We start from the raw sequence: 115,343 nt of genomic DNA on the forward strand, positions 1-115,343 counted from the left end.
AGTGCGGATTACCCGTGTGAAAGTAGGTAATCGTCAGGCTCCCCCGCAGCAAACAGAAACCCCACCCCAAAAAGGTGGGGTTTCTGCGTTTACACGGCCGGAAAAAACAGGCGAAGAACGAACGCGAAAACCGCCCTCAATCCCCATCCGCAGCGCGTTCGCGTAGTAGCTCGTTAGCCTTCGGCATCCATACTTGACTCCTCCCATCCCTTCACAACAACTCAACCTGAAGCATAAAAATATCTGTTTTCAACAGATATAAAGGCTGTCCTAAAAACAGCATTCATCACTTCCTCAAGCCCCTCCTGCGCCCACCGGGCTGCATCCCTCCGTCTTAACATCCATCCCAAAATACTGTATAAATATACAGTGAAAAGTCGTCACCTCATGCTTGCTCGATGCCGGGCAGGGCGGAGCATTCCCTATTCAAGAGCGTGTCTATGGCAGCAGCGATTCAGCTTGCGACGACCGCGCTGTCGTCTAAATTACGGCGTCAGGTGTGGCAGGGCAATGAGCTTGCCGAGGCGGACTCGCATGTAATTTCCAGCGGCTATGCCACGCTGGATCAGTTGTTGCCGGGACAAGGCTGGTCGGCTGGCGGCCTGACAGAGTTGTTGGTTGAGCATGGTGGAGTGGGTGAAGTACGGCTGCTAGCTCATGCGCTGCGTCATCTGACGAAGCAAGCCGGGCGGCATGTCATGCTCGTGGCGCCTCCGTATCAGCCATGCGCTGCCGCATTGAGAGCTTGGGGTGTCGATGTCGAGCGAGTCTTATGGGTGCGCTCGAGTGAAGACCAGGCCCTGTGGGCCGCTGCTCAGGCCTTGAAGCAGGATGGCATCGGCGCGGTCCTGGTTTGGCTGCCGAATGCGCGTGCCGACAAGGTCCGACGCCTGCAAGTGGCGGCTCAGGAGTCGGCATCGCTGGCATTTTTGATCCGGCCTGTCGAGGCCGCCACGCAATCTTCCCCAGCGCCATTGCGAATGATCTGCGAGCCGCTTTTGCCGGCCAATGCGCAGACGATCAACCGTCGTCAATGGCTGCAGGAGATTGGTTTGTCGATCGACATCTTCAAGCGTCGCGGGCCGCCGCTAGCCGAGCCTCTTCGTCTCGTTTTGCCTTTACAAAGCGTCTTGTTGCCGGAAGACGGAGTCGACCGTCATCAAGGGCCAGAGATCAAACATGCTGTGGATCGCAGTCACATTGCCACTCTTGTCGCTGGAAGCGGTGAAGCCTCTCGCGCCGCTCCAGGATGGTTCGCTCGCGAAGCCGAATCGGCGTGAGTCGCGCGACGAGACAAGCCAACTTCACGATGCCGAAGACATCGGTGGAGGGCATTGTTACGCACTAGCCGATCACGCGCACATCCTGATGCCGGATCTCGACGCGCTGCGTGCCGGCGTGCATGCGGGTCATTCGCGTTCGTACGCCTTGGCGTTGGCGCCGGGGCTTGAACTGCTTGCCGCCGATGCCGCCCGCGAAACTCAGGCATTCGAAGCCATAGCGCTTGCCTTGCTGACATACACGCCGAAAGTGTCGCTTGCCGACGCGCACACCCTGTTGCTGGAAGTCGGCTCGGGTTTGAGATTGTTCGGCGGCTTGCGCGCGTTGTTGTCGCGGGTGTCTGCCACGGTGGCGGAATTCGGCTATACGGCGCGCATCGCCTGTGCGCCGACCGCCTGGGGAGCGTGGCTGTTGGCGCAGGCGCGCGCCGTTCGGCAGGGCCATCGCTGGCACGTGGTCAAGGAGACGTCGCTTGCGCGCGTCCTCGATGGCTTATCCGTCTCGCTGCTGCCGGTCACGCAGGCGCATCGCGATGCGTTTTCGCACGTCGGCTGTACGACGCTGGCCGATTTGCGTCAATTGCCACGTTCAGGTGTCGTGCGACGTTTCGGCAGCGGCATTCTGGATCTGCTGGCGCAGGCGTATGGCACGCGCCCGGATCCACGCGAATCGTTTCGCGCGCCGGCGTCGTTTCATGCGCAACTGGAGTTGCCCTCGCGGGTCGATAACGCGGATGCATTGCTGTTCGCCGCGCGTCGGCTGATCGTGCAGTTGGCCGGCTGGCTGAGCGCGCATCATGCAGCGCTCAGCGGTTATACGTTGCTGCTCGAGCATGAATTGGCGTCCCGTCATGCACAGAAGACATCGAGCCTGAAGGTCGCATGGGCCATACCGTCGCGTGATGCCGAGCATCTGATCTGGTTGTTGCGGGAAAAGTTGGATCAGACCGTGCTGGCGGCACCGGTCATCGAGTTGAAGCTGGTCGCTGAGCAGATCGGTGAATATGCCGGGCAGTCGGACACCTTGTTTCCCATGCCCGAATCGGATGGCGATTCGATTGCGCGTCTGCTGGAGCGCCTGAGCGCGCGATTAGGGCCGGAGAATGTGCTGCAGATGTCGGTGCAGGACGATCATCGTCCCGAGCGGGCAATGCGCGTCGAAGCCTACCAGGCGCAAGCGTTTTCGCGCAAGAAGCGTTCGCCTGCGAAGTCCCGGTCGAAGATCAAAGCGGACAAAACCTGGCTGACCGATGAGTTGCGGCACGCTGCCGCGGAGGAAGGGCGCGAAGACGGCGAGTCGCTCGCCTACGCGATCGAGGCGGCTGAGGCGACCCAGGCAACCCAACGCCCATCCAAAACAAACGACGCCAAAAACACCAGCACATCCGCACCGCAACCCGGCAACGCACAGGCATCCCTTGACCTACCTGACAGCGCATTGCCTTCCCAGCCTCGCCCGGTCTGGATGCTCGACAAACCGCTGCGCCTGATGATGCGCGACCAGCGGCCGATCTATCGCCGGCCGCTGAAAATGCTCACGCGTACCGAACGGATCGAAGCAGGGTGGTGGGACGGCAACCGCGTCGAGCGGGACTACTACGTTGCAGCCGACGACCGCGGGCACATGTTCTGGGTATACCGCGAACGCCTCAGCGGCGAGTGGTATTTGCAGGGTTTGTTCGGTTGACCATCATGCCTCCAACCCAGCCATCATTCCTCGCGCAGCCGCCGCTCGCCACCCAGTTGCCGGCGTATGCGGAATTGCATTGCCTGACTAATTTCTCTTTTCTGCGTGGCGCGTCGCATCCTCATGAACTCGTCGAGCAGGCGATGTCGCGCGGCTACAGCGCGCTCGCCATCACCGATGAATGCTCATTGGCAGGCGTCGTGCGCGCCCACACGGCGTTGAGGGAAATCAAAGCGGAGCGGGACCGTCAGCAGAAAGAGCGCGAGGAAAAGGCCAAGGCTGCGCAACCGGAAGCGCCTTTGGAAGACGCGACAAAAACCGGAACGTCGCAACAGGAAACCGTGGGAGCCTCGGAAACCGAGGCACTAAAACCCCTCCCTCAACTGATCATCGGCAGCGAACTCAATCTGACCGACGAAACCGGCGAGCCTTTCTGCACCCTGGTTGCGCTAGCAACCAACCGCAACGGTTACGGCAATCTTTCCGAGCTGATTACGCTAGCCCGCTCGCGTGCGGACAAAGGCAGTTATCGCCTCGGTCCGTCCGACTTCACCGACTCCTTGCCTCATCTGGCACATCTGAAGACGTTGCCCGATTGCGTCCTGATGCTCGTGCCGCAGCGCGCGGCGACGCTCTCGCATACGCTGCGTTGCGCGCATTGGCTCGCATCGTTCGCTGCACAACGGGCATGGATCGCGCTCGAACTCTGGCAAACGGGCAGCGACGATCTTCAGATCGACGCCCTGCGCATGATTTCAAAAGCGAGCGGTTTGCCGCTGGTCGCGGCGGGCGGCGTTCTCATGCATGCCCGATCGCGCAAGCCTTTGCAGGACACGATGACAGCCATCGGCCTCGTCACGCCGCTATCGCAATGCGGCCACGCGCTCGAGGCGAATGCGGAGCGGCACATGCGTACGCGCGTGCGGCTCGGCAAACTGTATCCGCGCGATACGCTGGAAGAAACGCTGCGTATCGCCGCGCTATGCCGCTTCTCGCTCGACGAACTCAAGTACGAGTATCCCGAAGAACTGGTGCCCGTCGGCGAGTCGCCGTCGAGTTATCTGCGCAAGCTGGTCATGGCCGGTGCGATGGAGCGCTGGCCCAAAGGCATGGACCTGAAGCGAATCGGTCAGATCGAAAAGGAGTTGGGGCTGATCGCCGATCTGAAATACGAAAAGTATTTTCTGACGGTGCACGATATCGTGAGTTTCGCGCGCTCCAGAAACATTCTCTGCCAGGGGCGAGGTTCAGCGGCGAATTCGATCGTCTGTTATTGCCTGCACGTGACGGAAATCGATCCGGTGCATATGAACATGCTGATCGAGCGGTTCATCTCTCGCGCGCGCAACGAGCCGCCTGATATCGACGTCGACTTCGAGCATCAGCGGCGCGAAGAGGTCATTCAATATATCTACACGAAGTACGGCCGTCATCGGGCGGCCCTGACTGCATCGCTGATTACGTATCACGCGCGCAGTGCGCTGAAAGACGTCGGCAAGGCGCTGGGTCTCGAGGCGTCGTTGATCGAGCGGATCAGCAAGTCGCAACAATGGTGGGACGGCACGGATGCAGTCGCCAAATATCTGGCCGAAGCGGGCTTCGATGCCAACTCGCACATCACGCGGAACCTGATTCGTTTGACCCAGGAGTTGCGCAGCTTTCCGCGTCATCTGTCGCAACACGTCGGCGGTTTTGTGATCGCGAAAGACAAGCTGTCGCGACTCGTGCCGATCGAGAACGCGACGATGAAAGACCGCAGCGTGATCGAATGGGACAAGGACGATATCGACGCGCTCAAGCTGCTGAAAGTCGACGTGCTGGCTCTCGGCATGTTGTCGGCGATCAGACGCGCGCTGGAATTCGTCGCATTGAGGCGCGGTTTTCCGACGTTCAGGGTGCAGGATATTCCGCGCGAGGATCGCGCCGTCTACGAAATGTGCGGCCATGCCGATACGATCGGCGTATTCCAGATCGAATCGCGTGCGCAGCAAAGCATGCTGCCGCGCCTGAAGCCCAACAAGTACTACGATCTCGTGATCGAAGTGGCGATCGTGCGGCCCGGGCCGATTCAGGGCGGCATGGTGCATCCCTATCTGCGCCGCAAGCAGGGGCTCGAGCCGGTTGACTACGCGAAGGATGAGTTGCGTCCCGTACTCGAACGTACGCTCGGCGTGCCGATTTTCCAGGAACAGGTCATGCATCTGGCGATGGTTGCGGCGAAATATACCGGTGAGCAGGCCGATCAGTTGCGGCGCGCGATGGCCGCATGGCGGCGCAGCGGCAACCTGGCGAAGTATCAGAAGGATTTGAGCGACCGTATGTCGGCGCGCGGTTATGAACAGGAGTTCATCGACCGTATCTGCAAACAGATCGAAGGCTTCGGCGAGTATGGTTTTCCGGAGAGCCATGCGGCGAGTTTCGCGTTGCTCGTTTATCTCAGCGCGTGGTTGAAGCGCTATGAACCGGCTGCTTTTCTGGCAGGTTTGCTGAACAGTCAGCCGTTGGGGTTTTATTCGCCGTCGCAACTCGTTCAGGATGCGAAGCGTCACGGCGTCAAGGTATTGCCGCCCGACGTGACCCTGAGCGATTGGGAGTCGACATTCGAAAGACGCGGTCATGAAGGACAGCGGATCTCAGCGGACGAAACCTGTTTGCATCGTCAACAGGCCGTACTATCCGCGCAGCAATTGCGCGATCTTTCGCTGCGGCGCCTGACGGTGAGCAGGACGGTCCGGCGCGCGGCACAGCGGTTGACTGCCCGCGTGTTTCAATCGTCGGATACCTATGGCGCTCGCGGTCCCGCCGTGCGCATCGGCATGCATCTGATCAAGGGGCTGGCACAAGGGGCCGCCGAACGCATCATGGCGGCACGCGACGAGGCGCAGTTTACCGATGTCGACGATCTGGCACGCCGTGCGGCCTTGACGCGGCGCGATCTCGAAGCGCTTGCCGCGGCGAACGCGCTGGCCAGTATCGCGGGACATCGGCGCGAAGCATGGTGGGCCGTGACGGCGCAGCACACGGTGCCCAAACTGCTGCGCGACGCACCGATCGCCGAAGTGCCGCTGCTGTTGCCGCAGGCAGCCGAAAGCCGCGAAATCGTCGACGACTACGCGAGCCTCGGCCTCACGCTCAATCGCCATCCGCTCGCGTTGTTGCGCGCACGCCTTGCTCACCATCGTTTTCGCACGGCCGCCGAACTCGCCGCGTGTCAGCACGGCACGCTGGCGCGAGCGTGCGGCATCGTCACCGTGCGGCAGCGGCCGGGTACGGCAAACGGCACGGTGTTCGTTTCCATCGAAGACGAGACCGGGTCGATCAATGTGATCGTCTGGCCGTCGCTAGTGGAAAAGCAGCGCAAGGTTTTGCTGGGCTCGTCGTTGCTCGCGGTCTACGGCGTTTTGCAGCGCGACGACGGCGTGGCGACCGGCGGCGACCATGCCGGAAATGGCGTGAGCGCAAACCAGGCAGGCAAAGCGAAACGGAAAAACAAAGGCGAGGTGATCCATCTCGTCGCCCATCGCCTCGAGGATCACAGCGAATGGCTCGGTGAACTGGCCACGGCGAGCCGCGATTTTCATTGAGGGCGGCTTGCGGCTGTTAAACCCGCACGTCCGCCATCAGGCCGTCCTGCCGGCGCATCGCATTCATGGCGACACGGGGTGCCGCCGTGGCCAGCCCTATCTATCCGACGAGACGTTCTACGCCGACGCGGCACCTCGCCACGGAAACACGGCTAACACTTGCCGGATCGCCGCATCGAACGGTGTGCGGCGGCCGATCCCGAGCGCCTCGAGCCGGCTCGAAGCCAGGTGGCAGTTATGCGGGCGCGGCGTCGCATCGGTCGGCGTGTGTTGCGGCGTCAGATGCGCGCCGACTTGCAACGCTTCGGCAAGGCGCAGGGCGATTTCGTACTTGTTCATCGGTTCGTCGCCGGACCATTGCACGATGCCGCGGATCGCGTCGCCCCGCGCATGCCGTTCGAGCATTTGCCGGATCACGAACGCGACGTCCGGCGTGAAGGTGGGATAACGGATCGCCCATGCATCCATGACGGCGGGTTTGTTATCGGGCGCGGCCGACGCGGCGATCGCCGGCACGAGACTCGTCACGGCAGACTCCGCCCAACTGACGATCGGCCCGTACAGCAACGGCAAACGCAGCACGCAGCCGAGGTCGGTCGATTCAGTCAACGCGCGCTCGCCTTCGAGCTTGCTGCGCCCATAGGCGTTGAGTGGCGCAGGCGCGGAATCGTGCTGGTAGGGCGGGTGCGTGCCGTCGAACACGTAATCGGTGGAGATCGACAGCGTCCATGCGCCGCGCCGGTTCGCCGCCGCGGCAAGGGTGCGCACAGCGTCGACGTTCAGCGCGCGGGCCAGCGCGGGATCATGCTCGCACACGTCCGGCCGACGCTCCGCCGCGGCAATTACGAGCGCGTCCGGCGCTTCGCACTCGACGAACTGCTCGACTGCCTGCGCGTCGCGAATATCCAGCGCGACCGTGCCCGGCGCCAGCCGGCTGAAAGCTGTAGCGACGACTTGCCAGCCGGTCTGCTGCGCCAGTTCGTCGACGAGCGCGCGGCCAAGCAGCCCTGAGGCACCAATGACGGCAACTTTGAACATGACGTGAACTCGCTCACCGGGCGGCGCCGGACGCGCCGTTTGTCGTGTCGTTTGACGCGCCATTCGCGATGCCCGTCACCGTGTATCCGGCCTCGTCGATGGCGGCCTTCAGCGTCTCAGCCGGTTGCGCCGATTCGACCGCCACGCGCCCGGATGCCAGATCGACGTGGACTTTCGCGGCTTCATCGTGTTCGCGGATTGCGTTCGTAACCGCCGCCACACAGTGCTGGCAGCTCATGCCTTGTACCTGGAATTCGATTGTCATCGGGATTGCCTCGGGAAAATGGATAGTGCGATGGTTGAATTATGCCTGCCGATCCGCAATTGAGTCGTACACCTTCCCATCATGGGAAGGTGTACGATCGACGTACACAGACTGGGGAAAGAGCCATGAATATCGGTGAAGCGGCCCGCGCGTCGGGCGTCACGGCGAAAATGATTCGCTACTACGAAAGCGTCGACTTGCTGGCGGCGAAATCGCGCACGAGCGCCGGTTACCGCGTATACGGCCCGCAAGAGGTGCATTCGTTGCGCTTCATTCGCCAGGCGCGCCGGCTCGGCTTTCTGGTCGAAGACATTCGACGGCTGCTAGCGCTGTGGCACGACCGCTCGCGCGCCAGTGCCGAAGTGAAGACGATTGCGTTGGAACACGTTGCGGAGCTGGATCGCCGCATCGCCGAACTGACCGACATGCGCGACACACTGGCGCACCTGGCCGACCATTGTCACGGCGACGACCGCCCCGATTGTCCGATCATCGAGCGACTCGCGGATACCGATCTGGTTTCAGGACAGGGTTGTCATCCAATTTGAGATGGTCTTTTTGGCGTTCGGCGCAACCTCTAGCTGAGTTAATTGCGACCCAATCGACATTTGCACCAATATTGTGCGTTAAAATATGGGGCGGTATTGATTGTCGCCAAAAATCCGTCTCAATTTAAGCCAAATCAACTAGTTACGTGCACCGCTCTCGTGCACCATTCCAAAACGGAATGCACGTCATGCGGGCATTTCACTAGTCAGGTTGCGCTATAGGGCTATAATCCGGGTTAACCCTTTTACGGGAAATCCCTGATGCCCAATCCACCGGGGATTCAATCTGATCCTTGGAGAACATCATGTTTGCATACGTACTTGAAAAGCTGAGCACCTGGTTTGAAACCGCTGAACGCACCCGCCGCGAAGCCTATCTGGCGTCGTCGTCGGATATCGTCCAGCTCGAACAGCGCATCCGCTCGCTCGAAACCAACGGCTACTCGCTGTAAGTTTCAACTGCATCAAGTTTGACCCGGCAGCGCTTGTCGCGCAGCCACGGCAGTAAAAGCGTCAAGCCCCGTCCATGCGGGGCTTTATCGCATCTGGAGTCGAAAATTTCAGTCCGACGGCGTCTGCGGGCTATTTGTGGCGAATATCGACTAGCCTCGCGGCGACCGTCGCGGTAAGGTAAAGCGTTTTCTGCGAAATCCGGCTTTCCCACACTCAACCGGTCCGCCCATGTCACCTGTTCGCCCGCTCAAATCCCTCCTGGCCGTGACCATTGCAGCCTCGCTGACCACGGTTTTTGCCATGTCGAGCGCTTGTGCTGCGTCGTCCAGTGCGCGCAAGCCGGTGATTCTCGACTCGCAGAACGGCATCAACGACGGCCAGAGCGGCACCGTGCTGCAGACCGCGCCGCTTTCGCATCAGCCGATCGTCGAAGCGCAGCCGATCGCGACGCCGGCCGAACTGGCGCCGAATTCGACAATCCCGATCGTCGTTGCGCCTTATATCCAGTTGCCTGCGGGCGGAGGCATGCCGCTGCCGCAACCGCAGCCTCGTCCAGTGCCCCGGCCGCAATAAATGCTCGCGACGCGGCCGTTCCCGCCAGCTCTGTTCCATATCCGTTGATCCTTCGGGTGCGCGGCCAATCCCACCGCCTCGTGGACGCCTGCGCGAGTACGCCCGCGATCAACGCAGCCCCGCCTTGCACGCCGACGACGGCAGCGCGTGATTGCTGGCCGTGAGCGCAGGCACGGGATCGGACATATCCGCCGACTCGCTGCGTGCGCCATTGGGGTTTGGGCGCATGGCGCGCGCGAAACCGTCCGACGACAATCATCGCGCGGTCTCTCGCTAGCGACGCGGGCCCCACATCAAGCCCGGCGCCACCGTATCGAACGAAAAACAGAATAAGGAGACATCGAATGCCGACTCACTGGATGCGGCAGGCCGCCGGCGCCTGCGTCACGCTGCTTGCGCTGGCCGCGCTGCCTGGCGCCGCGCTTGCCAAAGACACACCGGAAAAGCCCACGCTGACGATGGCAGTCGGTGGTCTGCCGGGCCTCTACTATCTGCCGGTGCTCGCTGCGCAACAGTTGGGCTACTTCAAGGACGAAGGCCTCGACGTCACGCTCGAGGATTTCGCGGGCGGGTCGAAGGCGCTGGAAGCGGTGGTGGGCGGCAGCGCCGACGTGGGTGCCGGCGCATTCGAGCACACGCTGTTCATGCAGGAGAAAGGGCAGCACTACCGGGCGTTCGTGTTGATGGGACGCGCGCCGCAGATCGTCGTTGCCGTGTTGAAGTCGAAGGCTGACCAGCTCAAGACTTTGGCGGACTTCAAAGGCGCGAAAGTCGGCGTGAGCGCGCCGGGATCGTCGACGGATCTCGTGCTCACCGTTGCTTTGCGCAAAGCCGGCGTGCAGCGCAACGAGATTTCGGCGATCGGCGTGGGCAGCGGCGCCTCCGTGCTCGCCGCGGTAAGCGGCGGCCAGATCGACGCGCTCTCCAACGTCGATCCGATGATGACCAAACTGACGCGCAGTGGCGCGATCAAGGTGCTGGTCGATACGCGCACGGTGAAGGGCACGCAAGAGGTATTCGGCGGGACGATGCCGGCGGCGACGCTCTATGCCTCGGACAATTTCATCCAGAAGTATCCGAAGACGACGCAGGCGCTGGCCAATGCCATCGTGCGCGCGGATCACTGGCTGCAGACCGCGAGCGATGCCGATCTGCTGAAGATGGTGCCGCCGGCTTATCTGCTCAACGACTCGGCGCTCTATGTGGAGGCCTTCCACAACGTGCGCGACGCCTATTCTCCGGACGGCTTGATGCCCGCGGACGGTCCGGCGACGTCATTGCGCGCGTTGTCTTCGTTCGATAGCCGGCTCGATCCGAAAAAGATCGACCTGAACGCGACCTATACCAACGACTTCGCCCGGAAGGCTGACGCGCAACTCAAGTAGGCGGCGCGGCCCGGACTGACTGAGCAGCCGCACCGGCTGCGCGCGTCGTGCGCGCGTGGCCGGTGACAACGTTAGGATGGCTCGACGAACCGCGTAAGCTCGGAGGCCACAAAAACTCGTAGCCGACAAAAGCTCACAGCCGAAAAAGCTCGCTTCCCACAATAAGAAGCTCAGTCGCCGCGATACTCCACCTTGAACTGCGCGGCCTTGTCCTCGCCGAGCGCGTTGACGAGCCAGGGCATCTGGTCCTTCAACGTTTTTGCCAGCGTATACGGCGGGTTCAGAATGAACATGCCGCTGCCGAAAAGCCCAAAACCATCTTCTGGCGGATTGCTGACAGTCAGACTCACGTGCAGCCAGTTCCGGTCCTGCAGCTTCTTCAGTTGATCGGGAAAGCGCTGCGACTCAGGGCGCCTCACTTGCGGATACCAGACCGCATAAGTGCCGGTCGGAAACCGCTTCAGGCTTTCTTCGACGCAGCGCAGCGTGCGCGTATAGTCGCGCTTGTCCTCATACGACGGATCGAGCAGCACCAGCGCGCGGCGTGGGGCCGGCGGCAACAAGGCAAGAATGCCGTCGAAGCCGTCCCCCGCATAGAGCATGGCGCGGCGGCCCGCGTCGCGGAAATTGTGGCGCAGCACGTCGATTTCGGTGGTGTGCAGCTCGAACAGACGCATGCGGTCCTGTTCGCGCATCTGCCGCCACGCGATATACGGCGAGCCGGGATAGAAGCGCAGCTGGCCGTCCGGATTGAGCGCGCTCACTTCGTCGACGTAGTCGGCGAACATCGGCGGCAGATCGTTGCGTCCCCACAGTTTGCCGATGCCGGTCTGGAACTCGCCGGTTTTGGTCGCGTAACCTTCCTTCAGCGAGTAGACGCCGGCGCCCGCATGCGTGTCGATATACCAGTAGGACTTGTCCTTCTGACCGAGGTAGCGCAGGAGCTGCAACACGACGGCGTGTTTCAGAACGTCGGCGTGATTGCCTGCATGAAAGGCGTGGCGGTAGCTGAGCATGATGAGGAGACGCTGAAAGAGGGCGTGCCGCCCCAGGGCGGATTCGGCGATGCGGCTGCAATGTGGCTGCACAACGCGGACATATAGCGCCGGTGTGCAGCGCGGTCGCGTATTGTACGCGACGCCGCGTCGCGCCCCGCGCATTGCAGCGAGTTCCATGCGTAACACAGCCGCGATACCGCCACGGCCATGTTACGCGGTCACGCGAGTCCGGTCAGTCGTGGGCGTCGCCGATAATTTCCTCGATTCGGGTTTTGATCTCCGGCGTGATCCGCTCGGCTACATCGGCGGACTTCATGTTCTCGCCGATCTGTTCGACCCGTGACGCACCCGTGATCACCGTACTCACATTGGGATTCTTCAGAATCCAGCCAATGGCGAGCTGACCGACGGTGCAGCCCAACTCATCGGCCACTTCGCCGAGCTTGCCGACCACGTTGTTCTTGCCGGCGTCGGTGACCTGCTTGCGCAGCCAGTCGTAGCCCTGCAATTGCGCGCGGCTGTCGGCCGGCACGCCGTCGCGGTATTTGCCGGTCAGCAGGCCGGACGCAAGCGGGCTCCAGGTGGTCAGCCCGAGGCCGATATCCTCGTAAAGCCGCTTGTATTCCTGCTCGACGCGGTTGCGATGGAACAGGTTGTACTGCGGCTGCTCCATGACCGGCTTGTGCAGATGATGCCGTTCCGCGATGTCGTAAGCAGCGCGGATTTCATCGGCGCTCCATTCGGACGTGCCCCAGTACAGCGCCTTGCCGCGAGTGATCATGTCGCTCATAGCCCAGACGGTTTCCTCCACCGGCGTGTTCGGGTCGGGACGATGACAGAACACCAGATCGACATAGTCGAGCTGCAGCCGTTTGAGCGACGCGTCGATCGCGTTCAGCAGATATTTGCGGTTCAGCGTGTGGTACTGGTTCGGCGCTTCCGCGAGTCCCCAGAAGAATTTCGTCGACACTACGTAGCTCACGCGCGGCCACGCCAGTTCCTTGAGCGCCTGGCCCATGATCTCTTCGGACTTGCCGCCGGCATAGACCTCGGCGTTGTCAAAGAAGTTGACTCCCGCGTCGCGCGCGGCCGCGAGCGATTCGCGCGCCGCGTGGGTGTCCACCTGATTGCCGTAGGTGACCCACGAGCCGATGGACAGTTCGCTGACTTGCAGGCCGGAACGGCCCAGACGTCGATAATTCATGCATTGCTCCTTGTTGGTGATGCCACCGGAATCCCGCCGAAAACGTCCAGTTTAAAGAGATACGCTTCGATGTGCTTTTAACCGATGGAGTTCACACGGTTCATGCACAATAGCAGCGTTGGCCGCAGTGCAGCATTCGGCCGAACGGCCTATGCCGTTTGGCTGACTTCACGCCGCCCGCGGCCCGTGGTCTCATTGCTCATCAACTGCATGGAGGTTCTAGATGTCGTCAACGAACACGAATCTGAATGGCAAGGTTGCGGTGGTTACTGGCGCCGCAAGCGGCATCGGCAAGCAGATTGCGCTGACTCTTTCCGCGGCGGGCGCGGCTGTCGCGATCGCCGACCTGAATCAGGACGGAGCGAACGCCGTCGCTGAAGAAATCAAGAAGGGCGGCGGCAAGGCAATCGGCGTGGCGATGGACGTCACGAACGAAGACGCCGTCAATCAAGGCATCGACAAAGTGGCCGCGGAACTCGGCTCGGTCGATATTCTCATTTCCAACGCCGGCATCCAGATCGTTAACCCGATCGAAAACTATTCGTTTTCAGACTGGAAAAAAATGCAGGCGATCCACGTGGACGGCGCCTTCCTGACCACCAAGGCCGCGCTCAAGCACATGTACAAGGACGATCGAGGCGGCATCGTGATCTACATGGGCTCGGTCCACTCGCACGAAGCGTCGCCGCTCAAATCCGCCTATGTGACGGCCAAGCACGCGCTGCTGGGTCTCGCGCGCGTGCTGGCTAAAGAAGGCGCAAAGCACAACGTGCGCTCGCATGTCGTGTGTCCTGGTTTCGTGCGCACGCCGCTCGTCGACAAGCAGATTCCCGAACAGGCCAAGGAACTGGGCATCAGCGAGGAAGACGTGGTCAAGCGCGTCATGCTGGGCGGCACAGTCGACGGTGTCTTCACCACGGTGGAAGACGTCGCGCAAACGGTGCTGTTCCTGTCCACCTTCCCGACGGCGGCGCTGACCGGCCAGTCCTTTATTGTGAGCCACGGCTGGTATATGCAATAAGGAGGTGCCTATGGCGCAACGCAATCTCAAGCGGGCGCGCGTCGGCGCGCCCGGCGACGGGGAAGGCGAGGGCGCCGGTCCGGCGCCCGCCGCGCATCCCGGCCGGCACCTCCATTTGCCCAACTACGAAACCGTTGCCTTGATGCTGCAAGGCGGCGGCGCATTGGGCGCCTATCAGGCTGGCGTCTTTCAGGGACTTTACGAAGCCGGCATCGAGCCGAACTGGCTGGCCGGTATTTCGATCGGCGCGTTGAATACGGCGATCATTGCCGGCAATCCGCCCGAAAAGCGGGTCGAACGGCTGTCGCAATTCTGGGAGACGATTTGCCAGCCGGCCTTCGGGCCGCCGTTGCCCGCGTTTATCGAACACGCGCTCTTCAATTCCAGCGACGCCGTGCGTAAGGCCTTTACGGCAACGCAGGCAATCGGCGCCATCGTCGAAGGGCAAAAGGGCTTCTTCGTACCGCGCTTTCCGCCGCCGTTGCCCACCGTGTCCGGGCCGCCGCAACTGGCCAGCTACTACGACACCACGCCGTTGAAGGCCACGCTCGAAGCGTTCTGCGATTTCGATCGGATCAATTCGAAGGAAATGCGCGTCTCAGTGGGGGCGGTCAATTGCGGCACGGGGAATTTCGCGTACTTCGATAACACGCATACGACGCTCAGGCCCGAGCATTTCATGGCGTCAGGCGCGTTGCCGCCCGGCTTCGCGGCGGTCGAGATCGACGGCCAGTACTACTGGGACGGCGGCTTGATGTCGAACACGCCGCTCTACGAAGTGATCCAGTCCACGCCGCGTCGTGACACGCTCGCCTTCCAGGTCGATCTCTGGAGCGCGATCGGGCCGGTGCCGGATAACATCACCGACGTGCAAGGGCGCGTGAAGGACATCCAGTATTCGAGCCGCACGCGTCTCGTGACCGATATGCTGCAACGGTCGCAGCGGTTCCGGCACGTGTTGCGCGAGGTGCTGGATCGCGTGCCGTCCGATCAGCGTGACGATCCGTGGTGCAAGCTTGCCGAAGATCTGTCGTGTTCGAAGCGCTACAACGTGATCCATCTTATCTACCGGCACAAGGAGTACGAAGGGCACTACAAGGACTTCCAGTTCGGTCTGTCGACAATGCGAGAACATTGGCAAAGCGGTTTGGAAGATATCCGCCATTCGCTCGCGCAACCGGATTGGCTCGACATGCCGGATAACGATGCGGGTTTTGTCACGCACGATATCCATCGGGATTCGCGCTGAAGGAGCCACAGGTCTGAGTGGCGCGTGACTGAATGAAGTGGGTCGCGGCAATCGTGGCAGTCCTTGCTGTGTCGAAAGCGGCCTTGCTCGAGCAACAGGCAACAAGCAAGTTGCGAACGCAAACAGGCCGCAAACAAAAACAGGCCGCAAACAAAAACGGCGCCCTAAAAAGGGCGCCGTTTTCACAAGCATTTCCAGCGGAGCGGGTGCAATGAATGCCCGCGCCCGCCAATACCTTACTTCAACACGTGAGCGACCGCGTTAGCCACTACGTCGAGGTTGCGCGTATTCAGCGCAGCCACGCAGATGCGACCGGTGCTCACGGCGTAGATGCCGAACTCTTCGCGCAGACGGTCCACTTGCGGGGCCGTCAGACCCGAGTACGAGAACATGCCGCGCTGCGCGTTCACGAAGCTGAAGTCGCGATCCACGCCGCTCGCCTTCAGACGCTCGACCAGACCGTTGCGCATGGCGCGGATACGGTCACGCATTTCGGCCAGTTCGGTTTCCCACGTGGCGCGCAGTTCCGGCGCCGCGAGCACTGCCGCGACCACCGAGCCGCCATGCGTCGGCGGGTTCGAGTAGTTCGTGCGGATCACGCGCTTGAGTTGCGACAGCACGCGAGCGGCTTCTTCCTTGCTTGCCGTGATGATCGACAGCGCGCCGACGCGCTCGCCGTACAGCGAGAACGACTTCGAGAACGACGACGACACGAACACGTTCAGTTCCGACGCAGCGAAGAGACGCACTGCCGCGGCGTCCGCTTCGATGTTGTCGCCGAACCCTTGATACGCGATGTCGAGGAACGGCACCAGATTGCGCGCCTTGACCACTTCGACAACCTGCTTCCATTGCTCGACGCTCAGGTCCACGCCGGTCGGGTTGTGGCAGCACGCGTGCAGCACGACGACGGTGCCGGCGGCGTAGCTGTTCAGCGTGCTCAACATGGCGTCGAAATTCACGCCGTGCGTGTGCGCATCGTAGTACGGGTACGACACGACTTCGAAGCCTGCGCTTTCGAACAGCGCGCGGTGGTTTTCCCAGCTCGGATCGCTGATCGCGACCTTGGTGTTCGGGTTCAGGCGCTTCAGGAAGTCGGCGCCGATCTTCAGCGCGCCCGTGCCGCCCAATGCTTGCGCCGTCACGACGCGGCCCGCTGCGATCAGCGGCGAGTCGTTGCCGAGCAGCAGTTTCTGCACGGCGGCGTCGTAAGCGGCAATGCCTTCGATCGGCAGATACCCGCGCGGCAACGCGGCTTCGACGCGAGCCTTTTCCGCGTCGCGCACGGCGCGCAGCAGCGGAATCTTGCCTTCTTCGTTGAAGTACACGCCGACGCCAAGGTTGACCTTGGTGGTGCGCGCATCGGCGTTGAAGGCTTCGTTCAGGCCCAGAATCGGGTCGCGGGGAGCAAGTTCGACGGCGGAGAACAGAGACATGATGGGTGGGCAGCAGTAGTGAGAAGAGGGCGGCTTCGATCGCGGACGGCCGGGCCAGCGGCGTCCGACGCAAAACGCGGACAGGCGGCGGACAACGGCGAGCGAGCGCAACTCCGCATTGTAACGAATTCGCGACCGTTTTTCGGACGCCAACGCCGCTCGTGGAGATTTTTTTGCTTGAAAAACAGGCACTCCGACGCCACCTGGCAATAGCGGCGCTGCCTGGCAGGCCGCGCGGAGAAGCCCAGCGAGCGGCACGCAACCAGGCGTGGCCATGGCTTGTAGCGAGCGTCGGCTGCCATGACCAGAAGCCGCGAGAAGCCGCGCGGCTGCTCCAAAGGGCCGTACCATCGCGTCGGACCCTACCCACGCGAGCGGCCCCAAACCCTACGCAGACCCGCTCGGTCTTCGATTCCCGCAACCCGTTAGAATAGTTCTTTGCCCAAGGCCCGGTGCCGCCCCCCATGTCCGAACAACATCTGACTGAAGCCGAAGAAACGCTCGACGAATCCAAATTCGTCAGGTTCGAAGGCTCGCCGTTTCAGCTCTACCAGCCGTATCCGCCCGCCGGCGATCAGCCCACGGCGATCGACACGCTCGTCGAAGGCGTCGAGGACGGCCTCGCGTTCCAGACGCTGCTCGGCGTGACCGGTTCCGGCAAGACCTTCACGATGGCCAACACGATCGCGCGGCTCGGCCGCCCGGCCATCGTGTTCGCGCCGAACAAGACGCTCGCCGCGCAGCTCTATTCGGAGTTCCGCGAGTTTTTCCCGCGCAACGCGGTCGAGTACTTCGTCTCGTACTACGACTACTACCAGCCGGAAGCGTACGTGCCGCAGCGCGATCTGTTCATCGAGAAGGACTCGTCGATCAATGAACATATCGAGCAGATGCGGCTGTCGGCCACCAAGAGCCTGATGGAGCGGCGCGACGTGGTGATCGTGGCGACCGTGTCGGCCATTTACGGTATCGGCAATCCATCCGAATACCACCAGATGATTCTGACGCTGCGCACCGGCGACAAGCTCGGTCAGCGCGACATCATCGCGCGGCTGATCGCCATGCAATACAACCGCAACGAAGCCGACTTCCAGCGCGGCTCGTTCCGCGTGCGTGGTGACACGATCGATATTTTCCCGGCGGAGCACGCCGAGATGGCGGTGCGCGTCGAACTGTTCGACGACGAAGTCGAAACGCTGCAACTGTTCGATCCGCTCACCGGCCGCGTGCGTCAGAAGATTCCGCGTTTCACGGTGTATCCGTCGTCGCACTATGTGACGCCGCGCGATACCGTGGTGCGCGCGGTCGAAACGATCAAGAACGAACTGCGCGAGCGGCTCGAATTCTTCTATAGCGGCGGAAAGCTGGTTGAAGCGCAGCGGCTCGAACAGCGCACGCGCTTCGATCTGGAAATGTTGCAGGAGTTGGGCTTCTGCAAAGGCATCGAAAACTATTCGCGGCACTTCTCGGGCGCCGCGCCCGGCGAGCCGCCGCCGACGCTGGTCGACTACCTGCCGTCGGACGCGATCATGATGCTCGACGAATCACACGTGCTGATCGGCCAGTTGAACGGCATGTACAACGGCGACCGTGCGCGTAAGGAGAATCTGGTCGATTACGGTTTCCGTCTGCCGTCGGCGCTCGACAACCGGCCGCTCAAGTTCAACGAGTTCGAACGCAAAATGCGCCAGGTGGTGTTCGTGTCGGCCACGCCGGCCGACTACGAGCAGAAGACGGCAGGGCAGGTGGCGGAGCAACTGGTGCGTCCGACTGGCCTCGTCGATCCGGAAATCGAGGTGCGGCCGGCGCGCAGCCAGGTCGACGACGTGCTCGGCGAGATCAACGAGCGCGTCAAGGTGGGCGACCGCGTGCTGGTCACGGTGCTGACCAAGCGCATGGCCGAGCAGTTGACGGAGTTTCTGGCTGATCACGGCGTCAAGGTGCGCTATCTGCACAGCGACATCGACACGGTGGAGCGCGTCGAAATCATCCGCGATCTGCGTCTCGGCACCTTCGACGTGCTGGTGGGGATCAACCTGTTGCGCGAAGGGCTGGATATTCCGGAAGTGTCACTGGTCGCGATTCTCGATGCGGACAAGGAAGGTTTTCTGCGCGCTGAGCGCTCGCTGATCCAGACCATCGGACGGGCGGCGCGGAATGTGAACGGCAAAGCGATTCTCTACGCCGACAAGGTCACCGACTCGATGCGTCGCGCGATCGACGAAACCGAGCGGCGGCGTAACAAGCAGATCGCCTTCAACCTCGAGAACGGCATTACGCCGCGCGGGGTGGTCAAGCGCATTCGCGACATTATCGACGGCGTGTACAACGTCGACGATGCTCGCGCCGAACTGAAGGAACAGCAGGCGCGCGCGAAATTCGAGGACATGTCCGAGAAGCAGCTTGCCAAGGAACTCAAGCGCCTCGAAAAGCAGATGATGGAGCACGCCAAGAACCTCGAGTTCGAGAAGGCCGCGCAGACCCGCGACCAACTCGCGTTGCTGCGCCAGCGCGTGTTCGGCGCGAACGTCGGCGACCACGTGTCGGGCGTCGACTAGTCGCCTTTCCGCCTCGGGGCGCGGCAACGTGCCGCGCCCTGTCGATCAATGCCGGGCACTCGCCCGGCCTCGCATCATTGCATTCCAGCACTTTCTTAAGACCGCCTTAAGACCCTGCTGCCACAGGGCTTTGCGTGCGTTCTGATTTGTTCTCCCTTGCGATCGATGATAAACTCGACCAATATTGAGAATGGTTCGCATTAACGTTCGTACTGCCGCCTGGCTGGCGATCGATCGCGGTGCTCAAGGCCCGCGACCGCTGCATCGAGGTATGCGCGACGCACTGTTCCAATGGGTTCGATTCCAGTCTGATAAAAACAAGGAGTTTCAATGCGGATTTCTTCATTTGTGCGCGGTGGCGCAGCAACGCTGGCCGCAGTGGCGGCTTTCTCGGCAGCGGCGGCGGAATATCCGATCGGCAAGCAGCAGATTCATGGCGGCATGGAAATCAACGCGGTCTATCTGCAGCCGATCACGATGGAACCCGAAGGCATGATGCGCAAAGCCTCGGATTCGGACATCCACCTCGAAGCGGACATTCACGCGGTCAAGAACAACCCGACCGGTTTCGCCGAAGGCGACTGGATGCCGTATCTGCAAGTGCACTATGAACTGACGAAAGCCGGTTCGACCCAGACGCAGAAGGGCGACCTGATGGCCATGGTCGCCAACGACGGTCCGCACTATGGCGACAACGTCAAGCTGCAAGGCCCGGGAAAGTATCACCTGAAGATGATCGTCGAGGCGCCGATGCAAACGGGCCATATGGCTTTCGGCCGCCACGTCGACAAGGAAACCGGCGTGGGTCCGTGGTTCAAGCCGATCACGCTCGAATACGACTTCACCTTCGCCGGAATCGGCAAGAAGGGCGGCTACTGATCGCCGCGCGTGAGTGAATGACCGAATGAGCTGAGCGAGCCAATGCAGCAGGCGGCGCTTTGGCGGTTGAATGCCAACGCGCCGCGTTTTCCGGAAGGGCTAATGAGAATCAACCGAAAGATCGCGATCTTCGCCGCCACGGCTTTGCTGGCGGGCGCGGCCCACGCAGCCGACCTGCCGACCTTCAAGCTGGAAATGAACGACGGCAAGCTGAACCCGGCCCGCATCGAAGTGCCGGCGGGGCAGCGTATCAAGATCGAAGTGCGCAACACCGGCAAAGGCGCGGCCGAATTCGAAAGCGTGCAATTGCGCAAAGAAAAGGTGTTGGCGCCGGGCGCGGATTCGTTCGTCGTGATCGCGCCGCTCGAGCCGGGCGAATACAAGTTTTTCGACGATTTCCACCAGCAGGCGCAGGGCGTCATCGTCGCGAAGTAGTGGCTTGGGACGCGAGCGCCGGCCGTCATCAGGTCCGCGTTCGCTGGAAGCAGAAGCAGGTAGAGGGAGAGCTTGATGGGTCAGATTCTATTCATCGTGTGGCGGGAAAGTGTCGAGGCGTTGCTGGTCGTCGGCATCCTGTATGCGTGGCTGAAAAATGGCGACGACGACGCGCGCCGCGGTTTGCCGTACCTGTGGGGCGGCGTGGCGGCTGGCGTGATAGCGGCGGTGGCGCTCGGGGCCGCGCTGGTCGGTTTCACCGAAGTGCTCTCCGGTGACGCGCAGGATTATTTCCAGACCGCGATGGTGCTGGTCGCCTGCGTGCTGATCGTGCAAATGGTGCTGTGGATGAAGCGGCACGGCCGCACGCTCAAGCGCGACATGGAACAGTCGCTGCAAAAGAGCCAGCGCGATTCGAACTGGTGGGGCGTCGCATTGCTGGTGGCGTTGGCCATTGCGCGTGAAGGCAGCGAGACGGTGATCTTTCTGTACGGGCTCGGCTTCGGCCAGTCGGGTCACGTGGACGCCAGCCAGACGCTCGCGGTCGTGATCGGCCTGGCGCTCGCGTTCCTGACCTTCTACGTGCTGCAACTGGGCGGCAAGATCTTCTCGTGGCGGCTCTTTTTCCGCATCACGGAAATCATGCTGCTGTTTCTCGGCGCGGGTCTGTTCCAGACCGGTGTCGACAAGCTGATCGACAAGGAAATCCTGCCGACGATCGTCGACCAGATGTGGAATTCGTCGGCGATTCTCGATGATTCGAGCACCTTCGGTTCGCTGGTCGCCACGCTAACCGGCTATCGCGCCCACCCGGCGCTGATGAATCTGTTCGCCTATGCCGCGTACTGGGCGGTCGTCTATCTGCTGGTGCGCCGCGCGAATCGCAAGCCGGCACCGCAAGCCGCCGGGCGCACGGCATGAGCACGGTCATGACCCGTCCGGGGCGCCTCGCGGCGGCCGGGCAGTGGATGCAACGTCACGGTGCCGCGATTCGCGGTATTCAGTGGGTCGTGGTGGCGGTGTACGCATTTCTGATTCTGGTGCCGGCCGTGATGCCGCTGCCGGACGACACGGCGCACCTGTGGAACAACCTGACGCTCGCCGCGCAGTTCGTGTTCTGGGGTATCTGGTGGCCGTTCGTCCTGCTCTCGATGGTCATGCTCGGCCGCGTCTGGTGTGGCGTGCTGTGCCCCGAAGGCGCGCTCGCCGAATTCGCCAGCAAATACGGACGAGGCTGGGCGATTCCACGCTGGATGCGCTGGGGCGGCTGGCCGTTCGTCGCGTTCGGCATCACGACCATCTACGGTCAGATGGTGAGCGTCTACCAGTATCCGAAGGCCGTGCTGCTGGTATTGGGCGGCTCGACTTTCGCGGCGATGATCATCGGCGTGCTATACGGACGTGAAAAGCGTGTCTGGTGCAAGTATCTATGCCCCGTCAACGGGGTTTTTTCGCTTCTGGCGCGCCTCGCGCCGTTCCACTACAAAGTCGATGAAGACGCATGGCGCCGCTCCTACAAGAACGGCGAGCATGGGCATCGCGTGATTCCAATCAATTGCGCGCCGCTCGTGCCGTTGCGCAATATGAAGGGCGCGTCGGACTGCCATATGTGCGGCCGTTGCAGCGGCCACCGTGACGCGATTGCGTTGACGTGGCGCGCGCCGTCGTCGGAAGTGGTCCAGCTGGGCGACAAGCAGGCCAATGCGTGGGATACCGCGTTGATCCTGTATGGCCTGCTCGGCATCGCGATCGGCGCGTTCCACTGGACCGCGTCGCGCTGGTTCATCGATCTGAAGATGTTCTTCGCGAACTGGCTGGTCGATCACGACATCACCTGGCCGCTCGACACCAACGCGCCGTGGTTCCTGTTCACGCATTACCCTGAACAGAACGACGTGTTCTCGTGGCTCGACGGCACGATGGTGATCGGCTACATCCTCGCCACGGCGCTGGTGTACGGCACCGCGCTGCTGGTGCTGCTGATGGGCGCGACGCGCATGCTGGGGCGCTTCAATACCGTGCGTCTGCATCATTTGACGCAAGGGCTGATTCCGATTGCCGGCGCGGGCGTGTTCCTCGGCCTGTCCGCTACCACGCTGTCGCTGTTGCGCGCGGAGCATGTGTCGTTGTGGTGGGCGTCGGATATGCGCATCGCGATTCTGGCGATTGCCAACCTGTGGAGCGCATGGCTCGCCTGGCTCGTCACGCGCCGCTATAGCGAGCGTTTCGTTCAACGCGGCCTCGCGATGGTGTGGTTTGCCGCGGCACTGGCCGTGGTCGATAGCGCGTGGTGGTTGATGTTCTGGGGCTGGGCTTCGAAGTAACGAATTCAACGCTCGCGCTTGCAGTAGTTAGCGCCGGCACAAAACAAAAAGCCGTGGAGATGACAACATCCCACGGCTTTTCCATTTTCCGCATGATCGGCACACGGCGTGGCGTGCTGCCGTATCGAGTGAGAACCAAAAAAAGCGGCCTGGCTTGCTGCGACGGCTGGCTTGGTGTCTGCACGAAGGGGTCTAGTTCTCACGTGCAAGCCGTCGTGGCTGGCTACTGCCGAACACCTCTCTGGGAGGTGGTCCCCACAATACCCGGTACTGACTGCTATTCGTTCCTACTTCGTCAGGATCAGCTTGCCTAAGCGCGTTGCCCGCAACTGATAGGTCTCGCCGTTATGCACGATGCTGACGTGGCTATGTCCTTGCAGCAGAGCGTCGCTCCGTACGACTCGCTCCGACGTCTCGCCCGAACCGTTAGTCCGATCCGCGCCAGGTTTCTGGCCGGTTACCGGTGCCGTTGCCGTCGATGTTTTCGGGCGGCTGGTCAGCGCGGCCGCCGGGCGGCGCAGGCTGAGTGTGGAAGGGCGCGTGGGATCGGTCATTCGTTTTAGCTGTTGGTCGATTCGATGGATTAATTCTAAATGATAACTATTCCCATTTACAAGAAAGAGAAATTGATCGGATTTGATTTTCGATAGTCCGTGGGGAGGAGAGGCGGAAGGGCGGAGGAGTTTGCAGCAAGACCGCCAGCTCGTTCGGCGGTCTTGCGCTCAATGGCGAGCAGGGTGCCCGCGCGACATTCAATGCAGCGTGCCGGGCTCCTGCTTCGTTTGCACATACTGGCGAATCAGCCGAACGGTATCGATATCGTTCTCCCGATATGCCGACTTCACGATCTCCTGCGTCTGATGCGCGTCGGGATCGGTCGATTCGGGCAGCGTGGTCGCGTACTCGAAGCGCAGGAACAGTTGCAGTTCGTCCGGTTGCTCGATCGTCATGGTGAGCGAGCCGCCGACGTGATCGGCCGTCGGCAGAATGTCGTAGCGCACGCTCTGGCTCTCCTCCAGCGTGACGCGGTCGCGCACCGTGGCCTGGCCATAGTGCAGCTCCCGTTCGAAAACGTTGCCGTCGCGCGAAAGAATCGTGCAGCTGTCGAGCCCCATCACGAACAGTTGCGGCTGTTCGGCACGCAGCACGAGACCCTCCCACAACTGCTCGCGGGTCATCGATTCGACAAACGGATTCAACGGGTCGTTGATCTGGATAAGGTGTTCGAAATTCAAAACGACGGCTTCCTATGAAAGCGTTTAAGCGACGGCGAGCCCCGAACGGATCGTAATCGAATGCGTGAGGATCTTGTGAACCGGGCACTGATTGGCGATTTGCAAGAGCCGTTCCCGCTGTTCGTCGGACAGATTGCCTTCGAGCACGATCCTGCGATCGATGGTCGTGCCCGCGTCGCCGGTTTCGAGCGAGAGCGTCACGCGCACGTCGGCGAGCGGCCACTCCTTGCGCTGGGCGTACATCTTCAGCGTGATCGACGTGCAAGCACCGAGGCTCGACAGCAGCAGCGAGACGGGTGTCGGCCCGCGATCACCGCCGCCGAGCGACTCGGGTTCGTCGGCAAGCCATGTGTGCGTGCCGTCGTCGAAAAGAACCTGGAAATTCGTCGAACCGATGTGTGCGGTGACGGTGGACTCTGCCATGCGCGCTCCTGAACAGGGACGGAAATCGCCGCGCGCCACGGCCCGTTATCAGTGAACGGCGTGGCGCGCGGCCTGAATTGCTATTGTGAACGAATTTACCGGCCTTCGCGCCTCGGGTGCGCCGCGGACGGGCCGTGCCGCGCCCGTCGACGACTCAATGCGTGATCGCGCCCATGCGCCCCGCCTGGTAATCAACGACAGCCTGGCGAATCTCGTCTTCCGTATTCATCACGAACGGGCCGTAGCGCACCACAGGCTCCTTCAGCGGCACGCCGCCGAGCAGCAGCACCTCGAGTGGCTCCGCGCCGGCCGTGAGCGTCACGGAGTCGCCATCGTTCTGAAACACGACCATTTTCTGCGCGTCGATTTCCTGACGCGCTTCGCCTTCACCGTAGAAGCCCTTGCCGGACAGGCTATAGGCAAACACGCGATAGTCGGCCGGCACCGGCTGTCGGATCGTCGCGCCCGGTTGCAGCGAGAAATGCTGGTATAGGATCGGCGTACGCGTTTCGATTGCCGCTTTGACGCCGAGCGCCTCGCCGGCGATCACCTTGACGCGCACTTTGCCGTCCGCGGAGGTCGCCACGGGAATGCTCGACGACGGAATTTCCTGGTAGCGCGGCTCGATCATCTTGTCGCGCCGCGGCAGATTCACCCAGAGTTGCAGGCCGTGCACGCGTCCGCCGGTGCGGATGAACGACGGATCCGGCATCTCGCTGTGCACGACGCCCGCGCCCGCAGTCATCCATTGGACATCGCCGGCGTGCAGGGTGCCGGAATGGCCGGCCGAATCTTTGTGGCCGAACTGTCCCTCGAGCACATACGTGACCGTTTCGAAGCCGCGATGCGGATGGTCGGGCGCGCCTTTGGCCTCGCCCGGCGCGTAGTCGATCGGGCCCATTTCGTCGAGCAGCAGGAACGGATCGAAGTCCATCAGCAGGCGGGTGGGAAACGGGCGGTGGACGATAAAGCCGCCACCCTCGGTCGTGCGAACGGCCGGGAACGTGCGTTCGATCGTGCGGGTCGTGCTCATCAAAGTCACCTCAAAAAATGGGGAATAGCGTTATTTTTGAAACATGGAGCTATTATAGGGACCGTTTTCCGGGGTGCCAGCCGCCCTCACGCAATGGATTGTTCTATTACTGGAACGATGAGATGAAGATCGATTCACATAATCTGAATGACCTGATGTATTTTTCGCAGGTTGTCGAACACGGCGGGTTTTCGGCCGCCGAACGCGTGCTGGGGATTTCCAAGTCGCGCCTGTCGCGCCGTCTGACCGAACTGGAAGCGTCGCTCGGCGTGCGGCTGTTGCAGCGATCCACGCGCAAGCTGGCGCTGACCGAAGCCGGGCAATTGTTCTACCAGCATTGCCAGGCGATGCTGAGCGAGGCGCAGGCGGCCGTGAACGTTGTCCAGCAGCTGCGCTCGTCGCCGCGCGGCACGGTGCGCGTCAGCGTGCCGGTCACGATCTCGCAGACCATCCTGTCGCAGATCCTGCCCGAATTCATGCATCGCTATCCGGAAGTGCGGGTGGTGATGCGCGTGACGAACCGCGTGGTCGATCTGTTCGAGGATTCGATCGACGTCGCGCTGCGGGTGCGCTCGGATCCGCCGGAAAACGCCAATATCGTGGTGCGGCCGCTGTGGCGCACGCAGCAGATGCTGGTCGGCGCGCCGAGCCTGTTGCAACAGAATGCGCCGCCATTGCTGCCAGCCGATCTGAACGGTTTCGAAACGCTCGACGTGCCGACCGGCGACGGACGCCACGTCTACAACCTGATCGCGCCCGACGGCACGCGTCATGCGCACGAACACGAGCCGCGCCTCGTGACCGCCGATCTGATGACGATTCGTGAAGCGGTGCTCGCCGGCGTCGGCATCGCCGCGCTGCCGGAGATGATGTACGGCGCCGCGCTGCGAGCCGGCCAATTGTCGCCGGTTATGCCGGGCTGGACGTTTCCGACGCCGCAGTTGTACGCCGTATTCGTGTCGCGGCAGGGGATGGTGCCGGCCGTGCGCGCCTTTGTCGATTATCTGGTCGAGATGCTCGATCCTGACGACGGTAAACACATCGCGGGCGAGTGTCCCGCGCGCGAAGTAAATGTCGTTGCCGCGCAGCCGATGTTCGCAATTGCGCCATAGCACTTGTTACGGACCGCAACATCGCTTTTAGCATTTAAGCGTGGCCTGTCATGAGTACTTTCAATGGCCGTTTGCTTGAATGCGCGCGCGGACGGGCCTATAGTGAAATCCCTTCGCTAAGGAGTCTCTTATGCGGAAACTCATGGCCGCTATCATAGCGGGCCTGATAGGGCTGACCGCGCTGTCCGTGTCGATCACGGCTGTCGCATGCGGTGATTCGACGAGCTATCAATCTTCGAACGATGGCAAATGATCCCGCCGCCCGAAGGCGCCGAGTGCGCACAAAAAAAGGCCTTCATCTGACGATGAAGGCCTTTTACTTTTTGGCCCTTGTTTCAAGGGCTTTTTACTGTGTCACCTGGCTTTCGGTTGCGTAACGAAGCCGATCTTCGTAAGGCCGCCGGCTTGTGCCGCCGACATCACTTCCGCCACTTTCTCGTACGGAACCTTGCGGTCCGCATCCAGATGCAGCTCGGGTTGCGGGTTCGCTTGCGCGGCCTCTGCAATCTTCGCGCGCAGTGCGGCGTCGTCGAGCTTCTTGTCGTCCCACATGACGTTGCCGTCCGCGTCGACCGTGACCGTCACTTGCGCGGGCTTGGTGTCTTCCTTCTGACTGCTTGCGTGCGGCAGATCGATTTTGACCGCATGACGAATCACCGGAATCGTCACCATGAAGACGATCAGGAGAACCAACATCACGTCGACGAGCGGCGTCATGTTGATTTCGTTCATCAGGCCGTCGTCATCGTCGCCGGCGAAGGGGCTCATTGCCATCGGAGTGCCTCGTCGATCAGTTCGTGCGCGCGGCAAGACGCAGGCCGTCGCCGCGCCTGGACGACGACAGGCGCGCGCCCGTCACGAAGAATGCATGCAGGCCGTGCGCAAAACGGCTCAGTTTGGCGACCACCGCCTTGTTGGCGCGCGTCAGTGCGTTGTAGCCGAGCACCGCCGGAATCGCGACGAAGAGGCCGAACGCGGTCATGATCAACGCTTCGCCGACCGGACCGGCCACCTGATCGATCGACGACTGGCCGCTCGCGCCGATGGCCAGCAGCGCGTGATAGATGCCCCACACCGTGCCGAACAGACCGACGAACGGCGCCGTGCTGCCGATCGACGCGAGAACCGCGAGACCGCTCTGCATGCGCGCGACGCTTTCGTCCATCGTGTCCTTCAGGCAGCGCGTGACCCAGTCCGACACGTCCATGCGGTCGTGCAGATGCGGCTGCGTCTGATGATGATGATCGGCCGCTTCCTGGCCCGACAGCGCCAGCGCGAGGAACGGATTGTCCTGCGGCGTCGACGACCCGGCGCCGAGCTTCTTCACGCCGTCGGCGAGGTCGTCCGAATGCCAGAACGCCTGCTCGGCATTCTTCGTGAGGCGGTTCAGGCGCATCACGTTCCAGCCCTTGATGACGATAACGCTCCACGACATCACCGACATGATCAACAGCGCGAGCGCGATTCCGCGCGTCACGAAATCCCCTTGCGCCCAGACGTGCGCCAGTCCGTAGTTTTGCATTGCAATTCCTTTTTTTAAAATCTGCCTCAATCGTTCAGATTGAAGTCGTAAGGCTGGGTATAGGCGGCCCGAATCGGCTGGCCGTTCTCGAGATAAGGCTTGCAGGCGCTCCCGTGCACGGCGGCGAGCGCGGCGTCGTCGAGGCGGCTGAAGCCGCTGCTCTTCTTCAATTCGATGTTTTCGAGCTTGCCGGTCAGGCCGACCACGAACTTCACGTACGCGGTGCCGGTTTCGCCGCGGCGCTTCGAGAGCGACGGGTACTCGGGCTTGGCGATGTTGCAGTCGAGGTGCGAGACGTTTTTAGGCGCGCTGATCTCCATCGTCTGATGGCCGATCGCCGGCGCGGCGGGCGCGGGCGGCGCAACGGGTGCAGCGGGCGCGGGCGGCGTCGGATCGGGCGCCGCGACGGGCGTCGGCGACGGCGCGGCGGCCACCGGTAGAGGCGTAGGCGTTGGCTTGGGCATCGGAGTCGGCTTGACCTTCGGCTTGGTATGAACCGGCGGCGTTGGCGTGGGTGGCGGCGGCGCGATCGACTGCATCGCGACCGGCGCGGCAACCGGCGCCGGCGGCAGCAACTGCGCGGTCATGACGTGCGATTCGAGGGCCGGTTGCACGGGGTCGTGACGCAAGGTCATCACGACGGCAAGCAACGCGACGTGAATCGCTGCAACCACGGCGGTTGCGGTCAGGACGCGGGAGTTCGTGCGAGTGGACGAAGCCGGCATGGCGCCGGCTGAAGCGGTATGCGAAGCCTGCATGTTAGCGTGGTGGCGCACTGTCGATGCAGCGCGTCAGACAAGACATCGTCATGTTCGAAAGATCAGCAGCGAAATGAACAAAGTAGTCACGAAACCAATCAGCAATTCCATCTCGAACTCCTTTGACGGGTGAGCGGGTAGCTGGCTGGTACGAATACTGGCTTGCTGACGGCAGTGGGATAACGCTTGAACAGCGAAAACGGCAGGAGCGGTAAGAGCGCTCGAGGCGCGGCGTGAACCGCGCCCTGGAACCTGGCTCAGGCGGCCTTGCGTTCGTAAAATGTCAGCGGTACGGCTTGCGGGTGATGCTCGAAACCACAGCGGCTCGCGCAGACGCCGCTTTTCATCATGACGTCGCGCACGGAGTCGGCGCACTTGCCACAGCAGGATGCAACGCCGAGCTCGAACTGAAGCTCGTCAAACGAATCCATGCCTTCCTCGATCGAAGCACGGATCTTTCGGTCAGAAACAGACTTGCAGACACAGACAATCATGGCGGGCGTCATAGCTAACGTTAATGCGAATTATTATCATTTTGTTTGGTCCGTTTGGCAAGCGTCCTGCTTGATTTTTTGTAACAAAACCAGACTCTTAGAAGGGTTTCGTCTAAGAGACGGAATCTGGTGCCAGCGGCGGGCGGCGCGGAAAAGCGCCTAAAAAGCGCGCAGAAGGCCGCGTAACGGACCAAAAACGGCGCTTGGTGGCAGTTTATGCGGCTTGGGAGTCCGGCGCTGCCGTGCGGCGCGAGGGGATCGACACCTGTTCGACGGTGGCGTCGATGTGGAGCAGGGTAGCGGCCAGCTGCTGCTGATGCGAGCCGTCGCCGGTCGAATAAAAGCGGGGCAGAACAGTGGCCGTGTTTTCCGGCGCCGCGCGCAAACCGTGCTGGTCGAGCACCCGTTCCAATTGGCGCGCAATGGCGACGCTCGTGTCGATCAGCATCAGCCGGTCGCCGACGATGTCGCGAATCGCCGCATCCAGAAACGGGTAGTGCGTGCAGCCGAGCACCAGCGTATCCGCGCCCGCGTCGAGCATGGGCTGCAGGTAGCCGCGCAGCAGCGCGCGCAATTCGGCGGAGCCGACGTCGCAGCGTTCCACGGCCTGCACGAGCCCGTGGCCCGGCTGGCAAAGAAAGCGGCAATCCGCGGCGTAGCGTTCGAGCAGCGCCTGAAAGCGGGCGCTGCGCAGTGTCACTTGGGTGGCGAGCACGCCGGCGACACGCGTTTTCGACTGGAGCGCGGCGGGTTTGACGCCAGGTTCGACGCCCACCAGCGGAATAGGCAGCTTTTCGCGAACCAGCGCGATCGACTGCGCGGTTGCTGTATTGCAGGCGACCACCAGCGCCTTTGCGCCTTGTTTGACCAGCCATTCGCCGATCGCGAGCGTGCGGTCGGCGATGAAGTCGTCGTCGCGCTCGCCGTACGGCGCGTAGAGCGAGTCGGCGACGTACAGAATCGCTTCGTCAGGCAGTTGTGCCCGGACCGCCCGCAACACCGACAAACCGCCGAGCCCCGAATCGAAAATGCCGACCGGTGCGCGCGATCCGGCGCCAGACGTGAACATTCTTGCATTCGTGGACGGTGATTCTGCGGGCATAGGCGAAGAGGACGCGTGCGGCACAGCACTCAAGGGAAACTCGGAAAAACAGGAAAGTGCGCAAGTATATCGTCCGCGCGGCCAGGGCCATCGCAAATAAGCTGACCCATGAACGGGCGCGCGGACGGTTGCAACCTGGTTCGATCAGGACTCGACCGAGCCCATTGCGGATTGCTGGTAGTTCTGGATGCCGACCTTGCCGATCAGGTCGATTTGCGTTTCGAGCCAGTCGATATGCTCTTCGGTGTCGTCGAGAATCTTCGTGAAGATTTCACGCGAGATGAAATCGCGAACCGTTTCGCAATATGCGATGGCTTCTTTACAGGTGCTCTGCGAAATCTGTTCGAGCTTCAAATCGCATTCGAGGATTTCTTTCGTTTCCTCACCGATCAGCAGCTTGTGCAAGTCTTGCAGATTCGGCAGACCGTCGAGCATGAAAATGCGTTCGATGAGCCAGTCGGCGTGCTTCATTTCGCCGATCGATTCATCGTATTCATGCTTGCCGAGTTTCTCGAGGCCCCAGTGCTTATACATCCGCGCATGCAGGAAGTACTGATTGATGGCGGTCAGTTCGTTTTTCAACTGCGAGTTGAGATATTCGATGACCTTTTTGTCGCCTTGCATGGTGTGTCCTTGTAGGGGCTTTGAATTTCCCAGAACAATAAACGGCGAAACGCAAAAAGCCAAGCCAAAAAATCAGTTTTTCGCCTGATTTTAGAGGGTTTTTCGCGTGATGCGTACCGTTCTCATTTCATCATAAAAAAGCCGGGGTTTCAGGCCCCGGCTTTGAATTACTCAGCGGATGTCAATACCAATCAAACCGTTGCGACCGGAATCTTGCCGATCTTTGCTTGCCATTCTTTCGGGCCGGTCTGATGAACGGAAGTGCCGTTCGAATCGACAGCCACCGTCACCGGCATGTCCTGCACGTCGAACTCGTAGATCGCTTCCATGCCGAGGTCTTCGAACGCGAGAACCTTCGCGCTGCGAATCGCCTTCGAGACGAGATACGCCGCGCCACCCACGGCCATCAGATACGCGGCCTTGTGCTTCTTGATCGCCTCGATGGCGACGGGGCCGCGCTCCGCTTTGCCGATCATCGAGATCAGGCCGGTCTGCGACAGCATCGTCTCGGTGAACTTGTCCATGCGCGTTGCCGTGGTCGGGCCTGCGGGGCCGACGGCCTCATCGCGGACCGGATCGACCGGGCCGACGTAGTAGATCACGCGGTTCGTGAAGTCGACCGGCAGCTTCTCGCCCTTGGCGAGCATGTCGGCGATGCGCTTGTGGGCCGCGTCGCGGCCCGTCAACATCTTGCCTGACAGCAGCAGCGTCTGGCCCGGCGTCCACGCGGCGACTTCTTCCGGCGTGAGCGTATTCAGATCGACGCGCTTGCTCTTCTCGGTGTCCGGCTCCCACTGCACCTTCGGCCATGCGTCGAGCGACGGCGCTTCGAGCTTGGCGACACCGGAACCGTCCAGCGTGAAGTGCGCGTGACGCGTAGCCGCGCAGTTCGGGATGATCGCGATCGGTTTGGACGCGGCGTGCGTCGGCGCGGCCATGATCTTCACGTCGAGCACGGTGGCGAGACCGCCGAGACCTTGCGCGCCGATCCCGAGCGCGTTGACCTTCTCGTGCAATTCAACGCGCAGTTCTTCGATCCAGTCCTTCGGGCCGCGTGCGATCACGTCCTGAATGTCGATCGGATCCATCAGCGATTCCTTCGCCATCACCATCGCTTTCTCAGCGGTGCCGCCGATGCCGATGCCGAGCATGCCCGGCGGGCACCAGCCCGCGCCCATGGTCGGCACGGTCTTCAGAATCCAGTCGACGATCGAATCCGACGGATTCAGCATTGCGAACTTCGACTTGTTTTCCGAGCCGCCACCCTTGGCCGCCACCTGCACGTCGACCGTATTGCCCGGCACGATCTCGTAGTGGATCACGGCCGGCGTGTTGTCCTTGGTGTTCTTGCGGCCGCCTTCCGGAGGGCTCACGATCGACGCGCGCAGCACGTTGTCCGGGTTCAGGTAACCACGGCGCACGCCTTCGTTGATCATGTCGGTGACGCCCATCGTCGCACCGTCCCAACGCACGTCCATACCGACCTTCACGAACACCGTGACGATGCCGGTGTCCTGGCAGATCGGACGCTTGCCTTCGGCGCACATGCGGCTGTTGGTGAGAATCTGCGCGATGGCATCCTTCGCGGCCGGGCTCTGTTCGAGCTCGTAGGCGCGGCCCAAGGCCTGGATGTAATCGAGCGGGTGGTAGTAGCTGATGTACTGAAGCGAATCAGCAATGCTCTGAATCAGATCTTCCTGTTTGATGACGGTCATGGCTAGCTCAGTGGGGACAGTGGCGCTTGTTTTCAGACACGCGGGGCAGTGCGGGTCAGTCGTGCGCCTTCAGGGGAGTGGAACCTTTAACGGCACCCACGGCGTGCAGCACCGTGGGCTCTTCGAAATGCTTGGGATGCGTATGTGTGGTGAGGCGGTCGACCAGTGCCATCACGAGCGCCGAGACGAGGAACGCGACGTGGATGATCACTTGCCACATGATGGTATGCGTCGTGTTCTGATCGGGGCTGATGAAGGTCTTCAGCAGATGGATCGACGAGATGCTGATCAGCGCCATCGACAATTTGACTTTGAGCACGCCCGCGTTCACGTGGTCGAGCCATTCCGGTTCGTCCGGATGACCCTCGACGCCCAGGCGCGACACGAACGTTTCATACCCGCCGATGATCACCATGATCAGCAGGTTCGAGATCATGACCACGTCGATCAGGCCGAGCACGACCAGCATGATGTTGGTTTCGTCGAGCGTCATGGAGGCCGTGACGAGATGCCAGACTTCCTTGAGGAACAGCACGACGTAGACGCCCTGGGCGACGATCAGGCCCAGATAGAGCGGCAACTGCAGCCAGCGGCTCATGAAAATGATGGCAGGGACCGGGCGCATCGGGCGGCGCTGATGGGCGGAGTCGGATCGCGGAGCGGACATGGGCAAGAGTCAGATGAAACGCAGGTGACGGAACATGGACCAAATGCGCCGACCCGGCACGCGCAATACTCCTCAGCACGCACGCGGATCAGGCACGCAAACCAGGCGTAGAAGGCGCGGTGCACGACCAGGGGAGGCCGGAAAAGCTCGCGTCAGGCGCGCTATTGTACAGCGTCGGGTGAATTTGCTGCGTCGCGGCGGGCAGGTCGGCGGCGCCCGACAGGCGGCGCGCATGGCGAATTGCGGCTCGCGCGTTCAGGCTTCAGGGTTCACGACGCCACCGGCGGCAGTGCCCGTGAACGATGTCTCGCCGCCCGCGCTCTGATCCACGTGAGCGAGATTGATGACAACCACCCCGACGATTGCCAGCGCGATCGACGCGAGTGCCCGACCGTTCGGACGCTCTTTGAGGATGGGCCATGAAAGCAGCGCGACGACCACGGGGATCGTGCTCGTGATGCCCCCGGCCGCGACCGCGCTCGTGCGTTGCACGCCGCCCAGCATCGGCAGCGTAAACCCGAAGGTGCCGAACAGTGCCTGTAGGAACAGATTGAACCATTCATCGCGCTTCACGTGGCGCAGTCTTGACACGCGCACAAGCGGCCACAGTAGTGCCATCGCGATCACGAAGTGCAGCAGCGCGAGCAGAGGGACGGGGACAAAGTCGACGATCGATTTACCAGTTCCGACATTGCTGCCGACCAGCAGCATCGAGGTGATGAGAAGCAGGGAGTAACGATTCAGGCTGGAATCCAGGCGGCTAGTTCAGTTAGCATTGTAAGAGGCCGTGCGAGCCAGCGTAACGGCGCGCCTGGTGTCGCGGCATTCAGGATGCTCGACGATATAGGTGGCGGGTCAAGCACATGTTCGTCACGGAGCGCGTAGCATGCATTGCTTCGCGCTGCATCTTCATACGACGCTGGCGTCACATGAGCCGCGTTAGGGTTTTCGCTGGCAGTCCGGCGCCATGCGCGTAAGTGGCCGGTAAGTTGCAGCGCTTATGTTTGAGCGTGAGAGCGGAACGTCGTCCGACACACACTCATGTTGCAGTGCCGCATGAGTGGTCGATGCAGAGTGACGGGCCGTGGCGCGATGATCGGTGAAACGACGCGCGAGGTTTGGAGACAGCGCGCCGCACGTTGCGGCGTCAACAAGACATGGCGCGCCAGACGCGCGCCGGCCAGGTTTTACGTTTCATCTTCACCAAGGGGTTGTCGATGTCTGCGATTGAATCGGTTCTTCACGAACGCCGTGTTTTCCCGCCCTCCGCTGAAGCAGCGGCAGGCGCCGCGATCTCCGGCATGGACGCGTACCGGGCGCTGGCCGCCGAGGCGGAACGCGATTACGAAGGTTTCTGGGGGCGCCTCGCGCGCGAGACGCTAAGCTGGAACACACCCTTCACCAAGGTGCTCGACGAGTCGAACGCGCCGTTCTACACGTGGTTCGAAGACGGCCAGATCAACGCCTCGTATAACAGCATCGACCGTCATGTCGAAGCCGGCAACGGCGAGCGCGTCGCGATCATCTTCGAAGCCGACGACGGCACCGTCACCAACGTCACGTATCAGGATCTGCTGCAACGTGTCTCGCGCTTTGCGAACGCGTTGAAGAAGCGCGGCGTGAAGAAGGGCGACCGCGTGGTGATCTATATGCCCATGTCGATCGAAGGCATCGTCGCGATGCAGGCTTGTGCGCGGATCGGCGCGACGCATTCGGTGGTGTTCGGCGGCTTCTCGTCGAAGTCGCTCAATGAGCGGCTGGTGGACGTGGGCGCGGTCGCGCTCGTCACGTCCGACGAACAGATGCGCGGCGGCAAAGCATTGCCGCTGAAAAACATCGCCGACGAAGCGCTTGCGATGGGCGGCTGCGAAGCAGTCACGAGCGTGATCGTGTACCAGCGCACCGGCGGCAAGGTCGCCTGGAACGAAGGCCGCGATCTGTGGATGCACGAGGTCACGCAAGGCGAATCGGATCAATGCGCGCCCGAGTGGGTCGGCGCCGAGCATCCTTTGTTCATCCTGTACACGTCGGGTTCGACGGGTAAGCCGAAGGGCGTGCAGCACAGTACCGGCGGCTATCTGCTGTGGGCCGCGCAGACCCTGAAGTGGACCTTCGACTGGAAGCCCTCCGACGTGTTCTGGTGTACCGCCGACATCGGCTGGATCACCGGCCATAGTTACATCACCTATGGTCCGTTGACGCTCGGCGGCACGCAGGTCGTGTTCGAAGGCGTGCCGACCTATCCGAACGCCGGCCGCTTCTGGGACATGATCGCCAAGCACCAAGTCTCGCTGTTCTATACGGCGCCGACCGCGATCCGCTCGCTGATCAAGGCCGCCGACGCCGACGAGAAAGTGCACCCGAAGAGTTACGATCTGTCGACGCTGCGCATCATCGGCACGGTTGGCGAGCCTATCAATCCGGAAGCGTGGATCTGGTATTACGAGAACGTCGGCGGCAGCCGTTGCCCGATCGTCGATACGTGGTGGCAAACCGAAACCGGCGGCCACATGATCACGCCGCTGCCGGGCGCGACACCTTTGGTGCCGGGTTCGTGCACGTTGCCGCTGCCGGGCATCATGGCCGCGGTCGTCGACGAAACCGGCCAGGACGTGCCGAACGGGCAGGGCGGTATTCTGGTGATGAAGCGTCCGTGGCCGTCGATGCTGCGCAACGTGTGGGGCGATCCGGACCGCTACAAGAAGAGCTACTTCCCCGAAGAACTCGGCGGCAGGTTGTACCTCGCCGGCGACGGCGCCGTGCGCGACAAGGACACCGGCTACTTCACGATCATGGGCCGTATCGACGACGTGCTGAACGTGTCGGGTCACCGGCTCGGCACGATGGAGATCGAGTCGGCGCTGGTGTCGAACCCGCTCGTCGCGGAAGCCGCTGTGGTGGGACGCCCCGATGCGACCACCGGCGAAGCCGTGTGCGCGTTCGTCGTGCTGAAACGGGCGCGTCCGGAAGGCGAGGAAGCGGTGAAGCTCGCCAACGAACTGCGCAACTGGGTCGGCAAGGAGATCGGTCCGATCGCCAAGCCTAAGGACATCCGCTTCGGCGAGAACCTGCCGAAGACGCGTTCGGGCAAGATCATGCGCCGCCTGTTGCGCTCGCTCGCGAAGGGCGAGGAAATCACGCAGGACGTGTCGACGCTGGAGAACCCGGCGATTCTCGATCAGCTCGGCGAGTCGCTCTGAGCCTGGGTTTGCCCGTGTGAACGGCAAGAGCGTGTCGAACGACACACTCTTGCTTCGACGCAGAACTTTGGTTGTGATGCCACACTGTTGAAGCCACCGCGCGGTCAATCCCGATTGCCTGCCCGGTGGCTTTTTGATACATAGGCGCATGGCCGCGCCGCACCACTCCTCTCACGCTACGCTCAATCCGCCGCCCGAACCGCCCGCGGTCTCGGCAGCGATGGCGCGCGCGCATCAAAAGTACTGGCGTTTCAACCTCGCCTTGATTGCGACGTTGATGACCTTGGGCTTCATCGTGTCGTTCGTCCTGCCGTTGATGGCGCCGGCTTTGGCGCAGGTGCGGGTCGGCGGCTTCAGGTTGCCGTTCTATTTCGGCGCGCAGGGCGCGATCCTGATCTATCTGGCGCTCATCGTCGTCTATATCGTGCTGATGCAGCGCGCCGACCGCCGGCTGCAACGCGCTTTGGAAGCGGACGCCAGCGCCGGTGCCGACGCACTCACCGCGCTCGGAAACTGAGCCGATGAAGCTCACGAACCGGCTGATCCGCTACTACGCCCTTTACACACTCGGCTTTCTGCTTTTCATCTACGTGATGTGGCGCATCGAGCGCACCACCGGTCCCGGTGTGTGGATCGGCTATGTGTTTCTGTTCGTGCCAATCGCGGTGTATGCGGTGATCGGTCTACTATCGCGGACTTCCGACCTGGTCGAATACTACGTGGCGGGGCGGCGCGTGCCGTCCGCCTTCAACGGCATGGCGACGGCGGCCGACTGGCTTTCGGCGGCCTCGTTCATCGGCCTTGCCGGGTCGATCTATGCGACCGGATATGACGGTCTCGCGTATCTGATGGGCTGGACCGGCGGCTATTGCCTCGTCGCGTTCCTGCTCGCGCCGTATGTGCGCAAGCTCGCGCGCTACACGATTCCCGATTTTCTCGGCACGCGTTTTTCGAGCAACGCCGTGCGCGGCCTTGCGGCGCTGGCGGCGATCCTGTGCTCGTTCGTTTATCTGGTCGCGCAGATCCAGGGTGTCGGGCTGATCGCGACGCGCTTTATCGGCGTGGATTTCGCCGTCGGCATCTTCTGCGGACTCGCTGGCATTCTCGTGTGTTCGTTTCTCGGCGGCATGCGTGCCGTGACGTGGACGCAGGTCGCGCAGTACATCATCCTGATCGCGGCGATTCTGATTCCCGTGTCGATGATCGCGCACAAGGACGGCTTGGGCTGGGTGCCGCAATTCAACTACGGCCGTTTGATGGAGCGTGTCGAAGGCCTCGAGAAGCAGGTGCGCGACGCGCCGCTCGAGCAGACCGTGCGCGACGACTACCGACGCCGTGCCGCGTTGATGCAGATGCGGCTCGACACGTTGCCGCAATCGTTCGTCGACGAGAAGCTGCGTCTCACGCAAGAGGTCGCCGATCTACGCCGCCATAACGGCCCGCTACGCGAGATCAATGAGCGCGAGCGGGCGCTCGAACAGTTTCCACGCGATGCCGCCGCCGCGCAGATTGTCTGGACCCAGCGACGCGATGAAATGCTGATGCGCGCCGCCGCACCGGTGCCGATGCATGAGCCGTTCCCCGCCGTGAACGATGAAGACCGGCGCACCCATGAACGCAATTTTCTTTCGCTGCTGCTGTGCCTGTCGCTCGGCACGGCGAGCCTGCCACATATTCTGACGCGCTATAACACGACCACCTCGGTGGCCTCGGCGAGACGCTCTGTCGGATGGACGCTCTTTTTCGTCGCGCTGTTCTATCTGACAGTGCCGGTGCTGGCGGTGCTGATCAAGTACGAGATATTGACCAATCTCGTTGGCCATCATTTCTCGGATTTGCCACAGTGGCTCATGCAATGGCGCAAGGTGGAGCCGAGCCTGATCAGCCTCGCCGATACGAACGGCGACGGCATCGTGCGCTGGAGCGAGATTCAGATGCAGCCCGACATGGTCGTGCTTGCCGCGCCGGAGATCGCGGGGCTGCCGTATGTGATGTCGGGGCTGATCGCGGCGGGCGCGCTGGCCGCGGCGCTTTCCACCGCGGATGGTTTGCTGCTCACCATCGCCAATGCGTTGTCGCACGATGTGTACTACCACATGGTCGATCCGAACGCGTCGAGCCAGCGGCGCGTGACGATCTCGAAGATTCTGTTGCTGGGGGTCGCGCTGTTTGCCTCGTATGTGGCGTCGCTGAATACGGGGAACATTCTGTTTCTGGTGGGCGCGGCGTTTTCGCTGGCGGCTTCGAGCCTGTTTCCGGTGCTGGTGCTGGGCGTGTTCTGGAAGCGCACCACGCGGCTCGGCGCGGTGGCGGGTATGGTGGCGGGGCTGGTGGTGTGCATCTACTACATCGTCTCCACGTATCCATTCTTCACGCAGATGACGGGCTTCGCCGGCGCGCGGTGGTTCGGGATCGAGCCGATCAGCTCCGGCGTATTCGGCGTGCCGGCGGGCTTTCTGGTGGCGATCGGCGTGAGTCTGGTTGACCGCAAACCGGACGCTTACACGCGGGCGTTGGTGGACTATATCCGGCATCCTTAGGCCGGTTTGCGCGTGGGTCTGGCGCAGGGCGCGAAGTTTGCTATAATTCGGCTCCCCGCCGGAGAGATGGATGAGCGGTTTAAGTCGCACGCCTGGAAAGCGTGTATAGGTTAATAGCCTATCGGGGGTTCGAATCCCCCTCTCTCCGCCAGGAACGAATGATAAGCCGTTGAATCCGTAAGGATTCAGCGGCTTTTTGTTTTGGCTTGCCGCCCGAGCGTCAAACTGGGCTCTGCACGCCGTATCCGCACGTCGAACCCAATAGCGCAACGCACAATCCAACGGACCTTCGATGCGGTAGACTTCCGCGGAACCACCCCGGAGATCGCGCAATGGATCGCAAGGTCAATCTGCTATCTGGACTGAATCTGTCTACTGCAATTGGTGCGGAAATCGGCGCACTCTGCCGGCCGGTGGTGACACGATCGGACGGTACGGTTTATTACATCGACCACGCCAGCACCGACGCTCTGCGCGAAAAATATAAACATGATCCGAACGTCGACATCGGCGCGCTCGTCGATGTCGACGCCGTCTGGGGCAAGCAATCGCTCTCCGAAGCGCTAGGTGGCAAATCCGTCGACTACGTGATCGCATCCCATGTGGTCGAACATGTGCCCGATCTGGTCGGCTGGTTTGCCGAGATCGGCGCGATCCTCAAACCGGATGGCCAACTGCGTCTCGCGGTGCCCGACAAGCGCTTTACTTTCGATCTGATGCGGGAGGAGTCGCGCATCAGCGACGTGTTGAGCGCTCATATCGTGCGGGCACGCATTCCTCAGCCGCAGGCCATCCTCGACCATGTCGTGAATGTGCGTTACGACGTGAATGCAGGGGCGATCTGGGCCGGCCTCCCGTCCGGTGGACGGCCGGCGCATACGTTCGCGGAGGGCATGGCCGCTGCCCAGGATGCTTTTGCCAACGGCAATTATCATGACGTGCACGTCTGGGTGTTCACGCCAGCCACGTTTGCGCGGATTTGCCGCCTGCTCGTCGAAAACGGCCTGCTGAGCATGTCGTGCGCGAACTTCTTCGACACCACAAGAAACGAACTCGAGTTTCTGGTTCACATGCAGCGGTGCGCCGATGTCGAATTCGCATGCGCCAGTTGGGCGCGCATGGAAGCGGCCGCCGCACCGTTACCGCCGGACCAGCCTGCGGCATCGCTTCAGGTTCGCGCCGTGCCTTCGCGGCTGCATCGTGTGGTGCGGCGCGTGGGACGTCTGCTGTCGTAGTGCGAAGCAGAGGACCAGCGCTTCAGTTTTCGTCTGCTTGCGGCGCTCGCCTGTCTGGCTCGATTTCGACTCGACCACGCTCGTTTCTGAATCTTGCAGCCGCGGGTATTCTGTAATCTGTAAAATGCGCGGATGGAAACACACAGCATCCGCGACGCAAGTTCTTTGCGCTACGTAACCGGCCTCGATGGACTCCGTGCCATTTCGATGATGCTGGTCGTCCTGTTTCATTACACGAGCTATTTTTCCAGTCGCCTTTCCGGACTGGGCGGCGTTTGGTCCGTCATCGTGCGCATTGCGTCGACCGGCTGGATAGGCGTGGACGTGTTTTTCGTGATCTCGGGCTTTCTCATCACCACAACGCTATTGAAGCGGCCCGTCAGTTCAATCGCGTCATATTCGAAGTTCATTCGGCGCCGGGCAATTCGGTTGCTGCCGGCCTACGTCGCGAGCCTGCTGATATTCACGCTTGTTGCGCTGCTCATCGATCCGCATACCAAAGTGCTGAGAAACGAGTATTTGCTATGGACATTCACGGCCAGTCTGCAATCGCTGTTCGGCGACCGGGTTGCGCTGGCCGATCAACACTTCACCATGGCGCATTTCTGGACGCTCGCTGTGGAATGGCATTTTTATCTCGTCTTCCCGATTCTCGTTGCCCGTTTCCATTCGTACTTTCGCCCGGCTGTGGCGCTGTTGCTGGTGGCGATAGCGTTCAGGGTGGTGTGCCATTTTGCCGGGGTTTCCGACAACGGTATCTATACTTTCACGCTTTGCCGGATCGACTCGATTGCAGTAGGTTGTTTGTTGGCACTGGTGCCTGCCCATCTTCGTTCCAGGCAGTCCGCAGCGGTGGGCGTGCTCGGCGCGGTGATTTTCATGGCGGTCTGGATTGCGTTGGCCTGTTCGGATGTCCCATTCAAGACCTTGGCGTGGCTTCAGACGTTCGGATACACGCTGTTAGCGGTGTCCGTCGCGTTGATGATTTACCGGGTCATTCATTCCCCGCCGCGCTCGGTGATCGTGCGTGCGCTGGAATTCAAGCCGCTTACTGCAATAGGGCGCGCAAGCTATAGCCTATACATCTGGCACGTGCCTTTTTATCCCACCATCGTGCTGGTGGCGCAACACAACTTCACGGACATCAGGCTTGCCTATCTTGTCGCGGTATTGGCTGGCGTCGTGATGACAGCGGTACTCGGCAGCCTTTCTTATCTGCTCGTCGAATCCCGATTCACCCGGGCGCGTCCGGCGGTGCTGGCGTGAAGGCGGGGTGCCGCTTGATGTATGGCGGCGAGACCGGCCGCACGAGGCGGTAAACCAAAACAAATCATCTTGCTCTAAACTAGCGGCCGCCCAAGCCCCCCAGTCAAGAGCAAGAACGCCATGCCTCCAGCGCCCGCCGAGCCACCCGGTTCCTCATCCGTTAGTTTGCCGAAACACCCCGCATTTCAGCGTTTCTGGTGCACCCGCATCCTCTCGTCGCTGTCGTTCCAGATGCTCGCCGTGGCAATGGGCTGGCACATCTACGCGCTCACGCATAGCGCCTTCGCACTCGGCCTCGTCGGCCTCGCGCAATTTCTACCGATGTTCGTGCTGACGCTCGTCGTTGGACATGTCGCCGACCGCTACGACCGCCGCCGCATCGCGGCCATCTGCCAAAGCCTCGAAAGCGTCGCTGCATTGTTATTCGCTTTCGGCACCTTCGGCGGATGGATCAGCGCGCCCGTCATCTACGTGCTGGCCGCATGCGTCGGCGCGGCGCGCGCCTTCGAATCGCCCGCGGTGGCTTCGCTGTTGCCGGGCGTCGTGCCGCGCGGGCAGTTGCCCAAAGCGACCGCATGGGCCACTTCCGCGAATCAGACCGCGCAGATCGCAGGCCCGGCGTTGGGCGGTCTGCTCTATGGCATCGGCCCCGGCGCGGCCTATCTCGCCTGCACGCTGTCGTTCGCGGCCGCGGCCACGGCCGTGTGGGGCATCTCGCTACAGACGAAGCCGGCGAATCGCGCGCCCGTCACGCTTGAATCGGTGTTCTCGGGCATTGCCTTCATTCGCAAGGAACCTGTGATTCTCGGCGCGTTGTCGCTCGATCTGTTCGCCGTGCTGTTCGGCGGCACGACCGCGCTATTGCCGATCTTCGCACGCGATATGCTGCACACGGGGCCGCTCGGTCTCGGACTGTTGCGCTCGGGCACCGCCATCGGCGCGCTCGCGGGCACCATCTGGCTCGCGCATTTCCCGCTGCGTAACCGGCCCGGCGCGGCGATGTTCGGCGGCGTGATCGCGTTCGGCGCGGCCACGGTCGTGTTCGGTCTGTCGCATCAATTTCTCGTGTCGCTTCTCGCGCTGATGGTGCTCGGTGCTTCCGACACCATCAGCGTGGTCGTGCGTCTGTCGCTCGTGCAACTGCGCACGCCGGATGAAATGCTGGGGCGCGTCAGTGCGGTCAATTCGCTTTTCATCGGGACGTCGAATCAATTGGGCGAATTCGAATCCGGCGTGTCGGCGGGGTGGTGGGGCGCGCGTCCGGCCGTGCTGGTGGGCGGCGTAGCGACCATCGCAGTCGCCTTGCTATGGATGCGCTTCTTCCCCGAACTCCGGCGCACGCGCTCGCTGGAGCGCGAAGAGGAACTGGCGCCGAGCCATTGATCGACGCGAGACGTTGCGTCAGGCCTGCGCGGCACTCACACGCAGCGCGGTCCATCGCACCGTCGCCAGAATCGATGCCGCGACGATCAATGCGCCGCCGACCCACGCGGTCACCGAAATCCGTTCACCCAGCCAGATGCAGGCAAACAACGCCCCGAACGCCGGTTCGCTGCCCATCAGCAGCGAGACACGTGTCGGGCTGCTGCGTTTGATCGCGAAGTTCTGCGCGAAGAACGCGAACAGCGTGCAAGCGATCACCAGATAGCCGACATAGCCCCAGAACGCCGCATGTCCCGCAATCGAGGGCAAGGGCTGCCACTGCTGTGGCGCAAACAGCCAGGCGGCGGCCGCGCTGCCGAATGCCACCACGCCTGACTGAACCGCTGTCACCGAGAGCGGCGGCAGGGCCGAATCACGCATCACGCGTTTGGTCACGCATACCGTCAACGCGCGCAGCAGGGCGGCGAGCAGAATCAGCGCGTCGCCGGGATTGAGGCTCAGCGCGCCGTCGCCGGCGAGCAGCCATGCGCCCAGCAGTGAAAGCGCCACCGCCAGCCATTCGACACGGCTCGGCTTGCGCTTGAGCAACAACCATTCGACGATGGGCGTCAGCACCACGCACAAGCTGATCAGAAACGCGGCGTTGGCGGCGCGCGTCATCAGGATGCCGAACGTTTCGCACAGGAAGATGCCGAGAAGCAGCGCGCCAGCGATCAGCACGCCGCGCAGCGTGCGGCCATCGGCGGCGCGCAGGTGGCGCAGGGTGGGCGACAGGATCAAGAAAGTGATACCGAAGCGCAGCGCGAGCAAACCGAGCACCGGATAAAACACCAGGGCGCTTTTGACCACGCCGTAACTGGTGCCCCACACGACGGCGACGGCGAGCAGCATCAGATCGGACAACATGAGCAGGCGTTCTTGTTTCGACATGGACGGACCTCGAGCTAACGAGACCGTATTGTCGAACTTTGCGCCAAGCGTGATAATCGGGTCTCGGCGCATAGCGTTTATGTCGCAAATGCATTAATAGCCCGCCCGCACTCACGGACCTGGAACGATGACCCCAACCGAGCTTTTCGCGTTGCTACCGGACATGGCGGTTTTCGCGCGCGTCGTCGACGCCGGCAATTTCTCGGTGGCGGCGCGGCAACTCGGCAGCACGCCGTCCACGGTCAGCCGTCAGATCAAGCGTCTCGAAGACGCCCTGGCGACCCGTCTGCTGGAGCGTTCCACGCGCACGGTACGGGTGACGGAATCGGGTGCCCAGGTGGCGCGATTCTGTCGCGACATGGTGAGCGCAGCGTCGGGCGCGGTGGACGCCGCCGGGCAATTGGCCGGCAGACCGCAAGGCAAGGTGAGCGTGAGCGCACCGACCCAGTTCGCGAAGTCCGTGATACACCCGCTCATTCCCGGCTTCCTGCACGCTTACGACGAAGTCGACCTGCAACTCCTCTTCACCGACCACGACGTCGACCCGCTCGCGGACGATGTCGATCTGGTGATCCGCCTGACCGAGCATCCGCCGCAGGGACTCGCGGGGCGCCGGTTGGGCGCGGTGCGCTGGCTGCTGGTGGCGTCGCCGGCGTATTTGCGCGAACGCGGCGCACCGGCGCAGCCACGCGAATTGCAGAAGCACGCCTGCATCTACCTCGGCGAGACGGCCGACGACAACCGCTGGCGCTTTCGCCGCGGCACGGAGACACAGAGCGTCGACGTGAAGGGCCGCTACATCGCCAATCATGCCGGCGCGCGGCTCGAAGCCGCGCTGCAGGACTTCGGCATTGCGTGTGTACCGGAATTCGCAGCCTCGGAATCACTGCAGAGCGGCGAACTCGTGCAGGTCCTGCCGGACTGGAATCTCGAAGCACGCGCCTACGTTGGCTCGGTGTGGCTGCTGTATCCGCCGAATCGTTTCTTGCCGCCGAAGGTGAGGGCATTGATCGACTACCTCGTCGAGCATCTTCGCGACACGCTCGATACCGCCTGAGAACCACGGCACGCGAGACGAAAGTAGAATCGGCCGCGTAATCCATGATTCAATGCAGTCCCAGCGATTCGATCGATCACGAGGAGAACAGCATGAGCTTGCGCGAAACCGGACCGATTGCGGCGACTGTCTATCGCGGCGCTTCGATTGAGAACACGCATCTGGCGCACGTCGCGGTGGTCGACGCGAGCGGCCGCCTGTTGGCATCATTCGGCGATCCATCGCGTATGACGCTCGCACGTTCCGCAGCGAAGCCCGCACAAGCGTTGGCGGTGTTGGAAACCGGCGCGCTGGAGCGTTTCGGCTTCGACGAAGCTGACCTTGCGCTGATGTGCGGCTCGCACAGCAGTGAGGCGCGCCACATCGAGCGCACGCGACAGATGTTGGCCAAGGCGCAGGCGAGCGAAGCCGACTTACGCTGCGGCGGCCATCCGCCGCTATCCGACGCCGTCTACATCGACTGGCTCAAACGCGACTTCAAGCCGGGCGCCGTATGCAGCAACTGCTCCGGCAAACACGCGGGCATGCTGGCCGGCGCGCAATCGATTGGGGCAGCGATAGCGGGCTACGAGCGACCCGACCATCCGTTGCAGGTACGAGTAAAACACACGGTCGCGGACGTCTGCGATTTGCCTGACGACGCGGTGCAATGGGCGACAGACGGCTGCAATCTACCGACCCCTGCGTTTCCGCTAGACCGCCTCGCACGCCTGTTCGCGAAGCTAGCCGCCGCGGAGGACGAGGTATCGTCGCAAGCGCAGTCCATCACATCGCGCACGACGGCGCTCGCCCGAATCTACCGCGCGATGACAACGTATCCGGAATGGGTAGCGGGCGAGGGGCGCTTCTGCACGCAGCTGATGCAAGCTTTCGACGGCGCGCTGGTCGGCAAGGTGGGCGCGGACGGCAGCTACGCGATAGGCGTACGAGCATCGGAGCAGACGAAGAGGGCGGGCGCGCAAGGCGCGCTGGGCATCGCCGTAAAAATCGAGGACGGCAACGTCGGCATACTGTACGCGGTGGTCGCGGAACTGCTTGCGTTGCTAGACATCGGAACACTGGAACAGCGAGCGAAACTCGCGTCGTTTCACGCACCGAAGATGTTGAACACAATGGGCATCCCAACGAGCCGAATAACCTATTCGGTCGCGCTCCAACGCGCACCGGAAGCCTCCGCTCGATGAACGACCGCGACGGCGCGCGCAGCGCCGCCGGAAGAATGACTGCTGTGTCACGAACGCGGACTGTGCGAGAGCACAGATTCCAGATGCGCCACTACCGTAGCTGCGAGGGGGACCCGCTTAAAAGCTAGCGGTGTAAAGCCGCTTTCTTTGCCTACTTTCTTTGCGGCAAGCAAAGAAAGTAGGTGCCGCCCCGCACAGGGGCAACGCTAATAAACCACCGCGAATTCAAGGAAAGGCCAACAAACCAACAAGAAGCAACAGAAAAAAACCCCCAACTCAAGCAGCAACAACAGAAGGCACAACCCCAATAGCATTCCGAATAGCATCCGCCAACTCCGAGGCAGCGAACTTCGCCACATACCCATTAGCCCCGGCATTCTTCACATGCGCCTCATTAGCCGCCCCGGTAAGAGAAGAATGAATAATGACCGGAATATCGCGAGTCCGCTCATCAGCCTTAATTTGCCGAGTGAGCATAAATCCATCCATCTCAGGCATCTCAAGATCAGTCAAAACAAGGGCGATACTATCCTTGACACGAGTCCCATTAGCCTGCGCCTCGCGCGCAACCTGCTGCAACGTATTCCAGGCCTCTTCCCCAGTCTTGGTCATCACATAATCCGCGCCAATAGCACTCAAAGCCTGCTCAATGAGCTTCCGAGCAAACCCCGAATCATCAGCAGCAAGAATCTTCGCCCCACGCCGAATCCCCAACGCCTCCCCAACGGAAGTCGGATCCACACTAGGATGCTGTGACGGAAACACATCCCGCAAAACCTGCTCGACATCGATCACCTGGGCCAGGCGCGAATCACCTGTATTCCCATCGATCCGCGCAATGCTAGTAACCAGATTGCCCCCAGCCGCACCTTCGGCGGACAAAACCTGATTCCACTCCAGCCGCACGATATCGTCGACCTCTTCAACCGCGAACGCCTGCGTCGACCGAGCAAACTCCGTCACCAGCAAAATATTCAGCCCGCGCGTCGGCTGACACCCCATCAGCCGCGGCAAATCGATCACGGGAATGATCTGCCCGCGAATATCCACGGCGCCCATCACAAACGGCGACGAACCGGCGATCGGCGTAACCGTCGGCATGGTCGAGATTTCCCGCACCTTGAAGACGTTGATGCCATAAAGCTCATGCGCGTCGCTGCCGGGCACGGCGCCCAAGCGGTACAGCAACAACTCGAACTTGTTGGAACTCGTCAGGTTGCTGCGTTCATCGTTCGCGCGGTTTTCTACTGCCATCGAATCTCTCCAGGATTGCGTGTGATGCGCCATGCCACCGTTGCGTTCGATCCTGGCGCGCGCCCTACCTTTCTGTTATCGGCGCGGCGGACGGAAAGTTCAGCGATTCGACGGCGATTTCCTCGCATGCTCTGGTTAACGCGCAGCCGATATTGAGTTGAGGGCGGGAATCGGCGCAAGCGCAACGGCCGCAATCCAGCCCTGTCAAGGCATTCATATGAAGGTTACCTAAGGTTACAGAAGCGACAGCGTCGTATCACATGGCGCACAGCGCGCCTTCTAGAATTCACAGCGATAAAAGCGTGGCGCCGTCAGTGGCTCGCAAGCTGACCGCAAGGTAACCGCACAGTCGGCAGGAGCCTGAGGCGCACACGCATCGCAGTTGTTTCGCTTCCACCTCAAGGAGAACGTATGATCCGCTTGCCTCTCGCCACTATCACCAGCGCCTGCATGGCTGGCCTGCTCGTCGTCGCCGGCGCGGCCAACGCTCAAACAACGCCGGCAGCACCGGCAGCGGCTACGGCCGACGCCGGCCGTCTGCATGCCGCCGACCAGACGTTCATCGCGGACGGAACCAAGGCCGTCGCCACGCAACGCGACGCCGCCCGCATCGCGACGTCGCGCTCGACCGATCGCGACGTCAAGGCATTCGCCGAGCGCGTCTCGGCCGACAACGCGAAAATCTCCGATTCGCTGCGCGCGGCGAGCCCACGCGGCGTCGATGTGCCGAAGAACGACCCCGACGCAGCGGTGCTCGCGAGCATCAACAACCTGCGTGGCGCCGACTTCGACAAGGTCTATATCGAGCAGGTCGCGCTCGCCGGCGAACAGAAAGCGCTGTCGGCGTTCCAGGCGGAAATCGCTTCGGGCCGCGACGAACAGTTGAAGGACGCGGCGAAGAAGGCATTGCCGACCATCCAGGAACACTACGCGATGGCGCAGGAGCTCGCCAAGCGTAAGCATCTGCCGACCGCGCAGTAAGGCTTAACGCGCGTCACGTTGCGGCGTGGCGCGCGGCCGTTCGAATGCGTGGTTTTCGGCGATAATCGGCTTCGCTCTTTCGAGTCCGCTGCGCGCAGGGTCTTGCGCGATGCATCGTTTGCGATTCATCTTGCGTGATGCGCGAACCTCGAAAGCTCCCACCACTTTCACGCGCATTCGACCAAAGCTCTCCGCATGAGCAAGTCCGCCAATCTGCCGCAACAGTTGGACCATATGCTTCGGCAAGCCGTCGCGCTTCAGCGCAACGGCGCTTTCACCGAGGCCGAGGAACTCTATCGCGAGATTCTCGAACTCAAGCCCCGTCATTTCGACGCGCTGCAATTGCTGGGCGCGCTGACGCTGCAAGCGGGCCGCCTGCAAGAGGGCGTCGAGTTACTCAGAAAAGCGCTTGCCATCAACGCGAAGCAGGCGCCGCTTCATTCGAATCTGGCCTATGCGTTGAACGCTTTGCAGCGATTCGACGAAGCCCTCGCGAGTGCCGAGCGCGCGCTGGCCTTGCAGCCCAAATTTCCCGACGCACTGAACAATCGCGGCAACGCGCAAGCCGGCCTGAATCGGCCGCTCGATGCGCTCGGCAGTTTCGATCGCGCGATTGCCCTGATGCCGGATTTCGCGCCGGCCTGGAACAACCGCGCGTGTGTGCTGCGCGATCTGGGCCGTCCCGCTGATGCGCTCGCAAGCTGCGACCACGCGCTCGCGCTGCAACCGAATTATCCGGATGCGTGGAGCAATCGCGGCAACGCGTTCAGTGACCTGAACCAGCCGGAAGAAGCGGAACGCTGCTACCGTCGCGCGCTCGAATTGGCCCCGGCATTCGCCGATGCCTGGAACAATCTCGGCCTGACGCAGATCGACCTCAATCAGCACGCGCAAGCGCTGTCGTGTTACGAACGCGCGTTGGCCGTGAATCCAGATGCTGTGGAAACACATTGGAATGAATCGCTGTGCCTGCTGCAAATGGGACAGCTCGAGGCCGGCTGGCAAAAATATGAATGGCGCTGGGAGCGCAGCCGCATCAAGGCAAGCCGGCGCAGTTTTGCGCAACCCCTTTGGCTGGGCGATTTTTCGATCGACGGCAAGACGATTCTGTTGCACGCGGAGCAGGGCCTCGGCGACACGCTGCAGTTTTGCCGCTACGCCGCGCTGGTGTCGAAACTCGGCGCCGAGGTCGCGCTCGAAGTGCCGCCCGAGTTGATGCGTCTCATGGCCACGCTCGATGGCGTGGACCAATTGATCGAAGCCGGCCAAACGCTGCCGCCGTTCGATTGCCACTGTCCGTTGCTGAGTCTGCCGCTTGCATTCAAGACCGAGCTCGACAGCATTCCATCGACAACGCCTTATCTCATCGCAAACGCCGAAGCGGCTCGCCAATGGCACGATCGGATTCACGCGCAAGCAGACGGCCGCCTGAAAGTCGGACTCGTGTGGGCGGGCGGAAACCGGCCGCATGTCGCGGAGCTTCGCAAGAACGATGCACGCCGTTCGATCGCTTTCGCACAACTCGCGCCGCTTTTCGAGGTGTCGAACGTGCAGTTCTTTAGCCTGCAAAAAGGCCCGGCGGCACAGCAACTCGAAAGCAGCGAGTGGGGCGAACGCGTGATCGATTACAAGGAAGAACTCAACGACTTTGCCGACACCGCAGCGTTGGTGGCGAACCTCGATCTGGTGATTTCCGTGGACACGTCCACCGCGCATCTGGCCGGCGCGCTCGACAAGCCGGTCTGGATTTTGAACCGCTTCGACACCTGTTGGCGCTGGATGCTAGAGCGTACCGATACGCCGTGGTATCCGCGCGCCCGCTTGTTCCGGCAACCGGCGCTCGGCGATTGGGACAGTGTGATGCAAGCCGCGCGTGACGCGCTGAGCGCATTGGCTACGGACGTGGCGCATTCACGATAACGATCCCGTTCGCACCCGCCACGTTCCCTGCGCGCTGGCCGACGCGTTTGCGCGGACGCGCGTAGACTGAATGTCCGTTTATGGACGGCTAAGCCACGGAGATTGATCAATGGAATACAGACATCTGGGTGCATCCGGTTTCAAGGTGCCGGTGCTGAGTTTCGGCACGGGCACATTCGGCGGCAAGGGCGAGTTTTTCCAGGCGTGGGGCGCGACCGACGTCGCCGAGGCGCGGCGTCTGCTCGACATCTGCTTCGATTCGGGCGTCACCATGTTCGACAGCGCGGACATCTATTCGAGCGGCGCGTCCGAATCGGTGCTCGGCGAAGCGCTCAAGGGCAAGCGCGACAAAGCGATCATCTCGACCAAGGCGACCTTCCGTTTCGACGATGGACCGAACAGCGTCGGCTCGTCGCGCTTCCATCTGATTCAGGCCGTGGACGCGGCGCTCAAGCGCTTGCAAACCGATTACATCGATCTGTTCCAGTTGCACGGCTTCGACGCCAGAACGCCGATCGCCGAAGTCATGTCCACGCTCGACGATCTCGTGCGCGCCGGCAAGATCCGCTACACCGGCGTGTCGAATTTCTCCGGCTGGCATCTGATGAAGTCGCAGGACGTGGCAGATCGCTACGGCTATCCGCGCTACGTCGCGAATCAGACCTACTACTCGCTGGTCGGACGCGATTACGAGTGGGAGCTGATGCCGCTCGGCGTCGATCAGGGCGTGGGCGCGGTGGTGTGGAGTCCGCTCGGGTGGGGGCGTCTCACGGGCAAGATCAAGCGCGGCCAGCCGCTGCCCGATTCGAGCCGCCTGCATAAAACCGCCGACATGGGGCCGCCGGTGCCGGACGAGTATCTGTTCCGCGTGCTCGATGCGATCGACGAGATCGCGGCCGAAACCGGCAAGACCGTGCCGCAGATCGCGCTGAACTGGCTGCTGCAGCGGCCGACCGTATCGACGGTGCTGATCGGTGCGCGTAACGAGGAACAACTGCGGCAGAACCTCGGCGCGGTGGGCTGGAATCTGACGCCCGAGCAGGTGGCGAAGCTCGACGCGGCGAGTGCCGTGCGTCCCGCTTATCCGTACTGGCATCAGGAAGGATTCGAGGAACGCAATCCGAAGGCGGTGTAAGCGCGCTTTCGCCTCTAGGCGCGCTGCGTGTCACGTGCTCCGGTTCGGACTCATTTCGCGAGTTCGGCTGGAGCGGCGAACAGTTGGCCGTAGTAGCGGCGGCCGGCGTCGAGATGCGTGCCGAAGGCAAAGCCTTGCGCGAGCATGGCATCGAAGTCGGCTCGTTCGATTTTCATCACGTAGCTGTGTTCGGTGGTGACGAGGCGGCACGCGGTGCCGGACGCCGCCGCCGCGCTGAACCACTTGCCCGCGCCAGCATGGTCCGCCGGGAAAGCGTGCGGACCCACTTCGACTTGCCAGCCGCCGTCCAGCAGAATCCACATGGCCTGATCCTCAGCAGTTGCCGCGCTGTCGTTGCATTGCGCGACGACCGTGCCGGCCTGCGCTTCCCATTCATGCGAGTGGGCGATCACCCATCGCAGTTGGTCGGTCGTCAGGCTCGTAAAGAACGGCGTGTGCTTCAGCAAATGAAGGTATGTGACCGAGGGTTTCATGGTCGTGCTCCTCGTCGTGATGGAAGTGGCGGCCGGTTGAGGTTGGGCATCGCATGCGCCGATGAGAACCGGCAGCACAACGGCGCATGCGATCAGCGAAATTGCTTTCACGGCGGTATGCCTTGACGTCACGTTCAACGTTGAACCCGCGCTTCCAGCAAATCGCCCATACCGATTTGCTTGGCGAACTCGATGCGCACACGCTCCGACACTTCAAGCACCTCGCGCGCGCCGTCGCCGACGAAGTCGATCACCGAACGCATCGGCCGCCCGCCTGAAGGCAGGCCGACGATCCGCACGATTTCATCGGCCACGGCTTGCGGATCGGCGTCCTCGGGCGTCAGTTCGGACAGGCGCTGGCCGATCTGATCCATCACGCCGTCGTAGCGTGCGTAGGCCGCGGCGCGTTCGGTATCGGCCGGCTTGCCCGCGCTCGGGAAGTGAGCGGTGCCGCGTGTGAACGCGCCCGGCACCACGATCGAGGTCTCGATGCCGAAGCGCGCGATCTCATATGCGAGCGAAACCGCCAGCGAATCCATTGCGGCCTTCGCGGCGCCGTATGGACCGAGGAAGGGAGGAAAGCCGCCCTTGGTCGTCGAACTGCTGATCCACAGCATCAAGCCGGCTTCCTGCTTGCGCAGATAAGGCAGCACGGCGCGGTTCACGCGCTGCGCGCCGAACAGGTTGGTGTCGAACACCTTCACCATTTCTTCGGGCGTGAAGGCTTCGCTCGGGCCGACCACCAGATGGCCGGCGTTTTGCATCACCACGTCGAGCCGTCCCTGTTCGCGCACGACCGTCGCGGCGGCGGCATCAGCCGATGCTTGCGACAACACGTCGAGTTCAAGCGGATGCAACTGGATGTCCTTCGCTTTCGCAAGCGCGCGCATTTCATCGGCGCGTGGCTTATTGCGTCCTTCGACGTCGCGCATCGTCGCGTAGACAATGTGGCCGGCTTCGGCGAGCGACTGTGCGCTGAGTTTGCCGATACCCGTACCGGCGCCCGTCACGAGGATGATCTTCTTCTGCATTTTTCTTCTCCGATTCGATGAAAGTGAGGCGGCTCGTCAGAGCCTGCCCGCAGCGATGTGCACCGAGCGCGTCAAGCAATACCGCCGTTCGCACGCAGAATCTGCCCGTTGACCCAACCCGCGTCCGGACCGGCGAGGAACGCCACCACCGACGCAATATCGTCCGGTTGGCCGAGGCGTTGCAGCGGCGGCATCTTCGCGAAGGTCTGGATCTGTTCTTCGGTCTTGCCGTCGAGGAACAGCGACGTCGCGATCGGACCTGGCGCCACGGCGTTGACGGTGATGTTGCGGCCGCGCAGTTCCTTGGCGAATACATGTGTGAAGGATTCGACGGCCGCCTTGGTCGCGTTGTAGATCGCATAGCCCGGCATGTTCAGCGCCAGTGTGGTGCTCGAAAAGTTGACGATGCGCCCGCCGTCGTTCATGCGCGCAGCGGCTTCCCGCAAGGTGTTGAAGGTGCCGCGCACGTTGATGTCGAAAGTCTGGTCGTAGAGCGCGTCACTGGTGTCGGCGAGCGGCACGGTCTTGAGCACGCCCGCGTTGTTGACCAGCACGTCCACTTTGCCGAGCTGCTGTTCGGTGGTCTCGAACATGCGGCGCACGTCGTCGGCGTTCGACACGTCGGCCTTCACCGCGACGGCTTTGGCGCCGGCTGCCGTGAGTTCCGCGACGAGCGCATCGGCTTCGGCCGAACTGGATGCGTAATTGACCGCGACCGCGAAGCCGTCCTTGGCCAGACGTTGCGCGACCGCTGCGCCGATGCCGCGGGACGCGCCGGTGACGATAGCGACCTGGGCGTTTTTAGGCGTGTTCATGATTCGTTTCCTTGTGTCTGTTGGGTGGGTGAGGTGAATCATGGACTCTTTCCGCGCATAGATAATCGGGTTAGACTTGGCATCATCATTCCATTTGCTTTAACAATTGACGAACGGACCACTCGACAGGCGTCACAAACAGCCACCCACAGCCACACACAGGCACCAACCATGGATCGTTTCGAGGAAATGCGGGTTTTCATACGGATCGCGGAGCGGCAAAGCTTCACGCGCGCCTCGGACGACCTGCAGATTCCGCGCGCCACTGTGACCAATCTGATGAAGCGCATGGAGCAGCGGCTCGGCGCGCGGCTGCTCGAGCGCACCACGCGCACGGTGCGTCTCACGCACGACGGCGAGGCGTACTACCGCCGCTGCGTGCGTCTGATTGCCGACATGGAGGAGGCCGAGGGCTCGTTTTCGAACCTTGCGCCGAAGGGTTTGTTGCGGGTGAACTTGCAGGGCACGCTGGCGCGGCACTTCGTGGTGCCGGCGCTGCCGGCCTTTCTCGCGCGCTTTCCCGATATCGAACTGACCATCGGCGAAGACGACCGGCTCGTCGATCTGGTGCGGGAGGGAGTCGACTGCGTGCTGCGGGCGGGCAATCTGCAGGATTCGTCGATGGTGGGGCGGCGCGTCGCGCAATTGCCGCAAGTGACGGTCGCGAGTCCGGCGTATCTCGACGCGTATGGCGAGCCGGCCGAGCCGTCGGCGCTGTCCACGCATCGGGCCGTCAATTACGTGTCGAGCGCGACCGGCAAGGCCGTGCCGCTCGAATTCAGCGTGGCGGGCCGCGAGGTGGCGATGGTCCTGCCGTCTGCGGTGTCGGTGACCGGCACCGAACTCTATACGGGCTCCGCGCTGGCGGGGCTCGGCATCGTGCAGGTGCCGCAATACCGGGTGGCGGCCGAACTGGCGACCGGGCGGCTGAAAATCATTCTTGCGGACTTTCCGCCGCCGCCCATGCCGGTGTCCGTGCTCTATCCGCAGAACCGTCAGTTGTCGTCGCGGGTGCGAGTGTTTGCGCAGTGGCTGCGCGATATTTTCGAAGCGGCAACGGCGACCACCGGCGGCGCGCTGTGAATACGCGCGTCTAGGCCGCCGCGCCGTGGGCGTCGAGGATGTTGATCAGCATGATGTCTATTCCCTGACTGCGCACGGTCGCGAGCGAATAGCGGCAGTGGTGTCCTGCACCCCGAGCCGTGCCCGATCATGCGGCGCCAAGAAATCCTGAACCGGACCAAGCGGCACGACGCCGGTCGGATTGATGCCCCGGTGACTCTCGTAGTAATGCCGCTTGATGTGCGTGAAATCGACCGTCTGCGCAATGCCGGGCAACTGATAGATATCGCGCGTGTAGGCGGACAGATTCGCGTAATCGGCGATGCGGCGCAGATTGCACTTGAAGTGGCCGACGTAGACGGCGTCGAAGCGGATCAGCGTCGTGAACAACCGGATATCGGCTTCGGTGAGTTGCGCGCCGGTCAGATAGCGTTGCGTCGCGAGTTGCGCGTCGAGCCAGTCGAGCGTTTCGAAGAGCGGCGTGACGGCTTCTGCGTAGGCCTGCTGCGTGGTGGCGAAGCCCGCCTTGTAAACACCATTGTTCAGCGTGTCGTAGACGCGCGCGTTGATCGCGTCGATTTGCGGACGCAACGGCGGCGGATAAAAATCGCCGGGCTTGGCGCCGATGCCGTCGAACGCCGAATTCAGCATGCGAATGATTTCCGACGATTCGTTGCTGACGATCGTGGCGCGCTGCTTGTCCCACAGGATCGGCACCGTGACGCGGCCGCTGTAGTGAGGATCGGCGGCCGTATAGACCTGGTGCAGCAGCTTCGCGTGATTGACGCTGTCGGCCACGACGCCGGGGCCGTCCGCGAAGGTCCAGCCGTTTTCCAGCATCAGCCAGTGCACGACGGAGACGTCGATCATCGCTCCAAGGCCTTTGAGCGCCCGCACGATCAAGGTGCGATGCGCCCACGGGCAGGCGAGGCTCACATACAGATGGTAGCGTCCCGCTTGCGCTTCGAAGCCGCCGCTGCCGCTCGGACCGGACGAGCCGTCGGCCGTCACCCGGTTGCGAAACGCCGCGTCCTTGCGCACGAAACGGCCGCCGGTCGACTTGGTGTCGTACCAGCGGTCCTGCCATTGTCCGTCCACTAAAAGTCCCATGTCGCCGCTCCTTGTGCGTACGCCGTCGTGACGCAACCGCGCGCAATGAATGTTCCAGGCGCGGCGTCGGCCGCGTTTGCAGTGGCTCGTCGCTGGCTCGTGCGGCTTTTCCGAAAGCCCGCGCCTACCGTGCTTGCGGCCAATGTTGCCGCCATATCGCCATAGTGGACTAGCAGCGGCGCTTTGCCGTACCATCTTTTCGTCGAACTCGTTCGAAGGAGTAGAACATGTTGTCGGAAGACGAACTGGCTTTGCTCGACGCGATACGCGAGACCGGCAGCCTGTCGCGCGCGGCGGCGCGCCTCGGCAAGGCGCCGTCCACGATCTCGCATGCCGCCCGGCAACTGGAGACGCGCTTCGACGCGCTGCTGTTCGACCGGCGCCGCTACCGGCTGCAGCTCACGCCCGCCGGCCAGCTTCTCGCCGACGAAGCCGCGCGTCTCATGCTCGACATGTCGCGCATGACGCAGCGCGTGAAGCAGATCGCGAGCGGCTGGGAAGACCGCCTTTGGGTGGTCACGGACGAGATTCTCGAATTCGAACTGCTGATGCCGGTGGTACGCACCTTCGATGCACTCGACTCCGGCGTCAAGCTGCGCTTCACGCACGAAGTATTGAGCGGCACCTGGGAGGCGCTGCGCGACGGCCGTGCCGATCTGATCGTGGGCGCGACCAACGAGCCGCCGGCGATTCCCGGTCTGCGCTGGTTCGAACTCGGCGTGATGGAGTGGGTGTTCGCGGTGTCGCCGCGCCATCCGTTGGCGGGTGTCGAGGGGACGCTCGGCCGCGAACGGATCCTCGAACATCGCGCAGTGGTGGTGGCGGATTCATCGCGTACGACGGCGGGGCGTGCTTATGGTTTGATCGGCGGACAGGCGTCACTCGCCGTGCCGTCCATGCGCGCGAAGATCCTGGCGCAGCGCGACGGCCTTGGCGTGGGCTGGTTGCCGCGTCAGCGCGTCGCGACGCTATTGAAGCAGGGCGAGCTGATCGAGAAAGCGACCTCCGATCCGCGCGAGCCGAACGTGCTGTACGTCGCGTGGCGTGGCGATCATGAAGGGCGCGCATTGCAGTGGTGGCTCGAACAGTTGCGGCAACCGCGGCTCGCGAAACGCCTCGTGCGCGGCGTGGATTTGACGATCGGCGCGTGACGCTCACGCCGTTGGTCGGGGAATCAGCGGCGCTTTTTATAGAGGCCGCGCCGCTTCTCGTGGGATCATACGCGCCGTGCTGGGCGATTCTGCTTTCTGCACGGTACGAAACAAGAGGAGCAAGGCGATGATCGATGGACTGGTGGGCGGGCGGTTATACGGCGAGGCGCAGATTCGCACGGGGCAGAACGGCAGGCGTTTCGTGACCTGCAAGGTGCGCGCGGCCACCAACGACGGCGACACGATTTTCGTCAACGTGATCGCTTTCGACGACGACGTGCAAACCGCGCTGCTCGCGTTGAGCGACGCGGACAGTGTCGCACTGAGCGGCACCTTGACGCCCAAGGTCTGGACCGACAAGAACGGGCTCGTCAAACCGGCCGTGGATATGGTCGCCCACAAGATGCTGACGGCTTACGAAGGCCGCCGCGAAGCGGATGAATGAGCCGTGTTCGGCGGCTCGCCGCCGGCATCCCTGAGATACTCGACGAAACGGTCCGCGACGGGTTCCGCGTCGCCGCTTCGGCGCAGCAGCAGCACTTGCGACATCAGCGTCTCGCCCGTCAGCGGCAAGAACGCGACCTTCGGGTCCTGGACCTGACGCAACGTGTACGGCACTAGCGCAACGCCCATGCCGAAGCCGACCATCGTCACGACGGTCTGCCACAAGCGCGCCTCATGGCGAATCAACGGACTGAATCCCGCTCCCACGCACTGCGCGATGATCAGATCGTGATAGTGCGGCGACACGGTGCGCGGAAACAGAATGAACGGCTCCTGCGCCAATGCCCGCAGATCGACCTTGCGTTTGCGCGCCAGCGGATGAGCGGCGGGCAGGCAGCACAGGAACGGCTCGGAAAAAATCGGCGTGGAAATGACGTCGGTCGGAAAATTGCCCCAATGCGCGCAGCCCATATCGATCTGCATGCGCTGGATTGCGTGCACCTGCTCGCTGGTGTTCATCTCCTTCAGGACGATTTCGACGCCGGGGTAATCGGTCTCGAAGCGTTTCACCGCCTGTGGCATGCCACGGTACAGCATCGAATTCACGAAGCCGATACGCAAGCGGCCGGCGAGGCCATGCGCCGAGCGCACCGTCATGCGTTCCGCCTCGTTCGCCTGCAATAACAGGCGGCGCGCTTCGCCGAGCAGCACCTGGCCGGCGTTGGTCAGCGACACCGTTTTGTTGGTGCGCGCGAGCAACTGCACGCCGAGCCGCTCCTCGAACTTGCGAATGTCGAAACTGAGGGCCGGCTGCGAAATGAACAGCCGCTTGGCCGCGCGGCCGAAATGCAGCTCCTCGGCGACCGCCACGAAATAGCGCAACTGCTTCAGGTCCACGGCTGCCTCCTTGGTCTTGATCGATAAGCTGCGTCTATCGTACCGGATATAAGTTGTATTAGACGATTATCGACGCCGCTCCTATGCTCCTCCCACAAGCACTGACGTGCACAGCAGAGTAAGGAGACACGTATGAGCGAAATCACCGCGCAGCCGGCACACGGCTCGTCCAACATTCCCGATAGCCGGGGCATCAACTTCTTCACCAGCGATCCCGACTTCGAGCGTCTGTTGAAGCTGCATCTCGGCGAGACGCTGTTTCACGAACTCGAAAGCCAGCTCGTCTCGCTGGGCCAGCGCGCGTCCGACGAACTCGACGTGTGGGCGCTGTCCGCCGACAAGAACCCGCCGCAATTGCACCATCGCACGCGGCGCGGCGAAGCGCTGCAAAGTATCGACAAGCATCCGGATTACGTCGCGCTGGAACGCGTGGCTTACGCGGAGTTGGGACTGGCCGCGATGAGCCACGAAACCCGCGATGGCAAAAAGTCGCCGCCGCCGCTCGTGAAATACGCCCTGACCTTCCTGTTCGTGCAGGCGGAATTCGGCCTGTGTTGCCCCGTGAGCATGACCGATTCGCTCACGCGCACGCTGCGCAAATTCGGCGCGCCGGAACTGGTCGCGCGTTTTCTGCCGATGCTCGCCTCGCGCGATTTCGACACGCTATTCCAGGGCGCGATGTTCATGACCGAACAGGCAGCGGGTTCGGACGTCGCGCGTATTGCCACGCGTGCGTCGCTCGAAACCGATGCGAACGGTGACGACACGTGGCGTCTGTATGGCGACAAATGGTTTTGCTCGAACGCCGACGCCGATCTCGCGATGGTGCTCGCGCGGCCGGACACGGCGCCGCCCGGCATCAACGGACTCGGACTGTTCCTGTTGCCGAAGACGCTGCCGGACGGCTCGCGCAACAGCTACCGGATCGTGCGTCTGAAGGACAAGCTCGGCAGCCGTTCGATGGCGAGCGGCGAGATCGTGCTGGAAGGCGCGGTCGCGTATCTGATCGGCGAAGTGGGCCGCGGTTTTCATCAAATGGCGGACATGATCAATATGTCGCGTCTGTCGAACGGCGTGCGCGCCGCCGGTTTGATGCGCCGTGCGCTGACCGAGGCGCTGCACATCGCGCGCAATCGCGAAGCGTTCGGCCGCAAGCTGATCGACATGCCGTTGATGCAGCGTCAGTTGCTCAAGATGATGCTGCCCGCCGAACAGGCGCGCTCGATGTTCATGCGCATCGCGCTGCTGCTGGAGCAGGCCGACGCGGGCGACCGGCAGGCGGCGAAATGCGTGCGCATCCTCACGCCGCTCATCAAGTTCCGTGCGTGCCGCGACGCGCGCCGCGTGACCGGCGACGCGATGGAAGTGCGCGGCGGCACCGGCTATATCGAAGAATGGAGCGACGCGCGGCTCGTGCGCGACGCGCATCTCGGCTCGATCTGGGAGGGCACCAGCAATATCGTCGCGCTCGACATCGCGCGAGCCGCGAAACGCGACGGCGCGCTCGAACCGTTGCGCACGTATCTGCAGGATCTGCTCGGCGCGGCGGGATTGCCGGCGGCCAGTCTCGCGTTGCTGCGCGCGACACTCGCGCGTGCGTGCGACGCGTTGGCGAGCGTGGCGGATTCCGGCCGCGACGAATGGGTTCGGCAAGCGGGCACCGCGCTGTATCACGCAAGCACCGCAGTGTTGATGGCATGCGAAGGCGTGCGTCTCGCGCCGGATTACCGGCGTCTTGCGCTCGCACATCTGGTGGTGCGGCACAAGCTGTTGCCGTTCGATCCTCTGGCCTTGCATTCGGCATCGGACGAGAGCGATGTAATCGACGCTTTGGCTAACGGCCGCAGCGTCACGCTCGAACAGGCGCTGCAACTGTTGCCGCAAAGGAGCGCGTAATGGCCGCACCGCTTCCGAACGATGGCAAGCAAGGCGCGTTGCAAGGCATCAAGGTGATCGACTTGAGCCGCGTGCTCGGCGGCCCGTACTGCACCCAGGCGCTCGCCGATCACGGCGCGCAGGTGATCAAGCTCGAGCCGCCCGACGGCGACGAAACGCGTGGCTGGGGGCCGCCGTTCTACGGCGACACCGCCTGGTACTTCGCGGGCGTGAACCGCAACAAGCAGGGCATCGCGGTCGATCTCTCGCGCGATGAAGGCCGCGCGATCCTGTGGAAGCTGCTCGAAGATGCCGACGTGCTGGTCGAAAACTTCAAACCCGGCACGCTCGGGCGCTGGGGCATGGACTACGAGCGCGATCTGCGCGAGCGTTTCCCGAAGCTGATCCATTGCGCCGTATCGGGTTTCGGTCCCGATGGTCCACTCGGCGGCTTGCCCGGCTACGACGCCGCGATTCAGGCGATGACCGGCCTGATGAGCGTGAACGGCGAGCGGGACGGTCCCGCCACGCGCGTCGGCTTGCCGGTCGTCGACATGGTCACCGGCCTGAACGCGCTCGCCGGCATTCTGCTCGCGCTCGCCGAACGCGCGAAGAGCGGCCGCGGCCAGTCGATCGATATCGCGTTGTACGACTGCGGCGTCTCGCTGCTGCATCCGCATCTGCCGAACTATTTCGGCTCGGGCCGCACGCCGCAGCGCAGCGGCAACGCGCATCCCAACATCACGCCGTACGACAGCTATCGCACAGCGAGCGCGCCGATCTTTCTCGCGGTGGGCAACGACCGGCAGTTCGCGAAACTGTGCGCGCATCTCGGCGCGCCCGAACTCGCCGACGATCCGCGTTACGTCGACAACCGCAGCCGCTGCGCGCATCGCGAGCCGCTGAAGGCCGCGCTCGAAAGTCTGCTCGCCACGCACGAGTGCGAGCCGCTCGCGCATGCGCTGATCAACGCGGGCGTGCCGTGCGGTCCGGTGCAAACCGTCGACGTCGTGGCGCGTCATCCGCATACCTTGCATCGCGGCATGGTGGTCGAGATGGGCGAGTATCGCGGCACCGCGTCGCCGATCAAGCTCTCGCGCACGCCGGCCACGTATCGCAGCGCGCCACCGTCGCTCGGCGCCGACACGCGCGACGTGCTCGACGCATTGGGTATCGACGCCGCCACCCAGCAGCGTCTGCTCGAAGCGGGCGTGCTCAAAGCTTAAACACGCAGTTCCCGGCGACGGCACGCAGAAGCCGCGCCATCCAGAAGAAAGACCTTGGAGACAGAGACATGAATCACGAGTCCGACGACCACGCCGCAAGCCGGCAACCGGCGCGCGCCGCAGCCGCGGCTTTTGTCGGCACCACGATCGAGTGGTACGACTTTTATATCTATGCCACGGCGTCCGCGCTGATATTCGGCAAGCTGTTCTTTCCTGGCAGCGATCCGTTTTTCGCCACTCTCGCTTCGTTCGGCACCTTTGCGGTCGGCTTCTTCGCGCGGCCGTTCGGTGGGCTGGTGTTCGGCCACCTGGGCGACCGCATCGGCCGCAAGAAAGCACTCGTGGCGACGTTGGCGATCATGGGCATCGGCACCGTCGGCATCGGCTTCCTGCCGACCTATGCAAGCGCCGGCGTGTGGGCGCCCGTGCTGCTCGTCTTGCTGCGGGTCGCGCAGGGCATTGCGATCGGCGGCGAGTGGGGCGGCGCGGTGCTGATGGCAAGCGAACACGCACCGCAGGGACGGCGCACCTTCTTCGCGTCGTTCGCGCAGCTCGGCAGTCCGGCGGGCTTGATCCTGTCGCTGCTCGCGTTCCGCGCGGTGGCCTCGATGGATAAGGACGCGTTCCTTGGCTGGGGATGGCGCCTGCCGTTTCTCGCGAGTGCCGTGCTGCTGGTGGTCGGCCTGCTGATCCGCGCGGGTGTCGACGAATCGCCGGAATTCAAGGCGCTCAAGGCGCAACGACGCGTGGCCGCGCTGCCGGTCGCCGAGGTCGTGCGCGATGCGTGGCGCACGCTGTTGCTATGCCTCGGCGCGAACGTGATCGGCGTGGCCGGCGCATGGTTCGTCAACACCTTCATGCTCAACTACACGACGCAAACGCTCGGCCTCGACCGTTCGTTGATTCTCGATTGCCTGTTCGTGGTCGCGTTCATCCAGTTGTTCACGCAACTGGGTTCCGGATGGTTCGCGCAACGCATCGGCACGGGGCGCTTCCTGAAGGGCGCGGCCGCGTTGGCGATGCTGTCGCCTTATCCGATGTTCGCGCTCGTTTCGACCGGGCGGCCGGTGGCGATCGTGATCGGCATTGCGCTCGCTGTGATGTGCATGTCGAGTTCCTACGCCGTGATGGCGGGCTTCATGTCGACCGCGTTCCCGGTGCGCGTCAGGTATTCGGCGATTTCGCTGTCGTATCAGGTGTGCGCCGCGCTGGCCGGTGGTCTGACGCCGCTGATCGGGACGTTGCTCGCGCATCGTTATCCGGGCGCCTGGTGGCCGTTGGCCGTGTTCTATAGTGTTCTGGCCGGCGTATCGCTGGCATGCATCGGCACGCTGGAGCGCCGCAAGCGCGGTGCGGCGCACGGCGTCGCCGAAGCGGCCTAGGCGTTTGCCGGTGCGCTCGACGCCGGGAAACACAGGGTAATTGTGGTTCGTGGTTGACCCCACGTCATAGTCCGCCTGCATAATGTCATCCTCAACCGCGCAAAAGCCGCCTACCATCGAGGCGGGCGGCAAAAAAAACGACGGGGGGAAGCCATCATGAATCGCTATCGTTCGCTGGGTGTCGTGACCGGCGCGGCGCAGCTCGCCAGCGCCGACGTCCTGTGCCGGATGAGCGCCGCCTGGAACCGGCTGGGCGCGGCGTGGCCATTCGATCTCGTTCTCGAGCAGCGGTCCTGGCAAGGGCCGGCCTCGCAGAGCGAGGCGAGCGCCCAGTTCAAGATTCACGTATTCGACACCATGCGCGCGTTCGAAAAGCGCGGCGTCGAGGCGATCGTGTTGCCGTGCTTCCTTAGCCATACCTTCATCGACGAACTTTCGGCGAACGTGGCCGTGCCGGTCGCCAACATCATGACGGCGCTCTCGGCGCACGTGCGGCAAGCGTTTCCGTCGGTGCGCCGGATCGGCGTGCTGACTTCGGAGGCCATCCGTCATCACGGCCTCTTCGAACGTTATTTCGATGTCGCGCGGTTCGACGTGCTGTATCCGCGCAACGAAGCGGGCGTCGATTGCGTGACGAGCGCGGTCTATAGCGATGAAGGCATCCTAAACGGCCGCTTCCATGGCCGCCCGGTCGAGTTGCTGCGCGCCGCGTGCGCGGACCTCATTGCGCAGGGCGCGGAGATCATCCTGCCGGGGCTCGTCGAAATCGCGCTGGTCGCGCGCGCGCTCGGCCGGCTCGAGGTGCCGCTCGTCGACGCCAATCTCGTTTACGCGCGCTACGTCGCGGCGGCCCAATATGCGCAGCCGGAGCGGCGCTTCAAGGTGGGCGTGCTGGGCGGCGTCGGGCCGGCGGCGACGGTCGACTTCATGGCCAAGCTGGTGCGCAATACGCCCGCCGCGTGTGATCAGGATCACATCAAGATCATGGTCGAGCAGAATCCGCAGATTCCGGACCGCACCGCCGCGTTGCTCGGCAACGGCGACGATCCGACGCTCGCGCTGTATGCCGGCTGCAAGACGCTCGAGGACGGCGGCGCGGACCTCATCGCGATTCCGTGCAATACGGCGCATGCGTTCGTCGAGCGGATCCAGCCGTCGCTCGGCATTCCGATCGTCAATATGCTGACCTGTACCGCCGATTATCTGCGCGAGACCTTTCCGGACGTGCGCGAAGTCGGCGTGCTCGCCACTTCGGGCACGCTCGCGAGCCGCGTCTATGAGCAGGCGCTCGAAGCGCGCGGTTTCGTGCAGATTGCGCCGGGCGAACCGGCGCAGGCGCGGCTGATGAACGCCATCTACGGACCGAAGGGTGCGAAGGCGGGCGTCACGTCGGGCGAGTGCTGCGATGATCTCGCCGCGGCGCTCGACGATCTGGTCGCGCAAGGCGCCCAGGTGATCGTGCTGGGTTGCACCGAGTTACCGCTGCTGTTGCGTGACGCGACGCTGGCGTGCGCGGGCGGACGGGTGATGCGGCTCGTCGATCCGACCGAGGTGCTGGCGAAGTGCTGCGTGGCGTATGCGCTGGGTAACAGCGGGGCGCTGGATGCAGCGCCGGGTGCTGCGGTGCCGACAGGGAGCCGATCAGTGCGGAAAGCGTCTATGGCTAAGAAATGTGCACCCGTTTCCACACCGTTGCGCCTTGCAAGCCTGGCGCGATAGCGCCGCTTCACGTCTCCGACGCCACTTCGAGCGGCTTTAAACCTTTCTCTGCCCAACGGCACAACGCTTGCTGCCGCGCCAAGCGGCGCGCATTTTTGCCGCCGGTCACCGCCTGACGGGCCTGCAAAGCCCACCCGGGCCGCGTCGTGGAAAACTGTATAAATATACAGTATAGTATCCCGTTGCAAGCCGGGCTTCGGCGCGAGTTTCCGCCAGCCCGGCGCACCGAACTTGCGCGGTCGCGAGGCGTCCGTGAGAGGTGGCCCACTCATTCAGACGGTCGGAAAAATTGGCATCTAACGGCACTATCAAGATTCGCGGCGCACGCCAGCACAACCTCAAGAACGTCGACCTCGACGTACGAACCGGCGAAATGACGGTCGTCACCGGCCCGTCCGGCTCCGGCAAGTCGAGCCTCGTGTTCGACACGCTTTACGCGGAAGGTCAGCGGCGCTACGTCGAAACATTCAGCGCTTACGCCCGGCAGTTTCTCGACCGCATGGACCGGCCGCAAGTCGACCGCGTCGACGGCGTGCCGCCGGCCATTGCGATCGACCAGACCAACCCGGTGCGCAGTTCGCGTTCCACCGTCGGCACCATGACGGAGCTCAACGATCACCTGAAGCTCCTCTACGCGCGCGCGGCCGAACTGTTCGACCGCAAGACGGCCCATCAGGTGCGCCACGACACGCCGGAAACGATCTACGCCGAGTTGCTCGAACGCACGGCGGAAAACGAGCCGCGGCTCGTCGTCACGTTCCCGGTCGAGTTGCCGGAATCCGCGTCGGAGCAGGAAGTGGAGCAGTGGCTGTCGGCCAGTGGCTACACGCGCGTGCAGGCGCAGCGCGAAGTCGATTCGCCTACCGGCAAGCGCAAGCTGCTCGACGTGGTGGCCGACCGCTTCCGGCTGCGCTCGGTGGACAAGCAGCGGGTGGTCGAGGCGATCGAGGCCTCGCTCAAGCGCGGCGGCGGGCGTGTCAATATCTATGTGCTGCCGGCGTCATCGGAAGGGGCGGACAGTCAGGAAGCCGAACCGCAAATCTGGCGTTTCTCCACCGGCTTGCACAGCCCGGAAAGCGATCTGCGCTACGCCGAACCGCAGCCCGCGCTGTTCTCGTTCAACTCGGCCTACGGCGCGTGCGAAGTGTGCCGCGGTTTCGGCCGCGTGATCGGCGTCGACCTCGGGCTGGTGATCCCGGACGCGCGCAAGACGCTGCGCGACGGCGCGATCAAGCCCATGCAAACGCCCGCGTGGAAGGAATGCCAGGACGATCTGATGCGCTACGCGGCGAAAGCCGATATCCGCCGCGGCACGCCGTGGGGCGAGCTGACGGACGCCGAGCGCGACTGGGTCATCAACGGCTCGCCGGATTGGAACGGCAAGTGGCAAAGCCATTGGTACGGCGTCAAACGCTTCTTCGAGTATCTCGAATCGAAAGCGTACAAGATGCATATTCGTGTGCTGCTGTCCAAGTACCGCAGCTATACGCCGTGCGAAACCTGCGGCGGCGCGCGCCTGAAAACGGAATCGCTGTTGTGGCGCCTCGGCAGCAAGGTCAATGCGGACGACGTGCTGCCGGCCGAGAAGCGCTTCCTGCCGCGCGGCGTCGACTGGACGCGCGGGCAGCTCGAAGCGTTGCCGGGTCTGACCGTGCATGACCTGATGCTGATGCCGATCGAGCGCATCCGGCGCTTCTTCGACGAAATCAGTTTGCCGAGCGCCTTGCTCGACGACGCGCTCAAGCTGCTGCTAGCCGAAGTGCGCACGCGCCTCAAGTACCTGTGCGACGTGGGCCTCGGTTATCTGACGCTCGACCGGCAAAGCCGCACGCTGTCGGGCGGCGAAGTGCAGCGGATCAACCTGACCACGGCACTCGGCACGTCGCTCACCAAGACCCTGTTCGTGCTCGACGAGCCGAGCATCGGCTTGCATCCGCGCGATCTGAACCGCATCGTCGAAGCCATGCACCGTTTGCGCGACGCGGGCAATACGCTGGTGGTGGTCGAACACGATCCCTCCGTGATGCTCGCGGCGGATCGTCTGATCGACATGGGTCCGGGACCGGGCGAGCGCGGCGGCTCGATCATTTACGACGGCGTGCCCGAGGCGATCCGTTCGTCAGGCACGCTCACCGGCGAGTACCTGGGTGGCCGCCGGCATGTGGCCGACGCGGCGCATTGGTCGCAGCGTCCGGTGGATGCCGCCACGCCGCGCATCGTGCTCGAAGGCGCGACTGAGCACAATCTGCGCGATGTCACGGTGGAGATTCCATTGCAGCGGCTCGTCTGCGTGACGGGGGTGTCGGGGTCCGGCAAATCCACGTTGCTGCAAGACGTGTTGTATCCGGCCATGGCACGGCACTTCGGTCTCGCCACTGAGTCGCCGGGCGCATTCACAAGTTTGAGCGGCGCCGATCAGGTTACCGACGTCGTGTTCGTCGACCAGTCGCCGATCGGCAAGACGGCGCGTTCGAATCCGGCGAGTTACGTCGGCGCGTTCGACGAGATCCGCAAGCTGTTTGCCAAGGCGCCGCTCGCGCAGCAACGCGGCTACGGTCCGGGCATGTTCAGCTTCAACTCGGGCGAAGGCCGTTGCCCGACCTGCGGCGGCTCGGGTTTCGAGCATATCGAAATGCAATTCCTGAGCGACGTGTACCTGCGCTGCCCCGATTGCGACGGGCGCCGTTATCGCGCGGAACTGCTCGAAGTGAAGATCGAGCGTGGCGAACCGGCGCGCGCGCTGAGCATTGCCGACGTGCTGGAATTGACGGTGAGCGAAGCCACCGCGTATTTTGCAAAAGATGCCGAAGTGTTGCGCGTGCTGCAGCCAATCGTCGACGTGGGCCTCGAATACGTGAAGCTCGGCCAGCCGGTGCCCACGCTGTCGGGCGGCGAAGCGCAGCGGCTCAAGCTCGCCGGTTTCCTCGCGGAATCGGCCCAGGCGCGGACTGCGCGCAGCGCGAAGCAGCCGGTTGCCAAACGTCTGTTCATGTTCGACGAACCCACCACGGGCCTGCATTTCGACGACATCGCCAAGCTGATGCAGGCGTTCGGCAAGCTGCTCGCGAGCGGTCATTCGCTGATCGTGATCGAGCACAATCTCGACGTGATCCGCGCGGCCGACTGGCTGATCGACCTGGGTCCCGAAGGTGGCGATGGCGGCGGCCGGGTCTTGTGCGCCGGCACGCCGGAAGACGTCAAAGCTTGCCCGGAATCGCATACCGGCGTGGCGCTGCTGCAATATGACCGTGCCATGGGCGCAGCGGCCGAACCGGCGTCGCAAGGCATTCCGCTGCAAAAGGCGCTGAGCGCCGCGCGTGCGCGCCGGGCGATCGAAGGCGAGGACGTGGTGCGCATCGTCAATGCGCGCGAGCACAACCTGAAAGCGCTGGACGTGGACATTCCGCACGGCAAATTCAACGTGATTACCGGCGTGTCCGGTTCGGGCAAGTCCACGCTCGCCTTCGACATTCTGTTTCACGAAGGGCAGCGCCGTTACCTCGAATCGCTGAATGCCTACGCACGTTCCATCGTGCAGCCGGCGGGGCGGCCCGAGGTCGACGCGGTGTACGGCATTCCGCCGACCGTCGCGATCGAGCAGCGGCTCTCGCGCGGCGGCCGCAAGAGTACCGTGGCGACCACGTCGGAGGTCTGGCACTTCCTGCGTCTGCTGTATGTGAAGCTCGGTTTGCAGCATTGCATTCACGACGGTACGCCGGTCACGTCGCAAAGCGTCGAATCGATCGCGGCGCAGTTGCTGCGCGATCACAAGGGGCAGCACGTTGGCTTTCTCGCGCCGCTGGTCGTGAACCGCAAGGGCGTTTATACGGATCTGGCGAAATGGGCGAAAGCGCGCGGCAATACTCATCTGCGCGTGGACGGCGAGTTCGTGCCGGTGGATCCGTGGCCGAAGCTCGACCGCTTCCGCGAGCATACGATCGAGCTGCCGGTGGCCGACATTGTCGTGTCGCCGGACAACGAAGCCGAACTGCGTCAGGCGCTCGACCAGACGCTCGAAGTCGGCAAGGGCGTGATGCATCTGCTGGCGCCGCTCGACGGTTTGCACGACGCGATCAGCGGCGGCCATCCCACCGCGAAACTCGGCGCGGTGAAGGTGCTGTCCACCAAGCGCGCATGTCCGGTGTGCGGCACGAGTTATCCCGAACTCGATCCGCGCATGTTCTCGTACAACAGCAAGCATGGCTGGTGTACCACGTGTGTCGGCACGGGCCTCGCGCTCACGCGTGAACAACGCGCGGTGTACGACGATACGATCGTCGTCGACGACAATCGCGGTCGCGAACAGAGCCTGCCGTCGGAAGAGCAGGAACCCGAAGGTCTCGTGGACGAACCATGTCCGGATTGTGCGGGTACGCGTCTGAACCCCACCGCGCGCGCGGTCACGTTCGACGCGCAGGCGATCGTCGATGTCGCGCAGTGGACCGTGTCCGACACGCGCGCATGGATCGACTCGCTGGAGATGACCGGTCGCGACGCGGAGATCGCGCGTGACGTGGTGAGCGAAATCGGCAGCCGCCTGCAGTTCCTCGAGGAAGTGGGGCTCGGCTATCTGAGTCTCGATCGCGCGGCGCCGAGTCTGTCCGGCGGCGAAGCGCAGCGCATCCGGCTCGCCGCGCAACTCGGCAGTAACTTGCAAGGCGTGTGCTATGTGCTCGACGAACCGACCATCGGTCTGCATCCGCGCGATAACCAGATTCTGTTGAACGCTTTGCGCAAGCTCGGTGAAAAGGGCAATACGCTGGTGGTCGTCGAGCATGATGAGGACACGATTCGGCGTGCGGATCACATCATCGACATCGGACCGGGCGCGGGCAAACGCGGCGGCACGCTGGTCGCGCAGGGCAGTGTGGCCGACCTGTCGGCGCAACCCGATTCGCTGACCGGACAGTTTCTCGCGCAGCCCATCGTGCATCCGTTGCAGCCGCGCCGCGAAGTGGTCGCGCCCGGCAAACGTACGGCTGCAGTGCCGGAGAATTGGCTGACTGTGCACGGCGGCAAGCTGCACAATTTGCGCAACGTCACGGTCGGCATTCCGCTCTCGCGGCTGGTGGCGGTCACCGGCGTCAGCGGCTCCGGCAAGTCGACACTTGCACGCGACGTGCTGATGACCAACCTGCTGGATGCCGTCGGACGTTCGGTGCTGTCGTCGCCGGCCACGCGGCGCGCGCGTGCGGCGGCCGAGGAGAAGCCCGCGGCGAACCGGCGTTCCAGCGTGCTGGCGCGCACAGCGCCGCGTGCGCCGCTCAACGTGACGCATGCATGGCAAGGGTGCGATGCGATCACTGGCTGGGAAACCATCGACCGTGTACTCGAAGTCGATCAAACGCCGATCGGCAAGACGCCGCGTTCGTGTCCGGCCACTTATATCGGCGTGTGGGACGCGATCCGCAAGCTGTTTGCCGGCACGCTCGAAGCGCGCGCGCGTGGCTATACGGCCTCGCGTTTCTCGTTCAACACCGGCGAAGGCCGTTGCCCGGCCTGCGAGGGGCAGGGCGTGCGCACCATCGGCATGAGCTTTCTGCCCGACGTGAAGGTGCCTTGCGATGTGTGTCACGGGCAGCGCTTCAATCCCGAGACGCTGGCGGTCACGTGGCGCGGCAAGAATATCGGCGACGTGCTGACCATGGAAATCGACGAGGCCGTCGAGTTCTTCGCGCCCATCTCCAACATCGCTCATCCATTGCAGTTGATGAAAGACGTCGGGCTCGGCTATCTCACGCTGGGTCAGCCGTCGCCCACGTTGTCGGGCGGCGAGGCGCAGCGTATCAAGCTCGTCACCGAATTGAGCAAAGTGCGTGACGACATCACACGGCGCGGCCAGAAACCGCCGCATACCTTGTATGTGCTGGACGAACCGACCGTGGGCCTGCATATGGCGGACGTCGCCAAGCTGATTCGCGTGCTGCATCGTCTCGCGGACGGCGGGCATAGTGTCGTCGTCATCGAACACGATCTGGATGTGATCGCCGAGGCGGACTGGATCATCGACCTCGGTCCGGAAGGCGGAGTGGGCGGCGGGGCGATCGTCGCTGCTACGGATCCCGAAGGATTGTCGCGCGTTGCGGCGAGTCATACGGGCGCCGCGTTGCGGCCGGTCCTCGCGCGATCGCGTAACAACAGCGCTGTCGTGGCAGGCGAGGGCACAAACGGTTGATGCGGCAGAGCGGCGCGATCATCGTTGCGCCGCTCCCGCTTGCTCCTTTGTTGAGTTGAACCCGCAAGAGTTTGCCGGCGCATGATTCATGTCATTCTGGCCGGGCGAATTCGGCCCTCACGAAATTGCCCTATATGCCCACCAACGTCGCGCCGACATCGCCCGCGCCCGACATGATTCGTGTTGTTGGCTTAATGTAATTTATTGGAATTGTTTTGTAATTCAATTCAACGCGTAATTGAGATGCGTATTTAGAGTGTCGTAAATACCGCTAAAGTTTTTTTAAACGCTTCTACTCTTCTGCTATCGTCTCGCCTTCGGCGGCGGTCACACCCCCGGCGCCCGAACACCACAACAAACGTCCTATCCGCGATCCACGCGAGTCATGTTGAGATGGCGCGCAAACGCCTGCCCAGCGGGGGCTTTCGCGATCCGGATCAGACGTGCTGCCGGCCGTTTCGCGTGCATCGATGCACGACGAATGTGCAGCGAATTCCCAATTGTCGGGCAGAAAAAGCCGAATGCTTATCTGCTCGACATACGCTTATTCTTTTAAAGCGGAGCGAATTTCGCTTGAGTTAGAGTTACCTCTCTAAACTAAGTATGTTGTCATCAAAAAAAGTTTGACCGTACATTTTTTGTCCTGCTATCGTTGCGACCGATGAAACGCGTGTGACGTTTGCGCAAAAAGTTCCAGGCGCTACGACTTATAGCGATCGGGTGGTCTCCAGCGTTCATGCAAGGCAGAAGTTAGCGGCTCAAATTTAATCTATTAGTAGTTCTACTTAGATCGGCTATTCGGCTCGCATGACGCACGGCCGCGGTCTCCTGGAGCCGCGTCCGTGTCGTCGGATCGGAGCCGGGTAGTGTCACGTCCGTTTTGGACTCCGAATCAATGACCGCCGGTCATCGGATGGTTGAAGTGAATGTTGTTTGCGGTAGATAAGCGCACTGCAGTTACAGAAATGGACGATTCACGCCGGAGGAGTAAAGGTGGGTACGAAAGTCGAAGGGCAATTTCCGGCAGTAGCGGCCCGTATGGAGAGGCCGGGGCGCCCGCGTGAGTTTGGGCGCAAGCAGCAAAACCCAGTACGCCGCTTTGGCGGTATCGCAGTTGTTCTGCTTTTGCACATCGTGCTGATTTATGCGCTGATCAATGGCCTCGCCACCAAGGTCGTGCAGGTCATTCAGCATCCTATCGAGACGAAAATCATCGAACCGGTGAAGCCACCGCCTCCGCCGCCGTTGCCCACGGTTCAATTGCCGCCGCCTAAGTTCGCGCCGCCGCCGCCGCCGTTCGTGCCGCCGCCGGAAGTGCAGGTGCAAACGCCGCCGCAGCCGACCATTACGCATCAGGCCGCGCCGGTCGTGTCGGCGCCTGCCGTGGCGCCGCCCGCACCGCCGGCACCGCCCGCGCCGAGCAAGCCTGTGAGCACCGAAGTTGGAGTCGTGTGTCCGAACTCGGATCAGATCCGTTCGTCGATCCGCTATCCGAAGGAAGCGCAGGAAAACAACGTGACGGGTGATGTTCTCATTGAATTCGTTGTCGACCCGCAGGGCCATATTACGAATGAACGCGTTGCCAAATCCTCGGACGACTCATCACTGGATCGTGCCGCATTCAACGCAGTCAAGCAGTTTACGTGCGTTTCCCAAGGCCAGGCTGTCCGTGTGCAAGTTCCGTTCTCCTTTAATCTGAACTGAATTCACAGACTGTTCGGTACCGGTAGCGATTTATCAGTCTTAGTTTAGAAGTTGTACTAATGAACTTGGAGCAGGCATGAAGAAGCGTACTCTCGCCGCACTGGCGGCAAGCATGTTGATCGCCGTAACCACGGTGGATACCTTTGTTGCACCGCAAATGGCCCATGCGCAGGCTAGCGACGCCACCGCGTCGGCAACCGTCGCACCGGCCACTGCCGCGCCGCAAACCGCGAGCGCGGCCGCCGACGAAGCGGTGCCGCCGCCGGCGCCGGCTACGTCCGAAACCGTCAGCAACCCGTACGGCCTTAGCGCCCTCTGGAAGAACGGCGACTTCGTTGCCCGTTTCGTGCTGATTCTGCTGGTGATCATGTCGATGGGCAGCTGGTACATCATGATCACCAAGTTCTTCGAACAGTTCCGCGCGAACCGCCGCGCAAAGAGCGCCGACGAGCAGTTGTGGACCGCGCCGTCGCTGGGCGAAGGCGCGAAGCTCCTCGACGAAGCCTCGCCGTTCCGCTTCATCGCTGAAACGGCCATCGAGGCCGGCGAGCATCATGACGAAGCGCTGCTCGAAGCCGTGGACCGCAACACGTGGATCGATACCTCGGTCGAGCGTGCGATCACCAACGTGTCGAATCGTCTGCAAGACGGTTTGGCTTTCCTCGGCACGGTCGGTTCCACGGCGCCGTTCGTCGGCCTGTTCGGTACGGTGTGGGGGATTTATCACGCGCTGACGGCCATCGGCATTGCCGGCCAGGCTTCGATCGACAAGGTCGCGGGTCCGGTGGGCGAGGCGCTGATCATGACCGCCATCGGTCTCGCGGTCGCAGTGCCCGCGGTGCTCGGCTACAACTTCCTGGTTCGCCGCAACAAGTCGGTGATGGAGCGTGTGCGTGCATTCGGCGCGCAACTGCATACCGTTCTGCTGGCCGGTAGCCGCCGCCCGGCGCGCGCCGCGGTTCGCGAAGCATCGCTGGTTCAATAAGCGGAGTCCGTCATGGCAATGAGCGTTGGGCAGGACGACAACGACGAGGTCATCTCCAGTATCAACACCACGCCGCTGGTCGACGTGATGCTGGTTCTGCTGATCATCTTTCTGATCACGATCCCGGTCGTGACGCATACGGTGCCGGTGCAATTGCCGAAGGAGACGATCCAGCCGCTGCAGACCACGCCCAAAAGTATCGTCATCGCGGTCAACCGCGACGGCGACTTCTTCTGGAACGAGAAGCAGGTCGACGCGCCGACGTTGCTGGCACGCCTGAAAACCGTGTCGGTCATGACGCCGCAACCGGAAGTGCATGTTCGCGGCGACCAGAGCGCGCGTTATGAATTCATCGGCCGGGTCATTACCGAGTGCGAGCGCGCCGGTATCGCGAAGGTTTCGTTTATCACTGAGCCGCCCGCGCGCGGCGGCTAACTTTGCATGGGATCGGACCAAGCGTAAAGCGCCAGGTCCGATCGACAGGAGGCGATGATGGGAATGAACGTATCGTCGGGCGGCGGCAGCGAACCGGATGTGATGGTCGACATCAACACCACGCCGCTGATCGACGTGATGCTGGTGCTGCTGATCATGCTGATCATCACGATCCCGATTCAGACGCACGCCATCAAGATGAACCTGCCGGTCGGCAATCCGCCGCCGCCGATCACGCAGCCGGAAGTGGTGCAGATCGATATCGACTTCGACGGCACCACGACCTGGAATGGCCAGCCGGTGCCGAACCGCGCGGCGCTCGAATCCAGGCTCGCGCAAGTGGCCGCCGAACCGGTTCAGGCGGAAATCCATCTGCGTCCGAACAAACTGGTGCCGTACAAGGATGTCGCGGAGGTAATGGCGTCGGCGCAACGATTGGGCGCGACGAAGATCGGCCTGATCGGCAATGAGCAGTACATGCAATAGGGAAGGGCAATGCAAACGATTCATCAACGGTTCAAGCGCGCCGTCATCGCGGCCGCTCTCGCGCTGCCGCTCGCCTCTCATGCCGCCGACACTTTGCGGCCGGACGTGGCGAAACCGCTGAATGCCGCACAGGATCTGTATCGCGCGCACAAGTACAAGGACGCGCTGACGAAGATCGATCAGGCGGCGGCAGTGCCCGGCAAGACGCCGTACGAAAGCACCATGGTCGAGCAGATGCGTGGCGCGGCAGCGGCGGCGGCGGGTGACACCGGCGTGGCTGCTCAGGCCTACGAAACGTTGCTGAGTTCCGGGAAGTTGAGCGGCGCGGACGAGCAACGTACGTCAGCGGCATTGGCCGGCATCTACTTCCAGCAAAAGAACTATGCGCAGGCGGCGAAGGTTGCACAACGCTATCTGAAGTCGGGTGGCGGTGATCCCGACATGCGCACGCTGCTGGTTCAGTCTTACTACCTGTCGAACGATTGCGCGAGCGTGGTGAGCTTGCTCAAGCCCGGCATCGATGCGCAGGTGCATGCCGGTCACGCGCCTGACGAGTCGCAACTGCAACTGCTCGGCACCTGTGCGCAGCGCGTGAAGGACGATGCCACGTACCGCAGCACGCTCGAAAAGCTGGTTGCTTATCATCCGAAGCAGTCTTACTGGGACGAGCTGTTCTCGGCGATTCGCAACAAGCCGGGCTATTCGTCGAAGCTCGATATCGACACGTATCGCCTGCGCCGCGCGACCGGCTCGCTGTCGACCGCCGACGACTACATGGAAATGACCCAACTGGCGATCGTGGCGGGCACCACCGCGGAAGGCAAACAGGTCATCGATCAGGGCTTTACGTCGGGCGTGCTGGGGCGTGACGCGCAGGCGGATCGCGAGAAACGTCTGCAGGCACTCGCGGCCAAACGTGCGCAAGCGCCCGCTGATCCGGCAAACCCCGTTGCCCCCGTCGACATGGGTTTCAATCAGGTTTTCGCGGGGCAGGCGAAGCAGGGTCTGGCGGCGATGGATGCCGCGATCGCCAAGGGTGGACTCGATCACCCGGACCAGGCGCAGCTGCATCTCGGTGAGGCGTACTACATGGCGGGCGACAAGGCTCGCGCGGTGCAAACCTTCCGTGCGGTGAAAGGCACCGATGGCTCAGCCGATCTCGCGCGTTTGTGGGTGCTGGTGGCGTCGAAATAAGAACACTCCGTTCCCGTTATGTTCCATCGGACGAGACGCGCTCGAGCTCTCCTCATGGCGGGCGCGAGGGGACGCGCTCGTCGTAGGAAATGTGGCTCGTCTCCGATGCCTGCTTGGGGTTGCAGCCGCGATTGTCACAAGGCATTTCGCAGTATCCGGAAGTCTTCTGGACAACCAATTGTTCCCGTTGTCCATGGCGTAATTTCAGTTGACCTATCAGCAATGTTTTGGGAGAACGTTGCGCCGGACGAAACATAATTTGCATATATCAAACTATTTTTGACTACGGGATTCTGTCTTGCTATGGTCTTGCCACTCAATAACAAGGCACACGTTGCAGTCTCTATAGGAAGCAAAATCCGCGCGCTGCGCCAACGGCTCAGTCGAACGCTGGATGAAGTGGCAAAGACCGCGGGCATTTCCAAGCCCTTTCTGTCGCAAGTGGAACGAGGTCACGCAACACCTTCGATCACATCGCTGGTCGGTATTGCGCGAGCTCTGGGTGTCACGGTGCAGTATTTCGTCGACACGCCGACTGAAGACAAGTCGGTGCGTAGAGGAAGCGAGTTGAAGTACTTCGGATTTGACGGAACCGCCAATCTGTTTGGAAGGCTGACGAACCTGTCGGTCGGCGGCAAGCTGGAAGTGATCCTCGTCAGGATGCCGGTGGGACAGAACCCATCAGAAGTCACGACGCACGCCGGCGAAGAATTCTTGTATGTGATGAGCGGCCAGATCTCGCTCACGTTGGAAGGCACAACGTTCGTCTTGCAGGCGGGCGATACCGCGCATTACGAGTCCACCGTGCCGCACTCCTGGTCCAACACCGCGCGTGAAGAAGCGGTGGTCGTGTGGGTAGGGACGCCAAGATTGTTTTAGTGCCGTAGGCCATGCTTTAGAAAAAGCAGTCACTCGATATTTGTAAGCATTACTTAAGTGCGTACCCGCGATTTGGGAAAATAAGCCGGCGCATAGCGGCATCCGTTCGCGTGGCAGTAGAAGTGGCATCAATTGGAAAGCACTGCGCATTCCGATTGCAATAAATTAGTAGTCCGACACTGACTTATTTGACGTTGCTTTAACGGAACGCGGCGCAAGATCGCCGTATATCGAGTAGAGCGGTTCACGAGACCACTCTTCACATACTGCTGTGGCCTTACTGACGAGCGAGAAGGGGAAAAATGAAACAAAGGGCATTGGCGCTGGCCATTAGAAGAATAGTCTGGGCTGAACTGGCATTGTCGGCCGTAATCGCGGTACCGGCGTTTGCACAAAGCCAGCCGGCCGCCACCGGCACTGCGGCAGGCGCGACGACGGAGAGCACCCCGGCAACGGGCACTGCCGCCACACCGTCCGCGGATGGCAACACCGCGACGCCGACGGGGAAAGGGGTTCAGCAACTCAAGAAATTTGAAGTGACCGGCTCGCTGATCCGCACGTCGGACAAGGTCGGCAATACGGAAGTTCAGACCATCACCGCCAAGGACATCCAGCAAAGCGGTTATACGACCGTGGCCGACTTCCTGCGCGGCACGTCCGCGAACTCGGGGAGCAGTTGGGGTCAAACGACGATGAATAGCTCCGCGCAAGGCGGCGGCGGCATTGCATTGCGTGGTCTGAGCGAGAAGTACACGCTGGTGCTGGTGGACGGGCAACGAGTGGCGAATTACGGCAAGGCGGTGAATTTCACCGACACGTTCTTCGACGTGAATTCGATCCCGCTCAACATGATCGACCACATCGACATCGTGAAGACCGGTGCGGTCTCGGTGTATGGTTCGGATGCAATTGCGGGCGTCGTCAACATCATCACGAAGAAGGACTTCCAGGGCCTGCAGATCGATGGCCAACTCGGCAAGGCGCAGCATCCGGGCGACGCACAGGGCAACTTCAGCGTGCTCGGCGGTATCGGCGATCTGAATGGCGACCGCTTCAACGTGACGGCCGCGGCGAGCTACTACCGCGACACCGGGTCGTCGCTCGGCGATCGCGACATGACCGCGGGTCAGGACTTCAGCCAGTTCCCGGGTGGCCTCGCGGGCCCGCTCGGTCCGAACCAGCAGTCGTTCTGGACCACGGCCGACGGCACCAACATGGCGCTCAACCCCTGTCCTCCGGGCAGCGTGTCGGCGAACGGCGCGTCCACGTGTAAATCGAATCCGGCCAGCACCACCTCGCTGGTGCCGGCGATCACGCGCCTGAACGCGAAAGTGCGCGGCACCTTCAAGGTCAACGACGACGTGCAGGCTTACGCCGACCTCTGGGTGAGCCGCAACGAAACCGTGCAGAACGAAGGTCCGGCGGTGCTGAGCAGCCAGACCAACGCGTTCAACCCGGCCACCGGTTCGGCGTTGCCGATTTCGCGCACGGTCTCGGGCACCAACCCGTACAACCCGTTCGGCGTACCCACGCTGATCAACTACACGTTCCCGAACACGGTGTCGGCGGATACGGTGTCGACGTTCTGGCGTGCGATGACCGGTGTGAAGGGCTCGTTCACCACGGCCAAGTTCGGCGACTGGGATTGGTCCGCGGATTACGGCCATTCGCAGAGCACGGTCGACACGACCTACGGCAACGCGCTGAATGTTGCAGGCCTCGAGAACATTCTGCAAAACGGCGTGTTCAACTTCTCGAACCCGTCGGCCACGCCGAACGGCTTGAACGGCGTCTTCCAGAACGACTATGAGCAGGCGATCTCGAAGCTCGACAGCGTCACGGCGAAGACCTCGACTGGCAACCTGTTCAACCTGCCGGGAGGTCCGGTCGGTGTCGGTTTCGGTACGGAATTCCGTCACGAAAGCAACATCATCAACTCGCGCACGTATAGCGCGCTTGGGGTGACCGCGCCGGCCAACGTGCAGACAGTCGACGGCGAACGCAATGTGGCCGCCGTCTACTACCAGGTCGATATTCCGATCATCCGCAACCTGACGTTCACGCAGGCGGGCCGTTACGACCACTACAGCGACTTCGGTGGTGCGTTCTCGCCGAGCTTCGCATTGCGCTTCCAGCCGGTGCAGGCTCTTACGGCTTTTGCATCGTATAGCCGTGGCTTCCGTGCCCCGACGCTGGTCGAAAACTCGCAGGCGACCTATCTGGCTCACCAGAACCTGGTCGACCCGAACGACCCGAGCGGCACGCCGACCAAGCACTTCACGACGGAACAGGTCAACGGCAATCCGGCGCTGCAGCCTGAGCACACCAAGAACTACAACATCGGCTTCCAGCTTTCGCCGGACTCGTCGACGGATATCGGTGCGGCGTTCTACAAGATTCACATTGACGGCGTGATCGGCACGGACGATCCGAACGCGGTGATGGATGCGAACAACCCGTCGACCGTGATCCGCAATCCGGACGGCACGGTGGCCTTTATCAAGGAGCAGTTCGTCAACCTCGGTTCGCTCGACACCGACGGCTTCGACATGAACTTCCGCAAGTCGGTGGGCACGAAGTACGGCACGTTCACGCTGGCAGGCGACTGGGCCTATGTGTGGCACTTCAAGCTGAATAGCCCGGGTGCGCCGACGCAGGACTTCGCCGGCAACAACCTCGCGCTGCTGCAGCCGTTCGGTGCGTCCAATCCGCGCTGGAAGGGTAATACCAGCTTCTCGTGGGATTACCGCAAGCTGACCACTACGCTGACGTGGCAGTACACTGGCCCCTACACCAACGCGGTGGCGGCCGAGTTCGGCGACGGCGGCACGCTGTCGGTGGCGTCGTACAGCCAGTTCAATCTGATGGCCACGTATCGCGGCTTCAAGAACTGGACGATCTACGGCGGCATCAACAACATCTTCGATCGCACGCCGCCGTTCGACGTCGAGTGGCAGGCTACCCCGGATATCACGGGCTACGACCAGTCGCTTTACACCAACATCGGCCGCTTCTTCCAGGTCGGTGCGACGTACCGCTTCTGAAGTCCTTGATGTTTCTGATGCACCGGCAGTCTGTCTAGCCGGTCGGCCGCTCCGGCTTCCGTTCATCGGTACCGGAGCGGCGCAATTCTGTTAGAGACGTGCTTTGGAGTTCCCCGTGCACACTGCTCGTTCAAGCTCGCGGCGAGCGACGGCGGCCAGTCATCAGCAGCGCTGCGCCAGCGGGGAAAGCTACGGGAGCGACGGCGTCGGGCCGTCACTCGCGCCGATTCGATTTACCGCGCGCCGGCCTGAAGCCGGCGCGTGTCCTTACGCATTCCGAAGATGAGACTTGTGAAGTTTCTCTGGCCGCGCACCTCCGGGCGAATCGCTCTATGCGCCGGTGCGTGTCTGGCATTGAGCGCGGTCTGCGCGCAGGCGCGGCCCTCGATTGCGCAATACGACGAGCCCAAATATCCTGCCGGCTTCACGCACTTCGACTATGCGGATCCCGCGGCGCCGGGCGACGGCAAGCTCAGCTTCCAGAACTTCGACGAACTGCAGAGCTACGATTCGCTGAATCCGTTTCTAGTACGCGGTGCGCCCGCGCCGGACATCCTGCATCTGATGTTCGATACGCTGATGCAGCGCAGTTGGGACGAACTGGCTTCCGAGTATCCGCTGATCGCCGACGATGTCGAAGTCGCGCCGGACCTCGCTTCGGCCACCTTCCACATCAATCCCGCCGCGCGCTTTTCGAACGGCGATCCGATCACCGCGGCCGACGTCAAATACTCGTTCGACACATTGACGAGCCCGAAGGCATCGCCGCTCTTCAATGCGCAGTTCTCAGTGATCAAAAGCGCGACCGTGGTCGACAAAAACACGATCCGCTTCGTTTTCAGGCACGCGGAGCGCGACGCGCCGCTGATTGCTGGCGATTTGCCGATCTTCTCGCCGAAGTGGGGCATGCGCGCGGACGGCACACGTCTGCCGTTCGACCAGATCGCGAACGAGCCGCCGGTCGCGAGCGGTCCGTATCTGATCGAGTCGCGCAAGAACGACAAGCAGATCACCTATCGCCGCAACCCCGATTACTGGGCCGCGAATTTACCGTCGCGGCGCGGCATGTTCCGCTTCGCGAGCATCACCTTCAAACTCTATCGCGACCATTACACGCAACTGGAAGCGTTTAAGGCCGGCGACGCCGACGCGATTGTCGAATACAGCGCAACGCAATGGGCGCGTAAATACGTCGGCAAGAACTTCGACAATGGACTGCTGAAAAGAGGGGAATTCGCCGACGGCCCCGCGCAGATGCAAGGCATGCTGATGAACCTGCGCAAGCCGATGTTCCAGGACCCGCGCGTGCGCCACGCACTGACGATGGCATTCGACTACGACTGGATGAACCGCCTGATGTTCTACGGTCAATACCGGCGCACCAGCAGCTATTTCGCCGCGAGTCCGTTCGGCGCGACCGGCATGCCCGGCCCGAAGGAACTGGCCTTGCTTGAACCATTGAGAGCCAGCGTGCCGCCGGAAGTGTTCGGTCCCATGCTGAAGCAACCCACGACGATCACGCCGGATTCCTTGCGCGGCAACTTGCGCGTGGCGCGCGATCTGCTGGCGCAAGCCGGCTGGCACTATCGCGACGGCGCATTGCGCGACGCCAACGGCACGCCGATGACGATCGAGATCATGGACGATCAGCCGGGCATGGACCGCCTGATCCTGCCGTATATGCAGGCGCTCGGCATGCTCGGCATTCAGGCGCATATGCGCGAAATCGACAGCGCGTTGTACCAGAAGCGGCTCGACAACTTCGAGTACGACATGACCACCTTCATCTACCCGCCGGTGACGATTCCCGGCGCGGAATTGACGCGCCGCTTCGGCAGCGCGGCGGCCTCGGAAGTCGGCTCGGAAAACTATCCGGGCATCCGCTCCACGGCGGTCGACTCGCTCATTCACTCAGCGCTCTCCGCCGACAATCTCGACGACCTGGAAGCGGCGACCCGCGCCCTGGATCGCGTGCTGATCTACTCGTTCTACCTCGTGCCGGAGTACTACGCGCCGGGCGCGCGGATCGGCTACAAGTCGACGCTCGGTCATCCGGACAAGGTGCCGATGTCGTATCAATACGAAGACTGGGTGATCGACTACTGGTACACGAAAACGCCGGCCGCCCAGACCGCATCTTCCACCGCGGCCACGGCCGCTACGGCTCACTGAGGCACAGCATGCTTGCCTACATTCTCAGACGATTGTTGTTGATGGTGCCGACCCTGCTCGGCGTGGTCACGTTGACGTTTGTCGTCACGCAGTTCGTGCCGGGTGGGCCGGTCGAACAGGTGATGACGCAACTCCGCCACGGCGCTGGCCGTGGCGGAGAGGCGGGGGCGGGCGGCGGCGGTTATCACGGCAGCCAGGGCGTCGATCCGCAGCAGATCGAGCAGATCAAGAAGCAGTTCGGTTTCGACAAGCCGCCGCTCGAACGCTATCTGCTGATGCTCAAACGCTACGCGACGTTCGACCTCGGCCAATCCTACTATCAGCACGACAGCGTGTGGGACGTCATCAAGTCGAAGCTGCCGGTGTCGATCACGCTCGGCTTATGGACGGTGCTGCTCACGTATCTGATATCGGTGCCGTTGGGAATCGCGAAAGCGGTGCGCAACGGCTCGCGTTTCGATACCGTCACGAGCGTGCTGGTACTGGCCGGCTATGCGATTCCCGGTTTCGTGCTCGGTGTGTTGCTGCTGATGTTGTTCGGCGGCGGCACGTTCTGGCAGGTGTTTCCGATGCGCGGCCTCACCTCGGATAACTTCAACGACCTCAGCGCGTTCGGCAAGGTGCTCGACTATCTGTGGCACATCGTGCTGCCGGTCACGGCATCGGTGGTGGGCAACTTCGCGATCGTCACGATTCTGACCAAGAACACGTTCCTCGAGGAAATCGGCCGGCAGTATGTGCTGACCGCACGCGCCAAGGGCGCGCCGGAGCGCGACGTACTGTGGAAACACGTGCTGCGCAATGCCGCGATTCCGCTGCTCACCGGTTTGCCGGCGGCGTTCGTCGGCGCGTTTCTGAACGGCAATCTGCTGATCGAAACGCTGTTCTCACTCGACGGCATGGGCCAACTGTCGTACGACTCGGTGATTCGCCGTGACTATCCGGTCGTGCTCGGTTCGCTGTTTCTGTTCACGCTGATTGCCCTCGTAACCAAACTCATTGCTGACGTCTGCTATGTCCTCGTCGACCCCCGCATCCAATTCAACCGCCTGGACCGCTGACGCGGCCGGCGCGGCGCACGCGGCGTCGCCTTCTCCGTGGCGGCGTACGTGGCTGCGCTTCAGGCAGCAGCGTCTGGGCTACTGGAGCCTCGTGATCTTCGTCTCGCTGTTCGTCATCAGCCTGCTTGGCGAGGTGTTGTCCAACGATCGTCCGTTGCTCGTGCGTTACGACGGGCACTACTACTTTCCCATCGTGAAGGACTATCCGGAGACGCTGTTCGGCGGCGACTTTCCGGCGCGCGCGAATTACCTCGATCCGTATATCCGTTCGCGGCTCGAATCGAACGGCAACTTCGCGGTCTATCCGCCGAATCATTTCCACTACGACACGATCGATTACTTCGCCGCGCATCCGTATCCGGCGCCACCTACCACGAGTAACTGGCTCGGCACGGATCAATTCGGGCGCGACGTGCTGGCGCGGCTGCTGTACGGTTTCCGCCTGTCGGTGCTGATGGCGCTGGCGCTCACGGTGTCCGGTGTCGTGGTCGGCGTGCTGACCGGCGCGGTGCAGGGCTTTTACGGCGGACGCACCGATCTGATCGGCCAGCGCCTGATCGAAATCTGGAGTTCGATGCCCGACCTGTACCTGCTGATCATCTTCGCGTCGATCTTCGAGCCCACCTTGTGGCTGCTTTTCATTCTGCTGTCGATGTTCGGCTGGCTCGTACTGTCCGACTACGTACGCGCCGAGTTTCTGCGCAACCGTTCGCTCGATTACGTCAAGGCGGCGCGCACGATGGGTCTGTCAAACTGGCAGATCATGTGGCGCCATGTATTGCCGAACAGCCTCACGCCGGTGATCACCTTCCTGCCGTTTCGCATGAGCGCCGCGATTCTCTCGCTGACCAGCCTCGACTTTCTCGGCCTCGGCGTGCCGCCGCCCACGCCGAGCCTCGGCGAACTGCTGCAGGAAGGCAAGAACAATCTCGACGCATGGTGGATCTCGATGTCGGCGTTTGCCGCGCTGGTGATTACGCTTCTGTTATTGACCTTCATGGGCGACGCATTGCGCAATGCACTCGACACGCGCTCGCGCGGTTCGGCTTTCGGCGGAGGTCCGCGATGACCAACACTCAGGCGCCGATCGGCCGGCCGTTGCTGGAAATCGACCGTTTCTCCGTGCGTTTCGGCGACAAGGTCGCCGTGCACGAACTCAGTCTTTCCATTGCACGCGGCGAGCGCGTGGCACTGGTCGGCGAATCGGGTTCGGGCAAGAGCGTGACCGCGTTATCCATTCTGCGGCTCGTCGAGCATGCCGAATTGAGCGGCCGCATGCTGCTCGATGGTGAAGACCTGCTGCAGAAAACCGAGCAACAGATGCGTGGCCTGCGCGGCGCGGACGTCGCGATGGTGTTCCAGGAACCGATGACGGCGCTCAATCCGCTCTTCACGATCGGCAAACAGATCGCCGAGAGTCTGCGTCTGCACGAAGGTTTGCGGCCGAATGCGGCGCGCGAGCGCGGCATCGAGTTGCTCCGGCGCACCGGCATTCCCGAACCGGAACGGCGCATCGACAGCTTTCCGCATCAGTTGTCCGGCGGCCAGCGGCAGCGCGCGATGATCGCCATGGCGCTCGCCTGCCGTCCGCGTTTGCTGCTCGCGGACGAACCGACCACCGCGCTCGACGTCACCGTTCGCCAGCAGATCGTCGATTTGTTGATTTCGTTGCAAGAACAGGAAGCGGCCGAACGCGGCATGGCCGTGCTGCTGATCACGCACGACCTGAATCTGGTGAAGCGTTTTGCGCAGCGCGTCGCGGTGATGGAAAAGGGCGTGCTGGTCGAAACCAATACGACCGAGGCGCTGTTCACGAGCCCGCAGCATCCGTACACGCGGCGGCTGCTCGACAGCGATCCGCAACGCGCGGTGGAGCCGGTCGAGGAGGGCGCGCGTCGGCTGCTGGAAGTGCAAGGCCTGGCCGTCGATTACCGCACGTCGGCGAAAGGCTGGCGGTCCATGTTCGGGCGCTCCACGTTTCGCGCGGTGCAGGACGTCGATCTGAGCGTGCGGCGCGGCGAAACGCTCGGCATCGTCGGTGAATCGGGTTCGGGTAAATCGACGCTGGCCGCCACCGTGCTCGGCCTGCAGCAGCCGGCCGCCGGTCATATCCATATCGACGGCATGCCGCTTTCCACGCTCAGGACGGCGAGCTCGCGCCGCGCGCTGTATTCGCGCATGCAAGTCGTGTTTCAGGACCCGTTCGGTTCGCTGTCGCCACGCATGACGGTGGAGCAGATCATCGGCGAGGGCCTGGCCGTGCATCGGCCGGAAGTGGATACGAAGGCACGGCGCGCACGCGTCGGCAGCCTGCTTGAAGAAGTCGGCATGCCCGCCGACGCGATGCTGCGTTATCCGCACGAATTCTCCGGCGGGCAGCGTCAACGCATTGCGATTGCGCGCGCGCTGGCAGTCCAGCCGGAATTGATCGTACTCGACGAGCCGACCAGCGCGCTCGATGTCTCGATCCAGAAACAGGTGCTGAATCTGCTGACAAATCTGCAGAAAAAGTACAAGCTAAGCTATTTGTTCATTACGCACGATCTGGCGGTGATGCGAGCCATGGCGCATCGCGTGATCGTGATGAAGTCGGGACGCATCGTCGAAGCGGGCGACACACTCGATGTGTTGCATGCGCCGTCGCATCCTTATACCCAGTCGCTGCTGGCCTCGTCGCTCAACGTGCCGGAGCCGGGCGCCGCCGCGACTCATACGGGACACGCCAATGATTGACGAACGTTGGGCGCAAGCCGCCCAAACGCTGAAGAGCCGCGCGGCGTTCTGGTCGCTGCGCATTGTCGACGAACAGGTCGACGACCACGAGATCCGCAATGACGTCGCGCAGCCGCTGCGCACGGTGCGCGATCGCGGTGCGATGCTGATCGCGTGGGTGGGCGCCGGCGCGGGTTATGCCGCGACCGCGAATCTGTCGGCAGCGGGTTTGCAGGCGGCGCTCGATATGGCGACCGCGCGCGCTGAAGCGAGCGCGGCTTTCTCGCTGATCGACCATCGCGAAGTTGCACGTCCGGTTGCGAGCGGGCAGTACGTGTCGCCGAATGCGCAACGCGCGTTGCCGAGCCGCGCCGAATGGCTCGAGCTTCTCGGCGCGGAATGCGCGGGCGCGAACCTCGATGCAAAGATTGTCGAACGTGTGGCGGCGGTGCAGATCACGCACACCGATCAACTCTACATGACCGGCGACGGCGTGCGGATCGACCAGCATTTCCGCTTCGTGATGCCGCAATTGAGCGTCGCCGCGCATGCGAACGGCGATACGCAAGTACGCACGCTGGGCGGCAACTACGGCACGCTCGGACAGGGCGGCATGGAAGTGCTGACGCGCTTCGGCTTCGAAGGCTCGGGCGCGCGCGTCGCCAATGAAGCGCTGCAATTGCTGGCCGCGCCGAATTGCCCGTCGGGCAAGCGCGATCTGTTGCTGATGCCCGACCAGATGATGCTGCAGATTCACGAGTCGATCGGCCATCCGCTCGAACTGGACCGCATTCTTGGCGACGAGCGCAACTTCGCGGGCTGGAGTTTCGTCAAGCAGGACATGTTCGGTTCGTATCGCTACGGTTCGGAACTGTTGAATGTCACCTTCGATCCGGAGCTGCGCGAAGAAGCGGCAGCCTACGCATTCGACGACGACGGCACTGAAGCGCACAAGCAATATCTGATTCGCAACGGCGTGCTGGAACGTCCGCTTGGCGGCGCGCTGTCGCAACAGCGCGCACGCATGGCGGGTGTGGCGAACTCGCGCGCGTCGAACTGGAACCGGCCGCCGATCGACCGCATGGCGAATCTGAATATCGAGCCGGGCGAGAGTTCGCTGGAGGAGCTGATCGGCAACATCGAACACGGCATTCTGATGCGCACCAACACGTCCTGGTCGATCGACGACCATCGCAACAAATTCCAGTTCGGCTGCGAGTTCGGCCAGCTGATCGAGAACGGCAAGCTCACGCAGGTCGTCAAACAGCCGAATTACCGCGGTATTTCGGCGAATTTCTGGCGCAGCCTGAGTGCGGTGGGCAATGCGGCCACGCGTGAAGTGTATGGCACATCTATGTGCGGCAAGGGCGAACCGGCGCAGATCATCCGCGTCGGCCATGCGTCGCCGGCCTGCGTGTTCAGCAACGTCGACGTGTTCGGAGGCGCATGATGAGCCAGTTCATCTCTTCGCGCGCGGCTACGTCAGTGGATTGGGAGCGGCATTTCACTTTGCTCGCCGATGCGATCGAGCGCCTGCAACAAGGCGGCGAAACCACCCTCAGTTCATTTGCCGGCGAGCAGTCCGACTTCATTCGCTTCAATTCGGGCAAGGTGCGGCAGACCGGCAGCGTGTCGCAAGGCAAGCTGACCTTGCGCCTGATCGACGGCGCACGTCAGGCCTATTCCACGCTGACCGTATGCGGCGATCTGCAACAGGATCTCGACGAGGTGAGCGCCGCCCTCGCCACCTTGCGCGAAGGTCTGCGCGATGCAGCGGACGATCCGCATCTGCTGTTCGACACCTCGAAATGGCAGCGCACCACGCAGCGCTCCGGCAAGCTGGCGAATTCCGACGGCCTCGCGCGCATCGTCGCGGAATGTGCGCAAGGGCTCGACTTCGTGGGCTTCTATGCGGGCGGCACCATTGTGCGCGGCTTCGCATCGACGAAGGGCAGCCGCGGCTGGTACGAAGTGGACAACTTCAATTTCAGCTGGTCGCTGTACGACCCGAGCGGCCGCGCGATCAAAACCAGCTACGCCGGCGACGACTGGAGCGATGCCGTGTTCGCGCGCAAAGTCGAACAGGCCGCGACACGTCTTGCCGTTCTGGCGCGCACGCCGCGCACGTTGGCGCCGGGACGCTACCGTTCCTATCTGGCACCCGCCGCGCTTGCGGAACTGCTCGGCGTCACCGCATGGAGTGGCTTTTCCGCGCGCGCCCAGGCGAGCTCGCGCAGCGAGTTGTACAAGCTGCATGTGGGAGAAATCGTAGTCGACCCGCGCGTAACCATCAGCGAAGATCTGAGCCTCGGCATCACGCCAGGCTTCAACGACGACGGCTACCTGCGTGACAGCGTCCCGCTGATCGAGGCCGGCCGCAGTGCCGAACGCCTGACCAACGCACGCAGCGCGCGCGAGTACGGCTTGACGCCCAACGGTGCGCTGGCCAGCGAGTCGCCGGCCGCGCTGTCGATGCAAGCGGGCGATCTGCTGGAAGAAGACGTGCTCGCCAAGATCGACACCGGGCTCTACATCGGCAACCTGTGGTACGTGAACTTCTCGGACCGCATGAATTGCCGCCTCACCGGCATGACGCGCTTCGCGACGTTCTGGGTCGAGAACGGAGAAATCGTCGCACCGCTCGAAGCCATGCGTTTCGACGACAGCCTGTACCGTTTGCTCGGCAGCGAACTCGAACAACTCGGCGCGCAAGCCGAACTGCTATTGAGCGACTCGACATGGGGCGAGCGCGCCACGGGCGGCATGCAACTGCCTGGCATTCTGGTGAGGTCATTCGAATTGACGTTATGAGCCCATGGATCGACAAATAAAAACAAAATCAAACCCTGAGAGCTTGCCCGAGGGCCTGACGCTGCGCGCATTGCGCGTGGCCGACACAGAACAGTTTCACGCGCTGCTCCAGTTGCCCGCGGCGATGAACGGCAATCCGCAACTGCCGTTTCGGACCATTGCGAGCACGCGCGAGTACCTGGAAAAACTCGAGGCGCCCGAAATCGCGATCGCGGCGACGGTCGGCGACACGCTGGTCGGTTCGGCGAGCCTCAGGCCTTTCAAGGGGCGCCGTGCGCATGCGGCATCGCTTGGCATCGGCGTGCACGACGCATGGCAGCGGCGCGGCATCGGTCATGCCTTGATGGCCGAACTGCTCGATCTCGCCGACAACTGGCTCGGTCTGCGGCGCGTCGAGTTGCATGTTTACACCGATAACAACGCAGCACTCGCGCTATATCGCAAGTTCGGCTTCGAGATCGAAGCGCATCAGCGCGGCGCGGTATTGCGCCGCGGCGTGCTGATCGATTGTTTCTTCATGGCGCGGCTGCGCGAGCCGGCGCCCTGGATGTCGCCGCCATCGGCCGCCCATCTCGCAGCGGAATAAGACCATGAAACAAACAAGGTTGCCGGACGACGCTGCACATTACAAATGTATTATGGTGCGCGCTCTAGAATCGTCGGACATGGATGCGTTCGCCGAGATCATGAGCTTGCCCGGTGTGCGGCGCGGCACGCTGTCGGTCGGCTATCGCAGTCCTGAGCAACTCGCGGCCTGGTACGAGCGGCGCCTCAAAGGCGGCGTGAACGTGTGCGCGATTATCGACGAACGCATGGTCGGCCATGCCGGTCTCGAGGTCCATCGGTCGAGCCGCGCGCACTGCGCGCATTTGGGCCTGGCCGTGCACGACGCGTATCGTGGCCGCGGTGTCGGCGCCGCGCTTTTGCAAGGCTTGATCGATTGCGCGGATGCGTCGCTCGGTTTGCGCCGCATCGACCTCACGGTGTTTGCCGACAATACGCCGGCCATTGCGCTGTATCGCAAGTTCGGCTTTGTCGAAGAAGGCCGCTCGCGCGGTTTTGCCCTGCGTGACGGCGTGTTGGCCGACGTGCTGCATATGGCCCGTCTGGTCGATGCACCGCGCCTCCAGACCATCTGAACGGATTCTTTGAGTGCCATTTTTCTTCATCGACCGCCCGGTCTTCGCATGGATCGTCGCGCTCGCCATTGTCGTGGCGGGCGCGCTGGCTATTCCGCAACTGCCGGTGGCGCAGTATCCGCGCCTTGCGCCGCCGCGCATCGTGATATCCGCCATGTATCCGGGGGCGTCGACTGAAGTCGTGGACGAGAGCGTCGGCAGCATCATCGAGGAGAGTCTCGATGGCGCCGACAATATGCTGTACTACCAAACGACCAGCGACAACCTGGGCGAGCTCGAGATCGACGCGACCTTCGCGCCCGGCACCAATCCGGATCTCGCGCTGGTCGACATCCAGAACCGGCTCAAGCAGGTCGAGCCGCGTTTGCCGCAGCAGGTGGTGCAGCAGGGCATCAGCGTGTTCAAGGCGGCCAACACGTTCCTGATGCTGGTCGCGCTGAGTTCCACCGACGGCACGCGCGACTCCGTGCAATTGAGCGACTATCTGAGCCGCTACGTGTTGCGTGAGCTGAAGCGCGCGCCGGGCGTGGGCTCGGCCCAACTCTGGGACGCCGACGAAGCGCTGCGTATCTGGCTCGATCCGATGAAGCTGCGCGAATACGGACTCGGCGCCGCCGAAGTGAACGCCGCGATTGCCGCACAGAACGCGACCGTCACGGCAGGCACGCTCGGCGACGCGCCGTTCGTGCCGGGCCAGCAACTGACGGCCTCAGTAAGCGTGAAAGGCCAGTTGATCTCGCCGGGCGAATTCGGCCAGATCGTGCTGAAGGCGCGGGCGGACGGTTCGGCTGTACGTCTGCGTGACGTCGCGCGAGTCGAACTCGGGCGTGACAATTACTCGTACTATTCGCGCCTGAACGGCAAGGCTGCGGCGACGGTCGGGATTCAACTCGGGCCGCGCGGCAACGCGCTGGAAACGTCGAACGCGATTCGCGCGCGGCTTGCCGAGTTGGCGAAAGGATTGCCTTCGGGCGTCGCCATCGAAATCCCGTTCGACAATGCGCACTTCGTGCAGATCGCGATTCACGAGGTGCTCGTCACGCTCGCGGAAGCGGTGGTGCTGGTGTTCTTCGTGATGTGGCTGTTCCTGCGCGATCTGCGCTATACGCTGGTGCCGACCGTGGTGATTCCGGTCACGCTGATGGGCGCGTTTCTCGCCATGTATGCGTGCGGTTTGTCGATCAACGTGTTCACCATGTTCGGTCTCGTGCTCGCCATCGGCATTCTCGTCGACGACGCGATCGTGGTGGTGGAGAGCGTGCATCGCGTGATGGAAGACGAGGGCCTGCCGCCACGCGAGGCCACGCGCAAGGCCATGTCGCAGATCGGCGGGGCGATCGTCGGCGTGACCGCGGTGTTGACGGCGGTGTTCGTGCCAATGGCGTTCTTTCCCGGCGGCGTCGGCGGAATCTACCGGCAATTCGCGGTGGCGATGATCGCGTCGATGCTGGTGTCGTCGTTCATGGCCTTGTCGTTGACGCCCGCGTTGTGCGCGAATCTGCTGAAGGCGCACACCCAATCGGTGCGTCAACGCGATGCGCGCCGTGGACTGCTGGGTTTCGCGGCACGTGCGGCAAGCCGCTTCACCTCCGGTTTCGACCGCGCCGCGCGTGGGTATCGCGGGCTGACCGCGCGCACGCTGCGCCGCATCGGACCGATGCTGGCCGTCTACGCGGTGCTGGTTGGTGCGTGCGGTGTGCTCTACTGGCAAATGCCCGGCGGTTTTCTACCGAGCGAGGACGAAGGCCAGTTGCAGGTGATGGTGCAATTGCCCGCGGGCGCCACCCAGGCACGCACGTTGGGCGTGGTGCAACGCATGGAAGAGATTCTGCATGCCGAGCCCGCCATCGCGAACGTTACGAGTGTGATCGGCTGGAGCTTTTCGGGCAGCGGTCAGAACGTGGCGATGGGGTTCGTCGAACTCAAGGATTGGGGCAAGCGCGATATCGATGCACTGGCCCTGCGCGACCGGCTCAACGCAAAGTTCGACAAGATTCTGGACGGCAGCGTCGAGGCGCAATTGCCGCCTTCGGTGCCGGGACTCGGACATTCCGACGGTTTCGTGTTCCGCCTCGAAGATCGCGGCGGAGTCGGGCTCGATGCGCTGAAGGCCGCGCGCGAGCAACTGTTCGCGCAGGCCAAGGCGAGTCCGGTGCTGGCCTCGGTGCACTCGGAAGATCTGCCTGACGCGCCGCGCGTCGAACTCATCGTCGACCGCGCGAAGGCGTATGCGCTCGGCGTGTCGTTCGATCGCATCGCCGACGTGCTGGGCAGCACCTTCGGCTCGACCTATATCGACGATTTCCCGGCCGGCGGCCGCATGCGCCGCGTGATGATCGCCGCCGACGCCGCCACGCGCATGACCGAAGACAATCTGCTCGCGCTCGCCGTGCCCAACGCGACGGGCGGCATGGTGCCGCTTTCGGCCATCGCGACGCGTCAGTGGACGATCGGCCCGGTGATGCTGACGCGCTACAACGGTTATCCGTCGCTCGACGTGAGCGGTCACGCTGCGCCCGGCTACAGTTCCGGCGCGGCGATGGCGGAGATGGAGCGGCTTGCCGCTTCGTTGCCGGTCGGCGTGCGCTATGACTGGGTCGATGCGGCACGCGAGGAAACCGCGGCCGCGAAACTCACGCCGCTGTTGATCGGCCTCTCGTTGCTGGCGGTGTTCATGGCGCTGGCCGCGCTTTACGAAAGCTGGACGATTCCGCTTGCCGTGCTGATGGTCGTGCCGCTCGGCGTGATCGGCGCGGTCGCCGCGGTGCTGTTGCGCGGCATGCCCAACGACGTGTACTTCAAGGTCGGCATGATCACGGTGATCGGCCTCGCAGCGAAGAACGCGATTCTGATCGTGCAGTTCGCCCGCGATCTGTACCAGCGTGGCCTGCCATTGACGCGCGCCGTGACCGAAGCCGCGGGCGCACGCTTTCGGCCGATCGTAATGACCTCGGCGGCGTTCCTGCTCGGCGTCGTGCCGCTTGTGGTGTCGAGCGGCGCGGGCGCCGAAAGCCGCCGCTCGATTGGCACCGGCGTGTTTGGTGGCGTGCTGGCCGCCACGCTGTTCGGGCTGGTGTTCGCGCCGGTCGCGTTCCATGCGGTCGCATCGCTCACGCATGGACGGCGGCGGCTTGCGGAGTTGCATCGCAAGCGTGCGGAGCGGCGGGCGCGCCGTGTTGCGCTCGAGCGCGGATCATTCGACGAATCGCCGACGGCCTGACCGTGCTCCACCGGTGCCGTGCTCAACCGGCCGGCTGATTCGCCGCTTGCACGGGCGCCACGCTAGTCGGCATTTGGGCATTGCTTGCCGACACGCGCGGCGCGGCCGGCATGCAGTCCGCGCGATACTCGGCCTGCAGCTTATTCTCCGCGTGTTGCAGATCGCGCGGGTAGTCGTCGTCATCGGCGGTCGGTTGATAGCCGACCGCTTCGAGTTCGCCGAGTTCGCGCATCAACTGCTTGTGCGTCACTTCGCCTTTCAACGGTGTGAACGGATAATCGTTGCATTGCTGCGGCGTGAGATGCGGTGCGGCCATGGCCGATGCGCTGCCAATCAGAAGAAGGGCGCTGAGCAGGGTTTTCGTTGCAAGCTTCATGTTCATGTCATCCACGAGAGGGTTCGAGTCGTCCCGCGTTGAGCGCTGCGGGTTGACATCAGGCTAGTGGAGTGCGCCTACCGGAGCGGCGTCGGCAACATTAAACTTGTTTTATCCTGGCGTGATTTGCCGGGTTTTCATGGCTTTGCGGCGAACTTAAATTTTTCTTCATGAAGCGGACATCTATCCGCTAACAGCCCCCGCGTAGCCTGCATGCAGGCACCGAGGCAAAGCGCCGACATTCGTCGAACCGCACGCCCGTGCTCTGAACGCGCAAGCCGAATATGGCATCATGTCCCTCTACTGATAACCGGTCGCGCCCGCCGCTTGCATCGGTAGAGCGGGCTGTGGCGCATGCAATGATCATGTCGCGAGTACTGACGATCGAAGATGATGAAATTACCGCGAATGAAATTGTCGGTGAACTGAAAAGCCGCGGCTTCACCGTGGATTGGGTGGCCAACGGCCGCGACGGCATGGCGCGCGCGATCAGCGAAGACTACGACGTGATCACGCTCGACCGCATGCTGCCCGGCATGGACGGCCTGACGATACTCACCACCATGCGCAGCATAGGCATTCAGACGCCGGTGCTGATGTTGAGCGCGCTCGGCGACGTGGATGAGCGGGTGCGCGGCCTGCGCGCCGGCGGCGACGATTATCTGACGAAGCCGTTCGACCCCGAAGAGATGGCCGCGCGCCTCGAAGTGCTGCTGCGCCGCAGTCAGACGCCGGCCGCGCAACTCGAAACGCACTTGCGCGTTGGCCCGCTCGAACTCGATCTGATTTCACGCAAGGTGCAGCGCGACGGCGAGGAAATCGTTCTATTGCCCACCGAGTACCGCGTGCTCGAATTCATGATGCGCCACGCGGGGCAGACCATCACGCGCACCATGCTGTTCGAGGCCGTGTGGGGCTATCACTTCGATCCGGGCACCAATCTGATCGACGTGCACATGGGACGCCTGCGCAAGAAAATCGACCCGCCCGGCGTGACGCCGATGATTCAGACCGTGCGGGGCTCGGGTTATATCCTCGCATGAGCGACACATTTTGATGGACACAACCTTCCCCGCTCAATCTGCGCTCGGGCGGCGCTGGCATTCCACCACCTTTCGCCTGCTCTCCGTTTACGCGGTCATCTTTTCGTTTTCCGTGATGCTGCTGCTGGGCTTCATCGGCTGGGCCGTGACCGGCGACATGGAGCGTGAGACCGATGTGGTGATGGACTGGCAACTGATCTACTTCGATTCGCTGCCCGATTCGGGTCTCGCGGACGCGATCCACCGGCGCATCGAGCATGAGCGCATGCACACGAATTACTACGGCCTGTTCGCCGCCGACGGCCGGCTGCTGGCCGGCGACGTGCTCGCCTATCCGGGCGCACTGCCCACCAATCGCACCGGCAAGACGCTCGATCTGACGCTCGCGCTCGGGCGTAACGATCAGGCACCGGTGGTGCGCGCCATGGCCGAGCGTCGCGAGGACGGCTCGACGCTCGTGGTCGCGCGTGACCTCACGCACATTCTGCGGATTCGCCAGACCATCATCAATGCCCTGGTGGGCGGAGGTGTTTTCTGTCTGCTCGCCGGTGTGGCCGGTGGTCTCGCACTGAGCGTGCGGCAGATGCGCCGTCTGAGAGCGATCCGGCGCGTCACGCAGCGCATCGCGCAGGGCGATCTCGCGCAGCGTTTGCCTATTGGCGGACGCGACGAAGTGGATATGCTCGCGCATCTCGTGAATCATATGCTCGCCGAAGTCGAGCGTCTGATGAACGAAGTGAAGGGCGCTTGCGATGGCATCGCGCATGATTTGCGTACACCGCTTGCGCATGTGCGGACGGTGCTTGCGCACGCGGCGGAGCGGACCGGGACGCTCGACGACGCCGAGTTGGCGAATCTGGTGGAGCGCGCGCGCACGGAAACGGATGCGCTGCTCGATCGGTTCCGCGCGATGCTGCGGATCTCCGAGATTGGTACGTTGCAGCGGCGCGGCGGCTTCGGTGAGATGCAGTTGGAGACGCTGATCGAAGAGGTCGGCGAACTGTACGAACCGCTCGCTGAGAGTCGTTCGATTCAGCTTTCTGTTCATGCGCAGCCTGTGGATGCGATCTATGGCGATCGTGCGTTGCTCTTTGAAGCGTTGAGCAATCTGGTGGATAACGCTATCAAGTTCACGCCTGAAGGCGGCGTGGTGCGGATGGAGTTGCGTCAGACGGCTGCTGGGCCGCAGGTGGATATTGTCGATAACGGGCCCGGTATTGCTGCCGATGAGCGTGATGCGGTTTTGCAGCGATTCTATCGCGGTAAGAGTACGCGGCATCTGGCCGGGTCAGGGCTGGGTTTGAGTATTGTCTCCGCGGTGATGCGGGTGCATGACTTCACGATGAAAATCGGTAATGCGCAGCCGGGTACTCGGATTTCGATTGAATGCTGGTCGAGGACACTTGCATGAGCCTGATTTCCTTTCTTGTTCTTGCGGGGGCGTGAATGCGCGTTCTCTTCGTGGGGCCTTCTCATCCGGAAGCTGCGTGGCTTTTCAAGGCGCTTCAGGAGAGCGCACATAGTTTGCAGCGAGCTGATGATCTGCGGGATGGGGTCTTTCTCGCGGCTCAGGAACCGTTTGATGCGATCGTTTTGATGGTGTTGGAGGTGGGGTTTTATTCTGCGTTGCTGGAGTTTGTTGTCAAGTTTGCTTCGGCTGGGAGTGGGGCGGCGATTGTAGCTGTACTGGGCGCGGCTACGGCGCAGGATCGCACCAAAGTTTTGCGCGCCGGCGCGGATGCTTGCTTCTGTCAGCCTTATTCGTTTATTGAAATGCATGAGCGGATGCAGGCTTTGCAGCGCATCGGAATGGGGCGAGCAACTGTTGGGGGCTCGGGTCCTTCTTCTGTTTTTTCCGCGGTTGATGAGCCCTCTCTGGATACCGCTACTCGGGAGCTTGTTTTTGGTGGGCGCAGGGTTGGGGTCACTCGTAGAGAGTTTCTTTTGCTCGAGTGTCTGATCAAGCAGGTCAATGCGCCTGTGGCGCGGGATCAGCTTATTCGGTATGCCTGGCCGGAGAAGGAAGATGTCGATCCTTCTAGTGTCAATCTGGTTGTTTCTCGGTTGAGGAGGAAACTTTTGGGTGATTTGCCTGAGGTTCGGATTGAGACGGTTAGTCGGTTTGGGTATCAGGTTTCGGTTGGTGTTTAGTTTTCTGTTTGGGGTTTCTTCTATTCGTGGTGGTCTATTAGTGTTGCCCCTGTGCGGGGCGGCACCTACTTTCTTTGCTTGCCGCAAAGAAAGTAGGCAAAGAAAGCGGCTTTACACCGCTAGCCTTTAAGCGGGTCCCCCGCGCAGCTACGGTAGTGGCGCATCTGGAATCCGTGCTCTCGCCCATTCCGCGTTCGTGACACAGCAGTCATTCTTCCGGCGGCGCTGCGCGCGCCGTCGCGGTACTTCTTCTAAACCATTCCTTTCTGCGTCCGCGTTGGCGGACGCGTGCGTTGCTTTTTCTTACTTCTCTCTCGTTCCCTCTGCTTCTACGACCCGTTCATGTACTCCCGTCAATGATCGGGGCATGAAAATCCAACGCATTTATTGAAAGTCTGTCTTGCAGGGGCGGTGTTTTCTGATCTGGATATATTCGCCTCGTGGCTGCATCCATTGCAATGCGGTCGCTGTTTTCAGGCATCCTCAATTAAATGGAAGGTGATTCATGAATCAGAAGATGAAGCTGGCGCAACTGGTCGGGGCACTGTTTTGCGTCGGTATCGCGTCGTCGGCACACGCGCAAAGCAGCGTCACGCTCTATGGGCTCCTCGACACAGGTATCGATTTCGCCAGCAACGTCAACGGCAGCCGTCTCTATCAGATGGCCAGCGGTGTGAGCGCAGGCAGCCGTTGGGGGCTCAGAGGCAAAGAAGATCTCGGTGGCGGACTGTCCGCTATTTTTGATCTCGAAAGCGGTTTCAATTCGACTAACGGTAGTCTCGGCAGCGGGCTCGCGTTCTCGCGTAATGCCTATGTGGGTCTCGCCAGTCAGACGGTCGGCACCGTCACCCTCGGGCGGCAGTGGGATCCCGTGGTCGATCTCATTGAACCGTTCTCGCTCAACGATAGCTACGGTGGCTGGTATTTCTCCCATCCCAACGACATGGATAACCTCGATAACGGCTTTGCAATCAGCAATGCAGTGAAGTACAAGAGTCCCACCATCGGCGGATTTACTGGCGAAGCGCTCTATTCGTTTGGCGGTCAGGCAGGGCAGTTTTCGAATAATGCGGCTTATAGCGCGGCGGCGGCGTATACGAATGGGCCGTTCTCCATTGGTGCGGGCTATTTGCGTGTCAACGATCCGGAGGAGTCGATTCAGAGCTATCAGAACAGCCCGGGATTTACCAATGCCGTGTACGGCAACTTTCTCGCCAATGCTCGTAGTCAGGGCATCTTTGCCGCCGGCGCTTCGTATCAACTCGGCAAGTTCAAGGTCATGGGCAACTTTACCAATGTCAATTTCCAGCAGGGCGACGCGGGTCAGGACGTCAAATTCCAGAACTATGAAATCGCCGGCACTTTCGCCGCGACTAGTCAGCTCAATCTCGCGGCAGGCTACACCTACACGGATGGCCGGGTTCACGCCACCAATCAGGAGCCGAAGTATCAGCAGCTCAATCTGAGCGCGGAATACGAATTGTCGAAACGTACTGCCGTGTATGCACTCGCCGCGCTGCAGAAAGCAAGCGGCGGCGCAGTCGCGCAGATTGCCGGCTTCGATCCGTCGTCCAACGGCAAACAGGTGGTCGGCCGAGTCGGCGTGCGGCACTCGTTCTAGAATCGGAGCGGTCAGTAAAAGAGCGCGCTATCCGCGAGGGTAGCGCGCTCTTCTTTTTAGGAACCAAAGTAGATGTTGCAGTAACTGGGTGGGCCGACGCAGCTGTCGGCAGTGCTCGAAGGGGTCGTCGCGCAGCCGGATAGCAGGAGCCCGGCTGCGACAGCGGCCGCTGCGAAGCGCGCGGAGCGTTTGATCGCGGTGCGAAGAGTCATCGATATCGTCGGTGAGGAAGAGGGTGGTGCGATTAACGGTAGAGCTGGTTGAGATAGTTCATCTGACCGTCACCCTCGGCTTTGATCAATTCGCGGTAGACCTGAGCGCGTGACTTGCCGTGAGCGTTCGTGGCGGTCGGCGAATTCCACTTTCCAGCGGGTGACAGTGTCGTTGAACGGCTGAGCGCGCCGCCCACCGGCGACGCGGCGACGGCCGATGTGGCCGCGGCCGCGAGGCCGGTGGCGAGCAGCAGCGCGAAAGTGGCGCGTGGTCGGGGATCGAGCATTGCAGGCGTCTCAGTGCGCGTAAATCGTCGAGTTCAGATACGCGAGCTGGCCGTCCTTCTCTGCGTGCACCAGTTCCCGATAGACCTGTGCGCGCGTCTTTTCGCCGGTGGCCTGGCCATACGGCGGAACCCAGGAACCTGCGGCATTGATCGCCGAGGTGCTATTCGCGGCAACTTGCATCGACGGTGCGGCGGTCTGTTGAGTCGGTGTCGTGGTCGATTGAGCGAAGGCGGAAGCCGTTGCGGTAGCGCCGATGAAAGCGATGGCGAGCGACAGTGATTTCATGTTCGTAATCCTCACAAATCAAGTTGGATGGGCCGATGCGCGAATCTCACTGCATTCGTGGATCGGTTGATGAGAAGGATAGTCAACCGGCTTTAGCGGATCGGCGGTGTGTGCATGAAAAGATATTTATCCGTTCGAGCGTCGGTGAGCCGATGAATCAGGCATTCGCCGGATGCATGTCACGAAGATAAAAAACGTTTCATGAAACGGCCGGTTTTGATCACGGGTGTGTCACCGCGTCTATCTACATTGCGGCTACCCGCACGGTGTGCGGGATCGGTCCGACAATGCGCGGGCCGGCGCCTTCTCTTACCCGGAATCAAACATGAACAAAGCATTGGCAACCACACTCGTCGCGCTGGCCGGCACCTTCTGTGCGGCAGCACATGCGCAAAGCAGCGTGACGCTCTACGGCACGCTCGATACGGGCCTCGACTACATCAGCAATCAGAAGACGGCCACCGGCGGAAAAAGCAACTGGATGATGGAAAGCGGCAACGTGAGCACGGATCGCTGGGGCTTGCGCGGCAACGAAGATCTGGGCGGCGGATTGAGCGCGGTCTTCGATCTCGAGAATGGCTTCAATATCGACAGCGGCAAGTTCTCCAACGGCGGGGACGAGTTCGGCCGGCAAGCATGGGTGGGTATCGCGAGCAAGCAGTGGGGCACCGTGACGTTGGGTCGGCAATACGACTTTCTGGTGGATTTCGTCGCGCCGCTGTCGGCGACCGGTTCGGGCTTCGGCGGCAATATCGCCGATCACCCGTTCGATAACGACAACCTCAACAACGATCTGCGCCTGAACAACGCGCTGAAATTCCGCAGTGCGACCTACGACGGTCTCACGGTAGGCGGCGCCTACGCGTTCAGCAACGCGGCGGGCGGCTTCAGCAACAACAACGCCTATAGCTTCGGCGCCCAGTGGGCGGGCGGTCCGTTCAATCTGGCCGTCGCGTATCTGCAGATCAACCAGCCGGGCGGCGTCAATCAGCCCGCCAATACGGGTGGCGCGGTGAGCAGCAGCGACGGCGACGCGACCTTCACCGGCGCGCGTCAACGCATTCTCGGCGCGGCGGGGCGCTATACGTTCGGCGCGGCGACGGTCGGCCTCGTCTTCACGCGTACGATGCTCGACGATCCGCATCAGATCATGCAAGGCGGCGCCTATTCCACGCTCAATGGCGATCTGCTGACCTTCAACAATTACGAGCTGAACGCTCGCTACGCGCTAACGCCCGCGTTTACACTCGGCGGTTCTTATACATTTACCGACGGGCATTTCAGCGACGCGGGCAAGAGCGTCTCGCCGAAATGGAATCAGTTCATGCTGCAAGCGGATTACGCCTTGTCGCGCCGCACCGATCTGTATCTGGAAGGCGTTTATCAGCACGTGTCGGGCGCGGACGGCATCGCGGTGCTCGGCAATGCCTCGATCTATTCGCTGGCGGCCTCTTCGAACAACCGGCAGGCCGTGGTGGCCGTCGGCGTGCGGCACAGGTTCTGAGCGAAGCGAGCGGACTATCCGCGCGACGCGAGCGCCCGCGTAAACGCAAAAGTCGCCGGTGATGAGCCGGCGACTTTTTTACATACCGTAGGACGCCTTAACCCGCGGCGTCGGTAACGCGTGCTTTAGCGGCGTTCGCGTGCGTTTGCGCACGCGCCGCCTGAACGTCAGGCGCGCTGCTGGCGGCGTCGGCCGACCAGCCACCGCCCAACGCCTCGATCAACCCCACGGAAGCCAGCAAACGTCGCGTATTGAGGTTCAGCGCCGAGATCTGCGTATCGAGTTCGGTAGTCTGCGCAGTCACCACGTCGAGATAGCTGACCACGCCGTCACGGTAGCGCGACATCGACAGGGTCAACGTGCGTTGCGCAGCGATGAGCGCTTCGTTCTGTTTCGTGGCCTCGTCGCCGAGATGATGCAGTTGCGCGAGGTTGTCCTCGACCTGCTGGAAGGCGAGCAGCACAGCGGCCTTGTACTTGGCGCCATTTTCCGCGAGCTTGGCGCGGGCCCGATCGGTGATCGCCGCGCGGCGGCCGCCGTCGAAGAGCGTGAATACGAGGCTCGGCCCGACCGACCACATTTCGTTCGGCGCGATCAGCCACGGCGAGAGCGTGTCGCTTTGATAGCCGCCGTCGAGGCCGAGCGAAATGTCCGGAAAGAACGCTGCCTTGGCGACGCCGATCTGCGCGTTCGCCTCGGCGACGCGCCGTTCGGCCGCGGCGATATCGGGGCGCCGTTGCAGCAGCGCCGCCGGCACGCCGGTCGGAATGGACGGCAAGTAGGCAGCGTCGGTCACGGCGGCGAGCGTGAAACGGGACGCGGGCGCACCGGTCAGGCTGGCGATCGCGTGTTCGAAGAGCGCGCGCTGCGCGGCGATGTCGTCGGCGGAAGCGCGCGCGGTGTCGAGTTGCGTTTGCGCGCGCGATACATCGAGATCCGATGCGATGCCGCCGGCGTGGCGGCTCAGCGTGAGCGTGAGGGCGCGCTGGTAGGTGTCGATCGTATCGTTTAGCAGTTGCTGCTGGGCATCGAGGCCGCGCAGGTTGAAATAGGCGCTCGCGAGATTCGCCTGCAAACTCAGACGCACCGATTCGAGGTCGGCCTCGCTGGCCTGCATCGCGGCGCGGCCGGCGGCCACTTCATTGCGGACCTTGCCCCACAGGTCGAGGTCGTAGGCGATGCCGACGTCGACGGTATTGGCGCCGTACACCGCAGGCTGTCCCGCGCCACGCAGTGGCCGGTTATCCGACTGCCGCTGGCGCTCGACCGAGGCTTCGGCGCCGATGGTCGGAAACAGGCCCGAACGCGCCTGCGAGAGATCGGCTGCGGCTTCGTCGTGGCGGGCCATGGCCGCGGCGACGTCGGGGTTCGCGGCGGCCACCTGTTCTTCCAGATGGTCGAGCACGGGGTCGCGATACACGCTCCACCACGCATCGCGTGGCACGCGGTCAGCGGGTCGGGCGAGCTGCCACGGGCCGCTTTCTTTGAACGTGGTGGGGATGCTGGTAGGCGGCGCGTGATAAGTCGGCGCGAACGAGCAGCCGTTCAGCAACGCCGCGGCCGCCAGTGCGATGCATAGACGGCGTTTATCCATGAGTGCTCTCCGCCGTGCGTCGGCCGGCTAGGGCGGTGTCGCTCGTGCCGCTCGGGCCGGTCTGCAAGCGCACTTCATCGCCGGATGCGAGCGAGTCGGGCGGGTTGTCGATTACGCGATCCGTGGCGTTCAAACCCGAGGCGATTTCGACGTGCGTGCCAAGATCGGTCGCGATCGATACGGGCTTGAGCTCCGCTCGATTGCCCTTGCCGACCACGGCGACCTGCAAACCGCTCTGCCGGAAGATCAGCGAGCTCGCCGGAATCGACAACGCGTGCGCGTTGGTCGGCAAGGCGAAATGCACCTCGGTGTACTCGCCGGGAATCAGCAAACCGTCGTGATTGTCGACCGCGAGCTGGACCAGCAAGGTGCCGGAAGACGGCGTGATGGCGTCGTCGGTGTCGACGAGTTTCGCGTTGAACTTCACGCCCGGCCGCTCGGGCACCGTGAGCGTGGCGCTCATGCCGGGCTGGATTGCGGCTGCTTCATCCTGCGGCACGCTCACGTAGACACGCAACTGATGCGCGTCGGACACCGAGAACAGCTCGGGCCCATTGCCACCGCCCGCATTGATGAGCGCGCCGATGTCGGTGGTGCGCGCCGTGACGATGCCGTCGAACGGCGCGGTAATGCGCTTGAACGATTCGAGGGCTTCGAGGCGCCGCACGTTGGCCTCGTTGGCGGCGACGGTGGCCTGTTTGGCGACGAGATCGCTGGTCTTTTCATCGGCGTCCTGCTGCGAGACGGAGTCCTGCTGCAACATCTGCGTCCAGCGGCGCGCGGTGGACGCCGCGAGTTTTTCATTGGCCACCGAGTTTTGCAAATCGGCGCGCGCCTGCTGCAATTGCTGATCGAGGTCGGGCGTATCGATCTCGCCGAGCAACTGCCCGGCTTTGACATGCGTGCCGATATCCGCGTACCACGCATGCAGATAACCCGACACCCGCGCATAGATCGGCGCATTGACGAAGGCCGACAGACGGCCGGGCAGCACCAGTGCTTGCGCGTCGAGGTCCCGCTTAGGTGTGTAAGCCACTACGGTAGGCACGGCTTGCTGGGCGGACCAGGTGGTCAATTCCTGTTTCGCATGCACGCGGCTGGCAACGCCGCTCGCCACGATGCCCGCTGCCGCGAGCAGCGCGACGATACCGATGAGCTTCAGATGACGCAGCCGTTTCGGCGAATTGATCTCGATCTCAGTGGACATGATGGACTCCGGGTTCGGAAGAAGAGTGGTCGTGCGAAGGGCGGTGAGCGGCGGCGTCGCGCCGGTGCACGATGCTGAATACGACGGGGACGAACAGCAGCGTGGCGAACGTCGCGCAAAGCAGGCCGCCGATCACGGCGCGGCCGAGCGGCGCGTTCTGTTCGCCGCCGTCGCCGAGACCGAGCGCCATCGGCGCCATGCCGATGATCATCGCGAGCGCGGTCATCAACACCGGGCGAAAGCGCGTGAAGCCCGCTTCCATCGCGGCGACCAGGGCGTTGCCGGTGACGGCCAGCCGTTCGCGCGCGAAGCTCACCACCAGAATGCTGTTGGCGGTCGCCACGCCCATGCACAGAATCGCGCCCGTCAACGCCGGCACTGAGAGCGGCGTGTGCGTGGTGAACAGCATCCAGACGATGCCGGCCAACGCCGCGGGCAATGCGGTGACGATCACGAACGCGTCGCTCCATGAATGGAAGTTCACGACGATCAGCAGATAGATCAGTGCAATCGCGCCGACCAGACCGAGCGACAAACCGAGAAACGCGCTATTCATCGTCTGCACCTGTCCGCGCAACGTGACGATGGAACCCTTGGGCACGTCTTTCTCCGTCGCGTGCAGGATGCTCTGAATCTTCGCCGCCACCGCGCCGAGATCCTGGCCTTGGGTTGTCGCGAACACGTCGTAGAGCGGTTTGATGTCGTAGTGCGAGACCACCGCATTGCCCACGCCGCGTGTAATCGTCGCAATGCCGCCGAGAATCTGCGCCTGGCCGCTCTTGCCGGTCACGGGCAGGTTGTTCAGATTCGACAGGGACGTCATGCGATATTGCGGCGTCTGCGCGACGATCGGATACGACACGCCGTTGTTAGGGTTGAGCCAGTACGTCGGCGACACCTGGCTCGTGCCGGACAGACTCGCCACCACGGAGTTGGTGACATCCTGTTCGGTAATGCCGAGCTGATCGGCGCGCGAGCGGTCCACGGAAACGGTGAACTGCGGATACGTCGACGCCTGTTGCATGCGCGTATCGGCAATGCCGGGAATCATGCGCATGCGGCGCATGACTTCATTCGCGTACCGGTGATTGGCGGCCTGGTTCGGACCGGCCACTTGCAGATCGATCGGCGCCGGTGCGCCGAAATTCAGAATCTGGCTGACGATATCGGCCGGCAGGAAGGCGAACGTCGTGCCCGGAAATTGGCGTGGCAGGGTTTCACGCAACGTGCGCACGAAGTCCGCGGTGGGCCGATGATTTTCGTTCAGCGAGATCAGAATGTCGCCGTCTTGCGGCCCAGCCGTGCCGCTATTGTTATACGTGAGATTGATCCCGCTATTCGGCAAGCCGATGTTGTCGATGATGCTGCGCAACTGGTCCGGCGGAATTGCGCGACGCACCGCGTTTTCGATCAGATCGAACTGCGCGGCGGTATCTTCGATTCGTGTGCCGATCGGCGCACGCACGTGGATCGCAATTTCGCCGGAGTCGATATCGGGGAAGAAATTGCGGCCGAGCCACGGCGCGAGCAGGAACGACGCCCCCACCACGATCAGAAAGCCCGTCACGAAGCGTTTGCGATGCGTGAGCGCGAGACCGAGCACGATCCTGTACACGCCGCGCACGCGTTCGAAGCGCTGCTCGAAGCCGCGCTGGAAGCGCACCAGCGGATTGCGCGAAGGCGCCGCGTGGGAGTGGCCGCCAAGCGGGTCCATCGTCGCGGCCAGTTCGCCGGAGGCGTGGCCGCCCGATGCATGGGCACGCAGCAGGTATTGCGCCATCATCGGCACGAAAGTGCGCGAGAGGACGAAGGAGGCGATCATCGCGAAGATCACGGCCTCGGCCATGGGCACGAACAGGAAACGCGCAATGCCGTCGAGCAACAGCATCGGCACGAAAACGATGCAGATGCACAGCAACGACACGAACGCGGGCGCGACGATCTGCGCGGCGCCGTCGAGAATCGCGCTCTTTACGTCCTTGCCCTGTTCCAGATGCCAGTTGATGTTCTCGATGGTGACGGTGGCGTCGTCGACCAGAATCCCGACCGCCAATGCAAGGCCGCCGAGCGTCATCACGTTGAGCGTTTCGCCCATTGCCGCGAGCCCGGCAATGGCCGCCAGCACGGCGAGCGGAATCGACGCCGCGATGATCAGCGTGGAGCGCCAACTGCCGAGGAACAGCAGGATCATCAGCGAAGTGAGCGCGGCGGCGATCACGCCCTCGCGCGCCACGCCGCTGACGGCACCTTTCACGAAGGTCGACTGATCACCCATCGTGACGAGCTTGAGTCCGGGCGGCAAGGTCGCTTCGATACGCGGCAGTTGCGCCTTTACGCCGGAGATGATGTCGAGTGTGGAGGCGGAGCCGTTCTTCAGAATACTCATCAGCACCGCGCGGTGCCCGTCCACGCGTACCACGTTGCCTTGCGGCGGATAACCGTCGCGTACGTGCGCCACGTCGCGGATATAGATCGTGGCGCCGTCCACGGTTTTGATCGGCAGCGCGTTCAATTCGTCAAGAGCAAGCGGACTGTTGTTCAGCTTGATGTTGTATTCGAAGCGGCCGATCTTCTCGGTGCCCGCCGGAATGATCTGATTCTGTTGCGCGAGCGCGGTGGCGACATCGTTCGCCGAGAGCTTTTTCGCCTGCAAGGCCTGCGGGTCGAGATCGATCTGCACCTCACGCGTCTTGCCGCCGTACGGCGTGGGAATCGCCACGCCCGGCACGCTCAGCAATTGCGGACGAATGAAGTTGGTCGCGTAGTCGGCGAGCTTCTGTTCGTCGAGCGTATTGCTGGTCAGCGCCAGTTGCAGCACCGGCACCGTGGACGCGTTGTAGTTCAGGATTTGCGGCGGCGTGGTGCCGGGCGGCATCTGCTTGAGCACCGTCTGCGAAACCGAAGTCACCTGGGCGGTGGCGGTGCGGATATCCACGGTCGGCTGGAAGAAGATCTTCACGATGCCGTAGCCGCGAAACGACTGCGACTCGATATGCGCGATGTCGTTGACGGTGGTGCCGAGCGTGCGCTCGTAGTACGTGACGATGCGCCCGGACATGTCGTCCGGTTGCAGGCCGGCATAATTCCACACCACGCTGATCACGGGAATGCGGATGTCGGGGAAGATATCCGTCGGCGTGCGCAATGCGGCAAGCGGGCCGATCAACAGGATCAGCATCGCGAGCACGATAAACGTGTAGGGCCGGGTCAAAGCTAACCGGACTATTTTTAACATCGAAGGCTGCTCCGTTCAGAGGCGCGATTGAATCTGCGCGGGCGTGTGGCAATGGGGACTCGCGTCAATGGCGCGGCCCGGTAACGGCATTCTGGGGAGCGGGCCCTAACAGGCGCGGACAAAACAAATGAAACTAGTTTTAGGAAGCGGCGTGTGATGGGTGTTTGCGTCGATAGGCGTGCTGAAACGGCTTTGGCGCTGCATGCAGCGCCAAAGCTTGCTCGTCAGAAATGCGAATGCGCCTGGGTCAGCCGAACAGATAGCCCGAGCCGCGAATCGTGCGAATCAAGGGACGTTCGCCGGGCATCTCGACTTTCTTGCGCAAACGCCCCACGTGCACATCGATCAGATTCGTACCCGGGTCGAAGCGACAACCCCACACGGCTTCGAAAATCATCGTGCGTGTGAGCACCTGGCCGGTGTGGCGCATCATGAATTCGAGCACGCGGAATTCGGTGGGTTGCAGATCGAGTTCGCGCTGACGGTGGGTGACTTTGCGGCGCACCAGATCGAGCTCGAGCGCGCCGTTGCGCAGCATCGTTTCAGCTTTCGCGTGACGTGGACGCCGCCGCAATAGCACCTCGACGCGTGCGAACATTTCATCGGGCGAGAAGGGCTTGGTCAGATAGTCGTCGCCGCCGGCACGCAGGCCCTGAATGCGCTGATCGACATCGGACATCGCGCTCATCACCAGCACGGGCGTTTCCATGCCGACACCGCGCATGGTCGCGACGATCGTCAGACCGTCGAGATCGGGCAGCATGCGGTCGAGCGTGACGACGTCGTAATCGCCCGCCATCACTTTCGCCATGCCTTCGCGGCCGGTGTGAGCCACATCGACGGAAAAGCCGCTCGCGCTGAGCGTGCGAACGATGTCGTGAGCGATCAGCTCGTCATCTTCAATCGTCAATATCCTGGGCATGATGCGCGCGCCCGCTTCAGGCGACCGCGCGCAGTTCAACCGGGCGGTCCGGCGCGCGATACTGGCTGACCGCGAAGTCGATGAAGCTGCGCACGCGCATCGACAGGTAATTGCGGCCGGAGTAGAGAATCGACACCTGGCGCGGGCCGCCGTTGATCTCGAACTGTTCGAGCACGGGGACCAGCGCACCGCGCGTGAGATCGTCGGCGATGATCGGCATGGGCAGCAAGGCGATGCCCATGTGGTTGAGCGCGGCCACGCGCACCATTGCACTGCTGGTCGCGGTGAGCGCGCTGCCGGTGTTGACGCGGTAGATGCCGTCGGCGTCCGCGAATTCCCAGGCTCGCGGCGAACCGTCGGACACTGTCAGCAGACCATGCCGGTTCAAAGCAGCGGGGTCGCGTGGCGTGCCGTTGCGCGCAAGATAAGTGGGCGACGCAACCGTCAGTTCGTCGACGCTGGTGAGTGTGCGGCTCACCAGCGTGGAATTGGCGAGGCGCCGGTCGTCGGAGAAGCACACGTCGAAGCCGCCTTCCACGAGATCGATCTGCGTGTCGAACGTCGTCACGTCGAAGTCCACGCGCGGATGCAGCGTGCGGTAGGCGGCAAGCAGCGCGCCCAAGCCCGCGGTGGCGAAGGTCATGGGCGTGGCGATCCGTAACGTGCCCTGCGGGTCGCGGGTGGTCTCCAGCAGATTCGATTCCATCTCGTCGAGTTTCTCGATGATCGCGCGGCAACCATCGAGATATTCGCGGCCCACGTCCGTCAGCGAAAGACTGCGTGTGGTGCGGTTCAATAGGCGCATGTTCAGATGCGCTTCCAGCGTGCCGACGCTGCGCGTGACCGCGGCCGCGGACATGCCTAACTGTCTCGCCGCGAGATTGAAGCTGGCGAGATCGACTACTCGTGTGAAGACACGCATCGCTTGTAGCTGGTTCATGTTGGAACAGTAGAGAAGGGCGATGGGTGCATCATCGGCGATGGCGGATAAATCCGCGCTGCTAGGCGCATTAAGTCTTTTTTAATTTTGTGCAATGTTCATGAACTGTACGCGCGAACGGCTTGCCGGTTCCAGGAGAACTGTGAGCAACACTAAGTAATGGACAAAAAAGAGCGCGGACAAAGCCGCGCTTGCGAAAGAGACTTGAATGAAAGTAACCGCAGCTACGCGGCCACTGAAGTATAGGTGGGCTGCGTAACGCGTTGCGCGCGTGGTCTGAAACGCAGTCCTGCGTGAAACGCAACAAGCCTGCCTGCGGGTGTTTCAGTTGAGCATGCCGTGCACTTCCAGCGAGGCTTCCAGTTGCTGCGTGAGCGCGTGGTGCAGTTTGGCGAGGCTTTCGGTGGGCAGTGCGAAACCGGCCCAGCCGAGACCGGAATGCCGCAGGAACAGCACGGCGCCATCGTGCAGCGGATGCTTCTCCGCATGCCAGCACGGGTCGATCTCGATCACGTACTGGTGGGTGCGCAGCGGCTCCTTGGGCACTTCCGGGCGCATGCCGGCCCGCAGGACGCTGAGGTGCTCGATCACGGCGTCCAGATCGGCCACGTCGAGCAGCACGGCGCTGTCTGCGATGGCGATGCGAACCGCGTGCTGACCATATTCGTTGACTCTTTCGATGCTCATGGGGCGCGACATGTGCTGGCTCCTTGCGGCTATCACGATGCACAAATTATGTCGCTGCCGCGTCTGGCGAATCCTTAAAGAGCACGATCCACGGATGAAACTTTGTTTAAGGAACGCGCCTGCCGCATTCGCCGCGGCCGGCGTTCAATCCTCTGATGTTTGCCGGAATTGTGCGCCGCAACCGCCTATTGTTCATACGTATAAAACCGCCAATGTTTCAATATAGAAACATTTTTGGGCGTTCGAGAATCGCGATTCAAAATCTTTAATCGCGATCGATTCGTTAAATACGGGTTCGATTGCATCGGGTGGTCAATAAATTCCCAATTTGCGAATAAAGCCGCTATTGAACGGTCATTATCTGGGAGGTTTGGAGTTCAAGTTTGAAACACTTTTGGATGGTGCTCCGCCATACGCGGGTCGCAAATCGAATCCCTGCCGACAGGCTCGGTTCACACGCGCCGATGCCGGAAGATCAAGGCTGTACTTGGCTTCCCGGCCAGATGACGAAAATCGCGCCAGCATGGTTTGCTGTCGCGGCTGCGCAACCTGCCGTTCTCATATCAAACGCAAGATTACCGTTTTCTTCATACATTCTGTTTCTCGATAGTAATTTGTTTTTCAAATTTACTATAGCGATCCATTCCGCTAACATCACGCTTAATCCGTTAAGTGGCCTTGCCGTGATTCTGCCGGCAATAAATCATTTCGCTCATAGTGGCTGCTAACGGCGATCGGGGTCCACAATGTACGACAGTTTGGGGAAATATCATGCCGCACATGCACCTTGATACTGCGAGGATCACCTGGTTACATACGCCGACATTGAACGTGCGTAGTGCAACGCGGCGAATCGGCGTGTTGCTGTTCGACGGCTTCTGGCTGCTCGGCCCAGGCACCGTGGTGGAGATGTTCCAGACCGCGAACGAACTCTCGGGTTCGCGCGCCGGTGAAGAACAACCTTACGAAGTGCAATTCCTTTCCATGGACGGCGGCAGCGTCGCCAGTTCTTCTTCCGCGCGCATCTGGACTGACCGTATCGACGCGCGCTTTGCCAGCGGTTTCGACGTGCTGTTCATCGCGGGCGGCTACGGCGCGCATGTGGCCGCGCGCGACGAGCGCGTGCTGGGTTGGCTGCGTTCGGTGCAATCGCGCACGCGTGCGATCGAAACAATCGGTGAAGGGCGGCTCGTGCTGGAAGCGGCTGGCCCGACGGATAGCGACGGACTGCAGGTGAACCGCTATCTCAGCAATGTCACCGGCGAGTCCGCGCTCAACGCGTCTAACGATCGTAACGACTGTGCCCGCAGCGCGCTCATGTTCATCAAACGCGATCTCGGTGCCGAGCTTGCTCGCAGCGTTGCCGACCGTGTGATGCCTGGCATGGCTGCAACCTGGGTGCCGTTGCCGGCGGAAGGCGGCACGCTCAGCGTGGCCGAGAAGATCCGTGCCGCGGCGCGCTGGATGGAGGCCAATTGCGATCGTCCGGTTTCTGTGGCCGACGCCGCGCAGGTCGCGGCGATGAGCGAGCGCAATTTCCTGCGGCGTTTCAAGCATGAAATGCAGGTCACGCCGTCGGACTATCTGCTGCAGGTCCGACTGCGCATTGCCTGCAACTTCCTGACCGAGACCGAACTACCGGTCGACAAGATTGCGCGGCGCAGCGGCACGGGCAACGGCGATCGTCTGGCGAAGATTTTCCGCAAGCGCATGGCGCTATCTCCAACCGAATATCGCGCGCGCAGCCGCGTGGCGAGCGAGGCGTAATATTCATGCAGGTGCCCGTGCCGGCGGCGGGGCGCCTGACGACAGTTGGGCGCGTCCGTCGTGGCGGCCGCGTTTTCGCCGGTCAGGCTTCTTACGAGCACAGCAGCAATGGGCAACAAGGTGATCGCGACGGCATTGCCGGAGGTGAAACTCATCGAGCCCGAGGTGTTTTGCGACGAATTCGGCTTCTGCTTCGAGAGCTTCAGCGCGGACGAGTTTATCGACGACCTCTCGCAAGCTTTCCAGTTCGTGCAGGACCGGCATTCGCGTGCGGTGCATGGCGTGTTGCGCGGGTTGCACTATCAGGTGCAACGTCCTCAGGGTCGCCTCATGCGGGTCGTGGTGGGCGAAGTCTTTGCGGTTGCCGTCGACGTGCGGCTCAATTCGCCGAATTTCGGCAAGTGGTGCGGGGCGTATCTGAGCGCGGCCAATTATCGGCAGATCTGGGCGCCACCGGGTTTCGCGCTCGGTTTCGTCGTGCTGTCCAACTTTGCCGAGTGTTTGTGGAAGACCACGGAATACTGGTTTCCCGAACTGGAGCGCTGCATTCTGTGGCGCGATCCCGACATCGGCGTCGAGTGGCCGATCGATTTCGAACCGACCCTTGGCGCGAAGGATGCCGCGGGCCGGCGTCTTTACGAAGCGGAAAACATCGCCTGAGTTAAGTGTGCGGTCTTGCCGCGCCGAAGCGCACGCCTCGCGCCACGCCTGTCAGCGCGTCGCCACTACGGCGCCGACGCTTGCGGTCACCACTAGTAACGTGCCCGCTATCTGTAAAACCCCCATCGGCTGATGCAGTACGACGAAGCCGGCCAACGCGCCGATCGCCGGTTCGACGCTCATCAGGATTCCGAATGAGGCGGCCGGCATGTGCCGCAGCGCCACCATTTCCAGCGCGTACGGCAACAGCGGGACCAGTACCGCGAGGCCCGCCGTCGCCGCGATCTGGCCCGTCGCGACATGCAGACCGCTTTGCGCCAATCCGAACGGCGTGGCCACGAGTGCCGCAGCGATCAGCGATACCGACAGTCCCTCGAGTCCCGCGAACAAGGTGCCGGTCTTCTTCATCAACACGATGTAGGTGCCCCACCCGAGCGCCGCGCCGCAGGCGAGCAGCACGCCGAGCGGTTCGCCGATCCAGCCGGCGCGATCACGCGAAAGCAGTATGACGCCGGCAATCGCCAGCGCGGGCCAGAGCAAGGCTCGCGCGCGACGGACCGCGAAGGTCGCGACGGCGAGTGGCCCGAGAAAGTCGATCGCGACGGCGAGTCCTAAAGGAATGCGCTGGAGCGCCGCGAAAAAGCACAGCGTCATGCCCGCCATCGCTGCGCCGAGCACGCCGGCGGCAGTCCAATGAGCGCGCGAGTAACTCAGCAAGCGCGGACGGACCAGCAAGGCGAGCACCAATGCCGCCCAGCACAGGCGCAACCATGTGGTGCTGAGTGAACCGTAGGTGGCCATCGTCGGCGCGGAAAGCGCGGCGCCGAATTGCACACAAGACATCGACAGTACGCACAGCAACGCCGCCACGGCCGCGCCGCGGGCGGGTTTGACGCTGGTTTGCGCGGGATTCAGCGCGGCTTGGAGGGTGGTGTCCTGCATGGTCGTCTGGTGAGTTGGCGCTCGATCGGAGTTCGTCATCGCTATCTTATCGGTGCCGGCGGTATTAAGATAAGTTGATATTTCTTATGCTGACTTCAAGAACCTTTATGACCCGAGATCTCGACAGCAGCCTGCTGCGCGCCTTCGTCACCGTGGCCGAGACGGGCGCGGTGGGCGTGGCGGCGACGCGCCTCGCGCGGACCCAGGCCGCGGTGAGCATGCAATTGCGCCGGCTCGAAGAAGAACTCGGCCAGCGCCTGCTCGACCGCTCGCCGCGCGGCGTGCAGCTTACCGAAGCAGGTCACTTGTTGCTGCCGTATGCTCACACGATACTCGGCGCGGGCGCCGATGCGCGCCGCGCGTTGAGCGCGGGGCAGGTGTCCGGCACCGTGCGGCTCGGCATGCTGGAGGACATTGCGGTCGGTCGTTTGCCGCGGGCGTTGCGGCGCTTTTCGATCGCTTATCCGCAAGTGGCGCTGGAGATCGTCGTTGACAGCAGTGCGGCGCTGTCGAACCGGCTCGCGGATGGCAGCCTCGACGTGGTGGTCGGCGATCCCGCGCTGGTCGACGCAACGCCGCTTCTCACGTGGACGCAACCACTCTTCTGGGTCGGCGCGCGCGGTTTTAGCCGCGACGCGCAGGCCGCGTTGCCGGTGGTGGCATTCGGCGGCGCGTGTCTATGGCAGCAGCAGGTGTTGACGGCGCTGCGGCGCGCGGGGATCGCGTGGCGCATCGTGTGCACCAGCACCAGTCTGCCGGCCGTGCAATCCGCGGTTGAAGCGGGGCTCGGCGTCTCGGTGCTGCTCGACGGCAACATTCGTTCGGAATCGATGCGCGTGCTCGGTCAAAGCGAGGCTTTGCCCGACGCGCCCACCGCGGACTTCGGGCTCTTCAAGCGCGAGGTTTCCGGCGCGCAGGCGGCCGCCGTGCAAACCTTGCAAACGTTCCTCTGCGAGGAATTGCATCTCGGTCTGCGCGAAGGCGGGCCGCAGCTCGTGCCGGCTTTGGGCTAATGCGTCGGCGCCTGGTCCCATGTGAGTTTTTACGACATTTTTTCTTGAGACGCATCCACGCGAAATCTACACTTCGAGCATCTTGATACCACGAGGTGCTCAACGTGAAGCGACGTGCAACGAAGCAACAATCCGTTCGTATCGACTACGTGTGTCACGGCATGGGCCGTGTCGAATTGCGCCGCTTCGATCCGGCACGCGATTCGTTCGTCGCGTTGACGGCGTTGTTGCATCGGGCCTTCACGCCGCTCGGCGCGATGGGCCTCAATTGCACGTGCGTGGATCAGACCGTCGAGACCACACGCTTGCGCGCAACGCGCGGCGATTGCTACGTGGCGGTGTGCGACGGGCGCATCGTCGGCACGATGACGCTCTATGCGACGGACCGTGAATCGGCGTGCGATCTATACCGTCGCGACGATATCGCCAGCATGCGCCAGTTCGCGGTCGAGCCGGTGTGGCAGTCGCGCGGTATCGGTACGTTGCTGATCGCATTCGCCGATCATTGGGCCGCGACGCGAGGTTATGCCGAGCTTGCGCTCGACACGCCGCAACCGGCAGCGCATCTGATCGCGTTTTATCGTGGACAGGGGTTTCGTATCGTCGATTTCGTGCGCTTTGACGGCAAGCGTTACGACAGCGCGATCTTGAGCAAGCCGCCGGTGGCGACGCGTACGCTCGCTAACTGGTCGCATCGATTGAGCGTGCGTGCGCCGATTGCGCGCGCGGCGTGAAGACGAGGAAGCGACAACGAAGAGCGGGGAAGTGCTGCAGTGCAATGCGCTGTGTAGAACGCATGGATGCAGGTCGAGCCCGGAAGTGAAAACCCCGGCGCGGGCAGCAACAATTGCAATACGGTACGGCAAGTATTGCAACGGATTGCTGATTCTCGCGCCGGGGCAGGTGTGTTTCCGCCTAAACGGTCGAAGCATTCATCAGCGTCGCATCACGCCCATCAGCAAGGTGACGAGGAAGATCACCACGAAGATGAAGAACAGGACCTTGGCGATTTCCGTCGCGCCTGCGGCGATGCCGCCAAAGCCGAATACCGCGGCGATGATTGCGATGATGAAGAAGATTGCAGCGTATCGAAGCATGGGGCCTCCCACCGATGGATTGCTGGATTGAAATGGAAAACGGCGACTCGTTGTGGGCACTGCGTGCTTTGACGGGTTATTTGCCGGCGAGCGGAATAGAGCAATACGTGTGCCCAGACCTGGCCGTGCGAGGGCGTGCGTCTGATCGGCGCGTCGGCGTGAAGGAAATTTCGTTTGAAGCCGGCGGCGAGAAGGCGGCTGTCGTATCCACGCCAACGCGGATTTCGACACGGCGGCGGCCGGCGTTCCAGACCCGAGCGTTCACGAATGAATGTGGGCTATAAGAGGTGCGCGGCCGGCGTCACCGGCCGCAGCAAGCAGCGTGTCAATATAAGTCAGCTCATCAACGCGCGGCGGCGTCCGTCACTTCATCGTTCCAGTAGGGCGGCAATGCCTTATACGGATTGCCCCCGGCAAGCGACGTGACATACACGCCGCCCGCGCCATGCGTCTTCGCGTATTGCACGACGCCCGGCAATTGCGCGGCAGTCGCGCCATACACCATGTGCACGAAGCGGTTCTTCGGATAGGCGGCTTGCCAGCCCATCGGCTGATATTTTGCGTAACTCTTCGCAGTGCTTTCGAACACGACGAACTGGTCGGCCGTCGGCAGGCTTGCGTAGAGTTCTGGAATGTTGGTGCCCGGATTGGCCGTCACCGAGTAGGTGGCGTTCAGTCCTTTGATGTAGTTGTAGATCGACTGGTAGAACTGGATGTGCGACATCTGGCTATCGGACGTCATCTCGTCGATGAAAAAACCGTCCACTTTATACAGCGCCACATAGGTATTGATGTCGGCCACGACCGCGGAGAGCGAGCGCTTTCCGTACGAGGTGGACACATAGCCCAGCACCTTGCCGCCCGCGGCGCGAAGCTTGGCGACGGCGGC

General features: G+C 62.5%; 97 protein-coding genes, 1 tRNA gene and 1 pseudogene (1 of these 99 running past the window's edge). 62 read left to right on the plus strand and 37 right to left on the minus strand.

Going from position 1 to position 115,343, the window contains the following annotated elements:
• Positions 1-440 precede the first annotated feature (440 nt).
• Genes imuA through ACQKRQ_RS36905 form a run of 3 tightly spaced genes read left to right on the plus strand, consistent with a single transcriptional unit; the run spans position 441 to position 6,551 of the window.
• Complete coding sequence (imuA, locus tag ACQKRQ_RS36895) at positions 441-1,280, plus strand: translesion DNA synthesis-associated protein ImuA (RefSeq protein WP_427482568.1); 840 nt, start codon at positions 441-443, stop codon at positions 1,278-1,280.
• Positions 1,180-2,967 carry a Y-family DNA polymerase gene (locus ACQKRQ_RS36900; protein WP_427482569.1) on the plus strand — a complete coding sequence of 596 codons (1,788 nt, stop codon included), beginning with the start codon at positions 1,180-1,182 and terminating at the stop codon, positions 2,965-2,967. The genes imuA and ACQKRQ_RS36900 overlap by 101 nt, the downstream gene beginning before the upstream one ends.
• Positions 2,968-2,972: 5 nt before the next feature.
• Positions 2,973-6,551 (plus strand): error-prone DNA polymerase, encoded by a 3,579-nt coding sequence (locus tag ACQKRQ_RS36905; protein ID WP_427482775.1) that lies wholly within the window; start codon positions 2,973-2,975, stop codon positions 6,549-6,551.
• A gap of 117 nt (positions 6,552-6,668) precedes the next feature.
• Here the strand turns inward: ACQKRQ_RS36905 and ACQKRQ_RS36910 are convergent, their stop codons facing one another.
• Both ACQKRQ_RS36910 and ACQKRQ_RS36915 read right to left on the minus strand, forming a co-directional pair.
• Positions 6,669-7,589, minus strand: coding sequence for a dTDP-4-dehydrorhamnose reductase family protein (locus ACQKRQ_RS36910; protein ID WP_427482570.1), 921 nt, complete (start codon positions 7,587-7,589; stop codon positions 6,669-6,671).
• Between the two features lie 13 nt (positions 7,590-7,602).
• Positions 7,603-7,854 carry a heavy-metal-associated domain-containing protein gene (locus tag ACQKRQ_RS36915; RefSeq protein ID WP_427482572.1) on the minus strand — a complete coding sequence of 84 codons (252 nt, stop codon included), beginning with the start codon at positions 7,852-7,854 and terminating at the stop codon, positions 7,603-7,605.
• A 125-nt stretch (positions 7,855-7,979) separates the two neighbouring features.
• Between ACQKRQ_RS36915 and cueR the strand changes: the two genes are divergently transcribed.
• The 4 genes from cueR (at position 7,980) to ACQKRQ_RS36935 (ending at position 10,813) form a co-directional block, all read left to right on the plus strand.
• Complete coding sequence (cueR, locus tag ACQKRQ_RS36920) at positions 7,980-8,402, plus strand: Cu(I)-responsive transcriptional regulator (protein WP_132375218.1); 423 nt, start codon at positions 7,980-7,982, stop codon at positions 8,400-8,402.
• Positions 8,403-8,707: 305 nt separating this feature from the next.
• The gene (locus ACQKRQ_RS36925; RefSeq protein WP_012432419.1) at positions 8,708-8,854 is read left to right on the plus strand and encodes a DUF3563 family protein; all 147 of its coding nucleotides are present in this window, start codon (positions 8,708-8,710) and stop codon (positions 8,852-8,854) included.
• Positions 8,855-9,083: 229 nt separating this feature from the next.
• A complete protein-coding gene (locus ACQKRQ_RS36930; protein WP_427482574.1) occupies positions 9,084-9,428 on the plus strand; it encodes a hypothetical protein in 345 nt (114 codons plus the stop codon).
• 344 nt (positions 9,429-9,772) lie between these two features.
• Positions 9,773-10,813 (plus strand): ABC transporter substrate-binding protein, encoded by a 1,041-nt coding sequence (locus ACQKRQ_RS36935; RefSeq protein ID WP_408182091.1) that lies wholly within the window; start codon positions 9,773-9,775, stop codon positions 10,811-10,813.
• Positions 10,814-10,983: 170 nt separating this feature from the next.
• Here the strand turns inward: ACQKRQ_RS36935 and ACQKRQ_RS36940 are convergent, their stop codons facing one another.
• Positions 10,984-11,829 carry a 23S rRNA (adenine(2030)-N(6))-methyltransferase RlmJ gene (locus ACQKRQ_RS36940; protein ID WP_132375215.1) on the minus strand — a complete coding sequence of 282 codons (846 nt, stop codon included), beginning with the start codon at positions 11,827-11,829 and terminating at the stop codon, positions 10,984-10,986.
• On the opposite strand from ACQKRQ_RS36940, the gene ACQKRQ_RS36945 reads away from it, so the two are divergent.
• Positions 11,773-11,916: a hypothetical protein gene (locus tag ACQKRQ_RS36945; RefSeq protein ID WP_427482783.1), complete on the plus strand. Its 144-nt coding sequence runs from the start codon at positions 11,773-11,775 to the stop codon at positions 11,914-11,916. The two genes, ACQKRQ_RS36940 and ACQKRQ_RS36945, sit on opposite strands and share 57 nt — an antisense overlap.
• Positions 11,917-12,043: 127 nt before the next feature.
• Here ACQKRQ_RS36945 and ACQKRQ_RS36950 read toward each other — a convergent pair whose 3' ends face one another.
• The gene (locus ACQKRQ_RS36950) at positions 12,044-13,015 is read right to left on the minus strand and encodes a potassium channel beta subunit family protein (RefSeq protein WP_132375214.1); all 972 of its coding nucleotides are present in this window, start codon (positions 13,013-13,015) and stop codon (positions 12,044-12,046) included.
• Between the two features lie 223 nt (positions 13,016-13,238).
• On the opposite strand from ACQKRQ_RS36950, the gene ACQKRQ_RS36955 reads away from it, so the two are divergent.
• The 3 genes from ACQKRQ_RS36955 to ACQKRQ_RS36965 are packed head-to-tail and all read left to right on the plus strand — an operon-like array spanning position 13,239 to position 15,500.
• Complete coding sequence (locus ACQKRQ_RS36955; RefSeq protein WP_132375213.1) at positions 13,239-14,036, plus strand: 3-hydroxybutyrate dehydrogenase; 798 nt, start codon at positions 13,239-13,241, stop codon at positions 14,034-14,036.
• A 10-nt stretch (positions 14,037-14,046) separates the two neighbouring features.
• Complete coding sequence (locus ACQKRQ_RS36960; RefSeq protein ID WP_427482575.1) at positions 14,047-15,285, plus strand: DUF3734 domain-containing protein; 1,239 nt, start codon at positions 14,047-14,049, stop codon at positions 15,283-15,285.
• Between the two features lie 32 nt (positions 15,286-15,317).
• Positions 15,318-15,500: a hypothetical protein gene (locus ACQKRQ_RS36965; RefSeq protein ID WP_427482577.1), complete on the plus strand. Its 183-nt coding sequence runs from the start codon at positions 15,318-15,320 to the stop codon at positions 15,498-15,500.
• A gap of 21 nt (positions 15,501-15,521) precedes the next feature.
• Here ACQKRQ_RS36965 and ACQKRQ_RS36970 read toward each other — a convergent pair whose 3' ends face one another.
• The gene (locus ACQKRQ_RS36970) at positions 15,522-16,721 is read right to left on the minus strand and encodes an amino acid aminotransferase (RefSeq protein ID WP_427482579.1); all 1,200 of its coding nucleotides are present in this window, start codon (positions 16,719-16,721) and stop codon (positions 15,522-15,524) included.
• A gap of 464 nt (positions 16,722-17,185) precedes the next feature.
• Between ACQKRQ_RS36970 and uvrB the strand changes: the two genes are divergently transcribed.
• The 5 genes from uvrB to ACQKRQ_RS36995 all read left to right on the plus strand — a co-directional run bounded on the left by uvrB (position 17,186) and on the right by ACQKRQ_RS36995 (position 22,917).
• Complete coding sequence (gene uvrB, locus ACQKRQ_RS36975) at positions 17,186-19,279, plus strand: excinuclease ABC subunit UvrB (RefSeq protein WP_408182086.1); 2,094 nt, start codon at positions 17,186-17,188, stop codon at positions 19,277-19,279.
• A gap of 330 nt (positions 19,280-19,609) precedes the next feature.
• Positions 19,610-20,158, plus strand: a complete 549-nt coding sequence (locus tag ACQKRQ_RS36980; RefSeq protein WP_132375209.1) for an iron transporter — start codon at positions 19,610-19,612, stop codon at positions 20,156-20,158.
• A gap of 102 nt (positions 20,159-20,260) precedes the next feature.
• Positions 20,261-20,593, plus strand: a complete 333-nt coding sequence (locus tag ACQKRQ_RS36985) for a cupredoxin domain-containing protein (RefSeq protein WP_132375208.1) — start codon at positions 20,261-20,263, stop codon at positions 20,591-20,593.
• A 75-nt stretch (positions 20,594-20,668) separates the two neighbouring features.
• Positions 20,669-21,514, plus strand: coding sequence for an FTR1 family iron permease (locus ACQKRQ_RS36990; protein ID WP_427482582.1), 846 nt, complete (start codon positions 20,669-20,671; stop codon positions 21,512-21,514).
• On the plus strand, positions 21,511-22,917 hold the full coding sequence (locus ACQKRQ_RS36995; protein ID WP_427482583.1) for a 4Fe-4S binding protein: 1,407 nt from the start codon (positions 21,511-21,513) through the stop codon (positions 22,915-22,917). The genes ACQKRQ_RS36990 and ACQKRQ_RS36995 overlap by 4 nt, the downstream gene beginning before the upstream one ends.
• A gap of 287 nt (positions 22,918-23,204) precedes the next feature.
• On the opposite strand, the gene ACQKRQ_RS37000 is transcribed toward ACQKRQ_RS36995, so the two are convergent.
• The 4 genes from ACQKRQ_RS37000 to ACQKRQ_RS37015 form a co-directional block, all read right to left on the minus strand.
• Positions 23,205-23,471 (minus strand): hemin uptake protein HemP, encoded by a 267-nt coding sequence (locus tag ACQKRQ_RS37000; RefSeq protein ID WP_132375205.1) that lies wholly within the window; start codon positions 23,469-23,471, stop codon positions 23,205-23,207.
• Positions 23,472-23,669: 198 nt separating this feature from the next.
• Entirely contained in the window at positions 23,670-24,152 is a 483-nt protein-coding gene (locus ACQKRQ_RS37005) for an SRPBCC family protein (protein WP_427482585.1), read from the minus strand.
• A 24-nt stretch (positions 24,153-24,176) separates the two neighbouring features.
• On the minus strand, positions 24,177-24,575 hold the full coding sequence (locus tag ACQKRQ_RS37010; protein ID WP_427482587.1) for an OsmC family protein: 399 nt from the start codon (positions 24,573-24,575) through the stop codon (positions 24,177-24,179).
• A 154-nt stretch (positions 24,576-24,729) separates the two neighbouring features.
• Entirely contained in the window at positions 24,730-25,608 is an 879-nt protein-coding gene (locus ACQKRQ_RS37015; RefSeq protein WP_132375202.1) for a pirin family protein, read from the minus strand.
• Between the two features lie 122 nt (positions 25,609-25,730).
• Between ACQKRQ_RS37015 and ACQKRQ_RS37020 the strand changes: the two genes are divergently transcribed.
• A complete protein-coding gene (locus tag ACQKRQ_RS37020; RefSeq protein WP_132375201.1) occupies positions 25,731-26,720 on the plus strand; it encodes a LysR family transcriptional regulator in 990 nt (329 codons plus the stop codon).
• 354 nt (positions 26,721-27,074) lie between these two features.
• On the opposite strand, the gene ACQKRQ_RS37025 is transcribed toward ACQKRQ_RS37020, so the two are convergent.
• The 9 genes and pseudogenes from ACQKRQ_RS37025 to ACQKRQ_RS37065 all read right to left on the minus strand — a co-directional run.
• Positions 27,075-27,494, minus strand: a complete 420-nt coding sequence (locus ACQKRQ_RS37025) for an ExbD/TolR family protein (protein WP_132375200.1) — start codon at positions 27,492-27,494, stop codon at positions 27,075-27,077.
• 16 nt (positions 27,495-27,510) lie between these two features.
• Complete coding sequence (locus tag ACQKRQ_RS37030; RefSeq protein WP_132375199.1) at positions 27,511-28,242, minus strand: MotA/TolQ/ExbB proton channel family protein; 732 nt, start codon at positions 28,240-28,242, stop codon at positions 27,511-27,513.
• A gap of 26 nt (positions 28,243-28,268) precedes the next feature.
• Complete coding sequence (locus ACQKRQ_RS37035) at positions 28,269-29,000, minus strand: energy transducer TonB (protein WP_427482588.1); 732 nt, start codon at positions 28,998-29,000, stop codon at positions 28,269-28,271.
• A 257-nt stretch (positions 29,001-29,257) separates the two neighbouring features.
• Positions 29,258-29,494 (minus strand): (2Fe-2S)-binding protein, encoded by a 237-nt coding sequence (locus ACQKRQ_RS37040; protein WP_012432441.1) that lies wholly within the window; start codon positions 29,492-29,494, stop codon positions 29,258-29,260.
• Positions 29,495-29,708: 214 nt separating this feature from the next.
• Entirely contained in the window at positions 29,709-30,596 is an 888-nt protein-coding gene (gene murI / locus ACQKRQ_RS37045) for a glutamate racemase (RefSeq protein ID WP_427482589.1), read from the minus strand.
• Between the two features lie 144 nt (positions 30,597-30,740).
• Positions 30,741-31,220, minus strand: a complete 480-nt coding sequence (bfr, locus tag ACQKRQ_RS37050) for a bacterioferritin (protein ID WP_132375196.1) — start codon at positions 31,218-31,220, stop codon at positions 30,741-30,743.
• Between the two features lie 191 nt (positions 31,221-31,411).
• A complete protein-coding gene (locus ACQKRQ_RS37055) occupies positions 31,412-32,935 on the minus strand; it encodes a fumarate hydratase (protein ID WP_012432444.1) in 1,524 nt (507 codons plus the stop codon).
• A 55-nt stretch (positions 32,936-32,990) separates the two neighbouring features.
• Positions 32,991-33,602, minus strand: a complete 612-nt coding sequence (locus ACQKRQ_RS37060) for a TIGR00645 family protein (protein ID WP_132375194.1) — start codon at positions 33,600-33,602, stop codon at positions 32,991-32,993.
• Positions 33,603-33,881: 279 nt separating this feature from the next.
• Positions 33,882-34,346: pseudogene (locus ACQKRQ_RS37065) on the minus strand (DMT family transporter); the annotation flags it as partial.
• 473 nt (positions 34,347-34,819) lie between these two features.
• Here ACQKRQ_RS37065 and acs point away from each other — a divergent pair.
• The 7 genes from acs (at position 34,820) to ACQKRQ_RS37100 (ending at position 43,226) form a co-directional block, all read left to right on the plus strand.
• Entirely contained in the window at positions 34,820-36,802 is a 1,983-nt protein-coding gene (gene acs / locus ACQKRQ_RS37070; RefSeq protein WP_427482591.1) for an acetate--CoA ligase, read from the plus strand.
• Positions 36,803-36,950: 148 nt separating this feature from the next.
• Positions 36,951-37,319 carry a DUF4212 domain-containing protein gene (locus ACQKRQ_RS37075; protein WP_132375192.1) on the plus strand — a complete coding sequence of 123 codons (369 nt, stop codon included), beginning with the start codon at positions 36,951-36,953 and terminating at the stop codon, positions 37,317-37,319.
• A 4-nt stretch (positions 37,320-37,323) separates the two neighbouring features.
• Positions 37,324-39,342, plus strand: a complete 2,019-nt coding sequence (locus tag ACQKRQ_RS37080; RefSeq protein WP_132375191.1) for a sodium:solute symporter family protein — start codon at positions 37,324-37,326, stop codon at positions 39,340-39,342.
• 60 nt (positions 39,343-39,402) lie between these two features.
• Positions 39,403-39,493: transfer RNA gene (locus ACQKRQ_RS37085), tRNA-Ser, on the plus strand.
• 181 nt (positions 39,494-39,674) lie between these two features.
• Positions 39,675-40,577, plus strand: a complete 903-nt coding sequence (locus tag ACQKRQ_RS37090; RefSeq protein WP_427482593.1) for a methyltransferase — start codon at positions 39,675-39,677, stop codon at positions 40,575-40,577.
• A gap of 132 nt (positions 40,578-40,709) precedes the next feature.
• Positions 40,710-41,843, plus strand: a complete 1,134-nt coding sequence (locus tag ACQKRQ_RS37095; protein ID WP_427482594.1) for an acyltransferase family protein — start codon at positions 40,710-40,712, stop codon at positions 41,841-41,843.
• Between the two features lie 120 nt (positions 41,844-41,963).
• Complete coding sequence (locus tag ACQKRQ_RS37100) at positions 41,964-43,226, plus strand: MFS transporter (RefSeq protein WP_427482595.1); 1,263 nt, start codon at positions 41,964-41,966, stop codon at positions 43,224-43,226.
• A gap of 18 nt (positions 43,227-43,244) precedes the next feature.
• Here the strand turns inward: ACQKRQ_RS37100 and ACQKRQ_RS37105 are convergent, their stop codons facing one another.
• Entirely contained in the window at positions 43,245-44,156 is a 912-nt protein-coding gene (locus ACQKRQ_RS37105) for a DMT family transporter (RefSeq protein WP_132375163.1), read from the minus strand.
• 127 nt (positions 44,157-44,283) lie between these two features.
• On the opposite strand from ACQKRQ_RS37105, the gene ACQKRQ_RS37110 reads away from it, so the two are divergent.
• The gene (locus ACQKRQ_RS37110; protein WP_427482597.1) at positions 44,284-45,213 is read left to right on the plus strand and encodes a LysR family transcriptional regulator; all 930 of its coding nucleotides are present in this window, start codon (positions 44,284-44,286) and stop codon (positions 45,211-45,213) included.
• 92 nt (positions 45,214-45,305) lie between these two features.
• Positions 45,306-46,397, plus strand: a complete 1,092-nt coding sequence (locus ACQKRQ_RS37115; protein ID WP_427482599.1) for an asparaginase — start codon at positions 45,306-45,308, stop codon at positions 46,395-46,397.
• A gap of 276 nt (positions 46,398-46,673) precedes the next feature.
• Here the strand turns inward: ACQKRQ_RS37115 and ACQKRQ_RS37120 are convergent, their stop codons facing one another.
• Positions 46,674-47,651: a chemotaxis protein gene (locus ACQKRQ_RS37120; protein ID WP_132375160.1), complete on the minus strand. Its 978-nt coding sequence runs from the start codon at positions 47,649-47,651 to the stop codon at positions 46,674-46,676.
• A gap of 411 nt (positions 47,652-48,062) precedes the next feature.
• Between ACQKRQ_RS37120 and ACQKRQ_RS37125 the strand changes: the two genes are divergently transcribed.
• The 3 genes from ACQKRQ_RS37125 to ACQKRQ_RS37135 all read left to right on the plus strand — a co-directional run bounded on the left by ACQKRQ_RS37125 (position 48,063) and on the right by ACQKRQ_RS37135 (position 51,687).
• Positions 48,063-48,632, plus strand: coding sequence for a DUF4142 domain-containing protein (locus ACQKRQ_RS37125; protein WP_427482601.1), 570 nt, complete (start codon positions 48,063-48,065; stop codon positions 48,630-48,632).
• Positions 48,633-48,827: 195 nt separating this feature from the next.
• Positions 48,828-50,552 carry a tetratricopeptide repeat protein gene (locus ACQKRQ_RS37130; RefSeq protein ID WP_427482603.1) on the plus strand — a complete coding sequence of 575 codons (1,725 nt, stop codon included), beginning with the start codon at positions 48,828-48,830 and terminating at the stop codon, positions 50,550-50,552.
• 109 nt (positions 50,553-50,661) lie between these two features.
• Positions 50,662-51,687: an aldo/keto reductase gene (locus ACQKRQ_RS37135; RefSeq protein WP_132375157.1), complete on the plus strand. Its 1,026-nt coding sequence runs from the start codon at positions 50,662-50,664 to the stop codon at positions 51,685-51,687.
• A gap of 50 nt (positions 51,688-51,737) precedes the next feature.
• Here ACQKRQ_RS37135 and ACQKRQ_RS37140 read toward each other — a convergent pair whose 3' ends face one another.
• The 3 genes from ACQKRQ_RS37140 to ACQKRQ_RS37150 all read right to left on the minus strand — a co-directional run bounded on the left by ACQKRQ_RS37140 (position 51,738) and on the right by ACQKRQ_RS37150 (position 54,027).
• A complete protein-coding gene (locus ACQKRQ_RS37140) occupies positions 51,738-52,181 on the minus strand; it encodes a hypothetical protein (protein WP_427482604.1) in 444 nt (147 codons plus the stop codon).
• A gap of 134 nt (positions 52,182-52,315) precedes the next feature.
• Positions 52,316-53,212, minus strand: a complete 897-nt coding sequence (locus tag ACQKRQ_RS37145; RefSeq protein ID WP_427482606.1) for an SDR family oxidoreductase — start codon at positions 53,210-53,212, stop codon at positions 52,316-52,318.
• Positions 53,213-53,283: 71 nt separating this feature from the next.
• Positions 53,284-54,027, minus strand: a complete 744-nt coding sequence (locus ACQKRQ_RS37150) for an SDR family oxidoreductase (RefSeq protein ID WP_427482608.1) — start codon at positions 54,025-54,027, stop codon at positions 53,284-53,286.
• Between the two features lie 171 nt (positions 54,028-54,198).
• On the opposite strand from ACQKRQ_RS37150, the gene ACQKRQ_RS37155 reads away from it, so the two are divergent.
• Complete coding sequence (locus tag ACQKRQ_RS37155) at positions 54,199-55,110, plus strand: LysR substrate-binding domain-containing protein (protein WP_427482609.1); 912 nt, start codon at positions 54,199-54,201, stop codon at positions 55,108-55,110.
• Between the two features lie 57 nt (positions 55,111-55,167).
• Here ACQKRQ_RS37155 and ACQKRQ_RS37160 read toward each other — a convergent pair whose 3' ends face one another.
• Complete coding sequence (locus ACQKRQ_RS37160; protein ID WP_427482610.1) at positions 55,168-56,199, minus strand: glutathione S-transferase family protein; 1,032 nt, start codon at positions 56,197-56,199, stop codon at positions 55,168-55,170.
• Between the two features lie 227 nt (positions 56,200-56,426).
• On the opposite strand from ACQKRQ_RS37160, the gene ACQKRQ_RS37165 reads away from it, so the two are divergent.
• Together ACQKRQ_RS37165 and ACQKRQ_RS37170 are read left to right on the plus strand one after the other, a co-directional pair.
• The gene (locus ACQKRQ_RS37165) at positions 56,427-57,350 is read left to right on the plus strand and encodes a LysR family transcriptional regulator (RefSeq protein WP_427482611.1); all 924 of its coding nucleotides are present in this window, start codon (positions 56,427-56,429) and stop codon (positions 57,348-57,350) included.
• A gap of 127 nt (positions 57,351-57,477) precedes the next feature.
• Positions 57,478-57,795: a single-stranded DNA-binding protein gene (locus ACQKRQ_RS37170; RefSeq protein ID WP_132375150.1), complete on the plus strand. Its 318-nt coding sequence runs from the start codon at positions 57,478-57,480 to the stop codon at positions 57,793-57,795.
• Here ACQKRQ_RS37170 and ACQKRQ_RS37175 read toward each other — a convergent pair.
• Entirely contained in the window at positions 57,765-58,691 is a 927-nt protein-coding gene (locus ACQKRQ_RS37175; protein ID WP_427482613.1) for a LysR family transcriptional regulator, read from the minus strand. The two genes, ACQKRQ_RS37170 and ACQKRQ_RS37175, sit on opposite strands and share 31 nt — an antisense overlap.
• 132 nt (positions 58,692-58,823) lie before the next feature.
• Between ACQKRQ_RS37175 and ACQKRQ_RS37180 the strand changes: the two genes are divergently transcribed.
• The 21 genes from ACQKRQ_RS37180 (at position 58,824) to ACQKRQ_RS37280 (ending at position 92,910) form a co-directional block, all read left to right on the plus strand.
• The gene (locus ACQKRQ_RS37180; protein WP_427482615.1) at positions 58,824-60,587 is read left to right on the plus strand and encodes an acyl-CoA dehydrogenase family protein; all 1,764 of its coding nucleotides are present in this window, start codon (positions 58,824-58,826) and stop codon (positions 60,585-60,587) included.
• The gene (locus ACQKRQ_RS37185; protein WP_427482616.1) at positions 60,587-61,792 is read left to right on the plus strand and encodes a CaiB/BaiF CoA transferase family protein; all 1,206 of its coding nucleotides are present in this window, start codon (positions 60,587-60,589) and stop codon (positions 61,790-61,792) included. The genes ACQKRQ_RS37180 and ACQKRQ_RS37185 overlap by 1 nt, the downstream gene beginning before the upstream one ends.
• Before the next feature lie 68 nt (positions 61,793-61,860).
• Positions 61,861-63,174, plus strand: a complete 1,314-nt coding sequence (locus ACQKRQ_RS37190) for an MFS transporter (protein ID WP_427482617.1) — start codon at positions 61,861-61,863, stop codon at positions 63,172-63,174.
• Positions 63,175-63,330: 156 nt separating this feature from the next.
• The gene (locus tag ACQKRQ_RS37195) at positions 63,331-64,893 is read left to right on the plus strand and encodes an amino acid racemase (RefSeq protein ID WP_427482619.1); all 1,563 of its coding nucleotides are present in this window, start codon (positions 63,331-63,333) and stop codon (positions 64,891-64,893) included.
• A 289-nt stretch (positions 64,894-65,182) separates the two neighbouring features.
• Positions 65,183-71,068: an excinuclease ABC subunit UvrA gene (gene uvrA / locus ACQKRQ_RS37200; RefSeq protein ID WP_427482620.1), complete on the plus strand. Its 5,886-nt coding sequence runs from the start codon at positions 65,183-65,185 to the stop codon at positions 71,066-71,068.
• Between the two features lie 1,038 nt (positions 71,069-72,106).
• Complete coding sequence (locus ACQKRQ_RS37205; RefSeq protein ID WP_207915680.1) at positions 72,107-72,772, plus strand: energy transducer TonB; 666 nt, start codon at positions 72,107-72,109, stop codon at positions 72,770-72,772.
• 76 nt (positions 72,773-72,848) lie between these two features.
• Positions 72,849-73,757: a MotA/TolQ/ExbB proton channel family protein gene (locus tag ACQKRQ_RS37210; RefSeq protein WP_408182633.1), complete on the plus strand. Its 909-nt coding sequence runs from the start codon at positions 72,849-72,851 to the stop codon at positions 73,755-73,757.
• 12 nt (positions 73,758-73,769) lie between these two features.
• Positions 73,770-74,192 (plus strand): ExbD/TolR family protein, encoded by a 423-nt coding sequence (locus ACQKRQ_RS37215; RefSeq protein ID WP_012432473.1) that lies wholly within the window; start codon positions 73,770-73,772, stop codon positions 74,190-74,192.
• A gap of 57 nt (positions 74,193-74,249) precedes the next feature.
• Positions 74,250-74,678 (plus strand): ExbD/TolR family protein, encoded by a 429-nt coding sequence (locus tag ACQKRQ_RS37220; RefSeq protein ID WP_011487696.1) that lies wholly within the window; start codon positions 74,250-74,252, stop codon positions 74,676-74,678.
• Between the two features lie 9 nt (positions 74,679-74,687).
• A complete protein-coding gene (locus tag ACQKRQ_RS37225; protein ID WP_427482623.1) occupies positions 74,688-75,872 on the plus strand; it encodes a tetratricopeptide repeat protein in 1,185 nt (394 codons plus the stop codon).
• Between the two features lie 303 nt (positions 75,873-76,175).
• Positions 76,176-76,751: a helix-turn-helix domain-containing protein gene (locus ACQKRQ_RS37230; RefSeq protein WP_132375140.1), complete on the plus strand. Its 576-nt coding sequence runs from the start codon at positions 76,176-76,178 to the stop codon at positions 76,749-76,751.
• A gap of 302 nt (positions 76,752-77,053) precedes the next feature.
• Positions 77,054-79,795 carry a TonB-dependent receptor plug domain-containing protein gene (locus ACQKRQ_RS37235; protein WP_342960577.1) on the plus strand — a complete coding sequence of 914 codons (2,742 nt, stop codon included), beginning with the start codon at positions 77,054-77,056 and terminating at the stop codon, positions 79,793-79,795.
• A gap of 282 nt (positions 79,796-80,077) precedes the next feature.
• Positions 80,078-81,967, plus strand: a complete 1,890-nt coding sequence (locus tag ACQKRQ_RS37240; protein ID WP_427482625.1) for an extracellular solute-binding protein — start codon at positions 80,078-80,080, stop codon at positions 81,965-81,967.
• Positions 81,968-81,975: 8 nt separating this feature from the next.
• Positions 81,976-83,028: a microcin C ABC transporter permease YejB gene (locus tag ACQKRQ_RS37245; protein ID WP_091795321.1), complete on the plus strand. Its 1,053-nt coding sequence runs from the start codon at positions 81,976-81,978 to the stop codon at positions 83,026-83,028.
• A complete protein-coding gene (locus ACQKRQ_RS37250) occupies positions 82,982-84,097 on the plus strand; it encodes an ABC transporter permease (RefSeq protein WP_132375138.1) in 1,116 nt (371 codons plus the stop codon). Before ACQKRQ_RS37245 ends, ACQKRQ_RS37250 begins: the two co-directional genes overlap by 47 nt.
• Positions 84,094-85,761, plus strand: coding sequence for an ABC transporter ATP-binding protein (locus tag ACQKRQ_RS37255; protein ID WP_427482627.1), 1,668 nt, complete (start codon positions 84,094-84,096; stop codon positions 85,759-85,761). Before ACQKRQ_RS37250 ends, ACQKRQ_RS37255 begins: the two co-directional genes overlap by 4 nt.
• The gene (locus ACQKRQ_RS37260) at positions 85,754-87,190 is read left to right on the plus strand and encodes a TldD/PmbA family protein (RefSeq protein WP_427482629.1); all 1,437 of its coding nucleotides are present in this window, start codon (positions 85,754-85,756) and stop codon (positions 87,188-87,190) included. Before ACQKRQ_RS37255 ends, ACQKRQ_RS37260 begins: the two co-directional genes overlap by 8 nt.
• A complete protein-coding gene (locus ACQKRQ_RS37265; RefSeq protein WP_427482777.1) occupies positions 87,190-88,551 on the plus strand; it encodes a TldD/PmbA family protein in 1,362 nt (453 codons plus the stop codon). The genes ACQKRQ_RS37260 and ACQKRQ_RS37265 overlap by 1 nt, the downstream gene beginning before the upstream one ends.
• Positions 88,552-88,555: 4 nt before the next feature.
• Positions 88,556-89,137 (plus strand): GNAT family N-acetyltransferase, encoded by a 582-nt coding sequence (locus ACQKRQ_RS37270; RefSeq protein WP_427482631.1) that lies wholly within the window; start codon positions 88,556-88,558, stop codon positions 89,135-89,137.
• A gap of 4 nt (positions 89,138-89,141) precedes the next feature.
• Complete coding sequence (locus ACQKRQ_RS37275) at positions 89,142-89,690, plus strand: GNAT family N-acetyltransferase (RefSeq protein ID WP_427482633.1); 549 nt, start codon at positions 89,142-89,144, stop codon at positions 89,688-89,690.
• 13 nt (positions 89,691-89,703) lie between these two features.
• A complete protein-coding gene (locus tag ACQKRQ_RS37280; protein WP_427482635.1) occupies positions 89,704-92,910 on the plus strand; it encodes a multidrug efflux RND transporter permease subunit in 3,207 nt (1,068 codons plus the stop codon).
• A 22-nt stretch (positions 92,911-92,932) separates the two neighbouring features.
• On the opposite strand, the gene ACQKRQ_RS37285 is transcribed toward ACQKRQ_RS37280, so the two are convergent.
• The gene (locus ACQKRQ_RS37285; protein ID WP_427482637.1) at positions 92,933-93,286 is read right to left on the minus strand and encodes a DUF4148 domain-containing protein; all 354 of its coding nucleotides are present in this window, start codon (positions 93,284-93,286) and stop codon (positions 92,933-92,935) included.
• 365 nt (positions 93,287-93,651) lie between these two features.
• Between ACQKRQ_RS37285 and ACQKRQ_RS37290 the strand changes: the two genes are divergently transcribed.
• From ACQKRQ_RS37290 to ACQKRQ_RS37305, 4 genes are all read left to right on the plus strand, one after another.
• On the plus strand, positions 93,652-94,329 hold the full coding sequence (locus ACQKRQ_RS37290; RefSeq protein ID WP_132375130.1) for a response regulator transcription factor: 678 nt from the start codon (positions 93,652-93,654) through the stop codon (positions 94,327-94,329).
• Positions 94,330-94,342: 13 nt separating this feature from the next.
• A complete protein-coding gene (locus ACQKRQ_RS37295; RefSeq protein WP_132375129.1) occupies positions 94,343-95,740 on the plus strand; it encodes a HAMP domain-containing sensor histidine kinase in 1,398 nt (465 codons plus the stop codon).
• A gap of 35 nt (positions 95,741-95,775) precedes the next feature.
• Entirely contained in the window at positions 95,776-96,480 is a 705-nt protein-coding gene (locus ACQKRQ_RS37300; protein ID WP_427482639.1) for a response regulator transcription factor, read from the plus strand.
• A gap of 505 nt (positions 96,481-96,985) precedes the next feature.
• Positions 96,986-98,101, plus strand: coding sequence for a porin (locus ACQKRQ_RS37305; protein ID WP_132375127.1), 1,116 nt, complete (start codon positions 96,986-96,988; stop codon positions 98,099-98,101).
• Between the two features lie 244 nt (positions 98,102-98,345).
• On the opposite strand, the gene ACQKRQ_RS37310 is transcribed toward ACQKRQ_RS37305, so the two are convergent.
• On the minus strand, positions 98,346-98,600 hold the full coding sequence (locus ACQKRQ_RS37310) for a DUF4148 domain-containing protein (protein WP_132375126.1): 255 nt from the start codon (positions 98,598-98,600) through the stop codon (positions 98,346-98,348).
• Positions 98,601-98,610: 10 nt separating this feature from the next.
• Complete coding sequence (locus tag ACQKRQ_RS37315; RefSeq protein ID WP_132375125.1) at positions 98,611-98,886, minus strand: DUF4148 domain-containing protein; 276 nt, start codon at positions 98,884-98,886, stop codon at positions 98,611-98,613.
• A gap of 325 nt (positions 98,887-99,211) precedes the next feature.
• On the opposite strand from ACQKRQ_RS37315, the gene ACQKRQ_RS37320 reads away from it, so the two are divergent.
• Positions 99,212-100,390 carry a porin gene (locus ACQKRQ_RS37320; RefSeq protein ID WP_132375124.1) on the plus strand — a complete coding sequence of 393 codons (1,179 nt, stop codon included), beginning with the start codon at positions 99,212-99,214 and terminating at the stop codon, positions 100,388-100,390.
• Positions 100,391-100,487: 97 nt separating this feature from the next.
• Here ACQKRQ_RS37320 and ACQKRQ_RS37325 read toward each other — a convergent pair whose 3' ends face one another.
• The 6 genes from ACQKRQ_RS37325 to ACQKRQ_RS37350 all read right to left on the minus strand — a co-directional run bounded on the left by ACQKRQ_RS37325 (position 100,488) and on the right by ACQKRQ_RS37350 (position 108,987).
• Positions 100,488-101,984, minus strand: coding sequence for an efflux transporter outer membrane subunit (locus ACQKRQ_RS37325; protein ID WP_132375123.1), 1,497 nt, complete (start codon positions 101,982-101,984; stop codon positions 100,488-100,490).
• On the minus strand, positions 101,977-103,191 hold the full coding sequence (locus tag ACQKRQ_RS37330) for an efflux RND transporter periplasmic adaptor subunit (protein ID WP_427482642.1): 1,215 nt from the start codon (positions 103,189-103,191) through the stop codon (positions 101,977-101,979). The genes ACQKRQ_RS37325 and ACQKRQ_RS37330 overlap by 8 nt, the downstream gene beginning before the upstream one ends.
• On the minus strand, positions 103,181-106,426 hold the full coding sequence (locus tag ACQKRQ_RS37335) for an efflux RND transporter permease subunit (protein ID WP_427482644.1): 3,246 nt from the start codon (positions 106,424-106,426) through the stop codon (positions 103,181-103,183). Before ACQKRQ_RS37335 ends, ACQKRQ_RS37330 begins: the two co-directional genes overlap by 11 nt.
• 247 nt (positions 106,427-106,673) lie before the next feature.
• On the minus strand, positions 106,674-107,348 hold the full coding sequence (locus tag ACQKRQ_RS37340; RefSeq protein ID WP_132375120.1) for a response regulator transcription factor: 675 nt from the start codon (positions 107,346-107,348) through the stop codon (positions 106,674-106,676).
• A gap of 16 nt (positions 107,349-107,364) precedes the next feature.
• Positions 107,365-108,288: a LysR family transcriptional regulator gene (locus ACQKRQ_RS37345; RefSeq protein ID WP_427482647.1), complete on the minus strand. Its 924-nt coding sequence runs from the start codon at positions 108,286-108,288 to the stop codon at positions 107,365-107,367.
• 324 nt (positions 108,289-108,612) lie between these two features.
• Positions 108,613-108,987: a hypothetical protein gene (locus ACQKRQ_RS37350; protein WP_408318912.1), complete on the minus strand. Its 375-nt coding sequence runs from the start codon at positions 108,985-108,987 to the stop codon at positions 108,613-108,615.
• A 759-nt stretch (positions 108,988-109,746) separates the two neighbouring features.
• Between ACQKRQ_RS37350 and ACQKRQ_RS37355 the strand changes: the two genes are divergently transcribed.
• Positions 109,747-110,742 carry a GlxA family transcriptional regulator gene (locus tag ACQKRQ_RS37355; protein WP_132375117.1) on the plus strand — a complete coding sequence of 332 codons (996 nt, stop codon included), beginning with the start codon at positions 109,747-109,749 and terminating at the stop codon, positions 110,740-110,742.
• 108 nt (positions 110,743-110,850) lie between these two features.
• Entirely contained in the window at positions 110,851-111,402 is a 552-nt protein-coding gene (gene rfbC / locus ACQKRQ_RS37360) for a dTDP-4-dehydrorhamnose 3,5-epimerase (protein WP_132375116.1), read from the plus strand.
• A gap of 51 nt (positions 111,403-111,453) precedes the next feature.
• Here rfbC and ACQKRQ_RS37365 read toward each other — a convergent pair whose 3' ends face one another.
• The gene (locus ACQKRQ_RS37365; protein ID WP_427482649.1) at positions 111,454-112,344 is read right to left on the minus strand and encodes an EamA family transporter; all 891 of its coding nucleotides are present in this window, start codon (positions 112,342-112,344) and stop codon (positions 111,454-111,456) included.
• A 107-nt stretch (positions 112,345-112,451) separates the two neighbouring features.
• On the opposite strand from ACQKRQ_RS37365, the gene ACQKRQ_RS37370 reads away from it, so the two are divergent.
• Entirely contained in the window at positions 112,452-113,357 is a 906-nt protein-coding gene (locus tag ACQKRQ_RS37370; protein WP_427482650.1) for a LysR substrate-binding domain-containing protein, read from the plus strand.
• A 104-nt stretch (positions 113,358-113,461) separates the two neighbouring features.
• A complete protein-coding gene (locus ACQKRQ_RS37375) occupies positions 113,462-114,091 on the plus strand; it encodes a GNAT family N-acetyltransferase (RefSeq protein WP_408181435.1) in 630 nt (209 codons plus the stop codon).
• Positions 114,092-114,292: 201 nt separating this feature from the next.
• On the opposite strand, the gene ACQKRQ_RS37380 is transcribed toward ACQKRQ_RS37375, so the two are convergent.
• Positions 114,293-114,454, minus strand: coding sequence for a DUF1328 domain-containing protein (locus ACQKRQ_RS37380; protein WP_007182451.1), 162 nt, complete (start codon positions 114,452-114,454; stop codon positions 114,293-114,295).
• Between the two features lie 343 nt (positions 114,455-114,797).
• Positions 114,798-115,343, minus strand: the 3' portion of a protein-coding gene (locus tag ACQKRQ_RS37385) for a spherulation-specific family 4 protein (RefSeq protein WP_427482653.1). Its footprint extends 327 nt past the window's final position; only the last 546 of its 873 coding nucleotides appear in the window; its start codon lies off the right edge, out of view — the gene reads right to left on this strand; its stop codon occupies positions 114,798-114,800.

The organism is Paraburkholderia sp. NPDC080076 (assembly GCF_050281145.1).
Taxonomy (GTDB): Bacteria; Pseudomonadota; Gammaproteobacteria; order Burkholderiales; family Burkholderiaceae; genus Paraburkholderia.

Coding starts and splice junctions, on each gene's coding strand:
- imuA (WP_427482568.1), top strand. CDS start 441: ATGGCAGCAGCGATTCAGCTTGCGACGACCGCGCTGTCGTCTAAATTA.
- ACQKRQ_RS36900 (WP_427482569.1), top strand. CDS start 1,180: ATGCTGTGGATCGCAGTCACATTGCCACTCTTGTCGCTGGAAGCGGTG.
- ACQKRQ_RS36905 (WP_427482775.1), top strand. CDS start 2,973: ATGCCTCCAACCCAGCCATCATTCCTCGCGCAGCCGCCGCTCGCCACC.
- ACQKRQ_RS36910 (WP_427482570.1), bottom strand. CDS start 7,589: ATGTTCAAAGTTGCCGTCATTGGTGCCTCAGGGCTGCTTGGCCGCGCG.
- ACQKRQ_RS36915 (WP_427482572.1), bottom strand. CDS start 7,854: ATGACAATCGAATTCCAGGTACAAGGCATGAGCTGCCAGCACTGTGTG.
- cueR (WP_132375218.1), top strand. CDS start 7,980: ATGAATATCGGTGAAGCGGCCCGCGCGTCGGGCGTCACGGCGAAAATG.
- ACQKRQ_RS36925 (WP_012432419.1), top strand. CDS start 8,708: ATGTTTGCATACGTACTTGAAAAGCTGAGCACCTGGTTTGAAACCGCT.
- ACQKRQ_RS36930 (WP_427482574.1), top strand. CDS start 9,084: ATGTCACCTGTTCGCCCGCTCAAATCCCTCCTGGCCGTGACCATTGCA.
- ACQKRQ_RS36935 (WP_408182091.1), top strand. CDS start 9,773: ATGCCGACTCACTGGATGCGGCAGGCCGCCGGCGCCTGCGTCACGCTG.
- ACQKRQ_RS36940 (WP_132375215.1), bottom strand. CDS start 11,829: ATGCTCAGCTACCGCCACGCCTTTCATGCAGGCAATCACGCCGACGTT.
- ACQKRQ_RS36950 (WP_132375214.1), bottom strand. CDS start 13,015: ATGAATTATCGACGTCTGGGCCGTTCCGGCCTGCAAGTCAGCGAACTG.
- ACQKRQ_RS36955 (WP_132375213.1), top strand. CDS start 13,239: ATGTCGTCAACGAACACGAATCTGAATGGCAAGGTTGCGGTGGTTACT.
- ACQKRQ_RS36960 (WP_427482575.1), top strand. CDS start 14,047: ATGGCGCAACGCAATCTCAAGCGGGCGCGCGTCGGCGCGCCCGGCGAC.
- ACQKRQ_RS36965 (WP_427482577.1), top strand. CDS start 15,318: ATGAAGTGGGTCGCGGCAATCGTGGCAGTCCTTGCTGTGTCGAAAGCG.
- ACQKRQ_RS36970 (WP_427482579.1), bottom strand. CDS start 16,721: ATGTCTCTGTTCTCCGCCGTCGAACTTGCTCCCCGCGACCCGATTCTG.
- uvrB (WP_408182086.1), top strand. CDS start 17,186: ATGTCCGAACAACATCTGACTGAAGCCGAAGAAACGCTCGACGAATCC.
- ACQKRQ_RS36980 (WP_132375209.1), top strand. CDS start 19,610: ATGCGGATTTCTTCATTTGTGCGCGGTGGCGCAGCAACGCTGGCCGCA.
- ACQKRQ_RS36985 (WP_132375208.1), top strand. CDS start 20,261: ATGAGAATCAACCGAAAGATCGCGATCTTCGCCGCCACGGCTTTGCTG.
- ACQKRQ_RS36990 (WP_427482582.1), top strand. CDS start 20,669: ATGGGTCAGATTCTATTCATCGTGTGGCGGGAAAGTGTCGAGGCGTTG.
- ACQKRQ_RS36995 (WP_427482583.1), top strand. CDS start 21,511: ATGAGCACGGTCATGACCCGTCCGGGGCGCCTCGCGGCGGCCGGGCAG.
- ACQKRQ_RS37000 (WP_132375205.1), bottom strand. CDS start 23,471: ATGACCGATCCCACGCGCCCTTCCACACTCAGCCTGCGCCGCCCGGCG.
- ACQKRQ_RS37010 (WP_427482587.1), bottom strand. CDS start 24,575: ATGGCAGAGTCCACCGTCACCGCACACATCGGTTCGACGAATTTCCAG.
- ACQKRQ_RS37015 (WP_132375202.1), bottom strand. CDS start 25,608: ATGAGCACGACCCGCACGATCGAACGCACGTTCCCGGCCGTTCGCACG.
- ACQKRQ_RS37020 (WP_132375201.1), top strand. CDS start 25,731: ATGAAGATCGATTCACATAATCTGAATGACCTGATGTATTTTTCGCAG.
- ACQKRQ_RS37025 (WP_132375200.1), bottom strand. CDS start 27,494: ATGGCAATGAGCCCCTTCGCCGGCGACGATGACGACGGCCTGATGAAC.
- ACQKRQ_RS37030 (WP_132375199.1), bottom strand. CDS start 28,242: ATGCAAAACTACGGACTGGCGCACGTCTGGGCGCAAGGGGATTTCGTG.
- ACQKRQ_RS37035 (WP_427482588.1), bottom strand. CDS start 29,000: ATGCAGGCTTCGCATACCGCTTCAGCCGGCGCCATGCCGGCTTCGTCC.
- ACQKRQ_RS37040 (WP_012432441.1), bottom strand. CDS start 29,494: ATGATTGTCTGTGTCTGCAAGTCTGTTTCTGACCGAAAGATCCGTGCT.
- murI (WP_427482589.1), bottom strand. CDS start 30,596: ATGCCCGCAGAATCACCGTCCACGAATGCAAGAATGTTCACGTCTGGC.
- bfr (WP_132375196.1), bottom strand. CDS start 31,220: ATGCAAGGCGACAAAAAGGTCATCGAATATCTCAACTCGCAGTTGAAA.
- ACQKRQ_RS37055 (WP_012432444.1), bottom strand. CDS start 32,935: ATGACCGTCATCAAACAGGAAGATCTGATTCAGAGCATTGCTGATTCG.
- ACQKRQ_RS37060 (WP_132375194.1), bottom strand. CDS start 33,602: ATGTCCGCTCCGCGATCCGACTCCGCCCATCAGCGCCGCCCGATGCGC.
- acs (WP_427482591.1), top strand. CDS start 34,820: ATGTCTGCGATTGAATCGGTTCTTCACGAACGCCGTGTTTTCCCGCCC.
- ACQKRQ_RS37075 (WP_132375192.1), top strand. CDS start 36,951: ATGGCCGCGCCGCACCACTCCTCTCACGCTACGCTCAATCCGCCGCCC.
- ACQKRQ_RS37080 (WP_132375191.1), top strand. CDS start 37,324: ATGAAGCTCACGAACCGGCTGATCCGCTACTACGCCCTTTACACACTC.
- ACQKRQ_RS37090 (WP_427482593.1), top strand. CDS start 39,675: ATGGATCGCAAGGTCAATCTGCTATCTGGACTGAATCTGTCTACTGCA.
- ACQKRQ_RS37095 (WP_427482594.1), top strand. CDS start 40,710: ATGGAAACACACAGCATCCGCGACGCAAGTTCTTTGCGCTACGTAACC.
- ACQKRQ_RS37100 (WP_427482595.1), top strand. CDS start 41,964: ATGCCTCCAGCGCCCGCCGAGCCACCCGGTTCCTCATCCGTTAGTTTG.
- ACQKRQ_RS37105 (WP_132375163.1), bottom strand. CDS start 44,156: ATGTCGAAACAAGAACGCCTGCTCATGTTGTCCGATCTGATGCTGCTC.
- ACQKRQ_RS37110 (WP_427482597.1), top strand. CDS start 44,284: ATGACCCCAACCGAGCTTTTCGCGTTGCTACCGGACATGGCGGTTTTC.
- ACQKRQ_RS37115 (WP_427482599.1), top strand. CDS start 45,306: ATGAGCTTGCGCGAAACCGGACCGATTGCGGCGACTGTCTATCGCGGC.
- ACQKRQ_RS37120 (WP_132375160.1), bottom strand. CDS start 47,651: ATGGCAGTAGAAAACCGCGCGAACGATGAACGCAGCAACCTGACGAGT.
- ACQKRQ_RS37125 (WP_427482601.1), top strand. CDS start 48,063: ATGATCCGCTTGCCTCTCGCCACTATCACCAGCGCCTGCATGGCTGGC.
- ACQKRQ_RS37130 (WP_427482603.1), top strand. CDS start 48,828: ATGAGCAAGTCCGCCAATCTGCCGCAACAGTTGGACCATATGCTTCGG.
- ACQKRQ_RS37135 (WP_132375157.1), top strand. CDS start 50,662: ATGGAATACAGACATCTGGGTGCATCCGGTTTCAAGGTGCCGGTGCTG.
- ACQKRQ_RS37140 (WP_427482604.1), bottom strand. CDS start 52,181: ATGAAACCCTCGGTCACATACCTTCATTTGCTGAAGCACACGCCGTTC.
- ACQKRQ_RS37145 (WP_427482606.1), bottom strand. CDS start 53,212: ATGCAGAAGAAGATCATCCTCGTGACGGGCGCCGGTACGGGTATCGGC.
- ACQKRQ_RS37150 (WP_427482608.1), bottom strand. CDS start 54,027: ATGAACACGCCTAAAAACGCCCAGGTCGCTATCGTCACCGGCGCGTCC.
- ACQKRQ_RS37155 (WP_427482609.1), top strand. CDS start 54,199: ATGGATCGTTTCGAGGAAATGCGGGTTTTCATACGGATCGCGGAGCGG.
- ACQKRQ_RS37160 (WP_427482610.1), bottom strand. CDS start 56,199: ATGGGACTTTTAGTGGACGGACAATGGCAGGACCGCTGGTACGACACC.
- ACQKRQ_RS37165 (WP_427482611.1), top strand. CDS start 56,427: ATGTTGTCGGAAGACGAACTGGCTTTGCTCGACGCGATACGCGAGACC.
- ACQKRQ_RS37170 (WP_132375150.1), top strand. CDS start 57,478: ATGATCGATGGACTGGTGGGCGGGCGGTTATACGGCGAGGCGCAGATT.
- ACQKRQ_RS37180 (WP_427482615.1), top strand. CDS start 58,824: ATGAGCGAAATCACCGCGCAGCCGGCACACGGCTCGTCCAACATTCCC.
- ACQKRQ_RS37185 (WP_427482616.1), top strand. CDS start 60,587: ATGGCCGCACCGCTTCCGAACGATGGCAAGCAAGGCGCGTTGCAAGGC.
- ACQKRQ_RS37190 (WP_427482617.1), top strand. CDS start 61,861: ATGAATCACGAGTCCGACGACCACGCCGCAAGCCGGCAACCGGCGCGC.
- ACQKRQ_RS37195 (WP_427482619.1), top strand. CDS start 63,331: ATGAATCGCTATCGTTCGCTGGGTGTCGTGACCGGCGCGGCGCAGCTC.
- ACQKRQ_RS37205 (WP_207915680.1), top strand. CDS start 72,107: ATGGAGAGGCCGGGGCGCCCGCGTGAGTTTGGGCGCAAGCAGCAAAAC.
- ACQKRQ_RS37210 (WP_408182633.1), top strand. CDS start 72,849: ATGAAGAAGCGTACTCTCGCCGCACTGGCGGCAAGCATGTTGATCGCC.
- ACQKRQ_RS37215 (WP_012432473.1), top strand. CDS start 73,770: ATGGCAATGAGCGTTGGGCAGGACGACAACGACGAGGTCATCTCCAGT.
- ACQKRQ_RS37220 (WP_011487696.1), top strand. CDS start 74,250: ATGGGAATGAACGTATCGTCGGGCGGCGGCAGCGAACCGGATGTGATG.
- ACQKRQ_RS37225 (WP_427482623.1), top strand. CDS start 74,688: ATGCAAACGATTCATCAACGGTTCAAGCGCGCCGTCATCGCGGCCGCT.
- ACQKRQ_RS37230 (WP_132375140.1), top strand. CDS start 76,176: ATGGTCTTGCCACTCAATAACAAGGCACACGTTGCAGTCTCTATAGGA.
- ACQKRQ_RS37235 (WP_342960577.1), top strand. CDS start 77,054: ATGAAACAAAGGGCATTGGCGCTGGCCATTAGAAGAATAGTCTGGGCT.
- ACQKRQ_RS37240 (WP_427482625.1), top strand. CDS start 80,078: ATGAGACTTGTGAAGTTTCTCTGGCCGCGCACCTCCGGGCGAATCGCT.
- ACQKRQ_RS37245 (WP_091795321.1), top strand. CDS start 81,976: ATGCTTGCCTACATTCTCAGACGATTGTTGTTGATGGTGCCGACCCTG.
- ACQKRQ_RS37250 (WP_132375138.1), top strand. CDS start 82,982: ATGTCCTCGTCGACCCCCGCATCCAATTCAACCGCCTGGACCGCTGAC.
- ACQKRQ_RS37255 (WP_427482627.1), top strand. CDS start 84,094: ATGACCAACACTCAGGCGCCGATCGGCCGGCCGTTGCTGGAAATCGAC.
- ACQKRQ_RS37260 (WP_427482629.1), top strand. CDS start 85,754: ATGATTGACGAACGTTGGGCGCAAGCCGCCCAAACGCTGAAGAGCCGC.
- ACQKRQ_RS37265 (WP_427482777.1), top strand. CDS start 87,190: ATGAGCCAGTTCATCTCTTCGCGCGCGGCTACGTCAGTGGATTGGGAG.
- ACQKRQ_RS37270 (WP_427482631.1), top strand. CDS start 88,556: ATGGATCGACAAATAAAAACAAAATCAAACCCTGAGAGCTTGCCCGAG.
- ACQKRQ_RS37275 (WP_427482633.1), top strand. CDS start 89,142: ATGAAACAAACAAGGTTGCCGGACGACGCTGCACATTACAAATGTATT.
- ACQKRQ_RS37285 (WP_427482637.1), bottom strand. CDS start 93,286: ATGAAGCTTGCAACGAAAACCCTGCTCAGCGCCCTTCTTCTGATTGGC.
- ACQKRQ_RS37290 (WP_132375130.1), top strand. CDS start 93,652: ATGTCGCGAGTACTGACGATCGAAGATGATGAAATTACCGCGAATGAA.
- ACQKRQ_RS37295 (WP_132375129.1), top strand. CDS start 94,343: ATGGACACAACCTTCCCCGCTCAATCTGCGCTCGGGCGGCGCTGGCAT.
- ACQKRQ_RS37300 (WP_427482639.1), top strand. CDS start 95,776: ATGCGCGTTCTCTTCGTGGGGCCTTCTCATCCGGAAGCTGCGTGGCTT.
- ACQKRQ_RS37305 (WP_132375127.1), top strand. CDS start 96,986: ATGAATCAGAAGATGAAGCTGGCGCAACTGGTCGGGGCACTGTTTTGC.
- ACQKRQ_RS37310 (WP_132375126.1), bottom strand. CDS start 98,600: ATGCTCGATCCCCGACCACGCGCCACTTTCGCGCTGCTGCTCGCCACC.
- ACQKRQ_RS37315 (WP_132375125.1), bottom strand. CDS start 98,886: ATGAAATCACTGTCGCTCGCCATCGCTTTCATCGGCGCTACCGCAACG.
- ACQKRQ_RS37320 (WP_132375124.1), top strand. CDS start 99,212: ATGAACAAAGCATTGGCAACCACACTCGTCGCGCTGGCCGGCACCTTC.
- ACQKRQ_RS37325 (WP_132375123.1), bottom strand. CDS start 101,984: ATGGATAAACGCCGTCTATGCATCGCACTGGCGGCCGCGGCGTTGCTG.
- ACQKRQ_RS37330 (WP_427482642.1), bottom strand. CDS start 103,191: ATGTCCACTGAGATCGAGATCAATTCGCCGAAACGGCTGCGTCATCTG.
- ACQKRQ_RS37335 (WP_427482644.1), bottom strand. CDS start 106,426: ATGTTAAAAATAGTCCGGTTAGCTTTGACCCGGCCCTACACGTTTATC.
- ACQKRQ_RS37340 (WP_132375120.1), bottom strand. CDS start 107,348: ATGCCCAGGATATTGACGATTGAAGATGACGAGCTGATCGCTCACGAC.
- ACQKRQ_RS37345 (WP_427482647.1), bottom strand. CDS start 108,288: ATGAACCAGCTACAAGCGATGCGTGTCTTCACACGAGTAGTCGATCTC.
- ACQKRQ_RS37350 (WP_408318912.1), bottom strand. CDS start 108,987: ATGTCGCGCCCCATGAGCATCGAAAGAGTCAACGAATATGGTCAGCAC.
- ACQKRQ_RS37355 (WP_132375117.1), top strand. CDS start 109,747: ATGCCGCACATGCACCTTGATACTGCGAGGATCACCTGGTTACATACG.
- rfbC (WP_132375116.1), top strand. CDS start 110,851: ATGGGCAACAAGGTGATCGCGACGGCATTGCCGGAGGTGAAACTCATC.
- ACQKRQ_RS37365 (WP_427482649.1), bottom strand. CDS start 112,344: ATGCAGGACACCACCCTCCAAGCCGCGCTGAATCCCGCGCAAACCAGC.
- ACQKRQ_RS37370 (WP_427482650.1), top strand. CDS start 112,452: ATGACCCGAGATCTCGACAGCAGCCTGCTGCGCGCCTTCGTCACCGTG.
- ACQKRQ_RS37380 (WP_007182451.1), bottom strand. CDS start 114,454: ATGCTTCGATACGCTGCAATCTTCTTCATCATCGCAATCATCGCCGCG.